100 protein-coding genes, 1 tRNA gene and 1 pseudogene are annotated in these 104,569 nt (G+C 49.2%); 20 read left to right on the top strand and 82 right to left on the bottom strand.

Going from position 1 to position 104,569, the window contains the following annotated elements:
• Positions 1–187 precede the first annotated feature (187 nt).
• Positions 188–796 (bottom strand): QsdR family transcriptional regulator, encoded by a 609-nt coding sequence (locus tag ACI955_RS10705; protein WP_415243723.1) that lies wholly within the window; start codon positions 794–796, stop codon positions 188–190.
• Between the two features lie 295 nt (positions 797–1,091).
• On the opposite strand from ACI955_RS10705, the gene ACI955_RS10700 reads away from it, so the two are divergent.
• The gene (locus ACI955_RS10700) at positions 1,092–2,339 is read left to right on the top strand and encodes a sterol desaturase family protein (protein ID WP_415243722.1); all 1,248 of its coding nucleotides are present in this window, start codon (positions 1,092–1,094) and stop codon (positions 2,337–2,339) included.
• A 140-nt stretch (positions 2,340–2,479) separates the two neighbouring features.
• Here ACI955_RS10700 and ACI955_RS10695 read toward each other — a convergent pair whose 3' ends face one another.
• From ACI955_RS10695 to ACI955_RS10670, 6 genes are all read right to left on the bottom strand, one after another.
• Complete coding sequence (locus tag ACI955_RS10695) at positions 2,480–3,487, bottom strand: LacI family DNA-binding transcriptional regulator (RefSeq protein WP_415243721.1); 1,008 nt, start codon at positions 3,485–3,487, stop codon at positions 2,480–2,482.
• Between the two features lie 680 nt (positions 3,488–4,167).
• A complete protein-coding gene (locus ACI955_RS10690) occupies positions 4,168–5,724 on the bottom strand; it encodes a long-chain-fatty-acid--CoA ligase (RefSeq protein WP_415243720.1) in 1,557 nt (518 codons plus the stop codon).
• A gap of 473 nt (positions 5,725–6,197) precedes the next feature.
• Complete coding sequence (locus ACI955_RS10685; protein ID WP_415243719.1) at positions 6,198–7,631, bottom strand: aldehyde dehydrogenase family protein; 1,434 nt, start codon at positions 7,629–7,631, stop codon at positions 6,198–6,200.
• A 568-nt stretch (positions 7,632–8,199) separates the two neighbouring features.
• A complete protein-coding gene (locus tag ACI955_RS10680; RefSeq protein WP_415243718.1) occupies positions 8,200–9,441 on the bottom strand; it encodes an acetyl-CoA acetyltransferase in 1,242 nt (413 codons plus the stop codon).
• Positions 9,442–9,490: 49 nt separating this feature from the next.
• Complete coding sequence (locus ACI955_RS10675; RefSeq protein WP_415243717.1) at positions 9,491–10,690, bottom strand: acetyl-CoA C-acyltransferase; 1,200 nt, start codon at positions 10,688–10,690, stop codon at positions 9,491–9,493.
• A 58-nt stretch (positions 10,691–10,748) separates the two neighbouring features.
• Positions 10,749–12,218, bottom strand: coding sequence for a carotenoid oxygenase family protein (locus ACI955_RS10670; protein WP_415243716.1), 1,470 nt, complete (start codon positions 12,216–12,218; stop codon positions 10,749–10,751).
• Between the two features lie 150 nt (positions 12,219–12,368).
• On the opposite strand from ACI955_RS10670, the gene ACI955_RS10665 reads away from it, so the two are divergent.
• The 3 genes from ACI955_RS10665 to ACI955_RS10655 all read left to right on the top strand — a co-directional run bounded on the left by ACI955_RS10665 (position 12,369) and on the right by ACI955_RS10655 (position 16,650).
• Positions 12,369–13,319: a winged helix-turn-helix transcriptional regulator gene (locus ACI955_RS10665; protein WP_415243715.1), complete on the top strand. Its 951-nt coding sequence runs from the start codon at positions 12,369–12,371 to the stop codon at positions 13,317–13,319.
• A 126-nt stretch (positions 13,320–13,445) separates the two neighbouring features.
• Positions 13,446–14,336 (top strand): DUF1295 domain-containing protein, encoded by an 891-nt coding sequence (locus tag ACI955_RS10660; RefSeq protein WP_415243714.1) that lies wholly within the window; start codon positions 13,446–13,448, stop codon positions 14,334–14,336.
• A gap of 52 nt (positions 14,337–14,388) precedes the next feature.
• The gene (locus ACI955_RS10655; RefSeq protein ID WP_415243713.1) at positions 14,389–16,650 is read left to right on the top strand and encodes a TonB-dependent receptor; all 2,262 of its coding nucleotides are present in this window, start codon (positions 14,389–14,391) and stop codon (positions 16,648–16,650) included.
• A gap of 205 nt (positions 16,651–16,855) precedes the next feature.
• Here the strand turns inward: ACI955_RS10655 and ACI955_RS10650 are convergent, their stop codons facing one another.
• The gene (locus tag ACI955_RS10650) at positions 16,856–17,740 is read right to left on the bottom strand and encodes a fatty acid desaturase family protein (protein WP_415243712.1); all 885 of its coding nucleotides are present in this window, start codon (positions 17,738–17,740) and stop codon (positions 16,856–16,858) included.
• A 203-nt stretch (positions 17,741–17,943) separates the two neighbouring features.
• Between ACI955_RS10650 and ACI955_RS10645 the strand changes: the two genes are divergently transcribed.
• On the top strand, positions 17,944–18,915 hold the full coding sequence (locus ACI955_RS10645) for an AraC family transcriptional regulator (protein WP_415243711.1): 972 nt from the start codon (positions 17,944–17,946) through the stop codon (positions 18,913–18,915).
• 30 nt (positions 18,916–18,945) lie between these two features.
• On the opposite strand, the gene ACI955_RS10640 is transcribed toward ACI955_RS10645, so the two are convergent.
• Positions 18,946–19,371: a hypothetical protein gene (locus tag ACI955_RS10640; protein WP_415243710.1), complete on the bottom strand. Its 426-nt coding sequence runs from the start codon at positions 19,369–19,371 to the stop codon at positions 18,946–18,948.
• A 207-nt stretch (positions 19,372–19,578) separates the two neighbouring features.
• Complete coding sequence (locus ACI955_RS10635; RefSeq protein WP_415243709.1) at positions 19,579–22,080, bottom strand: TonB-dependent receptor; 2,502 nt, start codon at positions 22,078–22,080, stop codon at positions 19,579–19,581.
• 608 nt (positions 22,081–22,688) lie between these two features.
• On the opposite strand from ACI955_RS10635, the gene ACI955_RS10630 reads away from it, so the two are divergent.
• On the top strand, positions 22,689–23,726 hold the full coding sequence (locus ACI955_RS10630; protein WP_415243708.1) for a helix-turn-helix domain-containing protein: 1,038 nt from the start codon (positions 22,689–22,691) through the stop codon (positions 23,724–23,726).
• Positions 23,727–23,893: 167 nt separating this feature from the next.
• On the opposite strand, the gene ACI955_RS10625 is transcribed toward ACI955_RS10630, so the two are convergent.
• The 3 genes from ACI955_RS10625 to ACI955_RS10615 all read right to left on the bottom strand — a co-directional run bounded on the left by ACI955_RS10625 (position 23,894) and on the right by ACI955_RS10615 (position 26,887).
• The gene (locus ACI955_RS10625) at positions 23,894–25,171 is read right to left on the bottom strand and encodes a cytochrome P450 (RefSeq protein WP_415243707.1); all 1,278 of its coding nucleotides are present in this window, start codon (positions 25,169–25,171) and stop codon (positions 23,894–23,896) included.
• 25 nt (positions 25,172–25,196) lie between these two features.
• A complete protein-coding gene (locus ACI955_RS10620; protein WP_415243706.1) occupies positions 25,197–25,517 on the bottom strand; it encodes a 2Fe-2S iron-sulfur cluster-binding protein in 321 nt (106 codons plus the stop codon).
• A gap of 479 nt (positions 25,518–25,996) precedes the next feature.
• Complete coding sequence (locus ACI955_RS10615; RefSeq protein WP_415243705.1) at positions 25,997–26,887, bottom strand: haloalkane dehalogenase; 891 nt, start codon at positions 26,885–26,887, stop codon at positions 25,997–25,999.
• Positions 26,888–27,117: 230 nt separating this feature from the next.
• On the opposite strand from ACI955_RS10615, the gene ACI955_RS10610 reads away from it, so the two are divergent.
• Positions 27,118–27,711: a TetR/AcrR family transcriptional regulator gene (locus ACI955_RS10610; RefSeq protein ID WP_415243704.1), complete on the top strand. Its 594-nt coding sequence runs from the start codon at positions 27,118–27,120 to the stop codon at positions 27,709–27,711.
• A 153-nt stretch (positions 27,712–27,864) separates the two neighbouring features.
• On the opposite strand, the gene ACI955_RS10605 is transcribed toward ACI955_RS10610, so the two are convergent.
• Complete coding sequence (locus ACI955_RS10605; protein WP_415243703.1) at positions 27,865–30,624, bottom strand: LuxR C-terminal-related transcriptional regulator; 2,760 nt, start codon at positions 30,622–30,624, stop codon at positions 27,865–27,867.
• A 248-nt stretch (positions 30,625–30,872) separates the two neighbouring features.
• On the opposite strand from ACI955_RS10605, the gene ACI955_RS10600 reads away from it, so the two are divergent.
• From ACI955_RS10600 to ACI955_RS10585, 4 genes are all read left to right on the top strand, one after another.
• Complete coding sequence (locus tag ACI955_RS10600; RefSeq protein WP_415243702.1) at positions 30,873–31,361, top strand: hypothetical protein; 489 nt, start codon at positions 30,873–30,875, stop codon at positions 31,359–31,361.
• 120 nt (positions 31,362–31,481) lie between these two features.
• Positions 31,482–32,405: a metal-dependent hydrolase gene (locus ACI955_RS10595; RefSeq protein ID WP_415243701.1), complete on the top strand. Its 924-nt coding sequence runs from the start codon at positions 31,482–31,484 to the stop codon at positions 32,403–32,405.
• A gap of 82 nt (positions 32,406–32,487) precedes the next feature.
• Complete coding sequence (locus ACI955_RS10590) at positions 32,488–33,369, top strand: metal-dependent hydrolase (protein ID WP_415243700.1); 882 nt, start codon at positions 32,488–32,490, stop codon at positions 33,367–33,369.
• Entirely contained in the window at positions 33,369–33,857 is a 489-nt protein-coding gene (locus tag ACI955_RS10585) for a hypothetical protein (RefSeq protein WP_415243699.1), read from the top strand. Before ACI955_RS10590 ends, ACI955_RS10585 begins: the two co-directional genes overlap by 1 nt.
• A 162-nt stretch (positions 33,858–34,019) precedes the next feature.
• Here the strand turns inward: ACI955_RS10585 and ACI955_RS10580 are convergent, their stop codons facing one another.
• Both ACI955_RS10580 and ACI955_RS10575 read right to left on the bottom strand, forming a co-directional pair.
• The gene (locus tag ACI955_RS10580; protein ID WP_415243698.1) at positions 34,020–37,580 is read right to left on the bottom strand and encodes a parallel beta-helix domain-containing protein; all 3,561 of its coding nucleotides are present in this window, start codon (positions 37,578–37,580) and stop codon (positions 34,020–34,022) included.
• A gap of 422 nt (positions 37,581–38,002) precedes the next feature.
• Positions 38,003–38,464, bottom strand: coding sequence for a MaoC family dehydratase (locus ACI955_RS10575; protein ID WP_415243697.1), 462 nt, complete (start codon positions 38,462–38,464; stop codon positions 38,003–38,005).
• A gap of 315 nt (positions 38,465–38,779) precedes the next feature.
• Between ACI955_RS10575 and ACI955_RS10570 the strand changes: the two genes are divergently transcribed.
• On the top strand, positions 38,780–39,568 hold the full coding sequence (locus ACI955_RS10570; RefSeq protein WP_415243696.1) for an enoyl-CoA hydratase/isomerase family protein: 789 nt from the start codon (positions 38,780–38,782) through the stop codon (positions 39,566–39,568).
• A gap of 93 nt (positions 39,569–39,661) precedes the next feature.
• Here ACI955_RS10570 and ACI955_RS10565 read toward each other — a convergent pair whose 3' ends face one another.
• The 7 genes from ACI955_RS10565 to rfbB form a co-directional block, all read right to left on the bottom strand.
• Positions 39,662–40,513, bottom strand: a complete 852-nt coding sequence (locus ACI955_RS10565) for a universal stress protein (protein ID WP_415243695.1) — start codon at positions 40,511–40,513, stop codon at positions 39,662–39,664.
• The gene (locus tag ACI955_RS10560) at positions 40,513–42,006 is read right to left on the bottom strand and encodes a SulP family inorganic anion transporter (RefSeq protein ID WP_415243694.1); all 1,494 of its coding nucleotides are present in this window, start codon (positions 42,004–42,006) and stop codon (positions 40,513–40,515) included. Before ACI955_RS10560 ends, ACI955_RS10565 begins: the two co-directional genes overlap by 1 nt.
• Positions 42,007–42,911: 905 nt before the next feature.
• Positions 42,912–43,736 carry a polysaccharide pyruvyl transferase family protein gene (locus ACI955_RS10555; protein ID WP_415243693.1) on the bottom strand — a complete coding sequence of 275 codons (825 nt, stop codon included), beginning with the start codon at positions 43,734–43,736 and terminating at the stop codon, positions 42,912–42,914.
• Between the two features lie 346 nt (positions 43,737–44,082).
• Positions 44,083–45,000, bottom strand: coding sequence for a dTDP-4-dehydrorhamnose reductase (gene rfbD / locus ACI955_RS10550; RefSeq protein WP_415243692.1), 918 nt, complete (start codon positions 44,998–45,000; stop codon positions 44,083–44,085).
• Positions 44,997–45,536, bottom strand: a complete 540-nt coding sequence (rfbC, locus tag ACI955_RS10545; protein ID WP_415243691.1) for a dTDP-4-dehydrorhamnose 3,5-epimerase — start codon at positions 45,534–45,536, stop codon at positions 44,997–44,999. The genes rfbD and rfbC overlap by 4 nt, the downstream gene beginning before the upstream one ends.
• A gap of 14 nt (positions 45,537–45,550) precedes the next feature.
• The gene (gene rfbA / locus ACI955_RS10540; protein WP_415243690.1) at positions 45,551–46,435 is read right to left on the bottom strand and encodes a glucose-1-phosphate thymidylyltransferase RfbA; all 885 of its coding nucleotides are present in this window, start codon (positions 46,433–46,435) and stop codon (positions 45,551–45,553) included.
• A gap of 119 nt (positions 46,436–46,554) precedes the next feature.
• Positions 46,555–47,631 carry a dTDP-glucose 4,6-dehydratase gene (gene rfbB, locus ACI955_RS10535; protein WP_415243689.1) on the bottom strand — a complete coding sequence of 359 codons (1,077 nt, stop codon included), beginning with the start codon at positions 47,629–47,631 and terminating at the stop codon, positions 46,555–46,557.
• Positions 47,632–47,855: 224 nt separating this feature from the next.
• Between rfbB and ACI955_RS10530 the strand changes: the two genes are divergently transcribed.
• Positions 47,856–48,926 carry a glycosyltransferase family 4 protein gene (locus ACI955_RS10530; protein ID WP_415243688.1) on the top strand — a complete coding sequence of 357 codons (1,071 nt, stop codon included), beginning with the start codon at positions 47,856–47,858 and terminating at the stop codon, positions 48,924–48,926.
• Here the strand turns inward: ACI955_RS10530 and ACI955_RS10525 are convergent.
• Genes ACI955_RS10525 through lpxL form a run of 6 tightly spaced genes read right to left on the bottom strand, consistent with a single transcriptional unit; the run spans position 48,923 to position 54,557 of the window.
• A complete protein-coding gene (locus ACI955_RS10525) occupies positions 48,923–49,741 on the bottom strand; it encodes a glycosyltransferase family 25 protein (protein WP_415243687.1) in 819 nt (272 codons plus the stop codon). The two genes, ACI955_RS10530 and ACI955_RS10525, sit on opposite strands and share 4 nt — an antisense overlap.
• Before the next feature lie 38 nt (positions 49,742–49,779).
• Complete coding sequence (locus ACI955_RS10520; RefSeq protein ID WP_415243686.1) at positions 49,780–50,484, bottom strand: YrbL family protein; 705 nt, start codon at positions 50,482–50,484, stop codon at positions 49,780–49,782.
• Positions 50,484–51,530: a glycosyltransferase gene (locus tag ACI955_RS10515; protein ID WP_415243685.1), complete on the bottom strand. Its 1,047-nt coding sequence runs from the start codon at positions 51,528–51,530 to the stop codon at positions 50,484–50,486. Before ACI955_RS10515 ends, ACI955_RS10520 begins: the two co-directional genes overlap by 1 nt.
• A gap of 40 nt (positions 51,531–51,570) precedes the next feature.
• Complete coding sequence (locus ACI955_RS10510; RefSeq protein WP_415243684.1) at positions 51,571–52,710, bottom strand: glycosyltransferase family 4 protein; 1,140 nt, start codon at positions 52,708–52,710, stop codon at positions 51,571–51,573.
• A 21-nt stretch (positions 52,711–52,731) separates the two neighbouring features.
• Complete coding sequence (locus ACI955_RS10505) at positions 52,732–53,661, bottom strand: mitochondrial fission ELM1 family protein (RefSeq protein WP_415243683.1); 930 nt, start codon at positions 53,659–53,661, stop codon at positions 52,732–52,734.
• Entirely contained in the window at positions 53,658–54,557 is a 900-nt protein-coding gene (gene lpxL, locus ACI955_RS10500; protein WP_415243682.1) for an LpxL/LpxP family Kdo(2)-lipid IV(A) lauroyl/palmitoleoyl acyltransferase, read from the bottom strand. The genes ACI955_RS10505 and lpxL overlap by 4 nt, the downstream gene beginning before the upstream one ends.
• A 292-nt stretch (positions 54,558–54,849) precedes the next feature.
• Here lpxL and ACI955_RS10495 point away from each other — a divergent pair, with 292 nt between their 5' ends.
• Positions 54,850–55,020 (top strand): diacylglycerol kinase, encoded by a 171-nt coding sequence (locus ACI955_RS10495; protein WP_415243681.1) that lies wholly within the window; start codon positions 54,850–54,852, stop codon positions 55,018–55,020.
• 203 nt (positions 55,021–55,223) lie between these two features.
• Positions 55,224–55,496 (top strand): 30S ribosomal protein S20, encoded by a 273-nt coding sequence (rpsT, locus tag ACI955_RS10490; protein WP_415243680.1) that lies wholly within the window; start codon positions 55,224–55,226, stop codon positions 55,494–55,496.
• Positions 55,497–55,574: 78 nt separating this feature from the next.
• Here the strand turns inward: rpsT and proB are convergent, their stop codons facing one another.
• The 4 genes from proB to rplU all read right to left on the bottom strand — a co-directional run bounded on the left by proB (position 55,575) and on the right by rplU (position 58,613).
• Positions 55,575–56,705, bottom strand: coding sequence for a glutamate 5-kinase (proB, locus tag ACI955_RS10485; protein ID WP_415243679.1), 1,131 nt, complete (start codon positions 56,703–56,705; stop codon positions 55,575–55,577).
• Between the two features lie 12 nt (positions 56,706–56,717).
• On the bottom strand, positions 56,718–57,923 hold the full coding sequence (cgtA, locus tag ACI955_RS10480) for an Obg family GTPase CgtA (protein WP_415243678.1): 1,206 nt from the start codon (positions 57,921–57,923) through the stop codon (positions 56,718–56,720).
• A gap of 96 nt (positions 57,924–58,019) precedes the next feature.
• Positions 58,020–58,277 carry a 50S ribosomal protein L27 gene (rpmA, locus tag ACI955_RS10475; RefSeq protein ID WP_415243677.1) on the bottom strand — a complete coding sequence of 86 codons (258 nt, stop codon included), beginning with the start codon at positions 58,275–58,277 and terminating at the stop codon, positions 58,020–58,022.
• Positions 58,278–58,295: 18 nt separating this feature from the next.
• Entirely contained in the window at positions 58,296–58,613 is a 318-nt protein-coding gene (gene rplU / locus ACI955_RS10470; RefSeq protein WP_415243676.1) for a 50S ribosomal protein L21, read from the bottom strand.
• 260 nt (positions 58,614–58,873) lie between these two features.
• Here rplU and ACI955_RS10465 point away from each other — a divergent pair, with 260 nt between their 5' ends.
• The gene (locus ACI955_RS10465) at positions 58,874–59,833 is read left to right on the top strand and encodes a polyprenyl synthetase family protein (protein ID WP_415243725.1); all 960 of its coding nucleotides are present in this window, start codon (positions 58,874–58,876) and stop codon (positions 59,831–59,833) included.
• Positions 59,834–59,938: 105 nt separating this feature from the next.
• Entirely contained in the window at positions 59,939–61,588 is a 1,650-nt protein-coding gene (gene pgi, locus ACI955_RS10460; protein ID WP_415243675.1) for a glucose-6-phosphate isomerase, read from the top strand.
• Between the two features lie 72 nt (positions 61,589–61,660).
• Here the strand turns inward: pgi and ACI955_RS10455 are convergent, their stop codons facing one another.
• Positions 61,661–63,010 carry a phosphomannomutase gene (locus ACI955_RS10455; RefSeq protein ID WP_415243674.1) on the bottom strand — a complete coding sequence of 450 codons (1,350 nt, stop codon included), beginning with the start codon at positions 63,008–63,010 and terminating at the stop codon, positions 61,661–61,663.
• Positions 63,007–63,843: a UTP--glucose-1-phosphate uridylyltransferase GalU gene (galU, locus tag ACI955_RS10450; RefSeq protein ID WP_415243673.1), complete on the bottom strand. Its 837-nt coding sequence runs from the start codon at positions 63,841–63,843 to the stop codon at positions 63,007–63,009. The genes ACI955_RS10455 and galU overlap by 4 nt, the downstream gene beginning before the upstream one ends.
• Before the next feature lie 228 nt (positions 63,844–64,071).
• Here galU and fabA point away from each other — a divergent pair, with 228 nt between their 5' ends.
• Together fabA and fabB are read left to right on the top strand one after the other, a co-directional pair.
• Positions 64,072–64,593 (top strand): 3-hydroxyacyl-[acyl-carrier-protein] dehydratase FabA, encoded by a 522-nt coding sequence (fabA, locus tag ACI955_RS10445; RefSeq protein ID WP_368377127.1) that lies wholly within the window; start codon positions 64,072–64,074, stop codon positions 64,591–64,593.
• Between the two features lie 48 nt (positions 64,594–64,641).
• A complete protein-coding gene (gene fabB / locus ACI955_RS10440) occupies positions 64,642–65,865 on the top strand; it encodes a beta-ketoacyl-ACP synthase I (RefSeq protein WP_415243672.1) in 1,224 nt (407 codons plus the stop codon).
• A gap of 57 nt (positions 65,866–65,922) precedes the next feature.
• On the opposite strand, the gene glp is transcribed toward fabB, so the two are convergent.
• From glp to ACI955_RS10415, 5 genes are all read right to left on the bottom strand, one after another.
• Positions 65,923–67,122: a gephyrin-like molybdotransferase Glp gene (gene glp, locus ACI955_RS10435; protein WP_415243671.1), complete on the bottom strand. Its 1,200-nt coding sequence runs from the start codon at positions 67,120–67,122 to the stop codon at positions 65,923–65,925.
• 2 nt (positions 67,123–67,124) lie between these two features.
• Entirely contained in the window at positions 67,125–67,652 is a 528-nt protein-coding gene (moaB, locus tag ACI955_RS10430; protein ID WP_415243670.1) for a molybdenum cofactor biosynthesis protein B, read from the bottom strand.
• Positions 67,649–68,425 carry a sugar nucleotide-binding protein gene (locus tag ACI955_RS10425; RefSeq protein WP_415243669.1) on the bottom strand — a complete coding sequence of 259 codons (777 nt, stop codon included), beginning with the start codon at positions 68,423–68,425 and terminating at the stop codon, positions 67,649–67,651. Before ACI955_RS10425 ends, moaB begins: the two co-directional genes overlap by 4 nt.
• A gap of 295 nt (positions 68,426–68,720) precedes the next feature.
• A complete protein-coding gene (gene ssb / locus ACI955_RS10420; RefSeq protein ID WP_415243668.1) occupies positions 68,721–69,242 on the bottom strand; it encodes a single-stranded DNA-binding protein in 522 nt (173 codons plus the stop codon).
• Positions 69,243–69,315: 73 nt separating this feature from the next.
• Positions 69,316–70,680, bottom strand: coding sequence for an MFS transporter (locus ACI955_RS10415; RefSeq protein WP_415243667.1), 1,365 nt, complete (start codon positions 70,678–70,680; stop codon positions 69,316–69,318).
• Positions 70,681–70,826: 146 nt separating this feature from the next.
• Between ACI955_RS10415 and uvrA the strand changes: the two genes are divergently transcribed.
• Positions 70,827–73,685: an excinuclease ABC subunit UvrA gene (uvrA, locus tag ACI955_RS10410; RefSeq protein WP_415243666.1), complete on the top strand. Its 2,859-nt coding sequence runs from the start codon at positions 70,827–70,829 to the stop codon at positions 73,683–73,685.
• An 81-nt stretch (positions 73,686–73,766) separates the two neighbouring features.
• On the opposite strand, the gene rplQ is transcribed toward uvrA, so the two are convergent.
• The 42 genes and pseudogenes from rplQ to tuf (ACI955_RS10200) all read right to left on the bottom strand — a co-directional run.
• Positions 73,767–74,150 (bottom strand): 50S ribosomal protein L17, encoded by a 384-nt coding sequence (gene rplQ, locus ACI955_RS10405; RefSeq protein WP_415243665.1) that lies wholly within the window; start codon positions 74,148–74,150, stop codon positions 73,767–73,769.
• 60 nt (positions 74,151–74,210) lie between these two features.
• Positions 74,211–75,212, bottom strand: a complete 1,002-nt coding sequence (locus ACI955_RS10400) for a DNA-directed RNA polymerase subunit alpha (protein WP_415243664.1) — start codon at positions 75,210–75,212, stop codon at positions 74,211–74,213.
• A gap of 33 nt (positions 75,213–75,245) precedes the next feature.
• Complete coding sequence (gene rpsD, locus ACI955_RS10395; protein WP_368377117.1) at positions 75,246–75,866, bottom strand: 30S ribosomal protein S4; 621 nt, start codon at positions 75,864–75,866, stop codon at positions 75,246–75,248.
• 23 nt (positions 75,867–75,889) lie between these two features.
• Positions 75,890–76,282 carry a 30S ribosomal protein S11 gene (rpsK, locus tag ACI955_RS10390; protein ID WP_368377116.1) on the bottom strand — a complete coding sequence of 131 codons (393 nt, stop codon included), beginning with the start codon at positions 76,280–76,282 and terminating at the stop codon, positions 75,890–75,892.
• 71 nt (positions 76,283–76,353) lie between these two features.
• A complete protein-coding gene (gene rpsM, locus ACI955_RS10385) occupies positions 76,354–76,710 on the bottom strand; it encodes a 30S ribosomal protein S13 (RefSeq protein WP_368377115.1) in 357 nt (118 codons plus the stop codon).
• Positions 76,711–76,838: 128 nt separating this feature from the next.
• Positions 76,839–76,955: a 50S ribosomal protein L36 gene (gene rpmJ, locus ACI955_RS10380; RefSeq protein ID WP_008248307.1), complete on the bottom strand. Its 117-nt coding sequence runs from the start codon at positions 76,953–76,955 to the stop codon at positions 76,839–76,841.
• 36 nt (positions 76,956–76,991) lie between these two features.
• Entirely contained in the window at positions 76,992–78,320 is a 1,329-nt protein-coding gene (gene secY / locus ACI955_RS10375) for a preprotein translocase subunit SecY (RefSeq protein ID WP_415243663.1), read from the bottom strand.
• Positions 78,321–78,331: 11 nt separating this feature from the next.
• Positions 78,332–78,766, bottom strand: coding sequence for a 50S ribosomal protein L15 (rplO, locus tag ACI955_RS10370; RefSeq protein WP_415243724.1), 435 nt, complete (start codon positions 78,764–78,766; stop codon positions 78,332–78,334).
• Between the two features lie 12 nt (positions 78,767–78,778).
• Positions 78,779–78,955, bottom strand: coding sequence for a 50S ribosomal protein L30 (gene rpmD / locus ACI955_RS10365; protein ID WP_159240990.1), 177 nt, complete (start codon positions 78,953–78,955; stop codon positions 78,779–78,781).
• 19 nt (positions 78,956–78,974) lie between these two features.
• Positions 78,975–79,487, bottom strand: a complete 513-nt coding sequence (gene rpsE / locus ACI955_RS10360) for a 30S ribosomal protein S5 (protein ID WP_103684241.1) — start codon at positions 79,485–79,487, stop codon at positions 78,975–78,977.
• Between the two features lie 11 nt (positions 79,488–79,498).
• Positions 79,499–79,849, bottom strand: a complete 351-nt coding sequence (rplR, locus tag ACI955_RS10355; protein WP_103684242.1) for a 50S ribosomal protein L18 — start codon at positions 79,847–79,849, stop codon at positions 79,499–79,501.
• A 10-nt stretch (positions 79,850–79,859) separates the two neighbouring features.
• Positions 79,860–80,393 carry a 50S ribosomal protein L6 gene (gene rplF, locus ACI955_RS10350; RefSeq protein ID WP_415243662.1) on the bottom strand — a complete coding sequence of 178 codons (534 nt, stop codon included), beginning with the start codon at positions 80,391–80,393 and terminating at the stop codon, positions 79,860–79,862.
• A 25-nt stretch (positions 80,394–80,418) separates the two neighbouring features.
• Positions 80,419–80,814: a 30S ribosomal protein S8 gene (gene rpsH / locus ACI955_RS10345; RefSeq protein WP_368377111.1), complete on the bottom strand. Its 396-nt coding sequence runs from the start codon at positions 80,812–80,814 to the stop codon at positions 80,419–80,421.
• 55 nt (positions 80,815–80,869) lie between these two features.
• Complete coding sequence (gene rpsN, locus ACI955_RS10340; RefSeq protein WP_415243661.1) at positions 80,870–81,175, bottom strand: 30S ribosomal protein S14; 306 nt, start codon at positions 81,173–81,175, stop codon at positions 80,870–80,872.
• Between the two features lie 13 nt (positions 81,176–81,188).
• On the bottom strand, positions 81,189–81,728 hold the full coding sequence (rplE, locus tag ACI955_RS10335; protein ID WP_368377109.1) for a 50S ribosomal protein L5: 540 nt from the start codon (positions 81,726–81,728) through the stop codon (positions 81,189–81,191).
• Positions 81,729–81,741: 13 nt separating this feature from the next.
• Positions 81,742–82,059 carry a 50S ribosomal protein L24 gene (gene rplX / locus ACI955_RS10330; protein ID WP_368377108.1) on the bottom strand — a complete coding sequence of 106 codons (318 nt, stop codon included), beginning with the start codon at positions 82,057–82,059 and terminating at the stop codon, positions 81,742–81,744.
• 35 nt (positions 82,060–82,094) lie between these two features.
• Entirely contained in the window at positions 82,095–82,463 is a 369-nt protein-coding gene (gene rplN / locus ACI955_RS10325) for a 50S ribosomal protein L14 (protein ID WP_368377107.1), read from the bottom strand.
• A gap of 59 nt (positions 82,464–82,522) precedes the next feature.
• Complete coding sequence (gene rpsQ / locus ACI955_RS10320; RefSeq protein ID WP_415243660.1) at positions 82,523–82,789, bottom strand: 30S ribosomal protein S17; 267 nt, start codon at positions 82,787–82,789, stop codon at positions 82,523–82,525.
• Position 82,790: 1 nt separating this feature from the next.
• Entirely contained in the window at positions 82,791–82,982 is a 192-nt protein-coding gene (rpmC, locus tag ACI955_RS10315) for a 50S ribosomal protein L29 (protein ID WP_415243659.1), read from the bottom strand.
• Positions 82,982–83,395, bottom strand: a complete 414-nt coding sequence (gene rplP, locus ACI955_RS10310; protein ID WP_415243658.1) for a 50S ribosomal protein L16 — start codon at positions 83,393–83,395, stop codon at positions 82,982–82,984. Before rplP ends, rpmC begins: the two co-directional genes overlap by 1 nt.
• Positions 83,396–83,406: 11 nt before the next feature.
• Positions 83,407–84,081 carry a 30S ribosomal protein S3 gene (rpsC, locus tag ACI955_RS10305; RefSeq protein WP_415243657.1) on the bottom strand — a complete coding sequence of 225 codons (675 nt, stop codon included), beginning with the start codon at positions 84,079–84,081 and terminating at the stop codon, positions 83,407–83,409.
• Positions 84,082–84,095: 14 nt separating this feature from the next.
• Positions 84,096–84,434: a 50S ribosomal protein L22 gene (gene rplV, locus ACI955_RS10300; protein ID WP_415243656.1), complete on the bottom strand. Its 339-nt coding sequence runs from the start codon at positions 84,432–84,434 to the stop codon at positions 84,096–84,098.
• A 25-nt stretch (positions 84,435–84,459) separates the two neighbouring features.
• Positions 84,460–84,735 (bottom strand): 30S ribosomal protein S19, encoded by a 276-nt coding sequence (gene rpsS, locus ACI955_RS10295; RefSeq protein WP_008248348.1) that lies wholly within the window; start codon positions 84,733–84,735, stop codon positions 84,460–84,462.
• Positions 84,736–84,773: 38 nt separating this feature from the next.
• Positions 84,774–85,598, bottom strand: coding sequence for a 50S ribosomal protein L2 (rplB, locus tag ACI955_RS10290; RefSeq protein ID WP_368377102.1), 825 nt, complete (start codon positions 85,596–85,598; stop codon positions 84,774–84,776).
• 17 nt (positions 85,599–85,615) lie between these two features.
• A complete protein-coding gene (gene rplW, locus ACI955_RS10285; protein WP_368377101.1) occupies positions 85,616–85,912 on the bottom strand; it encodes a 50S ribosomal protein L23 in 297 nt (98 codons plus the stop codon).
• Entirely contained in the window at positions 85,909–86,529 is a 621-nt protein-coding gene (gene rplD / locus ACI955_RS10280; RefSeq protein ID WP_415243655.1) for a 50S ribosomal protein L4, read from the bottom strand. The genes rplW and rplD overlap by 4 nt, the downstream gene beginning before the upstream one ends.
• Before the next feature lie 11 nt (positions 86,530–86,540).
• Positions 86,541–87,185: a 50S ribosomal protein L3 gene (gene rplC, locus ACI955_RS10275; RefSeq protein ID WP_415243654.1), complete on the bottom strand. Its 645-nt coding sequence runs from the start codon at positions 87,183–87,185 to the stop codon at positions 86,541–86,543.
• Positions 87,186–87,308: 123 nt separating this feature from the next.
• Positions 87,309–87,620: a 30S ribosomal protein S10 gene (rpsJ, locus tag ACI955_RS10270; RefSeq protein ID WP_008248372.1), complete on the bottom strand. Its 312-nt coding sequence runs from the start codon at positions 87,618–87,620 to the stop codon at positions 87,309–87,311.
• 239 nt (positions 87,621–87,859) lie between these two features.
• Positions 87,860–89,083: an elongation factor Tu gene (gene tuf, locus ACI955_RS10265; protein WP_415243653.1), complete on the bottom strand. Its 1,224-nt coding sequence runs from the start codon at positions 89,081–89,083 to the stop codon at positions 87,860–87,862.
• A gap of 32 nt (positions 89,084–89,115) precedes the next feature.
• On the bottom strand, positions 89,116–91,224 hold the full coding sequence (fusA, locus tag ACI955_RS10260) for an elongation factor G (protein ID WP_415243652.1): 2,109 nt from the start codon (positions 91,222–91,224) through the stop codon (positions 89,116–89,118).
• A 35-nt stretch (positions 91,225–91,259) separates the two neighbouring features.
• The gene (rpsG, locus tag ACI955_RS10255; protein ID WP_368377369.1) at positions 91,260–91,730 is read right to left on the bottom strand and encodes a 30S ribosomal protein S7; all 471 of its coding nucleotides are present in this window, start codon (positions 91,728–91,730) and stop codon (positions 91,260–91,262) included.
• Between the two features lie 110 nt (positions 91,731–91,840).
• A complete protein-coding gene (rpsL, locus tag ACI955_RS10250) occupies positions 91,841–92,215 on the bottom strand; it encodes a 30S ribosomal protein S12 (protein ID WP_368377370.1) in 375 nt (124 codons plus the stop codon).
• Positions 92,216–92,349: 134 nt separating this feature from the next.
• Entirely contained in the window at positions 92,350–96,561 is a 4,212-nt protein-coding gene (gene rpoC, locus ACI955_RS10245; RefSeq protein ID WP_415243651.1) for a DNA-directed RNA polymerase subunit beta', read from the bottom strand.
• Positions 96,562–96,635: 74 nt separating this feature from the next.
• Positions 96,636–100,712, bottom strand: a complete 4,077-nt coding sequence (gene rpoB, locus ACI955_RS10240; RefSeq protein WP_415243650.1) for a DNA-directed RNA polymerase subunit beta — start codon at positions 100,710–100,712, stop codon at positions 96,636–96,638.
• A gap of 188 nt (positions 100,713–100,900) precedes the next feature.
• Complete coding sequence (gene rplL, locus ACI955_RS10235; RefSeq protein ID WP_415243649.1) at positions 100,901–101,278, bottom strand: 50S ribosomal protein L7/L12; 378 nt, start codon at positions 101,276–101,278, stop codon at positions 100,901–100,903.
• A gap of 45 nt (positions 101,279–101,323) precedes the next feature.
• On the bottom strand, positions 101,324–101,851 hold the full coding sequence (rplJ, locus tag ACI955_RS10230) for a 50S ribosomal protein L10 (RefSeq protein WP_415243648.1): 528 nt from the start codon (positions 101,849–101,851) through the stop codon (positions 101,324–101,326).
• Positions 101,852–102,133: 282 nt separating this feature from the next.
• Positions 102,134–102,832, bottom strand: coding sequence for a 50S ribosomal protein L1 (gene rplA / locus ACI955_RS10225; RefSeq protein WP_415243647.1), 699 nt, complete (start codon positions 102,830–102,832; stop codon positions 102,134–102,136).
• Positions 102,832–103,263 (bottom strand): 50S ribosomal protein L11, encoded by a 432-nt coding sequence (gene rplK / locus ACI955_RS10220; protein ID WP_368377376.1) that lies wholly within the window; start codon positions 103,261–103,263, stop codon positions 102,832–102,834. The genes rplA and rplK overlap by 1 nt, the downstream gene beginning before the upstream one ends.
• Positions 103,264–103,343: 80 nt before the next feature.
• The gene (gene nusG / locus ACI955_RS10215) at positions 103,344–103,874 is read right to left on the bottom strand and encodes a transcription termination/antitermination protein NusG (protein ID WP_415243646.1); all 531 of its coding nucleotides are present in this window, start codon (positions 103,872–103,874) and stop codon (positions 103,344–103,346) included.
• A 9-nt stretch (positions 103,875–103,883) separates the two neighbouring features.
• Positions 103,884–104,249: a preprotein translocase subunit SecE gene (secE, locus tag ACI955_RS10210; protein WP_415243645.1), complete on the bottom strand. Its 366-nt coding sequence runs from the start codon at positions 104,247–104,249 to the stop codon at positions 103,884–103,886.
• A 71-nt stretch (positions 104,250–104,320) separates the two neighbouring features.
• Positions 104,321–104,396 (bottom strand) — tRNA-Trp (locus tag ACI955_RS10205).
• A 45-nt stretch (positions 104,397–104,441) separates the two neighbouring features.
• Positions 104,442–104,569: pseudogene (gene tuf / locus ACI955_RS10200) on the bottom strand (elongation factor Tu); the annotation flags it as partial.

Below are 104,569 nucleotides of genomic sequence, written 5' to 3'. Positions count from 1 at the left end.
CCAGCTGCCAACGGGCATCCGCTGTAAAGAGCTCTACGACTCGCTCGGGCTCGCCTAAATCAACATGGCGTGCGTACAGATTAATTGTGCGCTCACAGGCGTCTTTACGGGCAACATCCTGACCAACACAACCACTCAGGAGTACAAAAAAAGCTATTATTATTATGTTACAGCGCATGGTCTTCCCTTAACGTAAAAGCAATTTGAACAATGGCTCAACCGATTGGAGGTCAGGCGACTGGCCGGTAATAAAGCGTTTGTAAATATAAGATTCGCCAAGCCTAACCACTGCGTAGGCCAGCTCGCTGGCAGGCAAGGTCAATACGTATTCACCTGATTGCACACGGCTTTCCACTAACTGCTGAACCCACGCGACGATTCGCTTTTGAAAACCGCCATCCGCTAGTGTCAGCAAGCGCATAGCAGCCTCCCCCTCACGATCCAAAAAGGCATTCATTGCATCGTTATTTACAACCTGTGTAATAAAACTTGCTAAAATCTCGGCAACATACGCCCCCCCCTTAGCGCTTGAACTCGCTTCAGCCGTTTGGATGATAGGCTGCACCCCCGCCCAAACAACCTCCATCAGCAGAGCTTCGCGACTGCCAACCCAGCGATACAAGGTCGCCCTACTAACCCCAAGCTTTTCAGCGAGCTGCACCATATCTACACGGCGACCACGAGCAAATAACCGGCTCGCCTCCGAGAATACGCTTAATGGACTAGCTTTTTCGCAAGCCGCACCTTGAAGTTGTTTTTCCAAAGGCGTGCGCTTTACGATCAGTGGGGGCCTCATAAATCTCTCTGCTGGCTCTGTGTCTTGATGTAAGTACAACAAGCAAATCGTATCCTATATTTGTTATATTTTCGACACACTTTTATTATATGTATCACCCTGCTATTGTCTGCGCTGGACTTTGGCCGCAAGGAGTCGCAAACCGCCATAACTAGCAAACGCCGTGATTTCTTAAAATCCAGTTTAGCAATCGGCGTACTGGCGAAATTAAATGGCAGCTGCAGCACCACGCACAATCGGAATGAATGTCAGCTATAACTTTTAATTAACGCACAAAAAAAGGATATGGATTTTCATGAATTATGTAGCCTTTGCCGTTCCATTTTTCCTCCTGCTGATTATTTTAGAAATCACCTGGGGAATCCTGCGAAAAACCAATACCTACCGAGTCAACGACAGCATCAACAGCCTTAGTATCGGCATGCTGAGCACATTGACAAAACTGGTCATTCTGAATATTGGCATGCTGATATTTCAGCGCATCGAACACAGCGGCCAGTGGCTCACCATGAGCACCGGCTCTGCGCTCCACTGGGTTCTAGGTATTTTACTTTACGACTTTTGCTACTATTGGTTTCATCGAGTCAGCCACGAACGCATTTTATTTTGGGGCTCCCATGTTGTGCATCACCAAAGCGAGGATTTCAATCTAAGTACCGCACTGAGGCAAACCTCAACGGGTATTTTTACCACTTGGATTTTTTATCTTCCTTTGTTTTTCCTTGGCATGCCCATTGAAATGTACATCAGCATTGCATCGCTACATCTTATTTATCAGTTCTGGATTCACACACAATTTGTGCCAAAACTCGGGCCGATTGAGTGGCTATTTGTCACACCGTCCAATCACCGCGTGCATCACGCACAAAATACCCGTTATGTCGATCGCAACTACGGCGGACTCTTATGCATCTGGGACCGTGCCTTTGGTACGTATAGCGAAGAAAGCGATGACGAACCCATAATTTATGGCATTACTACTCCCCTAAATACATGGAACCCATTATGGGCAAACATGCATATTTTCACCGGCATGCTTCGTGACGCTTGGTATACCCGCAGAGTAAAAGATAAGCTAAACGTTTTCACCGCCCGAACAGGCTGGCGTCCCGAAGATGTTGAAAAGCGATTTCCCTCTAATAAATCACAACTCAACAATTTTCAAAAATACAACCCCGAGCTCAGCCGTACAAGTAAGTTCAGTTTGACGGCACTGTATATGCTGGCCACCGTCGTCTATTTCTGGTTGGTGCCGCAATCTGCAACCTTGTCATTAATGCAGCTTTACTTGTCGCTGGCCTATACCATGCTAATGCTTGTCAGCATCGGCATGCTTGCCGATCAATCAAAGCACAGCAGACGATGGGAATTAATACGTTTTGTATTTTCGATAGCGCTACTGGGAATTGCTGACTTTGGCGGTTTTTTTGACCGCACTATTATTCTGGCGGGTATAGCGCTACTAGTAACGAGTTGCTTTTTTTCATGGCTTGCCATTATTAGCGCAAAAACAGATAGCGATCTCGGCCAAGTCGCTCACTAATTTTCTAGCGTCATTATGAATATGGGGCTAACAATCGGCTCAGCGTGAATCATACGGAATTTAGTAAGACCACTCTGGGCCGAACGCAATCACCATTAAGAAACATTGACTTACCCAAGTTAAGATTTAAATTAAACAAATCATAATGACGCAGTCGACTCTCGTATCACGAGCTTATGGGGCAGGAATATACGACTAATTTTTGGTTTTTCTCCCGCCAATATTTCCAACATCAGGGTCATGACACACTCGCCAATTTCATTGCGAGGTTGATGTATTGTTGTCAGTCGCGGACTGGTGTACTCCCCAAAAACTAGGTCATCAAAACCCACTATCGACATCTCTCCTGGTAACACAAGATCTTCATCTCTACAGGCCTGCATAGCGCCAATAGCCATTTCGTCATTGGCGCAAAATACGGCCGTCGGGCGTTGCTTTCTACCGAGCAAATTCTTCATTGCCTCGTACCCCGAGGCCAGCGTGAATTCGCCTTGCGCCAGCCAGTGCTTGTTTACACGGATATTACTACCGTGCAAGGCGTTGCTGTAGCCCTGAAATCTGTCTTGGCAAAGCACTGAGTCTTTGGGGCCATTAATATATGCAATTTTTCGATGCCCGAGCGCCAATAAGTACGTCACCACCTCAGCGGCGGCTGCAACATTGTCAATACAAACCGATGGCACTGGAATTTCACCGTGATACTCGCATGCCATCAAAAAGGGCGGCCACGCTGGATCGATTGACTTCCTTCCCTTGCGATAGGCGAAGGGAATGTTACGACCGAGGCAAATTATGCCGTCAGCTTGCTTTTGAGTGACTATCTCGCCGCAAGCGCGCTCATTTTCTTCATTACCTTGGGTATCACTTAACAGCACCCGGTATTTGTGACTACTCGCCACCCTCTCAATACCTTGAATAATATTGGCAAAAAAGGGATTCGCAATATCTGGCACCATGACAACAACGGTATTACTGCGCCGACGGCGAAAATTTTGGGCTAATGTATTAACAACATAACCGCTGGACTGCACTGCGCGCATAACTTTTTCGCGCGTTTTACCTGAGACTTTCTCCGGTTGCGCTAACGCGCGGGAAACTGTCGCGATAGATACATTAGCCAGCTTAGCGACATCTTTTATATTGACCATTGTGTTTTCCAAGAAAGAGGACCTATTCTACTGAGATTGACGTATTGATAACAGCACTGACCTCTCCCCGTCGCGCCAGCAAACCGAACATAGGGAGTAGCAATAACGGCGATACCACAACTGCCTGAAAGAATTCCAATCAAGCATAACGCAGTGCTTTGCTTAACCCGGCCCCACCAATCGCTTGCAAGCGGGAGCAGTGGCACAGTGAATTTGGCGACCTGATTAGAGCTCTTATGATCACCGCTATAACGACACCAGTGATCAATAAGCAATCGTCCAAGACCGCGTTCTGGTCCAGAATTCCGCTTGTAAGCATCTCGGGCTGGTTGTTAATCAAGGACGCTTCATTCGCGATGCAGCCGGGCGATAGGTGCGGGCAAATCCAGGGTGGACAAAGGGTTGCGTCAGCCTCGACTTAAACATCCTTCTGAATGGCCTGAAAATTTACCGCAATAAATGTCACGAAACCCTGTGTTTTGACGAAGTTAGCTAAATAGTGATTACCACCTGCGCGTCTCAGGTAGATATCAGAGAAGTGTGAACTGCCTATATTATCCAAATCAGAAATGACCTTACTCGGCCAAATGCAAAACAGTCGGACTGGGAGAAGTGCTGTGAGGCTGAGCAACCAAGCAAGGTCAACCGCAAAGCGCGTTGACCTTGCCCTAAGCCAATAGCTAGCTAATCTGCCGTGCCTGACCCTCCCAAAAAGGCTTGCGCAACTCGGTTTTCAATACCTTGCCTGCACCTGACAAGGGCATCGGTTCAGAGCGGAATTGCACACTTTTTGGCAGTTTGTATCCGGCAATAATGCCGCGGCAGTGAGCTTTGATTTCATCTTCCGTGGCCTGCATATCCGGCGCTAAAATAACAATGGCATGAACCGTCTCGCCCCACTCTTCCGATGGAATACCAATTACTGCAACATCTTGCACAGCGTCATGGCTCATCACCGCATTTTCAACCTCGGTGGTAAAGACGTTCTCACCGCCAGTGATCACCATGTCCTTAACCCGGTCGACAATATACAGGTGGCCGGTATCGGTAAAATAGCCCGCATCACCGGTGTAAACCCAACCATCTTTGAGTGCCCTCTCAGTCTGCTCAGGCTGCTTCCAATAACCCATCATGGCCTGCGGGCCGCGAACGAGTATTTCACCTGGCTCACCTAATTCACAATCAATGCCATCCTCGTTTATACAGCGAATATCACTGATGCTGCTTGGGCGACCTGCAGAGCGCAGAAATTCGCTTCCCGGGGCATGGTCTTCGGGAGGTAAAATAGTGGCAATAGGCGCCAACTCAGTTTGACCATAGGCCTGCGCCAGACTGACATTTGGCCAGACGCGCATAAACTTCTCCAATGTTGCGGGAGGCATCGGCGATGCGCCGTACATGACCATTTCCAGCGAGGAGATGTCAGTGGTCGCCACATTGGGATGATTTAAGACCATCTTGATCATCGCCGGCACAATTAGAGAGTGGGTAACGCTCTCCCTCTCAACAAGCTCGAGAAACTTTGACGGATCGAAGGCTTGTAAAATAACGTTGGCGCTACAGGTTAAGATCGCTCCCATGCTGCCAACCAAGTCAGCCATATGGAACATTGGCGCGGCATGTAAATAGCGCGAATGACGCCCCAAGCCAAAAGCGGGCAGGGCCGAGACTGCACTCGCCCAAATTGCCAAATGCGATTGCATCACTCCTTTCGGAAACCCAGTAGTCCCACCTGTGTAGAAAATACCGGCCATCTCTTCGCCACCGCGAGCACTTGCAACGACTGGCGCCGAGGTCTCTATCAGCCTCTCAACATCTAAGGCCCAATCTGGACATTCACCGCCACCGATGTATATTGCGTGAGTTAAGCTAGCCACCGATTCAAGTAACTCTTTCACCTGAGCCGCAAATGCATCGTCAAATAAAATAACTTTTGCACCAGAATCACTAAGTGCGTATTCGTTCTCTGGCAGCACCCAACGGGTATTTAACGGCACTACACAGTAGCCCGCCCAGGGTACCGTAAAGAGCCCCTCGTAATAGTTGGCGCAATTCAGACTGAGAATCGCCACCCTATCGCCTTCATCGAGATTTAAGGCCTGCAGCGCAGCAGCGAGTCGTGCAACACGCTCTTGCACCTGCTTCCAGCTGCGGCTCTCTCCCTGAAACACGACACAGTCACCGTTGGGATTAGCCCGCGCGGCGCGCTCCATCATTCTCTGTAAAGAAATCGACATAGTTTAATTTCCTAAATACATTATTTTTATCAGCTATTCTAAAGTATAAAATTTGTTGCATTATTGATGTTCTGCAGCATAAATTTTATTTACAGTTTTTATAGGTTAATACTAGGAGTGGGCCTAGCTAAAATAGATTTTATTAGTATGCTCTAACGGACAAAAAGTATTCATTTGATAACGGTTAATACCGGAAAATAAATTTCAATAGCCAGGTCAGCTTAGCCGTTTACCGCGCATAGAATGATGGTGCGCGAATAACATTCGCTGGTAATCAGCGCCTTAGCGACTGATCAATATTCGCAGCTAACGCTACTCAAAGCCAGCCTGCGTGAAAGCAAGCTAAGCTCTGGAGCAAGCCGAAGCACTGTATTTATTGCCACCCACCCCGGAGGACAGGACAGGCGGCGTCAGACCGACGCCGCAATCGAGACCGGGGTTCATAAAACCACCATCCAAGCAGTGAGTCGGGTTTAGGCTGCGTTGTCTCCCAAAACCGCTTTCACTTCAAGAAACTCTTCAAAGCCGTGCACGCCCCACTCACGCCCCATACCTGATTGTTTGTAGCCACCAAACGGAGCCTCTAAATCAACGGGGGCACCGTTCAAATGGACGGCGCCGGTACGCAAGCGACGCGCCACGCGACTCGCTCTGTCATGATCGCCGGAGAATACATAACCCGATAAGCCATAAGGCGTATCGTTAGCGATGGCGATGGCTTCTTCCTCGGTCTCGTAGGGGATAATACACAGCACCGGCCCAAAGATTTCCTCTCTAGCTATAGTCATCTGATTATTAACATCGCTGAATACGGTTGCTCGAGTGAAATAGCCTTTGCCAATACCGTCAGGCAAGCCTGGTCCACCACAAACTAGCTTCGCGCCTTCATCTATACCAGTGCCAATGAGTCCCTGTACCTTTTCGAACTGCATTTTGCTCGCTAGTGGTCCCATCGTGGTATTCGCCGCACGGGAGTCACCCACCACAATACCTTCACAGGCCATGCGAGCTATATCTTCGGCCTTAGCCAAGCTCGATTTTGGCACTAACATCCGAGAAGGCGCGTTACAGCTCTGACCGGTGTTCATCATCATCGTGGCGACACTGCTAGTGATAGCCTCTTGCATATCTGCATCATCAAGAATGATATTGGCGGATTTACCACCAAGCTCTAGGGACACATTTTTGAGGGTGTCCGCAGCCGCTTTGACGATCATCTTGCCCGCGCGGCTTGAACCGGTAAAAGAAACAAGATCAATATCGGGGTGCGCGGTCAAATAGGAACCAACGCCCGGTCCATCGCCATTCACCAAATTAAATACCCCCGGCGGCACACCCGCTTCATGGAGGATTTCGGCAAGTAAATAAGCAGAAAACGGCGCAACTTCACTGGGCTTTAACACCATAGTGCAGCCCGCTGCTAATGCTGGCGCCACCTTGCAGGCCATTTGGTTCATCGGCCAGTTCCAAGGTGTAATCATTGCCACCACCCCGGCAGGCTCGCGCAAGATAGTTGTAGTGCCTTTTTTCTCTTCAAACGCGTAATTCTTCAAAATTTCCGTGGTCGTGATGAAATGACCCAGGCCCATGGGAGCCTGCGCCTCTATCGCAAGGCTAGTCAGCGGCGCGCCCATCTCCTCATTAATCGCCTCCGCGATGTCTTGCATACGGGCACCGTACACTTCGCAGACACGCTCTAGTACCGCGACCCTTTGCGCCGGTGTAGTAAACGACCATTCCGCGAAGGCATGTTTTGCCGCAGCGACTGCCTGATCGACATGACTATGATTGCCAAGTGAAATGACACCAGCTACTTCTTCAGTGTTAGGGTCAATGACGTCCAATAAGGGCGCGCCACTGGGGGCTATCCATTCGCCATTAATGTAAAAATTCTGGTAATTACGCATTTGATACAATTCCTCTATTATCGCTGGGGTTTCATTATTGTTAGTCTTTTACTGCAGAACAGTGGTCTGTCGAAACCTCAATAACTTGCGGGCAAAGACAGGCTCACACGAAACCCATATACCATAACCTAAATACCTAGCCTACTTACAGAAATACAGTTGAAACTAACTTAGTTTATGGCGAGGCAAAATACGCGATCAAGCGAGGAAGAATCTAGCTTGAGTACGCGTTCAATAAGCAGAAATATATCCACAATCCGGAATACTCGAATACATTAATTTGGCACTGAGGCATTGAGAATTTAAATCGAGTGGGAGGCGGTAAGACGAGGATCGTCAATGACCACGGATTCCCAGCAAATCAACAAGGACAACCAGTATTAGAAGTGCTTATTTTCTGCTATTTTTGGGCTCCGCAACTGAAATGCTTTAGCGATTCGAGCTAGCCTGTAAGTAGACAATAGTGACCATTAGCACACTATTGTCTGGTGGCATTTTTCAAGCAACATGACCCTATATCAAGCTAATATGCCCTAGCAAAATAGTTGGCAAGCTGCACCGCATTGCTTTAGGTATCGGACTTGCCAACGATAAAGCTTGCGCAAGTAGTCGCGCTCCCACCTAAATTAAACGTCATTACATTTTGGGCATTGTCTATCTGATAATCGCCGGCGCCACCAATAATTTGCTTATAACTGTCTAACAACATTCTCACTCCAGTGGCCCCTACCGGATGCCCCAAACCAATGAGCCCACCGCTCATATTCACCGGGAGTTTCCCGCTGCGGCTTATGTCGCCATTTTCTATCGCTTGCCAAGCCTTGCCGGGCGGATATAAACCGCTGTGGTCCAAAATCATATACTCGGTAATATTGAAGCAATCATGCACTTCTAAGCCATTGATAGCGCTTAAATCATTCATGCCAGCGCGCTTTAAAGTCTGCTGAAACAGCGAGTGAATGTGGGGAAAGATATAACCATCGGGCTCACTCAGACGTAATTTTTCCTTAAAGGAAATGGGTGCATTGATATGCCCCCAGCCTTTAATAGTGGGTATCGCACTTAAGGCAATACCTCGACGAGCAGCGTATTCGGCGGCCTTGGCTTCCGTTGCCAAAAAAACGACCGCGGCACCGTCAGTAGTTTGGCCACAATCCTGCTTGCGAATATTACCGCTGATGATTGGGTTAGCGGTATCATCATCGCTGAAACTGTTTTCAGTAAATTGCCATTGCCGAGTTTGAGCATTGCTATTGCGACGCGCGCTGGCAAAATTCTGCTGCGAAATATTATAAAGATACTCTTTTTTCAGCGCGTAACGCTCTTCGTAAAGCCCGAGCATATCGTTGAATGCGCAGGGCCAAACGTAGTCAGTTTCGGTCCACTCTTGGCTCGCCCACGCCGCAGGCCGCAAATTAGCAGCGGCCTGATCACCACTGACGTTGCGCATAACTTCAATGCCGAGCACACACGCAGTCTGATAGCGCCCCGCCTCTAGGTCCGCCATGGCGGCGAGAAGGGCCATTGAGCCAGAGGCGCAAGCGGCCTCATGCGCCGAGGCCGGCATATAACACATGGCGGGATCAACGTGACCAAAAAAGCCGCCAAGTTGCGCCTGCCCTGAGAATAAGGAGGAGACAAAATTACCAACATGACCAACGTCAATCTCGCCGGCGTCGAGTTCACTTGCGGCGAGACCAGATCGCACTGTTTCAACAAATAAGTCCGCAACGCTCTGATTTACGCGGGCAATATTTTGCGCAAAGTCACTTTGATATCCACCCAGTATATAAATTTTTTGTGCGCTCATTATTTAGTTATCTCGCTTAATTTTTTATATAACATGGTTGTTATCGATTTTAAAAACGTTCAATCAGGGTGGCAACACCAACCCCAGCGCCACCGCAGATCGCGACAATACCACGCTTAACGTTTCGTCTTTCCAGTTCGTCAAGCAGCATCCCCATCAGATTGCCACCCGTTGCACCCAAGGGGTGACCAAACGCAATAGCACCACCGTTAACATTGAGCTGCTCATTGGCAATATTAAAATGGTCCTGAAAATATAAAACACTTGCGGCGAAAGATTCGTTAACTTCCCACAGGTCAATATCACTGGCCTGCAACCCTGTGGCGGCGAGCAGCTTTTCGGTGGCGCGCAGGTGTCCGGTGAGCATTTTGACAGGCTCGTCACTGGCATTAGCGTAATGGCAAATGCGGGCGCGCGGGCGCAGAGAAAGCTTCTTGCAGGCGCTTTCGCTAGCCAGTAATAGCAGCGACGCGCCGTCTACCAGCGCGGGAGAGTTGCCTGCCGAATGATGGGCCTGCAGATGTGTATCGGGGTAACGCTGACTCACTAAGGCTTGGCCGTGCTGAACATAGTCGGCAAAACTGGCGGGTAAAGCCGCTAATTTTTCAAGACTGAGCTCCGCCCGCACACCATTATCCCTATCTAATAATGGCGCATTGTTAGAATCACAAACAGGCACTAGGGACTGTTTGAAATAGTGATTACTGGCAGCATGGTTGGCGCGCTGATGCGACTGTAAAGCGTAAGCATCGAGGCGCTCACGGCTATAACCCTGCTGGGTGGCAATAAGATCGGCGGACAAACCCATGTGCATGAATTTGGTGGCCTTCATTACTTTGGGATTGCTGAACCAGTCGCCCTGATCGGCAAACATGGGTACCGCACTCAGCTGCTCCACACCGCCGGCAACCAATACCGACTCCATACCAGACATGATTTTACTGGCCGCGAGATTAATAGCATCCAACCCCGAGCAGCAAAATCGGTTTACGGTAACACCAGAAACCGCCTCGGACCAACCCGCATAAAGTGCGGCAATTTTGGCGACGTTAGCGCCTTGACCGCCGCTCTGCGTGGCGCAACCCAGCAACACATCTTCAACCTGACTGCTGTCGAGATGATTTCGCTCGGCGATGGCGGTAAACAGCGGCCGCAATAACTCTACCGGGCGCAGTGCTGCGTAAGCAGACGTGCCGCGCAGGGTAGCCCGGGGAATTCTAACAGCATCGACAATCATCGCACTTTGCATTTAATTTACCTTTATCACTGCTACGCCTTCTATATAATTCACAACTTCGCCGACGTGTTTATTTCTGGTATTTGCGAATAGACTCGCCGCTTGCCCAAGTTGCGTGGGTACCACTGCTGATCCGATGAGGAAGTATAATTCGGCACACTGGACCGGCCTCGATGTCTTTGGCGTCAATGAGCACACATTCAGAGCGATCTTCTTTCATATCAGTGATAAAACTCACTAGATAGCCGTCATCTTCATCCTTGGCATCAATGCGGGGCACGAACGGCGCCTCGCTGCCAAAGCGTTGTTCACCAAAGGGCAAGCTCCAAGATTCACCGGTCTCCAGATCGTGCTTGACCATACCCGAAAATAAAAACCAATTGGGCTCGCCCCACACTGAGTAAATATAACGGTGTTTACGGCCAGCATACTGCTGATTGATGGTGCCGAATTCCAGTGGACGATCATCGAGTCGCTCTTCTTTTACATCGCCGGTTTTGAGATTAAAACGCCAGCGATGCAACTTCGATTGAAAGGAGTTAATGTCGAGATTAGCCATCATTTTACCAGCCGCTTTTGGTAAGCCGGCAAGTGGTTCGGGGTCTGGTTCATCCTGAAAATAACCATCCAAGACGATTTCGTCGCCCTCCTCGTAGGCATTCATCCAGTGCAGCACATAAGTGGCCGAGGCTTCAAACCATTGGACATCTTCGGCATTGCCGTAGCGCGGCAGGATGGCAAATCGCGTGGGCATCTCCGGGTGATAGCCGGCATGATAGCGCCCGTTTTTTAACTCTTCCGGATCCCAGAACATGGGTAAGTCGGCAAGTATCGAATAGTTTTCTGAGAAAGCCATATCGTGGGGAAGTCTCGGACCCGGCAGGGGAACGGGGGTGTAATGCACCAGTTTATTATTGCAGTCGATCACTCCGTAGTGCTGGTAGGGTGGATAAATAGAGTAATTAAAAAACAACATCTCGCCGGTGTTCTCATCGACTTTAGGATGCGCAGAAATACCGTCTACCGGCGTCCAGCTTTCGGTGCCCAACTGCTCAAGAGTATAGGGATTCAAACGGTAGCCGTCACCGCACTGCCAAAAGGTGGACACCACTTCACCGGCGTGAACGGTTACATCAGTTGAGGAGGCATCTTTCACCCCTCCCTGAGCACCCCAACCGGGTCGCGTAGACATGCTGGGGCGATTGGCAATACCGGCCCAAAGCGCCTGCCCTGCCTCTTGTTCCGCGTCAAAACCTTTGGTTCGTACAAAGCGATTTCGATATTCCGCCTTGCCGTCTTTAAAAGACATACTATGGAGCATGCCATCGCCATCGAAGGGATGGTAATGGCCAATAGACTCTTGCACGGGATTTTCGGTATTGCGGATATAAACACCGTCAATGTCGTTGGGAATTTGACCAATAACTTCCATCTCGGTGGCGGTGTACTCGGTAAAATTGGGTGTCCAGGCGCCATTCAAATAGGGATGATGACTAGCTTTTAGACTGGATTTTACGGTGTTTTTGTAGCTTATAGCCATAACGATGCCCCGAAAATAAGATAAACAATACTTTTATTTGTTGCTTGCATTATGAGACTAATATATATTTTGTCAATGCAGTCCGAGAGTTTTAATTATCGCTGATGGAGACCGTTTGGCAATGAGTACCCAAAGAGTCGGCAATAGCTTATGAGCAACAATCATCTGGTTGTAAACAGCGCTATTGCCCAGGGCTTAGACGTCATCGGTGATCGCTGGTCGCTACTGATTTTGCGTGATGCCTTTTTAGGCCGCCGTCGTTTTGAAGAATTCAGGCGCTACACCGGCGCCAGTAAAGCAACGCTGACTCGGCGCTTAGCGGCGCTGATTGAACAGGGACTGATGCTTAAGCGCAGTATTTCGCCACTATCTAAGCGCCATGAGTATCTTTTAAGCGCAAAGGGTGCAGCGCTGTTCCCCGCTTCATTGCTCGCCTGGCAGTGGGAGCAGAAGTGGCTGGCGGACGCATCAATTAGCTTGCCTGACACCCTGATTCACCGCGACTGCCAAAAGCCGATATCGCCACAAGCCGTTTGCGGCGGCTGCGAGCAGCCTTTCTCGCTCGACGAGATTCGGCTGTCACCGATAGCCGTTCAGGGTATTCAACACGTTGAAGAGATTAAATCTTTAAGCGGCCACCGGCGAGTGCGATCGCCACTGGTATCAGCAACTGCCGATACCCGTCTAGCGGGAATCAGCGATTTGATTGGTGATCGCTGGACCTTACTTATTTTGATATCTGCATTTTTTGGTATGCAGCGTTATGAGATGTTTGCAAAGCAGCTAAATATCGCCTCAAACATTTTAAGCTCACGCTTAAATCTGCTTATCGACAACGGAGTATTGCAACGTTGCAGCTATCAAGATTCGCCGCCACGCCATGAATACCCACTCACAGCAAAAGGCGTATCGCTTTTCCCGATTGTGATTGCCATGCGGCAATGGGCGGTAGAGTGGGAGGCGGATGCGACAGCGGTTGCCGGCCTGCTGCACAGTCGTTGCGGCGCAATGCTGAGTATAAAAGTGAAATGTGGAAGCTGTGCTGAGATTATAGATCGCCAAGATATCGACTATGTGTCACAGGCAGCCACTCGACAATAATAAATAACGCTGAGCTGAATATAATGCGATAAGTATCATTACTTTACAGCGCCAACAATTTAACAATAACTATTACCTATACCTTGTAATGATGTGTATGGGCCGATGTAAACGGAAGGATCTGATATGAAGAGACTATTAATTTGTACGGCGCTAATTGCGCTCTGCTTGCTGATTGCCTTGGGCCTGTCCTATGCGGGCGGTGACGGCGGTTTATACTCAAACGGCTATCCGGTGTTATTGATCTGCGCCTTTATTGCCTTTGCCATTCAATGGTTGGTATTTATTCCAGCCTATATTTTTCAAACCGAACACTATTACGACCTTACCGGCAGTAGCACCTATGTGCTTATTGTTTTACTGGCGCTGTACCTCAGCGCAGGTTCTGAAGCGGGCCTAGATAGTCGTGCAATATTACTGACGGTACTGGTGGTCATTTGGGCTGCGCGCCTTGGGCCTTTCCTATTTCGGCGGGTTAAGCAGGCAGGCAAAGACGGTCGCTTTGACCAGATAAAAGTATCGATACCGCGATTCTTATTAACCTGGACGCTACAAGGTTTATGGGTCTTCGTAACACTCATTGCGGCACTAACCGCTATCACCAGCAAGCACAGTGAGCCCCTGGGTGTGATCGCCCTGCTGGGAACGCTTATATGGTTACTTGGCTTCGCCCTTGAAGTGATTGCTGATGCGCAGAAGTCCGCCTTTAATAAGCGCCCGGAAAATAGCGGTAAATTCATCAATATGGGTGTGTGGCGCTGGTCTAGACACCCGAACTATTTTGGTGAAATTGTATTGTGGGCTGGCGTTGCTTTGATTGCCCTGCCGGTATTTCAGGCTTGGCAATGGCTCAGTCTCATTTCACCTGTCTTTGTATTCTTACTTCTGACCCGCGTCAGTGGCGTGCCCTTACTGGAAAAGCGGGCTGATGCGAAATGGGGAGGCAATGCAAATTATGAAAGTTACAAACGCGACACACCAGCTCTAATGCCACGACCTCCCAAGCGCAGCATCTAGGCAGCGTCACGTGCAAAAAAACAACTCCTTTAAAAAATAGAATGAGACCTTTATGTTTAAACGACTGATAAGTTTCGCCCTACTGTTGGCGGCTCAAGATGTTTTAGCACGCGGCGCGCCGGTGTTGGAAGAGATCATCATTACGGCTCAAAAGCGCGAGGAAAGCCTGCAAGATGTACCCATTTCACTGGTCGCAATAAGTGCTCAGGCGATGCAGGACGGCAATATTGACGATATGTCTGACATTGCCGCAGTGACCCCCAATCTCAGCGTGTTCAGCCACCCACCCCTAACTAGTTTGCGAATTCGGGGCTTGGGCTCGCCCTTCGATAAGGGTTTTGAGCAATCTGCAGGTCTATTTCTAGATGGCGTATATCTCGGGCGTCTGGCCTTTCTCGACGCGGCATTCTTAGACGTTGCCTCTGTTGAAGTGCTTCGCGGCCCACAGGGCACCTTGTTTGGTAAGAACACCATTTCTGGCGCCATCAGCATTCGCTCCGTGCAGCCTTCGCAAGAACCAGAGTTTATGGCAGAGGCACTAACGGGGGACGACGATCTGGAGAAATATACCCTCACCGGCAACATTCCCCTTGGCGATACCGTAGCGCTACGCGCTTCGACGCTAGTGAATAAGCGCGATGGCACGGTTTACAATACCACCCTAGAGCGCGATGAAGGCGGCATTGACTCTCGAGTGGGACGACTGCAGCTGCGCTGGGATATTTCAGACTGGCTAGATGTAACAGTGGCGGCTGCCGACACCAATCAAGAATTCAGACTTGGCAGCTTTCAAGTACGAGCCGCGACCGACGAACAATTTGCGCTTATGCAGTTTTACGACCCCAAGGTTGAAAAAGACACTAGCAATAATCAGAGCGCCCAAGATTATCCGGCAATGACCTATCAAACGGGTAATAAGTTTGATATCCGTTTTAACGCCTCGCTGTGGGGCCATGAGTTCAGCTGGATAAACGCCTTGAGCTCTATCACTGAACTGTCATTAACAGATCTCGATTTCTCGCCAATACCTCTGCTGTTCTTTCTCAACGGAGAAGACTATGAACAGCTAAGTAGTGAGCTACGCATCGTGTCACCACTGGGAATGCTAGGTGGCAAATTGGATTACGTAGCCGGCGCTTACGTGGCCCAGAGCGATACCACGATTAAAGTTATTATTGATGCCGCGCCAACGCCTGCTGACTTGGCGTCTGGTCTAAGCGCAACAGGCGGCAGCTTGGGTGGCCTGGCGTCACTTTTAAATCCTGTCACTGGCGATGCCCCAGGGGAACGCTTATTGATTGACGGTGATCAAGAGAGCATTAGCTCGGCCGTTTACGCGCAGGCGACATGGCATTTTAACAACGAGTTGAGCTTAACCGGCGGTATCCGGGTTTCAACGGAAACCAAGGACGTAGATCAAACTCTACAACTATTCACCGCCGGCACAGACCTTGATGGACCAGTTTTCACCCAGGTAGTGACCGCTGAGGAATATCGCTTGGTCGACAAGCGAGTGGATCGCGACGTTAGCCCCAAAGTATCGCTGAACTGGCTGCCTAGCGATGATCTAACGTTTTATGCGAGCGCGGCTAAAGGCTTTAAAAGCGGCGGCTACAGTGGCTCTGCCGTGCGCGCCGAGATTGCCGAAGTGGAACCTGAGTCTTCAAGCACCTATGAGATTGGCGCCAAGACAAGACTGCTTGACGGCGCCGCAACGCTCAATGCAGCCACATTTTATACTGAGTTTGAAGACCTCCAGTTGACCATATTTGAGGGCAATGTCAGCCGTATCTCCAATGCTGCGGGTGCCATCTCAAAAGGCGCCGAGGTCGAGGCGGCTTATGTGACGCCATGGGGCGTGTCGGGTAATGTTTCACTCGCCTATCTGGACGCGACGTTTACTGACTATGCCAACGGTCCCTGCCCTGCAGGCGAAGACACTCCCTGCGATTTGAGCGGCAAACCCTTGGCTTTTGCGCCGCTGTGGAAGTCGACATTTAGCGTCAATTACTTTCATGACCTGTGGGCTTTACCGGTCAATATACTGCTAGGTTTTGACTTGCTCTATGAAGCCGACAAGCTACTGCAGTCCGATCAAGATCCCATCGACGTTCAGGGTGAATTTGCGACGGTGAATCTCCGCATGCGCTTGGCAGATGATAACGACCGCTGGTCACTACAGGCTTTTGTACGTAATGCCAGCGATGAATTTGTCTTAGACGGCGGCGGCGATATTCCCACCTTATCGGGCGCCCACTTCGGGCGGTCTATTGCACCGCGTCAATTAGATATTGCACTGCGGTTTAAATTCTAAGATGACATCACTGGAAATAATAATCGCCTTCATCGGGCACCAGTAAGCTAAGGGGAAAGTAAAACTTTGCGCTATATTATTGAAGCGCAAAGTTTTAACTCTTTTGATGACTCATACCCAGGCACTCTAGCCTTTTACGCACCACACTATTGAACTCTCACATCGAGGCACAGCACCGCGAGTCGAGAATCCCCTATACAAGCAATTAAGATTGCTCCGCGTCGATTGGCTTTCTGTTCCATATACCAATAATCGGTGTGCCTTGAGCACGGAGTATTGGTTCTATCTCTCGGTGAAGCGCGTGATAGCGATAAAAAGGCACTCGTGGAAACAGATGGTGAATAGAGTGAAGATTTTGCCCCAGCCAAATCCATTCAAATGGCCGCATCCAGATCGGCATAATTAGGCTACTGGTATTCTGATAGCGCTGAGTATTGTCATAGGGAAAATGCGGGCGGTAAGCAAACCAATACGCCGTAAAGAAGCCACCCATGAAATACCCAAGAAGTACAACAATGGCAATGCCCGAGCGCTCCACAAGGGTAATGGTCAACACCCGCCAACCAATCGAAAACAACATCTCAAGGCAATAGGTAACACGCTCTTTTAACTGTGCGGTATGCCAGTTGTTCTTCGCGAAGAAGCTATTCTGAATATAAAAGAATCTAAATGTTGTCCGTAATACCCCGAACAGACCAGTACGCATACCGCTAATAATAAAATCAGGGTCCTTGCCCTCAATATTTGTAAAGCGATGATGGGAAAAGTGTTCATGCTTATGCGAGTTGTAGGGCACGCCAATTATTGGCGCAACAAGATAGCCGCAGACATCGTTAATCCAGCGAAACTTCGGGTTATTACCGTGGATATTACCGTGCACGGCTTCATGCAAAGTCGTATACGACATATAAGTAAGCAGGCCGACTAGCAGCGTCGCAATCCATACAGGCATCACGCCATTGGCAAACAGCACAATGCACAACACAAAGAGATTACAGACCAGAAAAGTCAGTGCTATCGTTAACCAAGCCGTTTTTCCGATATAATTCTTTGCAGCACCTAGGGCTTGCTTGTTTAGTTCTGCTTGCATCATTTCTACCTTTTACAGCCATTGGCCGACCAAATTATTTGCCAATACTGTACTTTAGATGTATTGCGTATAGCAGGGCATTTTTGTCCTATTACGCCGGAGAGATGGCCATACGCAACCACCACGACTCACACATAAGCAACTAGACTCTAGCGATGGGCAATATAAAAACGACACTTAGGCCGGTAGCTATCAGCAAAGTAATGATTAATTTTGCGATTAACGAGGGTGTGGACCTAGAAACCTGCTTGCTCGGCACCGCTATTTCAGAGCAGCAGCTGAATGACGGCAGCGCCTTAATTGAGCCTGAACAGGAAATGCGGCTCATTGAAAACCTAATGTTGGCCTTACCAGACATACCGGTACTTGGCTTTAGAATTGGCCTTTGCTACAACATCGCGACCTTCGGTATCTGGGGATTTTCGCTTCGCACCTGCAGAACCTTGCGAGATGCACTTCAGGTCGCGCTGCGCTTCTTGCCACTGAGTACCGCTTATTGCGAGATTACCCTCTTCGAGCAAGATGGCACTTTTAGTTTGCGAATGAACCCACAGGGTATTCCCTCCCACCTTCGCCAGTTTTTACTAGAGCGAGATATGGCGGCGGGAATCATCTTAGTCAAAGAGCTTAGCCTAAATGAAATTCAGTCAGTGGTGGCCGAATTCATCGAGCCAACATCAGAAGATGCGCGCTTTATTGAGAGCGCCTGCGCGGCTAAGCCGACATTTCAAAACACCTACAACGCCCTTTCCATCCCCAGCAAACACCTCGATAAGCCACTATCCACCTACGACGCCACCCTAGCGAGCATGCTAACTGAACAATGCTCCAAGCAATTACGCGAGCGCCAAACTGGTGGCACGGCCGAGCAAGTTAGGCAGCACATATTAGGTGAATTAGGACTCACAGCATCACTCGAAGATGTCGCATCGGCACTAGCAGTTTCAAGCCGCACCCTTAGACGCAAACTAGACCAAGAAAAAACCAGCTTTCGCGGCGTAGTTGAAGAGGAACGCAAGCAAATGGCGTTTCAATTATTGACTGACAGCGACATGAAGATAGAAGAACTCGCCGCTCATTTAGGGTATACCGACACCCGCAGCTTTACACGCGCGTTTCAACGCTGGAGCGACTGCTCTCCTAGTCATTACCGGCAAACAAATAAGCAGCATTAGGGCCGAAAAGACCCTTTAGCAAAGGCAGATTTATAGCGGCACAACGGCATCAAGCGCCAAAAAATTTAAGGTCGGCCCACCCTCTAGTAGATCAAATAATACCAGCTCTCGATTTCCGATTATCGGCAAACCACCATTGAGATTAGGGTCGCCCCCGATAACTTGAACTAATCCTGAGACCAACATACTCCCGCCCCCCAAATCACCAATCACGGGAATGCCACGGCCATCAATTAATGGCAGCTCACCGATGACAGGTAGATCCATCAGGACTGGAATACCGGAATTAATTAATAGGCCACTTTTAATACCGCCGACCGCCAAAGGTAGAGTATCAAGGACACCAAGTCCTCCATCGACACCCCCTAAAATGGATAGCTCGATCGCATTAGCAGAACCTGCTAGACCTAGCATGACACTTAAAACTATAGAACGCGGAGTCAATTTTATTTTCATACATTCCCCTCCATTTTATTATTAAAAAAGTAGGGCTTGCGGTTTTAGCGAAAGCCCGAAAAAGATAGTCCCAAGGTGGAACAAAATAGTTTCCAAATCTCTATTCTTTATATTTTTAAAATTCAGCAGCATTAATAAAGATGCCAGTTACAATTTATCTATAAATAGCACTCAAGCCGACCAATTTTGAGTTGACACTTTATATTATTAAAACTTATAGGTCGCTTCTAAACCGTAGGTTCTTGGCGCTCCCTGTTGGAAATAGTCAAAGCCAAACCCTGCCTGCAGGTTAATGGCGTAACCATCATATTCTGTTTCTGTAATATTTTTAGCCCATATCGCGACGCTGTAGCTGTCATCACTACCAAACCAAGTGAAACGTGCGTTATACAAGCCATAACCTGCTTGACGAATTTTGTCATAGCCAATCTTGTCGTTATAAGCGCTGTACCACTGATCGGCCTGGTAATTTCCGTTGAGGTTCATACTCAGATATCCGTAATCATTGGTGAAGATATCGTAATCAACAGAGATATTGGCGCTTACATTTGGCGCAGAAATCAATTCGTTACCGGATAAATCCACAACATCATCATCGTCATTTACAGTCTGAACATCAGACAATTCTAGCTCGGTATACTCACTTTTTAGAATCCCTAAACCGATTTGCACTGTAAGCTTTTCAGTGAGCGCGAAATACATTTCCGATTCAAAACCGAAGATCTTAGAGCCACCGGCATTTTCCAAAAAGTTCGAGACGCCGACAACATTAATAAATTGCTGATCGGTATAGTCGTAATAAAAGAAGGCACTATTTATACGTGCTCGGCGATTCCATAAGTCAGCTTTAAAGCCAAATTCGTAGGCATCCAAAAATTCGGGGGAGGCGTAAGCATTTTCAAATTCCCGCTCCTCATAATAAACACCTGCATTAAAGTTGCCTGCCCTAAAGCCACGGCTGTAACTGGTGTATATCATTAGCTCGTCATTAAAGCGGTAATCTAGACCAATTTTTCCCGTCCATTCTTTCTCATTCGCACTTAATGGGGTCGCAGAATCTGTCGTGTATGGGCCATGGGTATAACCGGTCTGAGCGGTCAACAGGAGTTCATCTAGACCGATATTGCCACTCAAGAGCTCCGCCAATAATAGCCCCGGCTCCAGAGGACTTTGCCCGGCGACATTAGCGGGTATAAAAATATTATCGACGCCGGTGTTATTGCCGGGCACATAGGTTCCACGCGGGCTACCGTCATAACCTAGTCGAGAAATATTTAAATACGTCATATCAATTTTATCATCGGTATAACGGAGACCAAAATCGATGCCCAAATTGGTGGTGACATTCCAACGAAGTTGTGAATACAGCGCAGCACTGGTTTTTTCGGTATCCATTTTCTGATCAAGGACGCCGAAATCTAGCAGGTAGGGATAGTAGCCTGTCACACCGGGGAAAGTTGCAGCCGCCCGTGTATCTGGCGGAGTCTCATACAAGCTGTACTGATTATCTAACTGCATGTCCTCAGTCGCGTAATACGCACCGGCAATAAGATCAAAGTCATCTAAGAAGGTAGTCGTAATTCGAAAATCCTGACTTAAGGCCTGTGTATCTACGCCCCAATTAATCTCCAACAACTGGTCTGGGCTGCCATCGACGTTTTGCGCTTGCGAGTAATCAGAGTCTGCCAAGGAGGTAATGGCAGTCAGTGTATAAGCGTCGGCAACATATTCGATCTTGTTAACTAGTAGATCCGAGTTAACTACCAGAGCACCGGTGAAGTTATCTTCGACCTCGTAGTAATCTAGGTTCTTCGCAGGGCGAGAATACCCCGTATTATCGATAAAGCCATTATTAGGCTTATCGTAAACACCCACCCCCGACGTTTCTAGCGCTGTCACTAATTCTGGGTTCTTAGAGAGATCCCCTCGAGGCTCATTGCGGCTTGGACTGCCCAAAGCATCATTGCGAGCGGTAGAGTACTTCAAGACCATATTTGTAGAGTCTGTTAGCTGCCAATTAACCACCAATCGCGCAGCCTGGAAATCTTGCTCCGACAAGTCGGGGCCACCGAGAGCATTCTCAAAATAACCATCCCTGCGCGAATAAGAATAAGCCAATCTTGCCGCTAGAACATCTTCTATCAGCGTGCTCTCCACTCCATAATCGCCGGCGTGACCATTGTAATTCCGTACACCTTGCTTGAGATTAAATGCGGTAGGATCGCCAATTAATGGTGTCTTGGTGACGATATTGATTGCACCACCGGTGGTGTTTTTCCCGTATAAAGTGCCTTGTGGACCGCGTAACACCTCCAGACGTTCGACATCAAAAAAACTCATGCCATGGGTGTATACCGCGCCCAAATAGGCTTCATCGTTATATACCCCAATCGGGCTGGCTTGGTTAGAGCTGTAGTCAGACATGCTCACGCCACGAATCGAGAATATCGGCTGCACCTCGCCGTAGGGACCGCTCACTTGCATATTAGGTACCTGCGCCGAGATGTCACTCGCATTAGAAAAGCCAAACTTTTCCAGCGCACCCTCCGACATACCCGTTATTGCAATAGGCGTATCCTGGGTGCTAGCAGAACGCTTCTGCGCTGTAACAATGACCTCTTCTAGCTGAGGAGCCGCCATCGCCGGAATCGAAATAAGAAACAGACCAGTACAAATCGTTAAGCGGGTCTTATTCGGGGGGGTTCTCATTATTATTAATCCTCTAAAAGCTTATTGGAATTATTATATGAAGCCACAGTAACGCAATATTTTTATTATTTTCGGTCAGAAACATTCAAAAAGAGACAGCAGCAATTTTATGAGCACTGCCACACATATACATTTTCTTTGTAGATACCATGCCTGCGATACCAGCCAGTTAAGACTTAACTCTGCGAGCGCAGACTTGAGTGCCCTAGAGCAAAGTCATCACTGTTGGCCGAGGTATGTGTGGATACCGACATTAAGCGGCTTCACTAACGGGCAAAAACAGGTCATAGACTCAGATATCCAGTATCAGACCCTATTCCCTAAAACGACATCACGAGGACTGAGCGTAGAACTCAATTTCCCGTTCAAGCGCTCGCCCGATGATATCACTAAGCCATTGAAATAATTAACTATTTATCTGAATATCGAATTATTATTGATGATTTTAAAAAGCCTGTAGACGAGATTCTACGCTCACGGTATATTATTTGTTACTAACTGCGGCAAACCACAGAATAAAATATGGCCAGGGCCTTTAACTACTGCCTAAGCTGAAACCACCGCGAAGATTACCGAAACAGCCTTAACATTCACATAGATTGACAATAATGAGAAGTGCACCGGAAGAGAGCCTCTCCTTCCACGCGAAGGTATTCCCCATCGCCTTACTCGATTTGGCAGAGAACTTTTACGTCCGCAGAAAACTAAGCAAGACCGCGCTATATAGCCGCTGCCAGATATCTCCAGCTCAAGTTTTACGCGAAGAAAGTAGTATTAGCGGGTGGCAGATACGAGAGATCTTCAGATCTTGCAAGGATATAGCGCTCCCCGGCACACCTCTCTCGGTGCAGCTTGCTGATTATATTCCCATCACGGCTCCCGGCGGGATGTTCGGTCTAGCATCCTTCACCGCAAAGGATATTCGACAGGCACTGGAGGTCATGGTTGACTTCTCACACACTGTCATGCCCGCATATCGCTTCGAGCGCCTTAGTGTGGGCGGCCAATGTCACATCATCCTTAAACCCGTCATGGACTTCGGAGACGTTCAATTTTTCTTAGATGAGGCTGTTTGTGGTTATTTTTTAAATCTCAGGCATTTTACGCAGTTCAGCGACCCTCCCATACAAGTTCACCTTAGCCACGCGCCATTGGGCGAAATTGCTGCCTATGAAGATTACTTTAAGGCAAAGCATCTATTCTCACAAAAAACTATTAAAGTCATTTTCGAAAAGCACCACCTTAGCCAAGCCCTTTACACCCACAATAAAGCCACATTCAACGAGGTGTATTGCAATCTGAAGGGTACATCTAATTCAATCTCAAAATTGTCGATAAGCGCTAAAGTTAAGAAAAATCTTCAACTGCGCCTAGCTGGTGGTCTATCAACCAATATTTGCCAGATCGCAGAACAAATGAATATCTCTGAGCGCACACTGGCTCGACGATTGCACAATGAAAATAGCTCCTTTGCAGAGATCAAGCAACAGGTCTCCTTCGATTACGCCAAGCTACTGCTGGAAAGCACTGAATATCCAATATGTAAAATTTCCCATATCTGCGGATATAATAGCGACTCCAATTTTTCACGCGCCTTTAAAACCTCAACAGGGCAAACCCCAAAGCAATTCCGCAGCAGATGCTAGATTAGATGCAATGCTGACTAATAATAGCGCCGCGCTAATCTAGGTCTCTGACGCCCACTCTAGCTGCAAGCCCCGCACCCCCTGGTTAAGCAAAGCGCAGGCCTGAAACTAACCAAGAAATACGCAGGTGATCTGCGCACAAAGCACAGACCTCTTTTTGCCAGACGCTAGCTTGAGATAGGACTAAGCTTCACATGCATTGACGTATAGCCAAACACAAAGTTTGAGTGCACTCGCTCAGGCTCTTCCACCACTTTAATATCATCGAAGCGTTTCAGTATTTCTTCCCAAGTTACTCGCAGCTGCATTTCACCCAGACGATTACCCATACAGCGGTGAATACCAAATCCGAAGGAAAGGTGATGTCGCGCATTAGCACGATCAATAATAACGTGGTCTGGATTTTCGATGACGCGCTCATCACGGTTCCCCGAGATGTACCACATCACAACTTTGTCACCTTTTTTAATAAGCTTACCGCCAAGTTCAACATCGCGGGTAGCAATTCGCCGCATATGAGATAGCGGTGTTTGCCAGCGGATAATCTCTGACACCATGCTGGGAATTAACTTGGGGTTCGAGCGCAGTTTTGCAAACTCTTCGGGAAACTTATTCATAGCCAGAACACTGCCGCTAATGGAATTACGAGTTGTGTCATTGCCACCGACAATCAAAAGCGCCAGATTCCCCATGAACTCCTCAGGACGGCTCATCATGTCGCGGGTGTCTTCATTGGATTCCATAAGACTAATCAAATCGAAACCGACAGGGTTACCCGCCTTGCGCGACGCTGATTTTTGCTCCCACAAAGCGCCGAAAGTATTCACCATATCGTGTAATGCAGCAAAGCGCTCTTCCTGCGACGCAGTGCCACCGGACAGCTCCGGGGCGCCAGTCGCCATATCCGACCAATAAGCTAATTTGTGGCGATCCTCATACGGGAAATCAAAAATAGTCGCGAGCATTTGCGAGGTCAGCTCCATTGAAACACTAGAAACCCAGTCAAAACTCTCATCCAGCGGCAGATTATCTAGAATGGTGCCAATGCGCTCGCGAATTAAGCCCTCCATCGCCGCAAGGTTTCTCGGCGCAACCACAGCTTGAACCGCGGCACGCTGCTGATCATGCTTGGGTGGATCCATGGAGATAAAGTTAGCAACGGGGATCGTTTCGTCTGGTTCACCGATCATAATGAACGGTTCCGAAGAAAAATCTTGGTGATTGGTATCAACCGCCACAATATCTTCAAATCGGGTAATTGACCAAAACGGACCAAACGGACTGTTTTTTTGATAATGAACAGGATCCTCATCACGCACTCGACGGAAATAATCTTGCCACCGGTTTTGTGAATATAAACTGGGATCACTCAGATCTATACTCTCTAGTGGCAGGGAATAAGGATCCGCTAAAATAGATTGTTTATGCACGGCTTGGCTCGTCATGACAGTCACTCCAATTATTTTTGTACTACATCTGGAACTCAGGGATCGCTACCACCATACCGCTCATTTCCGGCCCAATGGTGATCTGGCATGCCAAACGAGAGCGCTCACTATGCTCGGGGGTCATCTCCAACATTAATATCTCGCTCTCACTGCGACTGCCTATTTTAGCCAACCACTCCGAATCAACGATAACGTGACAGGTACCGCAGGCGCAGGAGCCGCCGCAATCGGCGTCTATACCGGGAATTGAGTTGTCGATAGCTGCCTGCATTAGGCTGCCGCCGGGCTGAGCGCTTACCCGGTGACGTTCACCGCCGTGCTCAACAAAAATTAGGTCAATCACTAAATCTCTCCATATTGTTTTTAGTCACACCTCTAAACAGCCTTAGCTTAGCGGTGATTGGCCTATCATTTATGGACTAAAAATATTCATTACAGGACATGCCGGCACAGAGCGGGAAATGACTTGGAAACGGTTTACTAAGCGAAAAATTAAACACTTAAGAGCTGCCCAAGCTCAGAAGACTCCACACAAATATCGTCCGCTGACGACAACAAAACTCAGGCATAAGACGATGGCTGTCGTTAAGTAATAGCACAAGTGCTGGAGAGGCATTCAATGATTGGTCGTTAAAACTGCTAGCAGCCAGCAGAACCATCATCGCCGCACTGTCGGTGGACCTCTTAGCCCCCAAAACAGGGTATCTGCGGGGAAAGCGGAACATAAACAGGCCGATCCCTAGCCAGCCCCGCTTTCGCCATCTTACGTTGTGGTTTATAGCCATCATATTTTGGCCGTCAAAAGCTCAAAGCCTTAGAACACTAACCCAGATCGCTATGCCAGTCGGCAATGGCCCGGCCTATCTCATGGGGAGAGTCTTCTTGTATAAAGTGCAGCCCGGCAACGGTGACCTCGCTTAAATTACGCCACGATCTAACATAATCCCGCACAGCCCCGCTTATCAGTGCGCCAGGATCAGCATTAACAAATAATTTTGGTATTTCGGTCTGCGACAACCAAGTACTGTAAGCAGAAACGGCTTGAACAACATCCTCAGGTTCGCCAGCAATAGGAAGCTGCCTCGGCCAGGTTAGCGTTGGCCGGCGGTATTCGCCAGCGCGTGCAAATGGCCGGCGATATTCGTCCATTTCAGCGCTAGTCATCGTTCTCATGATCATGCTCGGCAATACGAACTCGATAAACAAGTTATCGTCTAATATCATCACCTCGCCAGCCTCGGACCTAAACCCCTTAAACAATTCGACGGCATCTTCTGGAAATGACGCCCAATCAGATACCGGCGCCACTATGGCCTCCATAAACGCAATGCCCTTAATCCCATGCGCATTCATTTTTGCCCAGTGAAAACCTAGTCCGGAGCCCCAATCATGAACCACCAAAGTGACATTCTCTTTCACGCCGAGCTCGTCTAACAGCGCATACAGGTAGGTCTGATGCTCTGCATAGCTATAACTTTCAGGCCCAGTATTATCGAGTTTCTCTGAATCACCCATGCCGATCAAATCGGGAGCAATAAGCCGTCCACGGCCCTCGAGGTAGGGCATAATATTTCGCCAAAGATAGGATGACGTGGGATTACCGTGAAGAAATACAATCGGGTCTCCGCTGCCCTGATCGATATAGGCCATACGCTTGCCGTGGATAGTTTTATATTGCTTCGGGTAGGGGTATTGATCCAAAAAATCAGTCATTAAAACGTTCCTATCTTATTAGAATTATGGGCACTTCAGCTGATAATAACGTCGTAATTTAAGCCATATCATCGCGTTCAAATGCCTTCAGAACAGCAACGATAGACGTTCGTCTAGATGCTATCAAGACATCCGTCTATAAAATGCGTGGCAGCGACCATTTTATAAGCTCTAGATGGGTTATCATGGCGCTAGCGACATTTGCCAACTACAAAACCAAAGAGGACAAAATGGCCAGAGCAAGGAAAGTGGAAATAGGCACGGCCCGCGCTCTCGCACTCAGCGCATTCTGGTCACACGGCTATCAGAGCCTAGGCGTTCGCAAGCTAGAGGAACTGACGGGTATTAACCGATTTATGCTGCAAACCGAATTTGGCGGAAAACAGGGGCTCTTTCTAGAGATAATAGATTCATATATCAGCCAATGGGACGAGAACTACCTGATACAAATTCGCGCCGGCAATATTGATCAAATAGTCCACTTCTTTAATCTCCGAGCAAGCAATGCCACGGCCCCTGAGGCCAATAATGGCTGCCTCATGATCAATACTCTGTGTGAAGGGCAGGTCGAGGATAGTGAAATAAAAGATCGCGTCTTCAAATTCATGCGCTTAATGCGCCGCTCGTTGCGTCTGGCGCTTTGCAATGAACGCAGCCAAGGTAGCCTTAAAAAGAGCGTCGATATAGATGAAGCCAGCGAGATGCTTGCCAACGCCTTAATTGGCATGAACGTGACGATTAAGTTGCACGGAAAGAATGAGGCAGCGCAAGCCGCCGCCAAGCAATTATGTAAAACCGTATTAAGCTGGCGAAAAAAGAGCTGACAACCGCTAAGCACCCAGACCGTGACGGTGAGCTGCTCTGAAGTAAACGCCCTCGATTCGGCAAGAATAATTCATATCCCTGCCGACATATCGTGCTTTTGGATAGACACTATTGAGGTCAAGATACATACAGCTTCGCCAAATCAAAACAACTCATATTAAATTTATTTTTCGAGCATAGGCCACCGCTGAGGTCCTATTGCGAACACCCAACTTGTCAAAGATATTGTGAACATGCCATTTGGCGGTCGACAAACTGATATGCAGCTCTTGGGCTAATTCTTTATTGCCCAAGCCGGAACAAATCAAACGGAGAATTTCCAACTGGCGATCAGTCAGGGGGTCGGCAAGCGCTGAAGACTTCAACCGAGGCTGCAATTGACCGCCTCGAACCCTCATGTCCACCGAGGCATTAGCGCCAAGCAACTTAATGAGCTGCTGTTGAAATTGATATTTCGCATCCAGAGCCTCAACATCACTGACGCGATCATCATCTAGACGCTGGAGGATAACAAGAAGCCCGCTACCCACACGATATAAGGGGTACATATGCAGTTCTGGCGCGGCGGAATTAACGACCTTATCAAGCTCTCGCATTGCCTCAGTTTCTTTTTCTAAGGCCCACAGCGCTATAGATTTCATCGCACGCAACTGCTGCATCAAAGCTGTTCGGCGCTGGCTTTGGGCTTTTCGCAATATCATATTTAGCAACTTGAGGGCCTCTTCACCTCGACCTTCGGCGAGAAGCAGGCGCGCATCAGTCAACTCAATATACTCCATCACCGCAGATTGGTGACGCGCTGTAATAAGGCTGTTTTTACGATTAAGAATATCCGTTCGGCTCGCGGTGTCTCTGGCGCCACGAATATCACCGCTATGCAATTGCAGCTCAATTTCTTCTGCGATAAACCCAAAGTAAAGCCTCGGCATATCCATAGTTAGAGCTAGGTCTTGGCCCTGCCGCAAGACCTCACGCGCCGCCTCAATATCACCCGTCCACAGCCTAAATCTAGCCTCGCTACGACGCGCGATAAATAATGGCTCCGGTGAGCTAGAAAGAATAGACATAACTCGGCTATCAATCATTACCTGCTGCAAACTGTCAAAACGACAGCGCTGACAGTCGACCTCAGCCTTCACAAGAGCAGCAAGGGCTGCGGTCTGGCTGTCGCCAGAAACCTCAGTCAAGGTCTGGCCGGCCCGGCGCGCGACCAGTTCCGCCGCCCCGATACGACCAAGCTCGATATTGGTCATGGCGGCAACAAAGTCCGCCCAAATCGCCGCATAGGCACTTTCGCCTCTGCGGCCATGAACATAGGCCTCATGGGCTGATACAAGCGCCTGGTTTAAATCCTTCTGAAGGTAATAGCTGAAAGCACTGGCAACCGAGGCCGACGCTATTAATGCATCGTCTTCCTTGGGAAGCTCCGTTAAAAGCGCCTTAGCGGCGACAAGACAATCATCTATCGCCTCCACGCAAGCGAATGTAATACAGCGAATGACATTGCAAAGATGCACCAGAGATTGCACCTCTGTCGCGGGTAAATCCCAGCGAGGCGCCTTAGTGTCAGCTAGAAGTTTTTCAAACTCATCGCATATCGATACAGCAATCCCCACACCATCGCGTGTAAAGGCTCTAGACCAGGCGTGGTGTAATAAAATCTCTGGCCGACGATATTGGTATTCAAGCGGCAGTTTGCGCATCCATTCGAAAATAATGGAATGATTTCCCTCGCCTATGGCAACAGTCTTCGCCTGCTCGGCAATCAGATCTGTAGCTTTCTCAAAATACGACGCATCCAGACAATACTGTATGGCCTCAAGTACGTAGCCCTCACCAATACACCAGTCCGCAGCATTGGCACATATCTGCGCCTTAAGCCCGGGATCTCCCCTCATCAACTGAGTAACAAGATACTCTGAGAACAGATGATGGTAGCGATACCAACGCCCCTCCCTATCTAAAGGCAGAATAAATAAATTGGCGGCTTCGAGTTGAGCAAGGCGATGGTAGCCGTCATTTTGACCCGTCACCACATCGCACAACTCCGCTGAAAAGCGATTGAGCGGCGCAGTAAACAACAAAAAATGACGAGTTGCCTCATCTTGCAAACCGTAAACTGCCTCGAATAAGTATTCTTGGAGATTTCGATCGCGGGCAGAGAACCCGCGAATAATTTCTTCCTTATCGCGATCAGACTTGCTGATCGCCATCCCCGCAAGTTGAAGACCGACCATCCAGCCCTCGGTACGATCATGCAGCAGCTGAACGGTAGGCATGGGCAGCGCCACATTGTGCTGTTCCTTCATGAACCGCATGGTTTCTTGCACACTGAGGTTAAGATCATTCTGACCCAGTTCAAAAATACCTCCCGCAATTCGAAGCCGGCTCAAATCGAGGGGTAATTTAGATCGCGAGGCAATAACGGTCCGCACGCTGCTCGGGGTATAGCTAATAAACCGTGTCCAAAAGTTGAGAATATCTGGATTTTTCAAAACGTGAAAATCATCAACAAACAAAGTGAAACGCCTATCGATGGCCGCTATATATTCAATAATGGCATCAAAAAACCGCGTCAAGTCAGCCGATCCACTGGACTTTAAATATGCCAAATTCGTCTCAGCGAAAGGCTTATCTATCACCCGGAAAACCGAGCTGATGTAGCGAGCAAAGCGCGCCGGCTCATCATCTCCCGCCTCAAGGCTCAGCCAAGCACAGGCACTTCCTTCCAAACCACATTTTTCGTGCAGCTCCACTAGCAAGGTGGATTTTCCTGAGCCAGCCGGCGCCACCACACTAACAAACCGCACAGAACCGGCCTCTTCCGCCATCCTCTTTAAAATAGCGCTACGATTCATTCGCTGTTGGCGAATATAGGGTGGACTCAGTTTTGTCTCGATGACGTCTATCAATTCAAGCTACCTAACTGTATCTCTTCATGTAAAGCTGTCCGCATTGGCACTCTCTCAAAAGCACCCTCGCGCACCACATAAAATTATGCCGCCATTACTCCTAGAACCGTACTAAAGATCGGCTCACGACCCAAGTTCCTCATCTAATCTACTCATACGACGATAGTATTCTTTTAATAGATGCTCGGCTTCGCAACCGAAGCACAAGGTAGCACTAGCACCTTGCAAATAATAACAGAGGAAGACACATGCGAGCGCACTACTCCAACCTATTAATCAAACACGGCCTAGCCGCAATGCTTGTGGGGCTTTTTGGAGGATTCCTGCTCGCCTTTTCCATGGTCGGAGGCGCATCCATCAGCCCGCTACCCGTGTTCTTTCAATTTGAACTTCCTGGCCCAGATTCCGGCTGGCGAATACTCCATGTTGGCACGCTAATGAACGGCATTATGGCTTTAGCTTTAGGGCTAGTAATGCGCACTGTGCACTTGTCCGACCGACGTGCACGCCTAATATTCCTAGGGATTGCCATCGCCATCTGGGGTAACTTCTGCTTTTACCTATTTGGAATGTTCGCTCCGAATCACGGTTTAAGTATCGAAGCAAACCGTCTTGGTGAAGCAAGCGTGGCAGGTGCCCTTGCCTATATCCCCGCTATTTTGGCCGCGGTCACTTCAATCTGGGCAGTGTTTGTGTTGCTTTTTACCGAGCCGGCCTATGACGCCCAGAGTAAATAATCACTAAAGACTCGCAATATTGACCTTCTGACGGAGCGCCAAGTTAGCTGATTATTAATTGAGCAAATCATTAGCTAATCACGCTGTTCACAGACTTTTCAAAAGATAGCAGGGATTAATATGAAGCAGGCCGCAGCATCGCAAAACAGTGCCCACCCCATGGATGACTTCCCGGTACGAAAATTAGAGTTCAACTTCGACAACATTGAGTTCAACGACCCTCTATGGAGCCGATCGCACCGCGATTTTTCGATGCTTATAAACGCTTTGGGAGTTCATGTCCCACATTTCGAACGTTATCTCGTTAAAACCATGATTGAAGCCAGACCAAAGATTAAGGATGAGAATCTGCAAAGCGATATGACGGCAATAATCGGACAGGAAGCTCAACATGCCAAGAATTTTCTCCACTACAACAAATGGTTGGCGAAGCGCTATCCAAAAATAGCCCAGTTAGAAAATGATGCTCAAGGTTTTTTTAATCACCGTAGCAAAATTGATTCACTAAAGCGCAAAGTGGGTTACACCGCTGGCTATGAAACCTTTACTTTTTTAGCCGGGCTGATCATTTTAGAAAACTATGATCGCTGGATGAAAGATAGCGACCCGGCCATAAAAGCACTATGGGTATGGCATCAGGTCGAGGAGATCGAACATGGTGCAGTCGCCTTTGACGTGTACAAAGCACTATACGGCGACGCCGAATGGTACCGAAAATGGATGGTACTCGCTGCACTTGCTCACATCGCCAGCGAAACAATAAAGTGCTACACCGCCATGACCATTGTCGAAGGATACTGGCGAAACCCCTTTCGCGGCATTCGCAAAATGGGATTCTGCGCTTATATGTTATCTCTGTTTTTAATTAATGCCCTGCCGGTATTTAAACGTAGCTACCACCCCCGCAATCATAAGCTTGTAAGCGGCAAAAAAAACACTATCCAAATTGCATGGCGCCGCTATGAACACGACGGTGGCGACGTGCTGTCAATAAACCGTGAAAAAATGGCAGAAATACTCGGCATAGCAAATCCTGGCGCCTGAGCGTGAACCTTGAAACGCCACAAAGGTGTGAAACCATTTTTTACAGTCGGTGCTTAATAGTACTTACCGTTTGGAGATAGCCATGACAGGGAATAGAAATACACCGCGCACATTAGTCGTCAGGCGGATGCCGTTTACCTTTGACGATGACATCAGTGTTCAGTGGAACGCCGCTCGACCTGAGTGGAGCTATATGGTGAATGGCGCATCATTAACCATGCCCTATCTGGAACCCTTTTTGATTCGAACAATGAAGAAAGCTCTGCCTCAGTTTCAAGATCCAGCACTTATCCAAGAAGTAAAAGACTATATCGGCCAAGAAGCGCAGCACTATCAGCAACATAGGAAGTTTAACGACATTATCAAAGCGAAAGGCTACGATCAAATTGAGGCATTAGAAAAACAAATGCTCGACGAGTTTTCTTACCTAGAAAAAAACAAAAGTCTCAAGTTTAACTTGGCCTACGCGGCGGGTTTCGAATCTATGGCGCTCACGCTAGGTCACTGGTTGATCAATCAAAGGGCCTATTTGTTTGGCGGATCCGACTCTAGGGTCGCCTCATTAATTCTCTGGCATTTTGTTGAAGAAATAGAGCATAAGTGCGCGGCATTCGATGCTTACCAAGCAGCCTACGGTCAATACTGGTACAGACTATATGGCACCTTCTTCGCCGCCATTCACATTATGAAGTTTAGCCGCAGGGGCTACATCATCATGATGAAAAAAGACGGCGCATGGGGAAGTATCCGCAGCCGCATAAACGTCATTAAGTACAACCTTCGTTTCTTAACGGGTATAGCGCCGAAACTACTACACTCTATGCTCCCATCTCATCACCCGACCGATATTGACGACCCACAATGGAGCAAGGAGTGGCTTAAAGTTCATAAAAGACATGATGCCGAATTGGCCCATTTAGATACTAATAATTTAATGACACCTATAGGTACGAGGTTTTCCTGATGAACAATGACATATTAAAACACCAGCGCTTTCTGGTAATTCACGGCACGCTATTACTACTGGCGGCTTTTATCATCGGATTCGGTTTTTTATTTTTCATCACCGGTGAAATCAGCCTCTGGCCGATTCCCGGCAAGATAGTCTACCAAATGCCTGGCACTTACGACGCATGGCGGATGGCGCATATGGAAGGCATCGTCAATGCTTTACTGCTGTGGCTTATTGCCGCGCTCTTGCCGGTATTTTCAAGCTTTATAAAAAACGTAAAGTGGCTGGTAATAATATCGCCAATCATCTCCTGGAGTATTGTTATTGGGGCTAGTTTTGATCCTTTATTCCCCGAAGCGCGCGGCCTAGTATTCGATGCGAGCACTAATATGATGAATGATCTTTCGTTTTTCATCTTCTATCCCGGCGTTGTGCTGTGTTTTGTATTGGTGATCGGCATCCTCGTTGCCGCTTGGAAACATTCTAAGAAAACATTTTAAGCTCACCGTTATTACTGAAATTTACTGGACTGGATTACTTATATTAAAACCTGAGTTTTGAAATGAAAAAAAAGAGGTTCTCCACAAGAGAACCCCTTTTTTATCCGCTCAGTGCTTTGGTTCAATAGCGTACTAATTCACTATTGGTAGACCCCAGACTTCTTAGATAGGCAGTGAACTGCCATCACCTCCTACGCAGTCAGCATTCTCATAACTGGCATCTATAACGGTGTTGATCCACGCATCTAGGACATCAACTGCTTCGCCGTGTTTAACACTCCTAGCGATGGGCGGCATCTGCACCGAGGTATCTACCGAGTGCACTCGGTAAGAAATAATCGAACCCTCGGAGCCAGTCGCGCCGCCGGCTGTTCCGGGCAGAATATCGTAATCACGACCACCGCCGGAGCTACCGGCCGTAATGGGCTCCTTGCAGATACCGTGGCTGAGGTTGACCTTTCGGAATACATCAAAATACAAACCAGTGCTTTGTGCTTGACCCTTGCGATTGTGGCAGTGGGCGCAGTTAACTTCCAACCAGGCGCGAGCTCGGTACTCAAGATTAGCGTCACTAATCGCTGCCACGCGCTCGGCTTCTGCAGAGCTTATCTGGTAGCTGTCGCCGGGCACATTAAAGCGCGGTAAGCGATTTGCATTGGTCGCGATCTGCTTGCTGTCCAGTGCCAAGATTGGCGCGCCACTGAGTTTGCCCATGTCAATAAGATGCTGCAGCTGATTCTCCGGGCCGTTGCCGTAATCAAAGCCACGATTCAAATTGCGCACTTTAGGACCGATTGGCGCATCACCAGCTTGACGGTCTTCATTGTTATGACAGTTACCACACTGATTCGGAGTGGGAATGGCGTAGCGGTCGGTGCTGCCTACGTAGGTAGCAGTAACATCGGGGTCGGTATCGTCGTAATCCCAACTCACGGCTTTAGAACCACCAGCGAGAGCGATATCGGCGTCGCTGCGGTCTTCGCGCCAGACATAGGACATACCTTCCCAGAATGAGCTATCGCCTTGGCCTGCGCGATGAATCAGCAAGCGGGTTTCAACAAGGTTTTCATCCTCGGCGTTGCGGTCGCGAAAGGCGAAGGTTTTGGCGATGACGGTGCCCACTGGAAAATCTAAAGTCGCGTTTGGTACATTGATATTACCCTCTGCCCATTCGGCGGACTCGCCAGGTGGCAGGAATAACACCCGGTACTTTACTGAGTAGTCAGAGAACAGAGGCGTGACTAAGTCGTAAATCACGCCATCTTCACGGAAACCACTGCGGGGATCAGTTTGATCGGCAAACAAATTGTAGTGGGATAATTTACTGCAATTGAAAGCCAGTGCATCTCGATTAACTGCGGTGCCAGAGTCACTTTCACAAATGGCGGCAACTTCTGCGGCCGAGGGCGGTTGGTCGGCGCTGCTGCCGGGAATATACGGCTGCACAACCGCTGGATTTAAATGCGGCAATTGTTCGCCAAAACGGGTCACACAGTCGTGAGCGGCCAGATCAGTTTGAGGCGCGGTGTCGAGCTCCATACCATCAAAGTTCATGAAAGTGCGGCTATCCGGGGAGAAGGTGTTGCCGTACTCGTCACTTTGGTCAATACATAGCCAGTAATCGGGATGTCTGCGCTTTGGATCAGCGGCGTTGTCTGGCTCGGCAAATTTATAGCGGTTGTAGCGACATTCTGGCTGACTCTGACCGTTGTAATCGGGTTTGCCGTCGGCGTCTAGCGGCGCGCCGGCGAAGTCGGTGCACTGCACGCCGTCAGCGCTATTTACAGCTTCGTCGTAGTAGCCGTCCCAAATAATATGCGCGCCCTGCCCAATATAGGGGTCCTGTGCTTGCAAGCTTCGAAGTTGCACCAAAACCGGTAAGAGCGAGTCGTGACCATCATCAATACCAGTCGGTATACACGGAATGCCGGTATTGCCACCAGTGCCGTCCGCGCAAATCAGTACGCCTTCTTCGGGTAACTGAGGCAGGGTGCCATTGGTGGTGAAGATATTACTGTGAATATGGATGCCTTCTGGATACAGGTCCATGCGTTTATCAGAGTTATTGGTGTTGCCATCTATCAACTCATGGCTCGCGCTGACAAAACCCAAGGTACGGTTAAACTCCACCACATTATTAAAGAATTCGACTTTGTCGTAACCCAGTTGCAGCAAACCAGTGCCCTGCGGCACAGCGCTTACCACCCCGCCGGGCGCGAAGTTGGCCAAATTATTGTAGCCGGCATAGTTATTGAAAATACGGGTCTGTTCGCCGTATTGATTCAAACCGGGCAGATCAAAGACCAAGAAACCGGCTGTATTACAATGGGCGACGTTGTCGTGCATATCAGCGCGGTCGCTGTTTTCAATCTCATAGCCAGCCACGTTGAACAGAGCTTCGCTATTTTTGACAATAATGTCGTTGGACTGACCAACGTAAATACCGGCGTCTGACGCGCCCAGCGATACTACATTGTCCAGCAGTACATTATTAGACAACACCGGGTATATGGCGTAGCCACCGTTAGAGCTGTCGATGGTGTAGTTGCGCGGCAAGCCGTTGGCATCGGTATACAAACCTGTTGCCAACGGGAACGCAATTGGCAAGCCATTGAGGCGCGGGGCGGGAACATTCTCCGGACGCGCAAAGCTGTCTGGCCACGGGTGCTCGCAGGTGACCTCTAAGGTTGAAGGGATTTTGGGGTCCATGCCACCGCGATCAGTGCCGCCGCTTGACCACATGGCGCGCAAATTACGCAGCGTGACGAAATTCGAATGTGAGACCTTTACCGAGAAGCCGGGAGTATCAAGCACTGTCATTTCTTCAATAGTAATGCCAGTCATATGACTCATTGAAATGCCTTCCGGCGATTTCGACTGAGCGAAGTCAAAAATGGTTTCAGCCATACCCTGACCTTTCAGGGTGATACCCTGCTTATGAGCCATGTCTAAGGTGGTGGTGAATTCAAAAACGCCGTCACTAAACTCTATGGTATCGCCCGCTTTGGCAGCAAAGAGTGCCGTTAAGGTGGCGACTTGCTCCTGAGTCTGATCTTCATTGGGCGCTGATGCAGGGCTGTTATCGTCGGCGATATACCAAATATTACAGTCGCCATCGAAACTACCGTCACTGATATCTTGACTGCTACAAGCCAATTCAATTTCAGCGATGCGACGAGCTATTAACGCGCGGGAATCGCCATTGGCACTGCGGGCAAAGTCGGCCAGTGCAGAGCCGTCAAACTCACCGTCTGTCGCTTCAAATTCACTGGCGCTAAAGCTTAAACCAGCGGCTGCATCGCGAACGGTTGAGGATATCTGAATGCCGTTATCCGGATCTTTATCTTCATCTAAGGTAAGCAAAAAGCGCGACAAATTTATCGCCGCTTGTTCGCTAGACTGTATATTCATCGGGGTAATGAATTCTGCCGCTAGGCTTTTGCCCAAGGTAATACCGCCAATGGCGAACCGGATGATATCGCCGCTAAAGTATTTGAAGCCGCCATCGCTAGCCGTAAGGAGAACGCTATCAGAACCTTGGATTTGGTATTGTGCGCCGCTAATTGGGCCGCCAATAAAATAACCGCTTGACTCGGTAGCTTCTGATGGCGGATTGGAGGAGGACCCGCCGCCGTCAAAAGAGCTTGAAGAACCGCCGCCGCAGGCGCTTAGCGCAGTGATCAATAGGACAGCCAATATACGAGTAGAATTTAAATAGATCACGCGAGAATTCCCCAATTATAGACCGGAACTACCGGTCGTTGAATCTAAGCATTTGACTCAAATTCAAAGTCTTACGGAACTGAAGCCATACTTTTCCGTTTGAGCCGTCACCTAAATGCAGGTGTGCTGCAGATGCTTAAATTAATTATTCTTATATGCTTTTAACGTGCCACTTTACCCACATTGCATTATCTGTGTTGCGTGAAAAATTACACTAAAGACAATTTAAACCAAGCTACTTGGCAGCATGGTACGCAGAACAACCTTATCAGTCGGTATATTTCGCGGTTTACTCATCATCGGTACTGGGGCACACCGCGACTCATGGGCCAAACTTAAGTAAATTTATTGTAAATGCACCGGCCGCTCAATAAATGCACCACTTTGCGACTCTAATATAGTGCGCGCGACGAGCCGCAGACTCAAGCCACCATTTGCACACTGATCCATTCGGCAACCAAAGCAGGCTTGGCCTCACCTTCAATTTCAATGGTGACCTCAGTATTCATGCGGAAGTTACCGGGCTTTATTTCATCAATCGCTAGTATTTTTGCTTTGGCTCTAATACGACTACCGACCTTTACAGGGGCAAGAAAACGCACTTTGTCAAAGCCATAGTTAATACCCATATAGACACCATTGATAACAACACTGTACTGCTCTGAAAAATACGACAGCATCGACAAGCTCAAAAAACCATGTGCTATCGTGGTTCCAAAAGGGGTCTCTTTTGCGCGCACTGGATCGACATGAATAAACTGATGATCCATGGTGCAATCGGCAAACCTATTTATTCTATCTTGATCCATTGCTAGCCATTCGGTGGCCTCAGTTTCAAATCCAATATAGTCCGATATATTCTGCTTATCAATTAATGTCGTCACCCGGCATCCCCTTCATTATTGTTAATAATCTCAGCCAAGCAATATCATATAAGTTGGCGTCGGGATCAACTAAACTCGTCGAACACACATCAATACAAGCCACGTCATAATTTAGAAAATAGGCTGTGACCTGCCGCTTATCTTGCTAGAAACCACTCTTAAACTAGTGAAGATATGCCAACAATATAGCGATATGCTCAGTAGAAATTAATGTATATCGTCTATTCTATTCATTATTTAGACAGCACCACTATAATCACCGCACGCAGCAATAGCGACTACCAAGGCTCAACTCGAATATTTTAAGGACAGAGCATGAACGATAAGATCATTCAATATCATTTGAGCGACAAAGGCATCGCCACCGTGACATTAAACCAACCGCTAATCCACAACGCCTTTGACGACGCCGTCATTGCGGCGCTAACCGCCGTCTTTAAACAAGTTGGCGAAGATCCAGCGGTGCGCGTTATGGTTCTGGCTGCAAACGGCAAAAGTTTTTGCGCGGGTGGCGATTTAAATTGGATGCGCCGGATGGCGACCTATACCTTTAAAGAGAATTTGCGTGACTCGACCTTGCTCGCGGAAATGCTACGCACTCTTAATTACCTACCCAAACCCACTATAGCTAGAGTACAAGGTGCGGCTTACGGCGGCGGCGTGGGCTTGGTCGCCTGCTGTGATATGGCCGTAGCGTCAACCGATGCTGCGTTTTGCCTAAGCGAAGTAAAAGTAGGCCTGATTCCCGCGACTATTGGCCCTTATGTCGTCCGCGCCATTGGCCAGCGCGCATCACGCCGCTACTTCACCACCGCTGAGTTAATCACCGCAGAAAAAGCACATACTTTGGGTTTGATATCAGAACTGGTCGCAAGCGATGAGTTGGACAGCTGTATTGCCGCTATTACTAAGCAATTACTCCGCAATGGCCCACGCAGCATAGGGGAAGCCAAGCGCTTGGTCTTGGATGTTGCTGACGGCGAAATTAATGCAGACATGATTGCCGACACCAGCCAGCGGATTGCTGAAACCCGCGGTTCCGAAGAGGGCCGCGAAGGCTTGTCTGCGTTTTTAGAAAAACGTAAGCCTAACTGGATTCAGTAGTAACAAAAAATGGCGTACTCAATTGAGCACGCCATTTTTAACAACTGAGCTTACATGACACTGCTAGGTCCCCAGCTTTTTAAAAAACTGACCTTAACGTAGCAATAGTAACGGTCGCTTAGTTTTGTGAAGCATTTTTGCGGTAAAACTACCCAACAACATATCTCGCAAAGGGTGATGGCTATAAGCACCCATGACGGTCAGACCAATATCGTTTTCAGCTTGATACTGACAGAGCTGCTCATCACTTTTACCTTTTGGCAAATTAACAAGTTCATAATTAACATCCGCCGCCTGCAACACGGTTGCCGCCTCATTCAATACCGTGGTCGCTGTTGACTCATCACCAACATAGACCAAATGGCAGGGAATGCCTTTAAATACCGAACTTGAAGCCACCATATCTAAGGCTTTTCGAGACGCATCGTGACCATCGTAAGCCAGCATAATTTTCTTGGGTTCTGAAAACTCAGTATTCACAACTAAAACGGGTTTATGCAAGGCGCGAATGACGGTTTCCAAGTGCGCGCCCAACTTTCCTTCCCGATGCTCTTCACCGCGAACGCCCATCACCAATACCCGGATATCTTCCTCTTGCTCTACAAGTGACTCTTGCAAGCTACCATGCTGCTGCAAGGCTTCCACCTCAGCCACGCCCGCTTGCGCCACCCGCTGAGATGCAGCATCGAGCATCAACTTACCTTTCTGCATCAATAGACGATTGCGCTGCTGCTCTATTTCGATCAGCTCCTTTAGCAACTCTTCCTGACTACCAAGCCCAATACTGCCGCTTAAATCTGCAACAGCGGCCTGTGGGCGATGCTCAATATTATGCAGCAACTTCAAAGGCGCTCCGCTTCTAAGCGAAATCCAAGCAGCATAGTCACAGACTGCAGTAGTCAAACTTGCTCCATCAATACATGCCAATACATAATTATTATTCATTAGTGGCCTCCCAAGACTTTTTCAATTTCTTCTGGTTTGTCGTGAACGCCGAAACGATCAACTATGGTTTCACTGGCCTCGTTCAAATCAATCAACTCGACCTCAGCACCTTCACGCCGAAATTTCATAACGACCTTATCTAAAGCGCCAACGGCAGAGATATCCCAAAAATGCGCACGGCTTAAATCAATAACCACCTTCTCTACGACTTCTTTAAAATCGAAGCCGGCGTTAAATCGCTCCGCAGAGTTGAAAAACACCTGCCCCACCACACGATAGGTCCGAGTGTTGCCATCTTCACTAAGATCTTTACCGATATACATAAAGTGGCTGACTTTGTTGGCAAAAAACAGAGCACCTAGCAATACACCAACAAACACGCCATAGGCTAGGTTGTGCGTCCACACCACCACCGCCACGGTAGCCAGCATAATAATGTTAGCCGACAGCGGGTTGGTTTTTAGTCCGGTAACAGAAGCCCAATTAAAGGTTCCTATGGAGACCATAATCATTACTGCCACCAATGCCGCCATGGGGATCAACGACACCCAGTCACTGAGAAACACCACCATGGTCAACAACATCACACCGGCAATCAGTGTAGATAAGCGGCCACGACCACCGGATTTAATATTAATAACCGACTGGCCAATCATCGCACAACCAGCCATACCGCCAAGTAAGCCAGAAAACACATTGGCTATGCCCTGACCTTTACACTCGCGATTTTTGTCACTGCCGGTATCAGTCAGGTCGTCGACGATAGTGGCCGTCATCAATGACTCCAACAAACCTACTATGGCTAAAGCGGCAGCATAGGGAAAAATAATGCTCAGCGTTTCAAAATTTAAGGGCACATCTGGCCACAGGAATATCGGCAGGGTATCGGGTAGTGCGCCCATATCTCCAACCGTGCGAATATCCAGGCCCATCAGCAAACTAAAAGCGGTCAGGCTAAGGATACAAACCAGTGGTGAGGGAATGATTTTTCCGACTACAGGTAATAATGGAAACAGATAGATAACACCCAGGCCCGCTGCAGTCATGGCGTAAACATGCCAGGTCACATTCGTTAATTCAGGCAGTTGAGCCATAAAAATCAAAATAGCCAAGGCATTCACAAAACCAGTGACAACAGAGCGAGAGACAAAGCTCATTAACTGCCCCAGCTTGAGATAACCGGCAATAATCTGCAAAAACCCCGTTAACAGCGTGGCCGCTAACAAATACTGCAAGCCATGTTCCTTCACCAGCAACACCATCAATAGCGCCATGGCGCCGGTTGCCGCTGAGATCATACCAGGACGGCCACCCACCACCGCTGTCACTACCGCTATGCAAAACGAAGCGTAGAGACCAACTTTGGGATCGACCCCAGCGATAATAGAGAAGGCGATAGCCTCTGGAATCAATGCCAAGGCGACAACTAAGCCGGCTAAAATATCGCCTCGGACATTACCGAACCAATCTTCTTTTTTCGAAACTAATAACATACCGAGATTTACCATATTAAAAGAGCGAGGCCGCTAAGGAATTACAGCGGATTTAACCACAGTGATCACCGCAGCTAAGTTGAACGCAAAAGCGAGATTATACCCTGTTTAACAATCCCTCGCTTTCAGCAATATCAAGAGCACCTTTAAGCTAGGTAAGACAGATACTAGATGACGCCGACTTAACTAGTCCTATATGTGTTCTCAAAAACTGACAGCTCCTATGGTAAATCAGCCACCTAGGACTAGCTTAGACAGACACTGACCTCTGCGCGCACCCGTGATCGAGCAGGCTAGACCACTCACTTAGCAAATCCATACAGTCGCCTAAAACGACCCTCCACAAGAATCACCCGTCAATAGATCGGAATCTGACAGACAATTACACACCACCACTGCCAGATAAATCACCACCGAGGATATCCAAGCTTTCGGGTTTTAAAACAGTCGGCGAAAAGCCAGAGACTCAGCAGACCACGCCCCCTATAAAGGCAGATCCGATCGCAAAATTTAGCCAAAAATTAAAAAGGCTAGCGTGATATGGACAATAAATTCTTTTTTATATTTTGATTCACTGCCTCTCAGAAGACCTGAACCAGCTCAGCGCTGCGCGCCTGACCCAAAATAAGTAAGTCTAATTTTTTTTGTAATTCTGCGTAAAGATAAAAAGTACATGAATGTTTTCACTGAATGACGAACAGGAATAATAAAAGCTGAGCAAGCCACCCCCCACACTCTCCAAACCAAAAAACTAAATTACCTTAAAAACACTAGTACAACCTATCTCTATTTCAAAACAAACGGAATCGTGACATCAACAAACATGGGGCAGCCTTACTACGAAAGGCAAGACACCAGCTATTGCCACAAAGGCCCTAGCGCCGGCACATCTAAAGTAGCGCTCATCAAACACTCACCTTTAAAGAGGGCGGAAAACTTCGCAGCAATCCATCTTGAAGAAAGCGCAAGCGCTCCATCCCTACACGGGACGATTCAAACTGGTCATCAACATCTTTTTTACTTATTATTCCACTTAACAAATCATGCTTTGATATTTTCTGAAAAGAAACATCTAACACCGAAAAATAATCTTTAAACTTATAATTCCCGCCCAAAATAACAACATCACCCACATCGACCCAAACAACCGGCGTTTGATAACTGTGTGCTACAATCAGAGGATGCATAGCACTAGTGATGACCCCTTTGGCACTGGCTATTTTTTTTAAGATAAAGTGGACGTCCTGTGATAAATCACAAACCTCAACCTTCTCACCTAATAATTCTTCAATCTTACCAACCCAATCAGCACACTCTTTATCATGTAAATGCGGGGTAACCAAATATTTTCCGACTGCCTTTTCCTTAGGATAAGGAAAAAGTTTACTGCATAGCAGTGCCGGATCGCCTAGGGGTATATTCGATTTTAAGTCGAACCGACCATATGACAACTCACCCCTCAAAGCACAAACAATCAGGTTGTTTTCAGAAACCTTCGCCCCATCTTGAATAATGCCCGTACCCCAAACATACGTGGGCTTAAACATCCGAAAAAACGCCCGCCTTAGCTTTGTCCTCTGAACTTTGCCAAGAAGGCTTCCGGTCGAAATCATATCCGCCTTGTATGCTTTCTCATGAACAACTTCCTGCCCAGAAACTTTGGCGACAATATCCTTGGAAAGAATATCTCCAAAATTATTACCGCCTTTCATGTAATATAATTTAATCACAAAAATCTCTCAAAACCACTCGCAGCGCTAAAGCATACACAAAAAAATAAGCCTTACAATTCCTTAGCACCCAGACAAACACTAGAGTTTCGCTGGCAAATAATGGAAAACTAGCGACACACCCTAATAACCAAAAGATAAAACTCCGAAAAGTAAAACTCGTTTAAACATATAAAATCATAGAATGCCTTTACCCCTCTACGCCAACACTCTCCGGCAGACCAAGAAAGCTTATCAAGCCTCAATATCCACACAAAATCAAGGAGCGCGAACCTGCTGAAAAACAAATCTGAGCCATTCTCACCGTCTTTTTAACCCGTGCCAAACAACCATAATTGGGGACATATCATAGATACCGAGCTATAACGTCTTTTTGCACCAGCCTCCACTCACTTGCATTCACACCAAATTCATCAGCAATTTTAGTCATATTCAACACTGAATATGCTGGTCGCTTTACAGCGGTAGGATAGGCATCGGTAGCAATCGCATTTAGTATCGGCATTCTCGCCAGCGCACCAATACGATGGGCTTCCTCAAATATTGCCGCAGCAAAGCCATGCCAACTTACCGCTTCATCGCCTGCATAGTGATAAACCCCATAGGGGGCTTGCGCCCCACTTTTGTCTTGCTCTGCCGCGTGTATTTGCTGGGCGATACTAATCAGGGCCTTAGCGATATCGCCCGCGTAAGTAGGGCAACCAAATTGATCTGCTACAACACCCAAGGTGTCGCACTCTTTTGCTAAGCGCAGCATAGTCTTGAGGAAGTTATTACCGTACTCACTAAAGACCCAAGCCGTGCGTAATATAATGTGTTTCGAGCAGTGACGCTGCACCGCGATCTCGCCATTGAGCTTGGTGTGTCCGTACACCCCGCTAGGGTTGGTTTGGTCGGTTTCGACGTAGGGTGTTTGACTATTGCCGTCAAATACATAGTCAGTAGACACATGCAGCAAGGGAATATCAAAGCGACTGCACAACTTAGCCAGCGCCGCAGGGCCGTCTTCGTTAATCCGTTTCGCCAACTCAGGCTCGGATTCAGCTTTGTCTACGGCGGTATAGGCAGCCGCGTTAATAATGGCGGTAACGCCTTTATCGGCAACGATTTTTTCCAAAACCACGGTGTCGTTAATGTCTGCGTCTTGTCGGCTTAGTAGCGTATGGGCTATTCCCTGGGTTTTAAGCTCATCAGCCAAACATTGACCCAATTGGCCGCTGGCACCGGTAAGGAGCAGATGCATATCATTATTGATTTGGCTCATACTTCAAATAACTCGGCAAAGGTCGGGGCTTTGCTGTCTTTGTCTGACAGGGTGGGCTTATCCAAGGGCCAGGTAATCGCCATGGCGGGATCATTCCAAACCAGACTGCCTTCGTCGCTAGGGTCGCAATAGTCGGTACACTTATATTCAAAATCAGCGGTATCACTGAGCACCACAAAGCCATGGGCAAAACCCGGCGGCACCCAGAACTGGCGTTTATTTTCTTCAGAGAGAATCACGCCTTCCCACAGCCCAAAGCTTGGTGAGCCCTGACGAATGTCAACTGCAACATCATAGACTTCACCACTCACTACCCGCACTAATTTACCCTGCGGCCTGGTCTTTTGGAAGTGCAGTCCGCGCAGTACACTTTTGGCGGAGCGGGAGTGGTTATCTTGCACAAAAGGCAGCGTTATTCCAGCCTCCTCGCGATAGCGGTCGGCCTGAAAGGTTTCTAAGAAAAAACCGCGATGATCACCGAACACGTTGGGTTCTATAATCACACAATCTTTGAGTTTGGTTGGGATAACGTTCATTCTTTGCCTTTATATTATTTGTAGCCAGCGGCAACACGCAGCAGATATTGACCGTAACCGGTTTTCTTCAGAAGCTCGCCTTGTTGTATCAATTCATCGGCGCTCACCCAGCCCTGACGATAAGCAATCTCCTCTAAACACGCCACCTTCAAGCCCTGCCGATGCTCAACGGTTTGTACAAATTGGCCCGCATCGATCAAAGAATCGTGGGTGCCAGTGTCCAGCCATGCAAAGCCCCTGCCCAGCACTTCTACGTTTAGGTCGCCACGATTGAGGTAGGCGAGATTGATATCGGTGATTTCTAGCTCGCCACGGGGACTGGGTTTAATGCTACGAGCGATCTCAATTACGTCATTATCGTAAAAGTACAGACCCGTTACCGCATAAGCGGACTTTGGTTTAGCCGGCTTTTCTTCAATGCTGATCGCTTTACCACCCTCGTCAAACTCAACCACGCCAAAGCGCTCGGGGTCGGTGACGTGGTAACCAAACACGGTGGCACCCGTGTCTTTGGAAACGGCGCTTTTGAGATTATCTGAGAAATGCTGGCCATAGAAGATGTTGTCACCCAAGACCAAGCTGACATTATCGTTACCGATAAAATCTGCACCTATGGTAAAGGCCTGCGCCAGTCCATCTGGGCTAGGCTGTTCTTCGTAGCAAATATTAATACCGAACCTACTACCATCGCCTAATAGGCGCTGAAAGCCGGGCAAATCAGTTGGCGTAGAGATAACCAAAATATCCCGAATACCTGACAACATCAGTACTGACAAGGGATAGTAAATCATCGGCTTGTCGTAGATCGGCAGCAACTGCTTGGAGCAACCTATAGTAATCGGGTGCAGCCGAATACTGGAGCCACCTGCGAGGATGATGCCTTTGTATTTCTTGCTCATTACCTATCCCTAAAACTCATTTAACTTGCCTAATATTTTTATTGTATGACCGCATTCGCTTCGCTCATTTAGATACCCGATCGGGGTCGGGTATGACGTACTTTTTACATCACCTGTTTCTATTCGTCCGCTGCGCCAATCCGATCCAATCTGTAATCCCCAGATAGTACCCGCTCCGACCATTGTGGATTATCGAGATACCATTGTACGGTTTTACGCATACCCGACTCAAAGGTTTCCTGCGGCGTCCAGCCCAGCTCGCGCTGTATCTTGCTGGCGTCGATGGCATAGCGAGCGTCGTGGCCGGGGCGGTCTTTAACAAAGGTGATTAATTCTTTAAAGCCGTTACCACTGGCGCGAGAATTCTCATTGCCCGTCGCCAACTCTTCTAATAATTCGCAGATGGTGTGTACGACGTCGAGATTGCGCTTCTCATTGTGGCCGCCGATATTATAGGTCTCGCCCAACTTACCTTCAGTAACCACTTTACACAGGGCGCGAGCGTGGTCTTCTACATACAGCCAATCACGAATTTGACTACCATCGCCATACACGGGCAAGGGCTTACCCTGAAGGGCATTCAAAATAATGTGCGGCACCAGCTTTTCGGGAAAATGAAAGGGACCATAGTTATTTGAGCAGTTAGTGATGATAACAGGCAAACTAAAGGTGTGCCCCCATGCGCGCACCAAGTGATCCGACCCAGCCTTGCTCGCTGAATAGGGCGAGCTAGGTGCGTAGGGTGTCGTCTCGGTAAAAAGTTTTGTTGTGCCTTCAAGATCGCCATAGACCTCATCGGTAGAAATATGGTGAAAGCGAAACTGTTCGCGCCTTGGCTCCTCCAGCCCCTGCCAGTAATGTCGCGCCTCTTCCAGCATCGCGTAGGTGCCCACAATATTGGTTTGAATAAACGCACCCGGCTCTTCAATCGAGCGGTCGACATGACTCTCGGCCGCCAGATGCATCACCACATCGGGCTGGAACTGTGCAAACAGCGCCGCCACCGCCGCCGCATCGCAGATATCGGTTTGCGAAAACTGATAGCGCGGATTGTCAAACGCCCCTGACAGCGAATCAAGATTGCCGGCATAGGTAAGTACGTCAATATTAAGAATCTGGCAATCTGCATCCGCTAGCAAATGGCGAACCACGGCGCTGCCAATAAACCCCGCACCGCCTGTTACTATTACTTTCATTTACACACACCTTAGATTGGCAATCGCGGCACCGCGAAAATTCATATTTTCCGACAGCCCATACAAACCTGTCCATATAGTTCGCCATAGCATCCAATAAACATGGCCACTGCAGTGGCAGTAATTGATTTACAGGCGCCGAGCAACTACTGGCAGCAAAACTCGGAATAAGCTAGTCTGCCGCACTATTGCCAGCCAAATATTATCTACAAAAGGTCAAGCAAATGCGCATTCTTAACGCCATGTTTAGCACTGGACTGGGCGGGATTGAACAATCCTTTGCCGACTACTGCCTGGCACTCGCAACATGTGGACATCGCGTGAGTGCGATCACGCAACATGGTGCAGCGGTTAACGCCTCGCTGCCGGCGGGCATTCACCACTACCCAATCAGCAATCGTGGTCAATGGGACCCACTGGCTAAACGACGCGTCGCAGCCACACTAAAAAATGAGCGCCCCGATGTTATTATTGCCCACGGTAATCGCGCCATGTCCCTCATGACACCTGCAAAAGAGCTGGGCATTCCAGTAGTCGGCGTGGCTCATAACTACAAGCTTAAACATATACCGCTATGCGACGCCGCTTTTACTGTATCGGAAGATTTACGCATGCAAATTATCGATAAGCATATTTTTGCGCCAGAGCTGTGCTTTAAAATTCCCAATATGCTGCATCTGGATATCGCCTCGGTGCCGAAATCGGCCTATCGACAACCCATAAAGATTGCCACCATGGGTCGCTTCGTCCACAAAAAAGGCTTTCATATTTTTCTCGAAGCGCTGGCACTACTCAAACAAGACGGCATCGCTTTTAACGCCAGCATTGGCGGTGAGGGCGAAGAAAAAACCAAGCTCACCGCCCTCTGTCGAAGCTTAGAACTGGACGACCAAGTCAATTTTTGTGGTTGGGTGGCGGATAAATCGTCGTTCTTTAACGAACACGATATTTTTTGCCTACCGTCTCTACACGAACCCTTTGGCATTGTATTACTGGAAGCCTTTGCCCACCGGATTCCGGTGGTTTCATCAAACAGCGAGGGGCCTTCCGAGATCGCCGAAAACCTTCACGACTGCATATTTACCGACAAGACCTCCGCATCATCGCTGAAAGACGGACTAAAATTACTAATCAACACCCCGGAGCTAGCTCGCAAGCTCACCGACAACGCATGCGATACACTGCAGGAAAACTACCGCTCAGAAGCTGTTGCAAAAAAAATTGAAGATGCATTGCAAGATATTGCCACGAAGTACCGTGGTCAGCAAAAATCAGTGGCTACAACCGGGAACTAACGCATTCGTTTCGTGCGCCCAGGCCTCTCGTTAGCGATTTTTGCTGGCGAAAAGTCACTACGGTGACTCAGCCAGTAATAGTGACGACGTAGGCTAAACCAGAGTTTTACCGGGTGATAACAAAGGCGCTGTAATAGTGTTGGCCCGGCAACACCGGCCGTCGCCTCTTTTGCAATACTGGTCTCATGCTCCAGCTCGTAAACAGTGTGCGGCTCCACGCCGTAGAGAGCGAGATCAAACAACCAAAAGTGATCAAATACTTTATCTACGGGCTCGTATATCGTTTGCGCGTGAGTGATAAATTTTTTCATCCCAACCCGGTTCAGTAAATATGCTTGGGCACCCACCGCACCGCGCACTGGCCGCGTCAGCACATACCCGCTGCTAGCTAGCTCAGCCAACACCTTACGCGGCCTTAGCCGGAGCTCCATATAGCGCAGCATCTCGACACCCTCTAGCTGCAGGCTTGCCCGCAACACCTCACCAAAACCCTCCTCCAGCACCACATCATCTTCGAATACGCAGAGATGCTCGCAACCACGCTCATAGGCCTCACACACCACCCGCAAATGAGATAAATAGCAACCCAACTCGCTAGAGGTAAGTAGCTTGCCGTGGCGAATCATCGCCAAATTATTATTAAAGCACTCACCTCTTAATAACGCCGGCATAGCTTTCCGGCCATCTACCGCGGCAAAAATTTCGGCATCAACGCCTTGGGCCCGCAGCGATTCAAGTACGACCTGCGTGTGATCAGCTTGCGGATGCAGGCTGATCACACGACAACAAAGCGTTAAATCATCAGTACTCAACATCTTTCTCCTTTCATTAACATTGTCCGCGTAGACTGAAGCTAACTGGGCACATCGCGGCCCTTGTGGAATAAAAACCCATGCATACCCGGCCCCCGCCCGTGTTCGCGGTCAGCCAATAACTCGGCAATTCGCTGGCATAAATTTTCCACCTTTCTACGAGCCTTGGCGACCTGATAGGATTTTGGCATCCAGTGTGCGGGCACAATCCCCGAGCTGCCCATGCCGTCGATTACCACCAGACGACGAATCGAGGCCTCGCCGTCTTCTGCTACATTTCGCTGCACCACCACATTGTGTAGTATCAAATCCCGCGATGGTAATGAGTAATCCAACCAATGTTCGCACAGCTGAGCCACCGCCGCGCGGCTATTATCAGTGTAGCCATATTCCCACAGGTATTGCTTGAGGGACACCGAGATGTCGCCATTGCTGTCGCGAACCAACTCCGAACACAGGCCTGCGCCCATATCGGTATCAACGTAACCATAGCAGCGGCTGACATGGGCAAATATATAGTCGTCGTAGTAACGCACAAAATTTTGCATCACCTTGTACTCATCAAGGTTGTCGTCAAAGCTAGATAGAGGTTTTAAATTTTTTGGAAAGCCCTTACTCGCCCGTCGCTGTGCGACAGTAAAATCTGGGCGGCGAATCTTCACACACTGAGCGGAATCGTCTGGATGCACATAGCACCACCGGTTTCCACCGGCGGCAAAGGGTTCAAGAGGCTTCAGTAAAAGCATTATTTATCGCTACCGTCAGGATTAATATTTTGCGCCCAGACATAGTCGTGGCTAAAAGGCTGCATCGTCGCGGCTTCAATAATATAACTAGCATAGAGCGCCGAGGTGAATTCACGCTGAAAAAACTCCCGCGCCCGTCCAGCCCAGTCTCGTCTCTTATCATCGTCGTGATGAAACTCTCTTATCTTCGCGACCAAGTCTTGGGCATCATCAAAATACACCAGAGTTTCAGCAGGAATAAACTCATCAAAACGGCCACTGCTATGAGCAAATTGCAACACGCCATTGCCGCCCAGCTGCGCCATACGGTCAGAGGTATACCAGTCATCGCCCTCTTGGCGATTCAAATTCAAGGCCATGCGGGTTTCCGATAAGGCGCGGTCGTAGTCCTTACCCCATATCGGCGCCTCGCCAAAGCTGCCGTAGGTTTTAAAATTCATCTCGCCGTCGACGGCATCTTTAATTGTTTTTACCACTTCCAGTCGCTCGGTGAAGTTGGTGGCATTACTGCAAAACAGTAGATCAATAGGCAGCTCACTCTTAACTTTCGCAGAGTTATCCAGCACCTCGACTGCCGGCTCAACCGGATTGGGGATATAGTAGAGCCGCGCACCCCGGCTCTCATAGCGACGCAGATCTCGCAGGCCGGTGGTTACAAACACCGCATCAACCACGGTCGCATAGGCGGCAATACGGTCGCTATTACTAGGCACAAAAAGGGGGTCACAGTTGCAGTGCACCACCACACAATGGGGCGCCCGCTGCTTAATAATGCGTATTGATTCCAGCGAAATAATATCAGAGTGGCCGATAATAATAAGATCGGGGTCCAGCCCCGCAGCGGCTTCCAAAAAGCGCTTATCCGCTTTCTTTTTACCCAGCTCACGAATGCCGAGTGGCGCTTCGAAAGCCGCTACATCGCGGTCGCTAAATGAGCGGACATAATGGTTGTTACGAATTAAGCCGTAGCGCATTTTTTCAGCCCAGCTTATGCGATTTACGCCGTAGCTGCGCAAGCGATCGTAGTCAACGTGGAGAATCTTCATAGCGGCCTTCTCATCATTTTCGGCTTACCCGCCGGTATAGTTATTCAGCCAACAGCTTTTCGTAAACCGCCAGTGTGCTCGCCGTCTGGCTTGCTAAGTAGTAACTTTCCGGCAGTGAAATAGCGTTCTCCGCCGCAATAAGATCGGCGACGCGGGCTGCGAAAGCCACAACATCATCTGCCGGCACCAAGCCCTGAGGAAAGCCTGCATTTAAGGATTCGCTGGCGCCGCCGCGATCATAGGCAACCACCGGGGTGCCGCTTGCCAGCGACTCAGGCACGGTGCGGCCAAAGGGCTCTTCCTTGTTAGACATATGGCAGGTGATTGCCGCCAAGCTATAAAATGCCGCTATATCACTGCGATGCCCAACAAAAGAAACCTGCTGACTCAAACCCAACTCAACCTGCTTATCCAATAACTCGTCCAAATAATGCTGCTTACCAGGTTCGGCATCGCCAACAACAACTCCGTGGCAGTCGTCGCGCAGCTGCACCAGCCGCGCCATCATATCCAAAAATGCCTTTTGCCCCTTCCAACGCGTTAAGCGCCCCGGCATCAATATAATATGCTTGCCGCGCATCAAGGGATATTTTGCATACAACTCATTCTGCCATTCTTTGCTGCAGCTATTATCGTTAAATGCCGAGGGATCGAGGCCTCGCGGAATCAAGGTCACACGAGTATTTTCAATATTATAATTATCCTGCATATAGCGTTGCACACAATTTGAAATTGCAATGCAGTGTTCCGCTCTTGCCATCACCGCGCTGTAGCCGTTCACCGAATACATTCCGTGAAAAGTACTCACTAGCTTTGGCCGACTTGCTGGATCCATTTTTCGCCACGCCAGCCATACAATCCAAGCCGGCATACGCGAGCGAACGTGGACGATATCGGCATCGAGAGACGCAAGCAACTGACGCATTGGCCGCACTTGGAAAACAGATACCAGCGACTTGCGATGCACAGGCATAACAATATGAAGACTACCCTCAGCCACCAGCGACTCCACCATGCGACCGCCAAATGAAATTACCACGGAGGTATGACCGCCACGCACCAACTCGCGCGCTAGCTCTACCGCACCGCGCTCTACTCCACCAGAGTTCAAGGCAGGTAGCACCTGTACTATCTTAAGCGGCCTTGCCATATCGGCTTTTATGCTCTCTATATCAGGCATATATTTTCCAAATACAAATAATTAAAGATGACTGCGATCAAGCTTACCGCGGTCAATTTGCAGCCACCAATCTGCCACTCTATCGGCCTCCCACAAGGGGCGTTCGGCAGGTGGCAGCGGCTTTGTTAAATCGGCGTTCACAAATGCGGTCGCAAGCCCACTGGTCGCGAGTTGCGCCATACTTTTTGTCACCCGAGATTCACGTAGCGGCTCCAAATCCAGCAAGCCCGTCGGTGCACCTGAGCTCACGCTCTCATACACCATAGAAACACTGTCACAACTTACCCAGACCTGGCCGACCGCAGATAAAACTTTCGGTAACCACCCAGATCCAGTCTCTGAGTAAGGCAGTGTTTTCACATTCGCTAGCGCTAAATTCGCCAACTCTTTTAACAAGCCCGCCGGCGTTCGCGGCGAGTCCGACACCAGCCACTCCGTATTGGGTGATGAGGACGCAATACGCCTCAACTGATGGATAATCACGGCATTATCCCAGCAAAAGTGGGTGTTTATGCCGCCCAATAAGATCAGGCCTTGATGCTGATTGCGCCCCTCATAGCTGGGGATAATATGATTAATGACGCCGTGTGTACCGAGCACCGCATGCCGCTTGGGTGGCGAGTCGTGATACGGCATACACACGACATCAAACATCCATAGAGGCAGTGACGGCCGCATCAGCAAAAACGCTTTGGCCCCCATTACCCACTTACACCACAGCATTGGCAAGTGGGTTTCACTGCCCGCGGCAATCACCCAATCGGCCTTTTCCTGCGCATCAAACTGCCGCAGCATACCCCGGCGCCCCGCGTAAGAAAACGGCTGCACAGATAGATCGAGCCAATGTAACTCTACGTTGGCTTTTTTCTGCACGCGACCGATAAACCCTCGCAATTGGTTTAGATGGCCCAAGCGACCATCGGTAATAATCCAAATGCGGCGAGCAGTCATTCGTAAAACCCAGCATCGCCATCCGGCCTAGTCTTAAAGCGGCGATGCACCCACATGTATTGCTCCGGTACAGCACGAATATTTTCTTCAAGAATCGCATTAACAGCACGCGCATCCGCGACCGGGTCGCCACTGGGAAAATTATCCATCGGTATTATTTCAACTCGGTAGCGCCGACCGCTATCCAAACGCTGCTGATTGACATAAACCACCCTCGCCCGGCCGCCTTTGGCTAAGGTGCTGGTACCGATGGTCGTCGCCGTGGGTATCCCAAAAAACGCCACAAACTCTGCCGACTTGCGACCATAATCCTGATCGGGCAAATAATATAGGCGCCGCCCCTCACGAAGACGCTTCAGCGCACGCTTTATATCGCGCCGGTGTATTGGCTCGCCATAACGGCCGCGAGCACGGCTGAGAATATACTCGAATACGGGATTTTTATGCTTACGATAAAATGAATCGACGGAATACTGCAGACCAATCAAGGCACCCGACACATCGAGCGTAGTAAAATGAGTGCCAATAATAATAATGCCGGGATCGCCTTCCGCAACCTCAAGGTGCTCCCTGCCCAAGAACTCAAATTCCACGCCTAGCTTGTCAGGGGCAATAAACCATACGCGCAGCGTTTCCATCAGCCCCACGCCCTGATTGCGCATGGTCTTTTTTACTAATACCGTGTGCTCGACATCGCTCAGCTCAGGGAAACATAGCCGCAAATTTGTCTCACAGATATGACGACGGTCTTTGGCGAACAAGCAAAATACATTACCTATTCCCGCACCCAGCGCATAGCTAAGTGCCTGCGGCAAATGCGCAAGCACCCAAAGCAAACCCACGCTGCACCAGGCAGGCCAATGACGGGGGTGAAGCAGCTGTTTCTCAATTGCCATTAGATTGCATTACACTATTACTATAATTTAAATGCTGGTGCCGTGATGAATGCTGCACGGCGGAACGTGCAGTATTGTACACTGTTTGCCACATGCGGTTAGCTGGGTGGCTGGTGCTTCATCCATCACCGCCGGCTTAATAACGATAACCAGAAGCTGTGACAGAAGAAATCAATAATCTCATGGAGGTGCATAAACCGGGCCCCACCGGTCCAGCGCACACTCTGGACGCTTACAAATACTCGTTCAAGGGCCTGCATGGCGCTGCGAAGAAGCCTTTCGCCAAGAAAGCATGCTCGCACTTATCACACCCGCCGCCATATGGCTGGGGACCAACGCCAGCCAATACTCAATGTTAATTATCACCGCGGTTGTGGTCATCATCGCAGAACTTATCAATTCGGCAATTGAGGCGGTAGTCGACCGTATTGGCACATCCCACTTCCTTATCCTGCGAAGCTGAGGACATCGGCCCTGCCGGCGTTATGCCAAAGCCTGCTTATCTGCGCCAACTACCTGACAATGATTACTGCCGAGTGCTTCCAATAAATTGACTATCGCCGAATAATAATCACAATGAGCGACCTACCCGCTTGACAATGGCCCGCCAAACGGGAATAATTCCCGGCCTAAATTTTCAGTGCTAGGTTTCAAGGAGTTATAAGGGTGGCGAATTCTCCACAAGCTAAAAAACGCGCGCGCCAGGCGGAAAAACGTCGTACGCACAACGCCAGTCTGCGCTCCATGGTTCGCACATACTTGAAGAAAGTTGTGACTGCCATTGATTCAGGCGATCAACAAGCGGCAAACACCGCATTCGTTGCTGCCGTACCCGTTCTTGATCGCATGGCCGATAAAGGCATCGTGACAAAGAACAAAGCTGCTCGACATAAGAGCCGCCTAAACAGCAAAATCAAAGCAATGGGCGTAGCCGCTTAATTTAGTGCTTTAATTTTGCCGTATAAAAAAACCCGCTCACGGCGGGTTTTTTTATTACTGTGGCTTTTCAGCTATCACTCAACCACTCAGCACCAAATTATCGCGATGGATTAGCTCCGGCTCACCAACAAACCCAAGCAGCTCTGCAATTTTACCACTGGGCATGCCCTGCAAACGCCTTGCGTCATCAGCGCAGTAATTAACCAGGCCCCGCGCCACCTCATTACCCCGCTCATCTACGCACTTAACAAGGTCGCCACGCGAAAACTGACCTGTAACCGCCACTACCCCCACGGGTAACAAGCTGCGACCCTGCTGCCGCAATACACGCGCCGCGCCATCATCTATTTGCACCGTACCGCGAAGCTGCAGCTGCCCTGCCAGCCACTTCTTGCGGGCCGCGATAGGCGGCTCCTTTGAGAGCAAGAGCGTACCCAAGTCTTCAGCCGCAAAGATTCGATCCAAAACTCGATCTTCTCGACCGCCAACAATAACGGTATTGGCACCGGAGCGAGACGCTAATCGTGCAGCACGCAACTTAGTCAACATGCCCCCACGACCAAGAAGTCCAGCGCCACCAGCCACCATGACATCAAGAGAGCGATCCTCTACCGAGGCCTCAGAAATTAATTTTGCACCGGGATTTGAACGGGGATCCTCTTCAAACAACCCGCGCTGATCAGTCAAAATAACCAGCGTGTCCGCATCAATTAAATTAGCAACCAGGGCGGCAAGCGTGTCGTTATCACCAAAGCGGATTTCGTCAGTAACCACGGTGTCGTTTTCGTTCACCACCGGCACCACACCCAATTCAAGCAAGGTGAGCAAAGTACCGCGCGCGTTCAGATAGCGATCTCGCGCCGAAATATCATCATGCCCCAGCAGTATCTGAGCAGTCTGCAAACCATGGGTACGGAACCGAGTCTCATAAGCATGCACCAAGCCCATTTGGCCAACTGCTGCCGCCGCCTGCAACTTATGCAAATCATCAGGACGCTCACGCCAACCAAGACGGTTCATACCCTCAGCAACCGCACCAGAGGAGACCAGCACAACCTCACGGCCCGACGCCCTGAGCGCAGCTAACTGCCCCACCCACGCATCTAAACCCTCAGCGTAAAGACCGAGCCCGTCATTAGTTAACAGGGCCGAGCCAATCTTTACCACTATTCGTTTACTGGCCTTTAGCCCCCGCCTATTCTCAGACAAGATCAACTCACCTCAAGGTCGATAGACCACTTCAACATCATGATCATCATCTTCTTCATCGTCATCGTAGTCTTCTGCATCGTCGGCTGCGCGACGCTCAGAGCGGCGCTGATCGGCCAAGGCCTGAATACGGTCGCGGGCCTCACTCTGCATCGCATCCTGAATATCGCGCTCGCGATCAGCCGCGTCGCTATCAGTGGCCAGTAAAGCCTGCTGCCCCTCAACAAACTGCAAGACATCTCGGCATAAGGCCTTGGTATTCTCACCTGTTAACGCTGACACCCTGTAAACCGGCCCAGTCCACCCCAAAGCATCCACCACCTCCTGGCAGCGCGCGGCACGCTCGTCCTTTGGCAGCATATCCAATTTATTTAACACCAACCAGCGTTCACGGCGCGCCAGAGTCGGACTAAAGCGCGACAGCTCCTTAGAGATAATGGCAACCGATTCCTGAGGCGTGACACCGTCGTAAGGCACCATATCAACCAAGTGCAGCAATAAGCGGGTACGCGTTAAATGCTTGAGAAAGCGAATCCCCAAGCCCGCGCCGTCTGATGCGCCCTCCACCAAGCCAGGAATGTCAGCCAACACAAAACTACGATACTGCTCCACGCGCACCACACCCAAATTGGGCACCAAGGTGGTAAACGGGTAGTCCGCAACTTTTGGCTTGGCCGCGGACACCGCGCGAATAAAAGTGGACTTGCCGGCATTGGGCATACCCAATAAACCCACATCTGCCAACACCTTCAACTCTAAGCGCAAGTTACGGACTTCGCCGTCACTGCCACGGGTAAACTGCCGCGGAGAGCGATTGGTGCTAGACTTGAAGCGAGTATTCCCCAGGCCATGGAAACCACCCTGAACAACCCTGAGAGTGTCATCCGCAGCAACCAAATCCCCTAGCACCTCCTGGGTGTCTTCATCGATAACAGTGGTACCCACCGGCACATCCAATATTAAGTCTTCAGCACTCCTGCCACGGCAATTCGCACCGCGACCAGCCTCACCAACACGCGCGTTGTAGGCCTTAACAAAGCGGAAATCAACCAAGGTGTTCATCGATGCTTCGGCCCGCAGAATGACGCTGCCGCCGTCACCACCGTCACCACCATCCGGACCACCCCAGGGTATATATTTTTCGCGACGGAAACTCATGCAGCCATTGCCGCCTCGCCCCGCCTCAACCCGGATTACCGCCTCATCAACAAACTTCATGATTATGCCAACCTAAAAAGGAATATACTTAAAACTTATCTACAGAAACAAAAAAGCCCCGTCAATAGACGAGGCTTTAAACGTCACGAAAAAGGCTTAGGCCGCAACAATACGAATGTATTTGCGACTCTTTGGACCTTTCACTTCAAACTGTACCACACCGTCTGCCTTAGCAAACAAAGTGTGATCGGTGCCACAACCTACGTTTTCACCAGCGTGAAAGCGTGTGCCGCGCTGACGAACAATAATGCTGCCCGCACTAACAGTTTGACCACCAAAACGTTTTACACCTAGACGCTTACTCTGCGAGTCGCGTCCGTTACGAGTACTACCACCAGCTTTCTTGTGAGCCATGAGTCTCTCCTAAATTGCTTAAGCACTGATACCAGTGATTTTCACTTCGGTGAACCACTGACGGTGACCAGCTTGCTTCATGCTGTGCTTCCGACGGCGAAACTTAATAATTTTTACCTTGGCGTGACGGCCTTGCGAAATTACTTCCGCGGTCACTTTGCCACCCTCGACGAAAGGTGCGCCAATTTTCAGCTCTTCACCAGTTTTAACCATCAACACTTTGTCAAAAGTTATACTTTCGCCAGTGGCAACTTCAATTTTTTCGAGCTTGAGGGTTTCGCCCTCGATAACACGGTGCTGCTTACCACCACTTTCAATAACTGCGTACATGAGCATAATCTCCAAGAGCCTGCTTGCAATAATTTGTTTCGGCCGAGTGTTTTGAGCTGTCGCACAACACACCGGGACAAGTCCAGGCACCGTCACTACCACTTAACCATTAAGGGGCTGCACGGTTTTGCTTTCAGGGGCGCGAATTGTACGCAGTTTTAGAAAATATAACAACACCCCCAAAACGGACTGTTGCAGAAACCTTGACAGCTCGCGGCTTCGCTCATACGATGCCAACCGAATCCGCCATACGTATTGCCGTAACCATGCAACAGATCCGCAAGATTGTTGACAGCGAATTTGCCGCGGTCAACGACTTCATCATCGAACAATTGCACTCCAAAGTGCCACTCGTAGAGAACATCGGCCACTATATCGTCGATGCGGGAGGCAAACGCCTGCGCCCCTTGCTGACACTTCTTTGCGCCGGCGCAATTGGCAAGATTGATCAGCAGCACGTTCGTTTAGCGGCGGTCATCGAGTTCATCCATACCGCAACATTGCTTCACGATGACGTTGTCGATATTTCCGCCCTACGACGCGGACGGCCAACAGCGAACGCCAATTGGGGTAATGCACCCAGCGTGCTCGTCGGTGACTTCCTGTACTCACGAGCATTTGAAATCCTAGTCGAGATTGGCAGCCTACCATTAATGGGGCTCCTCTCCGGCACCACCAATACCGTCGCCGAAGGCGAGGTATTGCAGCTGAGCCGGGTGGGCAATGCCGACACCAGTGAAGCGACCTATTTTGACGTTATTCGCAGTAAAACCGCCGTGCTTTTTGGCGCCGCTTGCGGCGGCGCAGCGATTATTAGCAATGCCACCCAACACCAAGATTCGCTTTATGACTACGGCCTAAACCTCGGCATCGCATTCCAACTCATTGACGACATTCTCGACTACGAGGGCGACCCGGAAGAAACCGGTAAGAATGTGGGCGATGATCTTGCCGAAGGTAAACCAACCCTTCCGCTCATTTACGTTCTACAACATGGCAATAAATACCAGCAGCAGCTGGTGCGCAATGCCATTAGCAATAAAACCGCCGACCACCTCGATGATATCATAGCCGCCGTCAGCACCAGCGGCGCTCTAGCCTATTGCCGCAGCGCAGCGCAGGGCTATACTGAAGCCGCCTTAGCCGCACTGGCACCATTTGCAGATTCACCCTATCGCGACGCACTAGAGAAACTCACCGCAATAGCACTTTCTAGGCGCAGTTAATCCCCCAGTGGATTACAATCCACCTCTGAAGCCGCTACAATTCGTACGAAATTTAGCGGAGGGTGAGAATAGCCCTGTGTAAACAGATCTTTCAGAGGGAACGCTGTGAGTACCACTCCAGACCAGGGAGCCGAATTGGCTTACAACGCCAACATCAGGTCAACGCTACAGAATCTTGCCCAGCACAGCATCAAAACCCCCTTAGCACAGCGCTTCCAAGACGATCCGCATCGCGCCGCAAACTACAGCGCTGATCTTGGCCCCCTTTTTGTCGATTATTCCAAGCACCATCTCGACAGCGATATACTCGCAACACTCTGTAAGCTGGCTCGCGAGCGAGGAATACCCGAGCAATTTTCCGCATTGAGAGCGGGCGCTCATCTCAATAATACTGAAAACCGCGCAACAAATTATCCGAGCCTGCGCCGCTGGGCGGCCAAGGGCCAAGGTGGCGACGAGGCTATAGACTCAATGTATGCCAGCGTGGCGGATTTAGTCGCCGCCGTGCACGACGGCAAGCTCACCGGGGCAAGCGGCAAAGCCTTTACCGATGTTGTCAATATCGGCATAGGCGGCTCCGACTTTGGCCCAAGGCTAGTATGCGACGCACTCTCAAACCAAGCTGCGCCATTGTTAAAATCTCATTTCGCCGCCAATATTGACCCCAGCGTCATTACTGAAATCCTGGCCGCCACGCCCGCAGAAACCACACTATTTATTGTGGCATCCAAGTCCTTTGGCACTAAGGAAACCCGCAGCAACGCCAATCGCGCACGCGAATGGCTGCGCAGCGAGCTAAAACGCGACAATGTCGATCCGCACTTTGTGGCTGTCACCTCAAAACCGGAATCTGCAAAGGCCTTCGGTATTCGAGATGACTTGATTCTCAAGGTTCCGGAATGGGTCGGCGGCCGGTTTTCGGTGTGGTCGGCCTTTGGTCTAGCGGTCGCGTTAACCGCAGGCATGGACAATTTCAGAGCACTGTTAGCAGGCGGTTACGACGTAGATCAACACGTCGAACAAACACCTCTAGAACAAAATGTGCCCGTGATACTAGGGCTACTCGATGCCTGGTACCGAAATGCATGGGGCATAAGTTCACAGGCGGTTTTACCCTACGAACACCACCTGAAATTATTGCCAATCTACCTCCAGCAGCTATTTATGGAGAGCGCAGGCAAATCTGTTAGCAGAGATGGCGAGGTGCTTGAATACAGCACTGGTGGCGTTATCTGGGGAACCGAGGGCACCAATGGCCAGCATTCATTCCACCAGCTTTTACACCAAGGCAGCGATACCATCCCCTGCGACTTTATCGCTAGCTTGCAATCACACAATCCTATTGGCGAGCAGCACCAAACCCTCGTGGCCAACTGTTTCAGCCAAAGCCTAGTGTTAATGCAGGGCCAAAGCGCCGCCGAGATTGAACAAGCACTGGTCGGCAGCGGCATGGCAACTGCCGAAGCCAAGCAGTTAGCCCAACACAAGGCAATGCTGGGCAATAGACCCAGCACCACCATACTAATGGATCAGCTAGATGCCCGCGCACTTGGCACCCTACTTGCGCTTTACGAGTATCGCTTATTTACCGCCAGCTTTGTGTGGGGCATAAACCCCTTTGATCAATGGGGAGTTGAGCTAGGCAAGCAAATCAGCCAAACCCTAATGGGCGCATTATCCGGCGATGACACCAATTCACTAGACAGCTCTACAGCGCAACTGGTTGCTCGATATAAAAAAGCCCAAGCCACTTAGATACAACTAACAACACAAAAATGTCTCGAAAAAAAAGCGCCCGAAGGCGCTTTTTTTATCGTTAATAAAAAATTACAGCATCGCCAATAGCTCAGCCGTTTTGGCTTTCATCAGCGCAAAGTCGCCATCACTTTCGACGTTCAAGCGCACTACCGGCTCAGTATTCGACATCCGCACATTAAAGCGCCAGCCCTCAAAGCTCATACTCAAACCATCGGTAAAATCGACGGCCACCGCGGTGGGCTTGTACTTTTCTTCAATCAATGCGATTACTGCCTTGGCATCCTCAACCTCACGGTTAATTTCACCACTGCAGGGAAATAGCGCAACACGCTCCTCAACTAGTGACGACAAACTCGCCGACTTAACCGACATCAGCTGTGTTACCAGCAACCAGGGAATCATGCCGCTATCGCAAAAAGCAAAGTCGCGAAAATAGTGATGGGCGCTCATCTCGCCACCATACACTGCATTTTCAATGCGCATACGCTCTTTAATAAAAGCATGACCAGTTTTACACTGCACGGCATTGCCGCCGGCCTCTTCAACAATCGCGATGGTATTCCAGGTTAAACGCGGGTCGTGAACGATATTCGCTCCGGGATTTTTCAGCAAAAATGCTTCGGCTAATAAACCGACAACATAATAACCTTCAATAAAATCACCAGTTTCATCAAAGAAGAAACAGCGATCAAAATCACCATCCCAAGCCACACCCAGATCAGCGCCATGCGCCTTAATCGCATCGATACTCGGCTGGCGATTTTCCACGAGTAAGGGGTTGGGAACGCCATTAGGAAAATCACCATCTGCTTCATGGTGCACACGAATAAATTCAAAGGGCAAATGTTGCTCTAATAAATCGACAACCCGACCAGCGCCGCCATTACCCGCATTAACAACAATTTTTAGCGGTTTCAGCGAGGCCACATCGACATAGCCCAGCAAATGCTCGACATAGGCCGCAGAGGTATCCAATGCCTGCAAGCTACCGCGCACGTTAGGCTTTGCAAAATCATTTCTCTCAGCCAGTTTTTTAATATCAAACAGACCGGTATCACCACTGATCGGCTTCGACTCTTCGCGCACAAATTTCATGCCGTTATAGTCTTTTGGATTATGGCTAGCTGTTACCGCAATACCGCCATCCATGCCGGAGTGAGAAGTCGCGAAATAAATCTCTTCGGTACCACACAAACCGATGTCATAGACGTCCACACCAGCATCGAGCAAGCCACTTGTCAGCGCCGCTTTAATTGACTCACTACTGAGACGAATATCATGACCTACCACCACTTTTTTAGGCTGAATAACCTCAGCGAAAGCGCGACCTATACGATAGGCAATATCTTCATTTAGTTGATCTGGAATTCGACCGCGAACGTCATAGGCCTTAAAGCATGTTATTTCACTACTGCTCACGCTGAACCCTCGGAGTAAATGTTTTCGTAAACATAGTTCGTGGCCTCGATAAAGCCAGGTACACTGCCGCAGTCAAACCGCTTTCCACGGAATTTATAGGCTATTACGCAACCATTTTTTGCCTGCGTCATCAGGGCGTCCGTCAACTGCACTTCACCATTTTTACCGGGTGGAGTGTCACGCAAAATATCAAAAATATCCGGTGTCAAAATATAGCGCCCAATGACTGCCATATTAGTCGGAGCATCTTCTGGCTTGGGTTTTTCAACCATAGAACTCACCCGATATAAGCCATCGCCCATCTCCTCGCCAGCAATCACACCGTATTTTTCTATTTCTTCCAAGGGTACCTCTTGGATGGCGACAATACTGCAGCGGAACTGATTATACAGCTTAACCATTTGCGCCATCACGCCTTCATCGTCGTGGTTAAGACACAAATCATCGGACAAAATAACGCCAAATGCTTCGCTACCAATCAGGCACTCACCGGTTAAAATCGCATGACCCAAGCCCTTCATTTGACGCTGACGGGTCATCATAAATGTGCCCTTATCAAGCACATTGCGAATACAATCCAAATACCTCTCTTTACTGGTGCCGGCAATCTGATTTTCCAGCTCGTAACTGATATCGAAATGATCGGCAATAGCACGTTTGCCGCGGCCGGTTACCAGAGCGATTTCTTTTAAGCCGGCATCGATCGCCTCTTCAACACCATATTGCACCAACGGCTTGTTCACGATGGGTAGCATCTCTTTAGGCATTGATTTGGTTGCTGGTAAAAAGCGGGTACCATAACCCGCCACGGGGAAAAGACATTTTCTAATCATAATATTTCCTTTAATACATTCCGGACGCTGCCGGATCTTTGAGACCACAAATAAACCAGCCACCACTTTCAATATAGACACTTTACTATGCAAGAATCATTCTTTTACTTACAAGTAATGACAAAGGTATGACAGCAATGTTCACGCCAATATTGACATTTTAATGTGCCATCTAAATCCTTCGTGCTAAGATAAGCGCAACATTTTTTAAGGTGATAATTCGCCCTCATGTCTTTAATTCATCAAAACAGTTTTACCAAACAAGAACTCATCGATTGTGGGAACGGCAAGCTTTTTGGCCCCGGCAATCCGAAACTCCCAGTTGACAAGATGCTAATGGTGGATCGTATCACACATATTAGCACCGAAGGCGGCACTTACGACAAGGGTGTGCTAGTTGCTGAATTAGACATAAATCCTGATTTATGGTTTTTCGACTGCCACTTTATCGGCGATCCGGTCATGCCCGGCTGCCTCGGTCTTGATGCCATGTGGCAGTTAGTCGGCTTCTACTTAGGCTGGCGCGGCAATAGCGGCAAAGGCCGCGCGCTGGGCGCTGGAGAAGTAAAATTCACCGGCCAAATACTGCCTGACGCTAAACTCGTTACCTACACCCTCAATTACAAACGCCTGATTGAGCGCAAACTGGTATTGGGTATTGCCGATGGCGAAGTCGCTGTCGATGGCAAAGTCATTTACACAGCAAAAGATCTACGCGTGGGTTTGTTCAAAGACGACGCTAGCTTCTAACTATTTAATCTAATAAATTTATCACAATCTAATAAGACGAGGTATTCGATGAGACGTGTTGTCGTAACCGGCATGGGTATTGTTTCCAGCATCGGCAATAATATAGCCGAAGTATTAAGCTCACTTCAGGAAGGCAAATCGGGTATAGCCTTCAACGAAACCTATAAAGAAATGGGCTTTCGCAGCCAGGTTTCCGGCTCTATCAAAAACCTCAATCTAAAAGAGCTCATCGACCGCAAGCAATTTCGGTTTATGGGTGATGCCGCTGCCTATTCCTTCCTTGCTATGCAAGAAGCAATAGCTGACTCAGGTTTAGAAGAAGATCAGGTGAGCAATGTGCGCACTGGCATTATCGCCGGCTCAGGTGGCGCGTCTTCAGCCAACCTGATTGACTCAGCGGACATCCTGCGTACCCGCGGCGTAAAGCGTATTGGGCCCTATCGTGTCACCCAGACTATGGGCAGCACCGTATCGGCCTGTCTTGCCACACCATTCAAAATCAAAGGCGTGAACTACTCAATATCGTCCGCCTGCGCAACGAGCGCGCACTGCATCGGTAACGCCGCAGAGCTGATCCAACTCGGCAAGCAAGACATCGTCTTTGCCGGTGGCGGCGAAGAAGAACATTGGTCTCTAAGCTGCTTATTTGATGCCATGGGTGCCCTGTCTACAAAGTATAACGACACCCCAGAATGCGCCTCACGCCCCTATGATGCCAACCGTGATGGTTTTGTTATTGCCGGCGGTGCGGGCATGGTGGTCCTTGAAGAACTAGAGCACGCCAAAGCGCGCGGCGCAACAATATACGGCGAGCTGGTTGGCTACGGCGCCACCTCAGACGGCTATGACATGGTTGCTCCCAGCGGTGAAGGTGCTGCGCGCTGCATGCACCAAGCATTACTGGGCGTGGACACTGAAATTGACTATATCAACTCTCACGGCACGTCTACTCCCGCCGGCGATATGCAAGAACTCAAAGCCGTTAAGCAAGCCTATGAAGGCAAAAAGATCCCCGCCATCGGCTCAACCAAATCCCTAGCCGGCCACTCGCTTGGCGCGACAGGTGTTCAAGAAGCGATATTTTCATTACTGATGATGAAACATAACTTTATCGCCGCATCGGCCAATATCGACACGCTAGACGATGAAGCTATAGGCGTACCCATTGTGACGACCAAACAAGAAAACGTCACACTCAATACTATTATGTCTAATAGCTTTGGTTTTGGCGGCACCAACGCCAGCCTAGTATTTAAGCGCTACACTGCTTAAATACGCTGAGCTTGCCGTGAACCTGTTCATGGCAAGCTCAGACAAATTCTTTATTTTCTAGCTTAAATCCCGCAAAAATATTATCTCGACGCGATCACCGCGCTGCAAAGTCTTACCTATCGGGATGACGGCCAAAGCATCACACCAAGACACCGACGTTAAAGCGCCGGAGCTCTGCTGCGGATGAATATCAACCAGCAAGCCCGTAGCGCTAGGCGTGACTCTCGCTCGCAAATATTCCTGCCGACTGCCCGCTTTAGGCCAGTCAAAATTGGCACACGCCGGCCATTGTGGCGCCACCGGATCAACGACTCCCTGCATTGCCAGCAAGTACGGCCGAACCAACAAACAGAATGTAACAAAACTTGATACCGGATTTCCAGGCAAGCCAAAGAAAGGCACACTTCCCAAGCGCCCATAAGCCAGCGGCTTACCGGGCTTTATAGCTAGCTTCCAAAGCTGTAACTCGCCCAATGCCTCGACCTGCGCCTTCACATGATCCTCTTCACCCACCGACACGCCGCCACTACTGATAACCACATCAGCACTATCACGCGCCTGTAATAATACCGCTTTTGTCACATTCGGTTCATCAGCGACAATTCCGAAGTCAAGCACCTCACAACCCAAAGCGCGAATCATTGCGGCGAGCATTGGACGATTAGAATTATATATCTGACCCAACTCCAGCGAGTCACCGGGCTCGCGCAATTCATCGCCGGTCGACATCAGTGCGACCTTAATGGCCGCAGAAACTGCGACATGGGAAAGGCCTAAAGAGGCCAGCAGGCCTAAATCGGCAGCTTGAAGACGATGCCCCGCCTTCAACAACAACTGCCCGGATGATATATCTTGTCCGCAAGGGCGAATATGTTGCCGCTTCCTTGCTGAGATATTTACCGTTACCACACCGTCGCCTTGCTCACAGTCCTCCTGAGCCACAACCGTATCAGCGCCCGCTGGAATAAATGCGCCGGTGAAAATCCGCGCGGCGGTGCCCGGGAGCAAGGTCTCGCCAACCGCCCCAGCGGGAATACGCTGACTCACCGGCATGGCGACACCTTGTACCAGATCTTGAAAACGAAGCACGTAGCCGTCCATTGCACTATTATCAGCCGGCGGAACATTACTTTCGGCTAGCACATCCGCCGCTAACACTGCGCCCAAGCACTGTGCTAAATCTCGCGACTCGTTGCCCCGTTTTTGGGCGTCCGCCAAAAGATAGTGCAGAGTCTCGTCAACGGAACGTAGGGCCATGCTTAAGCTCCCATATCTCGGCGGGTTTTTAGAACACCTATGAAGTTACATGGGCGGTGCCGGCTATCTAACTGCTCACAAATAACGCCATGCCAAGCGGTCTTACACGCGCCAGTGGAGCCCGGCACACAAAATATAACGGTATTATTGGCCAGGCCAGCTAAGGCGCGGGACTGAATTGTAGAAGATCCAATTTCCTGTAAAGACCTAGCGCGGAACACTTCGCCAAAGCCGTCAATTTGCTTATCAAATAGCACCGACACCGCCTCTGGCGTCGAATCCCGACCGGAGAAGCCAGTGCCACCCGTCACCAATACTACTTGAATATCATCACGGTAGATCCACGCAGACATTACCGCTCGAATTTGATAAATATCGTCTTTTACTATCTGTTTATCAGCAAGTGAATGACCTGCACCCGTCAGCGCCTCAAGCAAAAACTTACCCGAGCTATCACTGTCTTCATCGCGGGTATCAGAAACTGTTAACACCGCAATATTCAGCGGCACAAACGCACTTTCACTACTCATTTACTCACCCCTTCACATACTGCTCGCACCATACGCGGCAGGTAAGCCCGCCAAGGCAACTGCTTTATCCCAAAATCTTGCAAGACCTTACCGCAAGACAGCACCGGCACACTCGGCGTCCAGGTGACACCTGCATCGTCCACTGCAATATCGGCCACTGGCGCCACAAACTGAGAAGCAAATGCGCAAACAACCTCGGCAAACTCGTAGGCGCTGGCCACACCACTGCTATTGTAATGATAGACCCCACGACAGGGCGCACCGCAACTCAACTGATCAACCATGCCCGACACAACCCGGGCCAAATCAGCCACAGGTGTAGGGCAACTCATTAAAGAATCGTTTAGCGCTAGCACCTTACCTTCTCGCATGGTGACCAGACAGTCACCGAGAAAATTACCTTCCTCTTCGGCAATTAAAGGACCGGTGCGCAGTATTACTCCCTGCTCAGCAACGCTCATTACCAAATCCTCAAACTCTGCAAATTGTTTTCCCGCCGAGCTTGCTGGCACAATGTCGTCGGCCTCCAGGTAATCATGGGGCTGCTCGGCAATACCATCGAATACCCTGCCATCACTGAGAAAGAGATAGGGAACTTCCAACGCCCGGCACGATTCTAGCAAACTTTCACGCGCCGCCAGCCTTCGGGTATGACACTCATCAGACACACCATCAATAAGTTGGCAATATGCAAGAACATCGGCATCAATCACTATCGCGTCGCGCAGCAACGCCGTATCAACCGTATACAAATCATCAGCATCAATTGTCACGAGAGCCCTCTCCCGCATAGCTAGTTGATTGCGGATGGCTTCGCTCAATGGACCCGGAGGGGAAATTAAAACTACATTCACAGAAATATTCACACGTTATAAAAGGGATCGCACCAAGTACGCCAAATACTGCACACACCTCCACAGCATTCAATAGGTTGAGAGCCAACAACATTACCCAAAGCCCTCAAAGTCCGCAAGACATTCAAGCTAGTAAGCTATAAACCCTAATAAAAAACGCCCCGACTAGCGGGGCCTTCAGGGCAATACTTTACATTATGATCAATGGTGTTTTTTAAAATGGAATATCATCATCAAAATCATCAAAGCCACCGGCTGGTGGTGAGCTTGGTGCTGGCGCCTGATTTTGCTGTGGTGCAGGTGCTGCCCGACGTGGCGCCTGAGGAGGCGCTGCCTGAGCTGGAGCCTGAGGGGCATAGCCACTACCCTCATTATAATTATCACCACCGCCAGAGCCACCGCGGCCGTCGAGCATCTGCATTTCTGCAGCAACAATCTCTGTGGTATAACGATCTTGCCCACCCTGATCCTGCCATTTCCGAGTGCGCAATGCGCCCTCGATGTAAACTTTTGAGCCTTTCTTTAAAAACTCGCCGGCAACCTCGGCTATGCGATTAAAAAATACCACTTTGTGCCACTCAGTCCGCTCCTGAGGCTGACCGCTCTGTTTATCTTTCCACGTTTCACTGGTCGCAATAGTAATATTAGTTACCGCGCCACCAGATGGCATATAACGGGTTTCGGGATCCTGGCCTAAGTTCCCAACCAGAATAACTTTATTCACTCCACGCGCCATGCGCCACCTCCTATTATTTCTATAACTGCGGACATTGACCGCAAAATGTTAACTATACCGGATTCCAGAACTATTAGCTGCCGAGCCGTATGCCGTCCGGCAGTGAAGCAGGGTTAAAGTCCTGACTCACTCGCAAATAGGCTAACTGCTCACTTTCTAACACGGTTATATCAAGGGCGCCCGGTATTAGTAATACTTCTTGACGCAATATCGCCGCGTCCCATGACCCAAATTTCCAAGCCAAAACCAAATTATCTGTCTTGGCAGGAACCGTCATATTCCAAGCCACTAACAACCAGACACCGGCTAAAGTAGCGGCTCCAAAAAATAAGGCAGAACCACCCCAAAGACCCAACAACCCCCCGCCTAAGGCGCCACCAAAAAAAGCGCCTAAAAACTGAAAGGTAGAATATACCCCCATTGCAGTACCCTTACCGCCGGGGCAAACAGTTTTACTTACTAAAGACGGTAGCGATGCTTCAAGTAAGTTGAAGGCGACAAAGAATACCGTAATCATGACAACCAAATACCAGTAGTCATAAGCAAACCATGTGGCAGCAGACAGCACCACAATGATCGCGGTAATCGCCGACAGGAAGACCTGCTTCATACGATTATATTTTTCCGCAAGAATAATAAGCGGAACCATAGCTAAAAAGGCCACTAACATAACCGGTAAATACATCTTCCAATGGTCATCCCGAACCAGACCTTGCCCCTCAAGCAGCCCCGGGACTGCGACAAATATCGCCATCAACATCGCATGTAAAGAAAAAATACCCAGATTCAGGCGCATTAAATTACGATCTTGCAAACAGCGGCCCAATAGCCCCCGCAGTGATTGGCTGTCGGCATTCAAACCACCAACGTCCGGGGTTGGCACCAACCACAGGGTGATAAATACTCCGATCACAGCCAATAACGAAGTGAGCAAAAATAAACCCGACACTCCAATTGCTGCCGCAGCTAGCGGCCCTATGACCATCGCTAGCGCAAAAGACACCCCAATGCTAACCCCAATCGCCGCCATCGCCTTAGTTCGGTGTTGCTCACGGGTTAAGTCGGCAAGTAATGCGGTCAAGGTACTAGCAATTGCCCCAGTGCCCTGCAGCAATCGACCAAGGATAACGGTAATAATATTGTCGGCACTCGCGGCCAAAATACCACCGGCGGCGAAAAGTAGTAGGCCGGCAATAATGACTGGCTTGCGACCAATCCGGTCCGACAGCATTCCCAAGGGAACTTGCAGTGCCGCTTGCCCCAGGCCATAAATTCCCAGTGCCAAACCGACTAGCACCGGCGTACTATGGCCATATTCACCTGCGTACAAGCTCAAGACCGGCAACAGCATAAATAAGCCGAGCATTCGAAACGCATACAATGTCGCCAGAGAAGCAACAGAACGACGCTCAGCTGCGCTCATCGTGTGATGATTCAAGGGAGGGATCCTAAACAAGAATAAATATCTCCCAATTCTACCAGCTTAACCGCACTTGAAAAACCGCTATAAAATATCACCAGCTTATTTTGCGCACCACTCCACCCCCGCAGTATAATGGTTGGTTTACCACGCTGGGGAATACTATGGATCGGATTATCGTTCGCGGTGCCCGCACCCACAATTTAAAAAATATTGATATCGATATTCCCCGCGACAAACTGGTGGTTATTACCGGCTTGTCCGGGTCAGGGAAATCATCCCTCGCCTTCGACACCCTTTACGCAGAAGGTCAGCGGCGCTATGTAGAATCGCTATCTACCTACGCACGGCAATTTTTGTCGATGATGGAAAAGCCCGACGTCGATCATATTGAAGGTTTATCTCCCGCGATATCCATTGAACAGAAATCGACGTCGCACAACCCGCGCTCTACTGTCGGTACAATCACCGAAATTTACGACTACCTACGGTTATTGTTTGCTCGCGCGGGAGAGCCACGCTGCCCAGATCATAACGCCGCACTGTCGGCGCAAACCGTTAGCCAAATGGTCGATACGGTGCTGGCCCTGCCGGAAGGCAGCAAGATGATGCTACTCGCCCCCGTTGTGCAAAATCGCAAGGGTGAGCATCTACATACCTTTGAAAAACTGCGAAGCCAAGGCTTTGTTCGAGCGCGCATTAATGGCATCGTCACAGACTTGGACGACCTACCAAGCTTAGACAAAAATAAGAAGCACTCCGTTGAAGTGGTGGTAGACCGATTTAAAGTACGAGAAGATATCGGCCAACGTCTAGCTGAGTCGTTTGAAACCGCACTGGAGCTGACCGATGGCGTGGCACGCGTTGCCTATATGGACGACGCCAGCGCCCCGGAATTGGTTTTCTCCTCTAAATTCGCCTGCCCGCAATGTGGCTATAGTTTGGCAGAATTAGAGCCACGACTATTTTCGTTTAACAGCCCTCTCGGCGCATGCAGCAGCTGCGACGGTCTGGGCGTGAAGCAGTTTTTTGACTCTAGCAGAATCATCCAACACCCAGAGGCCAGTCTCTCGACCGGCGCGATTCGCGGCTGGGATCGTCGCAGCGTTTATTATTTCCACATGCTAACCTCGCTCGCAGATCACTATGGCTTTGACGTCGACGCCCCCTTTGAGTCTCTAAGCGAAGAACACCGCAGCCGAATTCTTTTTGGCAGCGATGCGGAAGAAATTAGTTTCACCTATATCAACGACCGGGGCGATAACTTTCAACGCAAACACCCGTTTGAGGGCGTTATCCCCAATATGGATAGACGCTACAAAGATACCGAATCGCAAACTGTGCGCGAGGAACTAAGTAAATTCCTAAATACCCAGTCTTGTCCAGACTGCTCCGGCACGCGCTTAAGAAAAGAAGCACGTAACGTCTTTATTCTCAACAATACCCTTCCTGAAATAGCTGCTATGCCAGTCGGCGCAGCCCGCGAGTATTTCACCACTCTTACCCTAGAGGGTCGACAAGCTCAAATTGCCGAAAAAATACTAAAAGAAATTAACGACCGTCTGCGCTTCTTGGTCGACGTGGGCTTGAACTATCTTACCCTTGACCGCAGTGCCGACACCCTCTCTGGCGGCGAGGCCCAAAGAATCAGGCTCGCCAGTCAAATCGGTGCAGGGCTTGTGGGCGTAATGTATATCCTCGACGAACCATCTATCGGCCTGCATCAACGTGATAACGAAAGGTTACTGAAAACCCTGCGACATCTTCGGGATATCGGCAATACCGTTATTGTCGTTGAGCATGACGAAGACGCAATCCGAACCGCCGACCACATTATCGATATCGGTCCCGGCGCGGGTGTGCATGGCGGTCGAATAATAGCGCAGGGTAATATTGACGACATCTTAAATAGTCCAGAGTCGCTAACAGGCCAATACCTATCAGGTAAAAAGGCCATTGCCATTCCAGAAAAACGCAATCCATTCAATCCAGAAAAAACACTGCATATAAAAGGCGCCACCGGAAACAACCTCCAAAATGTTGACCTTACTCTGCCGCTTGGACTAATGACCTGCATCACCGGCGTCTCGGGGTCCGGGAAGTCGACACTGATCAATCACACCCTGTACCCGGTTGCCGCCACAGAGCTCAACGGTGCAACAACATTAACAGCAGCCGCACACGAGTCCATAACAGGGCTTAACAATGTCGACAAATGTATCGACATCGACCAGAGCCCCATTGGTCGCACGCCAAGATCAAATCCCGCTACCTATACTGGCATTTTCACACCGATCCGAGAATTATTTGCCGGAACCCAAGAAGCTCGTTCACGCGGATACAAAGTCGGCCGCTTTAGCTTTAACGTAAAAGGCGGGCGCTGCGAAGCCTGCCAGGGTGATGGTGTTACCAAAGTAGAAATGCACTTCCTGCCTGATATTTATGTCGCTTGCGAGGTCTGCAGTAGCCAACGCTACAATCGCGAAACACTTGAAATATTATACAAAGCTAAGAACATTCATGAAGTCTTAGATATGACCGTGGAGGACGCCAACGGCTTTTTCGAGAACGTGCCCTCGATCAGTAAAAAGCTCCAGACCCTTATGGACGTTGGCTTAAGTTATATACGCTTAGGACAGGCCGCAACGACCTTATCCGGCGGTGAAGCGCAGCGTGTTAAACTAGCCCGCGAACTTTCCAAACGTGATACCGGTAAAACGCTCTACATTCTTGACGAGCCCACTACTGGTTTACACTTTGCAGACATACAATTACTCCTTACTGTGCTGCATCGCTTGCGAGACCACGGCAATACGGTCGTCGTTATAGAGCACAATCTGGATGTAATTAAAACTGCCGACTGGATCGTCGACTTGGGCCCTGAAGGTGGCAGCGGTGGAGGCTTGATTATTGCCGAAGGCACACCGGAAGATGTCGCATCAATGCCACAGTCGCACACCGGCCATTTTCTTGCGGATGTTCTTAATCTTGCAGCCGCACGCAAGGCCGCAGCGGGGAGTTAATCGCCCCGCAGCACCCCTTTACGATAAAAACGCAGACAAAAAAAAGCCGGCTTTTCAGCCGGCTTTTTTAAAATCATCTACTTACTCGTCGTCAGCTTCTTCTACCACTGGACGATCGACCAACTCTACGTAAGCCATTGGTGCCTTGTCGCCAGTACGCAGACCGCATTTCATAATGCGGATATAGCCACCGGGACGACCTTCATAACGAGGGCCGAGATTAGTAAATAATTTACCTACCGCAGCATCGCAACGCAAACGCGCAAACGCAAGACGACGATTAGCTACACTGTCTACCTTAGAAAGTGTAATCAAAGGCTCTGCATAACCACGCAGTTCCTTTGCTTTTGGCAGAGTTGTTTTAATCATTTCGTGCTCAACCAACGACGCCGTCATGTTGCGGAACATCGCTTTACGATGAGAGCTATTACGGTTTAATTGACGGCCACTATGACGATGACGCATGGCTTTTTCCTTTAATAAACGTTGCTATCTCAGCAAAAATATTCGAAAGATCTGGCGAAATTACGCAAGAACTCGGTCGTCGTTTCTAAGACTTGCTGGCGGCCAGTTATCTAGGCGCAAACCCAAAGACAACCCGCGTGACGCCAATACATCTTTAATTTCTGTCAGTGATTTCTTGCCAAGGTTTGGCGTCTTCAGAAGTTCAACTTCTGTACGCTGCACCAAGTCACCGATATAGTAGATATTTTCTGCTTTCAAGCAGTTAGCTGAACGCACAGTCAATTCAAGATCATCAACCGGACGCAGCAGAATAGGATCTACTTCGTTCTCTTCGCGTGAAGGCTCGTTCTCACCTTCGCTTTCCAGATCAACAAACACTGCGAGCTGCTGTTGCAGAATTGTTGCTGCACGACGAATTGCTTCTTCAGGATCGATAGTGCCATTGGTTTCAAGATCCAAAACCAATTTATCGAAATCAGTACGCTGCTCAACGCGCGCGCTCTCCACTACGTAGCTAACACGGCTGATCGGGCTGTAGCTAGCATCTAGCTGCAAGCGACCAATTGAACGAGACTCTTCTTCAGCGTTATCTCGAGCATCAGCTGGCACATAACCGCGACCTCGAGCGATAGTAAGGCGCATATTAATCTCGCCATCATCGTTCAGATTCGCAATAACGTGGTCAGTATTAACGATTTCAATCTCATGATCAGTTTGAATATCGCCGGCAGTGACCACGCCAGGGCCTTTTTTGTTAAGAACTAAGGTAGCTTGATCTTTACCGTGCATGATCACAGCGACTTCTTTAAGGTTAAGCAGGATTTCAATAACGTCTTCCTGAACACCTTCAATAGCACTGTATTCGTGCAACACGCCGTCGATCTCTACTTCAGTTACCGCACATCCCGGCATCGAAGAAAGCAAAATACGGCGCAAAGCATTACCCAAGGTGTGACCAAATCCACGCTCTAGTGGCTCAAGGGTCACCTTCGCACGCGTTTGTCCAAATTCTTCAACTTGGATAACGCGTGGAGTTAGAAATTCATTGACAGCACTTTGCATAGGTCACCTGTAGTGATTTGTCCGGAGTTTAACTTACTTCGAGTAAAGCTCAACGATCAGTTGCTCGTTGATCTCAGAAGACAAGTCGCTACGATCTGGAGCATTCTTGAAGACACCTTCCATTTTGGTGGCGTTTATATCAATCCAAGAAACATCGCCACGCTGCGCAGCAAGAGCAATTGCAGATTGAATCCGCAACTGGACTTTAGATTTCTCACGAACACTAACAACATCACCAGCCTGCACCTGATAAGACGGTACGTTAACTGTCTTGCCATTTACCAATACTGATTTATGTGACACTAGCTGACGTGACTCGGCACGTGTAGAGCCAAAACCGATACGGTAAACCACGTTATCTAAACGGCCTTCCAAAAGTTGCAACAAGTTCTCACCTGTTGCGCCTTTACGGCGAGCAGCTTTTGTATAGTAAGCACGGAATTGCTTTTCTAGTACGCCGTACATACGACGGACTTTTTGTTTCTCACGCAACTGAACACCGTAGTCAGAAAGACGACCACGACGTGCACCATGCATACCCGGTGCAGTTTCAGCTTTACACTTAGAATCCAGCGGACGAACACCACTCTTCAAGAAAAGGTCAGTACCTTCCCGTCTGGATAATTTACAGCTTGGGCCCAAATATCTAGCCATTTTCTGTATTCCTCAACTGTTAATTAAACGCGACGTTTCTTAGGAGGACGGCAACCATTATGTGGAATAGGCGTCACGTCAGTGATGTTTGTAATCTTGTAGCCACAGTTATTTAAGGCACGTACAGCAGACTCACGTCCTGGACCGGGACCCTTAACTTGAACATCTAGATTTTTCAAACCGTAATCCTTCGCAGCGTTACCGGCGCGTTCTGCAGCAACCTGTGCGGCGAAAGGAGTACTTTTACGAGAGCCACGGAAACCGCTGCCACCGGCTGTTGCCCAGCTCAGCGTATTACCTTGACGATCTGTAATAGTGATAATGGTGTTATTAAATGACGCATGTACATGCGCAACACCGTCCACGACGGTCTTTTTGACCTTTTTTCGTGGAGCTTGCTTGCCTGGTTTGGCCATATTCTATATCCAACTCTAATATCAACACTACACAAGTGGTGTAGCTACACTAAAGGAATTCTGCCTTTAAATTACTTACGAATCGGCTTACGTGGACCCTTACGCGTTCGCGCATTAGTCTTAGTACGCTGACCGCGAAGCGGCAGACCTTTACGATGACGCATGCCGCGGTAGCAGCCCAAATCTAGTAAACGCTTAATGTTCATAGAAACTGTACGACGTAAGTCGCCTTCTACAGACAGTTTTGCGACTTCGCCACGAAGTGCATCGAGCTGCTCTTCAGACAAAGAACTGATTTTCGCGTCTTCAGCTATTGTTGTTTTGGCGCACAGTGCTTTAGCACGTGTGAGGCCAACGCCATATATATAGGTCAACGAAATAACAGCATGCTTGTTATCTGGTATGTTGACACCTGCAATACGAGCCATTCAGGTTACTCCAATTAAGCCCAATTCTTTTAACGCTTAGCAATGACCGGAAAGCGGTTAACGGCTGCACGAAAGGCGCAGTAGTCTACCCGCACCGAGATTGAAAAACAACCCCGATACCGAATTGCTTAGCCCTGTCGCTGTTTATGACGTGGTTCAACGCTACAAATAACCCGAACCACACCTTTACGACGAACGATTTTACAGTTGCGGCAAATTGTCTTTACCGATGCACGTACTTTCATTTTGATACTCCAAACAAGCCATCAGGTTAGTGAGCTTTAACGCGCACCACCGCCGTAATTCTTCAAATTAGCCTTTTTCAAGACTGAGTCGTACTGCTGGGACATCAGGTGAGACTGAACCTGAGCCATAAAGTCCATCACTACAACCACAACGATCAACAGTGAGGTGCCACCGAGATAAAACGGCACATTCCACATAACAACCAAAAACTGCGGTAACAAACACACGCCGGCAATATACAAAGAGCCAAACATGGTTAAACGGGTTAACACGCCGTCTATATAGTTCGCGGTTTGCTTACCAGGACGAATTCCTGGTAAAAACGCACCTGACCGTTTCAAGTTATCTGCCACTTCGTCCGGATTAAACATCAATGCGGTATAGAAGAAACAGAAAAATACGATCAAAGCAGTAAACAGTAATATGTTAAGAGGCTGACCCGGCCCAATCGCCAAGGCAACATCTTGCAACCACTCCATACCTTCTCCACTTTGCCCAACCCACTGCGCAATAGACGCGGGGAACAACAAAATAGAACTCGCGAAAATCGCTGGTATAACACCGGCCATATTCACTTTCATCGGTAAATGGCTAGACTGCGCCTGGTACATCTTATTTCCGCGCTGCTGCTTAGCATAATTAACTGTAATACGCCGCTGCCCACGCTCGATGAACACTACTAAATACACAACCGCTATCGCCAGAACCAACACTGCCAGCAGAACCAAAATATTCAATTCGCCTTGGCGCGCCTGCTCTAAAGATTGGCCAACTGCCGATGGCAACCCCGCTACAATTCCTGCAAATATCAGCATTGATATGCCGTTGCCTACACCGCGCTCCGTTAACTGCTCACCCAACCACATCATAAAGATGGCGCCGGTGACCAATGACACTACCGAAACAAAATAAAACGTGAAGTCTGGGCTGTAAGCCAAGCCTTGGTTAGCTAGGCCCACTGTCATACCGGTTCCCTGAAGCAGTGCAAGCACCACCGTCAAGTAACGAGTGTATTGACTAATCTGCCGCCTGCCAGCTTCGCCTTCTTTTTTCAAAGCTTCTAATGTTGGGCTAACCGCCGACATCAACTGCATAATAATCGATGCAGAGATATAGGGCATAATACCAAGCGCCAGAATACTCATACGCTCTAAGGCACCGCCCGAGAACATATTAAACAAACCAAGAACCGTACCTTGGTTTTGATTGAACAATGCGGCGAGCTGATCCGGATTAATACCTGGCACCGGTATATGCGTACCGATGCGATAAACAATTATCGCTAGCAGTAAAAAACGGAGGCGAGCCATAAGCTCGCCCATTCCTGATTGTTTACCAGCTGCTTGTGGATTGGGCTTCGCCATTTAAGTTCGCCTTATTCCTCGACTTTGCCGCCAGCTTTTTCAATAGCTTCGCGAGCGCCTTTAGTTACTGCCAAACCTTTCACAGTAACTGCTTTGTTCAGATCACCCGACAAAAAGATCTTGGCACGTTCAATATTGCTGTTAATTAAATCAGCACGCTTAAGCGCATCTAAATCGATTACATCGTCAGTGACTGCCATCAATTCCGCCGTGCGGATTTGAGCAGTAACGCGAGACAAACGCGAGGTGAAGCCGTACTTAGGCAAACGCTTTTGCAACGGCATTTGGCCGCCTTCAAAACCTGGACGCACGCTGCCACCTGAACGAGACTTCAGACCTTTGTGACCACGACCTGCGGTTTTACCCAAGCCACTACCGATACCACGACCTACCCGTTTGCCATCTTTAACTCGGCCGGGCGCCGGGCTCAGCGTGTTTAAACGCATATCGCTCATCACTTATCCCTCAACACGTACTAAATAGTTGACCTTATTAATCATACCGCGCACTGATGGAGTATCTTCTACTTCAACAGTGTGACGGATACGGCGCAAGCCAAGACCAGCAACACAGGCCTTGTGCGACTTAAGTCGTCCTGTAACAGAACGAACTAGTGTGACTTTAATCTTGTTCATAGCAAATCCTGCCTGTGTCTTAGCCCAAGATTTCTTCAACAGTTTTGCCGCGTTTTGTTGCGACTTCTTCTGGAGAGGAAACACTTTCCAGTGCTTTAATAGTTGCACGAACCACGTTTACCGGGTTTGTAGAACCGTAGCACTTGGCCAATACGTTATGAATACCAGCAATTTCTAGCACCGATCGCATCGCACCACCGGCAATAACGCCAGTACCTTCAGATGCTGGCTGCATGTAGACCTTAGAAGCACCATGACGACCTTTTACGGCGTACTGAATGGTGTCACCCTTGATATCTACTTGAACCATATTGCGGCGCGCTGCTTCCATCGCTTTCTGGATAGCAACAGGCACTTCGCGTGCTTTTCCGCGACCGAAGCCGACTTTACCACTTCCGTCACCCACTACCGTAAGAGCAGTGAAGCTGAAAATGCGGCCACCTTTGACCACTTTTGCAACACGGTTTACCTGGACAAGCTTCTCTTGCAGGCCTTCTGTGTTTGCTTTGTCTTTCTGATCGTTATACGCCATCGCCTAAAACCTTAGAATTCCAAACCACCTTCACGGGCAGCATCTGCCAGCGCTTTGACACGGCCGTGGAATTTAAATCCACTGCGGTCAAAAGCGACCTTTGTCACGCCTGCGGCTTTCGCACGGTCAGCGATCAACTTGCCCACACTAGCGGCTGCCGCGACATTACCGGTCGCTCCAGCACGCAAATCTTTATCTAGTGTAGATGCACTCGCCAACACAACGTCACCGGATGCTGCAATAAGCTGCGCATACATGTGGCGTGGTGTGCGGTGAATGCTCAAACGTACGGCGCGTAGCTCACGCATTTTAAAGCGAGCGCGGCGAGCACGACGTAATCTTGAAACTTTCTTATCGCTCATAACCTTGCCTTTACTTTTTCTTCGCTTCTTTACGACGGACGTTTTCTTCCGCGTAACGAACACCCTTGCCCTTGTAAGGCTCTGGCGGACGGAACGCGCGGATTTCGGCCGCTACCTTACCCAAAATCTGTTTGTCTGTACCGTTCAACACAATTTCAGTCTGTGTTGGGGTTTCGACGGTAACACCTTCTGGTAAGTCATAGTCGATCGGATGCGAAAAACCCAGCACCAAATTTATAGACTTGCCATTTGACTTGGCACGGTAACCAACACCGTTAAGGACCAGCTTACGCTGAAAACCTTGACTCACACCAACAACCATATTGTTAGTCAGTGAGCGAGTGGTACCTGCCATTGCCCAACCATCTTTCGCGCCTTCACGCGCTGAAAATATTAACAACTCGCCTTCCTGCTTGATCTCTACAGACTGGTGCAACGGCATAACCAACGTGCCGTTCTTGCCCTTTACAGAGATGTTGCTGGTGTCGAGTTTGACTTCAACCCCTGAGGGGATAGTCACCGGACTTTTCGCTACTCTTGACATGTTAAGAACTCTTTAAACTGTCGCTTTAGAAAACAGTGCAAAGCACTTCGCCGCCAACACCGGCAGCTCTTGCTGCGCGATCAGTCATTACGCCATGACTGGTTGACACTATAGCGATACCCAGCCCTGCACGTACTGATGGCAATTCATCTTTACCTGCGTAAGCGCGGAGACCAGGGCGACTTACGCGACTGATTTCAGCGATAACTGGCTTACCCTGATGATATTTTAAATCTACCGTCAGCTCTGCCTTGCCACCTTGCTCTTCAACCCGTGAACCGGCGACATAGCCTTCATCTTCAAGCACCTTAGCAACAGATACTTTCAATTTAGATGACGGCATTTTAACAGCAGTTTTACCTGCCATCTGAGCGTTGCGGATGCGTGTCAGCATATCCGCTAAAGGGTCTTGCATGCTCATGTTTTGCTCCCGTTAAGCGCCGCGGCTAATGCCAGCGACAGCAAAATTCTCAATTTTACCAGCTAGCCTTAACTAAGCCGGGGACATCACCGCGCATTGCGGCTTGACGGAGCTGGTTACGGCAAAGACCAAACTTGCGGTAAACACCGTGTGGACGGCCAGTAATCTGGCAGCGACGACGCTGGCGAGAAGGACTCGCGTCACGCGGAAGCTTCTGCAGTTTAACCTGCGCATCCCACTTTTCTTCATCGCTAGCAGACACACTGACGATAATAGCTTTTAGCTCAGTGCGCTTTGCAGCGAATTTTTTTACAGTTTGGGTGCGTTTTAATTCACGCGCCTTCATAGACTGCTTTGCCATATTCCCCTACCCCTTAACCTTTAAACGGAAAGTTAAACGCTTTTAACAGCGCACGACCTTCATCGTCGTTGCGAGCGGTAGTGGTTATGGTGATATCCAGACCGCGCAGTGTATCAACTTTATCGTAATCAATTTCTGGAAATATGATCTGCTCGGTCACACCCATTGCAAAATTACCACGACCGTCGAAAGACTTCGGGCTCACACCGCGAAAATCTCGAACACGCGGAATCGCAACACTGACCAAACGATCCAAAAATTCGTACATCTGGGCGCCACGAAGGGTCACCTTACAACCAATCGGCCAACCGTCACGAATCTTAAAGCCCGCAATTGATTTGCGCGCCAACGTAACTACCGGCTTCTGACCTGCAATTTTCGACAAGTCTGTAAGCGCTGCTTCCAGGACTTTTTTGTCGCCAGCTGCCTCACCAACACCCATATTAAGAGTGATCTTGGTGATACGCGGAACTTCCATAGGGTTAGCTAAAGAAAGCTCTTCTATCAGCTTAGCCCGTAACTCGTTTTGGTATAGCTCACCTAATCGTGCCATTTTACACTAACCCCTACGCGTCAACCGCTTCGCCGCTAGATTTAAAAATGCGGGTCTTGCTGCCGTCTTCGGCCACCTTAAAGCCCACGCGATCCGCCTTTTTACTGGTCGGGTTATAAATCGCAACATTTGAAACTTGAATCGGCGCCTCTTTCTCGACGATACCACCGGCCACTCCCAACTGCGGGTTTGGACGCTGGTGTTTCTTAATCATGTTAATACCAGCAACCATCAGCTTATTATTATCCATTACTTTTTGGACAACGCCGCGCTTACCTTTGTCTTTACCGGTTAAGACGATAATTTCGTCTTCACGCTTAATTTTACGCATAACCTTAACCTCAGCCCTCTCTTTACACCCAGTTACTAAAGAACTTCCGGTGCCAAAGAGATAATCTTCATGAACTTCTCGCCACGCAATTCACGCGTTACCGGACCAAAAATACGGGTGCCGATAGGTGCGTTGTTATTGTTTAGCAACACTGCAGCGTTATCGTCAAACTTGATCAGCGAACCGTCACCACGACGAACACCTTTCCTAGTACGAACTACAACAGCTGTCATTACCTGACCTTTTTTCACTTTGCCGCGAGGAATAGCCTCTTTGACAGTGACTTTGATCAGATCGCCGACTCGTGCATAGCGACGATGTGAGCCGCCAAGCACCTTGATGCACATAACGCGACGCGCGCCACTATTATCTGCAACTTCTAAATAGCTTTCTGTTTGAATCATTTCTTACTCCAAACCAGTCAACAGTGCATCAAGCGATTGCACAAGGGCCGCCGGTGAAATTAAACCTGGGTAGCCGTCACATCAACACTTATCAATGCCCAAGTTTTCAACTTGGATACTGGACGTGTTTCGCAAACTGTCACTACATCACCAATTTTGCACTCATTCTTTTCATCATGAGCGTGAACTTTCGACGAGCGCGTAATGTACTTACCGTAAATAGGGTGCTTAACCCGACGCTCAATCAGTACAGTAATGGTTTTATCCATCTTGTCACTGACGACCTTACCAGTGGCTGTACGAGCACTTTTTGCTGCTTCTGACATTTTAATTACCTGCCTTTTCCTGGAGCACAGTTTTAACGCGTGCAATTTCCTGACGAGTTTTCTTCAGTAAATGCGTCTGCGATAACTGGCCCGTACTCTTTTGCATACGCAGCTTGAATTGCTCTTCAAACAACTGCAACAGTTGAGCATTAAGATCTTCAACTGATTTATCGCGTAATTCTAAAGCATTCATCACATCACCACTCGTCTAACAAAGGCAGTCTGCAGCGGTATTTTTGCTGCCGCCAGGGCGAATGCTTCACGCGCCAACTCTTCAGTAACGCCTTCTACTTCGTACAAGACTTTACCTGGCTGAATCTGCGCAACCCAGTACTCAACATTACCCTTACCTTTACCCTGACGAACTTCCAGAGGCTTTTCGGTAATTGGCTTGTCTGGGAAAACTCGAATCCAGATCTTTCCACCCCGCTTGATGTGACGCGTCATTGCACGACGAGCCGCCTCAATCTGGCGAGCTGTAAGACGACCGCGGCCAATTGCTTTTAGGCCAAACTCGCCAAAACTGACCCGACTACCGCGTTCTGCCAGACCACGGTTGCGACCTTTGTGTTGCTTGCGAAACTTTGTGCGCTTCGGCTGTAACATTTGCGTAACCCTTACTCTGAACCTTTCTTAGCCTTAGCTTCGACCGCTTCTTTTCTGGTTCCAAGGATTTCACCCTTGAAGATCCATACTTTGACACCAATGATGCCGTAAGTCGTAGCTGCTTCGTGTGCCGCGTAGTCAATATCAGCGCGCAGTGTGTGCAATGGCACACGCCCCTCGCGATACCACTCGGTACGGGCAATTTCTGCACCGCCGACACGCCCACTAACCTGTACCTTGATGCCTTCTGCGCCTTGGCGCATCGCATTCTGTACCACACGCTTCATGGCGCGACGGAACATTACACGACGTTCAAGTTGCTGAGCGACGTTCATGGCAACCAACTTCGCTTCCAGATCCGGCTTGCGGATCTCCTCGATGTTGATATGAACTGGCACACCCATTTTCACTGACAACTCTTTACGGAGTTTGTCGACATCCTCGCCCTTTTTACCGATAACGATACCAGGACGCGCTGTGTGAATCGTGATGCGTGCAGTTTGTGCCGGACGCTCAATAACAATACGGCTTACAGAAGCATGTGCGAGGCGCTTTTCAAGCATCTCACGTACCTCAAGATCCATTATCAGATGCGCAGCGTAGTTCTTACCACTAGCGTACCAAACGGAATTATGTTCTTTAACGATCCCCAGCCGGATGCCGGTCGGGTGTACTTTCTGACCCATGTGGTCTCTCCTAGCTAGCCTTCGCTGTCAGCAACTTTAATCGTAATATGACAAGATCTTTTCAGAATCCGATCCGCACGACCTTTTGCACGTGGACGAAGGCGCTTCATTGTCGAGCCCTCATCTACAAAAATCGTTGTAACCTTTAACTCATCAACATCCGCGCCTTCATTGTGCTCAGCGTTGGCGATTGCGGAGTTAAGCACTTTCTTAATAATGCTCGCCGCTTTCTTAGAGCTGAACGTCAACAGATCCAGCGATTCCTCAACACCCTTTCCGCGAATTTGGTCAGCAACCAAACGAACTTTCTGAGCAGAAATTCTTGCGCCTTTTAAACGTGCCGCTACTTCCATCTTCAAAGCCTCTCCCGGCGCAAGCTTAACGCTTGGCCTTTTTATCGGCCACGTGACCCTTGTAGGTCCTAGTCGCGGCAAATTCACCCAATTTGTGCCCTACCATATCCTCAGAGATAATAACTGGGACATGTTGACGACCGTTATGAACAGCGATGGTCAGAGCTACCATTTCAGGCAGAATCATGGAGCGACGCGACCACGTTTTAATGGGGCGACGATCGTTTTTTTCTACCGCTACTTCAACCTTCTTCAACAAATGAAGATCGACAAACGGACCTTTTTTTAATGAACGTGGCACAAGCTTATCCTCTTTACTCTAACGATCATCTAAGCAGCTTATTTGCCGCGACGACGAACGATTAGTTTGTCTGTACGCTTATTTTTACGAGTCTTATACCCTTTAGTCGGCATACCCCAAGGAGATACGGGATGACGACCACCAGAAGTACGACCTTCACCACCACCATGCGGGTGATCAACCGGGTTCATTGCCACACCGCGAACGGTAGGACGAACACCACGCCAGCGCGATGCACCAGCTTTACCCAACTTACGCAAGCTATGCTCGCTGTTGGATACTTCACCCAATGTTGCTTTGCACTCAGACAATACCTTACGGGTCTCACCGCTACGCAACCGAATCGTAACGTATTGACCGTCACGCGCAACCAGCTGAGCCGAAGTACCTGCACTACGCGCCAACTGCGCGCCTTTGCCGGGCTTCATTTCAACACAGTGGATTGTACTACCCACTGGGATGTTGCGCAGAGGCAGAGCATTGCCTGGCTTAATCGGCGACGCATCACCTGAAACAATCTCGTCACCTGCTGACACACCCTTAGGTGCGATCACATAACGACGCTCACCGTCTGCATACATTACCAAAGCAATGAACGCGGTGCGGTTTGGATCATACTCTAAACGCTCTACACGCGCAGGAATACCATCTTTATTCCGCTTAAAATCAATTAAACGGTAATGCTGCTTATGACCACCACCAATATGACGAGTAGTGATGCGACCGTTGTTATTACGGCCACCATTGCGCGACTGACTCTCAAGCAGCGGCTTGTGCGGCGCACCTTTGTGCAAATCAGGATTTACAACCCTGACGACAAAGCGACGGCCGGGAGAAGTCGGTTTACTTTTAACAATTGCCATTTGACTAAACTCCAGACTTATTCAGCGACCGCAAAGTCGATATCTTGACCCTGCGCAAGGCTAACATACGCCTTTTTCCAGTTCGATTTTTTGCTCAAACCAAAACGATTACGCTTTACTTTACCCTTAACGTTGACAGTGCGAACGTTCAACACATCAACCTTAAAAAGTTTTTCAACCGCTTTTTTGATTTCAAGCTTGCTGGCAGTCGGTAATACTTTAAATACTACCTGGTTACTCAGCTCAGCACTGGCTGCACTTTTTTCAGAAACGTGCGGGCCGAGCAGTACCTTATAGATGCGCTCTGTATTCATCCCAACAGCTCCTCAAACTTTTTCAATGCAGCAACAGTCACAACCACTTTCTCGTAGCCAATCAGGCTGACGGGGTCTACGCCGCTTACATCGCGAACGTCGACATCATGGAGGTTGCGTGCCGCCAGATACAAATTACCGTTTACTTCTTCGGTCACTACAAGAGCGCCCTTAAGACCGTAATCGCCGAGTGACTTTATTAGCAACTTGGTTTTTGGCTCTTCCAAAGTAAACTCTTCAACCACAATCAGGCGCTCTTGCCGAGCCAGCTCTGAAAGGATCGTGCAAATTGCTGCACGATACATTTTGCGGTTAACTTTTTGACTATGATCTTGTGGTCTTGCTGCAAAGGTAACACCACCGCCACGCCATATTGGCGAACGAATAGTACCTGCACGAGCACGACCAGTACCCTTCTGACGCCATGGCTTTTTACCGCCACCACGAACATCAGAACGCGTTTTCTGAGCACGAGTTCCCTGACGAGCACCAGCCATATAAGCTACAACAACTTGGTGCACCAGATCTTCGTTAAACTCACGAGCAAAAGTAACGTCAGATACCTGAACCGTTCCCGCCGCAGCCCCGTTGCCGGGTTTCGCAATACTTAATTCCACTGCATCGCCCCCTAGGATTTTTTAGCTTTTACAGCGGGACGCACAAACACGTCACCACCTGGAGCACCTGGAACAGCACCCTTGACCAAGATCAAGTTGCGTTCAGCGTCCACACGAACAACTTCAAGAGTCTGAACAGTAACCTGCTCTGCACCCATGTGACCGGCCATCTTTTTGCCTTTCCAAACGCGACCTGGCGTTTGACATTGGCCGATAGAACCAAGTACACGATGCGATAATGAGTTACCGTGAGTAGCGTCTTGCATATGGAAGTTCCAGCGCTTAATGCCGCCCTGAAAACCCTTACCCTTAGACTGCCCAGTCACGTCAACTTTCTGACCAGCTTCGAATATAGCAACGGTTAGCTCAGCGCCGATTTCCGGGCTCGCTTCACCTTGCTTCAAACGAAATTCCCACAGACCACGGCCAGCTTCTACACCAACTTTAGCGAAGTGCCCTGCTTCTGCTTTTGAGATACGTGAAGCCTTGCGCGCACCAGCTGTTACCTGGATCGCATTATAGCCATCAACATCATCTGCTTTGACACGAGTAACGCGATTGGGATTAACCTCAATCACCGTTACCGGAATAGATATGCCGTCTTCTGTAAAAACGCGCGTCATGCCGCTTTTACGACCGACTAAACCAATAGTCATTGCTCCAACCTCTCAGTGTACGGGGCTAACACCCTCTATGGCCGCGCGGTAAAGCGCGTTACACAACCCAGGGCCAGCCCCCGAGCGGGTCTGAATAAAATTCAGTATTAAAAAATGTTTTAATTAGCCAAGACTAATTTGAACTTCTACACCAGCCGCCAAATCTAGCTTCATCAATGCGTCTACAGTTTTTTCTGTAGGCTCTACGATGTCCAGCATGCGCTTATGGGTGCGGATCTCGTACTGATCACGCGCATCCTTATTTACATGCGGAGAGACCAGTATTGTAAAACGCTCTTTGCGAGTAGGAAGAGGAATCGGACCTCTTACCTGCGCACCAGTACGCTTTGCAGTATCCACAATCTCTTGCGTAGACGCATCAATCAGACGGTGATCAAAAGCCTTTAAACGAATTCGAATCCGTTGATTTTGCACCTGATCAAACTCCCATCCCAAATAAATCCGAGCCCAGCGCGACGAATCCGCGTGAAGTAACCCGAAAAAAGGAAGCGGAATATTAATGATATCCTGAGACGTTGTCAATCATATATCTCGGATATTTCACTACTTAGACCACAACCACCAACAAAAACCAAAAACATATTCTGCAATTAAGAAAGGGGAGCCCAAGGCCTCCCCTTTTACAAACCTAATCACGCCTATGCCGTGACGGTTTATTCTACGATTTTAGCAACAACGCCAGCGCCAACAGTACGGCCACCCTCACGAATTGCAAAACGCAAACCTTCTTCCATCGCGATGGGCGCAATCAATGTCACGTCCATTTTAACGTTGTCGCCAGGCATAACCATTTCAGTGCCTTCAGGCAACTCACAAGCGCCTGTGACATCCGTGGTGCGGAAGTAGAACTGTGGACGGTAGCCTTTAAAGAACGGCGTGTGACGGCCACCCTCTTCTTTCGACAACACATACACTTCTGCTTCAAAACGAGTGTGTGGCGTAATTGAGCCCGGCTTAGCCAGTACCTGACCACGCTCTACGTCGTCGCGCTTAGTACCACGCAGCAACACACCAACGTTCTCGCCAGCGCGACCTTCGTCAAGCAGCTTGCGGAACATCTCAACACCAGTACAAGTAGACTTGGTGGTGTCGCGGATACCGATGATAGCGATCTCGTCACCAGTACGCAGAATGCCGCGCTCAATACGACCGGTTACCACAGTACCGCGACCAGAAATTGAGAATACGTCTTCTATCGGCATCAAGAACGGCAGATCTACCGCACGCTCTGGCTGTGGAATGTAGTTATCCAAAGCCTCAATCAATTTCGCTACCGCAGTTGTGCCCAGCTCGTTCTCATCTTGACCGTTCAACGCCATCAGCGCAGAACCTGCAATGATTGGGGTGTCGTCGCCTGGGAAATCGTACATATCGAGCAGCTCGCGCAGCTCCATTTCTACCAACTCAAGCATTTCATTGTATTCTTCGCTGCCTACACCGCCGCAATCTTCCGCAAGCAAGTCTGCTTTATTCAGAAATACAATAATGTAAGGTACGCCAACCTGACGTGACAGCAGGATGTGCTCACGAGTCTGAGGCATCGGGCCGTCAGTCGCGCCACATACCAAAATAGCGCCATCCATCTGTGCAGCACCAGTAATCATGTTCTTAACGTAGTCAGCGTGACCTGGGCAGTCTACGTGTGCGTAGTGACGCTTGCTTGAGTCATACTCAACGTGCGACGTCGCAATTGTAATACCGCGCTCACGCTCTTCCGGTGCGTTATCGATACCATCAAACGCCACTGCTTTACCACCAAACACCTCTGCACATACGCGCGTCAGTGCTGCGGTCAGCGTGGTTTTACCATGGTCAACGTGACCAATGGTGCCCACATTCAAATGGGGCTTATTACGTTCAAACTTTTCCTTAGCCACGGTTTATTCCTCGCATAAAGATTATTAAAAAATTAAGCTCTGTTCTTTGCCATGATTTCTTCGGCGACATTACGCGGCGCTTCGAAATACTTATCAAACTCCATCGTAAATGTTGCACGACCTTGGGTTGCGCTGCGCAGATCAGTCGCATAACCGAACATCTCTGCCAGCGGCACTTGCGCATTAATCACCTTGCCGGACACACACTCATCCATGCCGAGAATTATGCCGCGACGGCGGTTTAAATCACCAACCACATCACCCATATTCGCTTCGGGCGTGATAATTTCAACCTTCATAACCGGCTCTAACAGCACCGCGCCACCGACTTGCGCCAGTCTTTTTGTCGCCATCGACGCCGCCACCTTGAACGCCATCTCATTTGAGTCGACATCATGGTAGGAACCATCGTACGCGGTTGCCTTTAAACCGAGCAGTGGATAGCCGGCCAAGACGCCATTTTGCATCTGCTCAGCAATCCCCTTTTCGATTGCAGGGATATATTCTTTGGGAACAACGCCGCCAACAATTTCGCTGACAAACTCCAGCCCCTCAGCATTCGCATCCTCGCCAGGCTCAAACCGAATCCAAACGTGACCGAATTGGCCTCGACCGCCTGATTGACGAACAAACTTGCCCTCAATCTCACAGGTATTGCGAATAGCTTCGCGATAGGCGACCTGAGGCTTACCAATATTTGCCTCAACGCCAAACTCGCGCCGCATACGATCAACCAAAATATCGAGATGAAGCTCACCCATTCCAGAAATAATACACTGACCGGTTTCTTCGTCGGTTTTAACCCGAAAAGAGGGGTCCTCTTGCGCCAATTTACCCAGCGCAACCCCCATCTTCTCTTGATCGGCTTTCGTTCTCGGCTCAACAGCCACCGAAATCACCGGCTCAGGGAATTCCATACGCTCTAAAATAATGACGTTATTCGGATCACACAAAGTATCGCCGGTGGTGACATCTTTCAGGCCAATAGCCGCCGCAATATCACCCGCCAACACTTCTTTAATTTCTTGACGGTCGTTCGCATGCATCTGCACCATACGCCCAACGCGTTCCTTTTTACCCTTAACCGAATTAACAACTGCAGTGCCACTCTCCAACTTACCGGAATAAACACGGAAGAAAGTTAAGGTGCCAACAAATGGATCAGTCGCTATCTTAAAGGCCAGCGCCGCAAAAGGCGCCTCATCATCAGCTACCCGAGTGGCCGGGGTTTCGTTCTTATCGTCCAGAGTACCTTCAATTGCCTTAACATCGGCCGGTGACGGCATGTATTCAATCACCCCATCGAGAACCGCTTGAACGCCTTTGTTTTTGAACGCCGAACCACCAAATACCGGGACGATTTCGTTAGCGATTGTACGCTTGCGAATACCCGCTTTAATTTCGTCTTCACTCAGCTCTTCGCCGTCGAGGTATTTCTCCATCAACTCATCGCTAGACTCTGCTGCAGCCTCAACCATGAATTCACGCATCTTCTCGCACAGAGCGAGCATCTCAGTGGGTATCTCCTCGTATGCGAAGGTCATCCCCTGATCAGCCTCACTCCAAATAATGGCTTTCATTTTAACAAGATCGACAACACCACGAAATTCTTCTTCGCTACCGATAGTCATCTGCATCGGGACTGCATTTGCGCCCAAACGAACGCGCAGTTGCGCAATAACACGCTCAAAATCCGCACCAGCACGATCCATCTTATTGACGAATACCATGCGTGGAACTTCATACTTATTTGCTTGACGCCATACTGTTTCAGTCTGTGGCTGCACCCCAGAGGAACCGCACAACACCACAACAGCACCATCGAGAACCCTCAGCGAACGCTCCACCTCAATAGTGAAGTCAACATGGCCAGGGGTGTCGATAATATTGACGCGATGCTGCTCAAATTGCTGCTGCATTCCAGCCCAGAAGCACGTGGTAGCAGCAGAAGTAATGGTAATACCACGCTCCTGCTCCTGCTCCATCCAATCCATAGTCGCCGCACCATCGTGCACTTCGCCAATCTTATGAGATAGGCCAGTGTAAAACAGTACTCGCTCGGTAGTTGTTGTTTTGCCCGCATCTACATGGGCGCAAATACCGATGTTGCGATATCTGGAAATTGGCGTTTTACGTGCCACAATGCTCACCTGGGTATGGATTCAATAGCACCGTTTTAGAAACGGTAGTGCGAGAACGCTTTGTTAGCTTCTGCCATGCGATGCACGTCTTCACGCTTCTTAACTGCAGAACCTTTGCCCTGCGAAGCATCGATAATTTCACCAGCCAAACGCTGACGCATAGACTTCTCGCCACGGCCACGTGAATAATCAACCAACCAGCGCATAGCAAGTGCAGTGCGGCGACTTGGACGAACCTCTACCGGGACCTGGTAAGTGGCACCACCAACACGGCGAGACTTGACCTCTACCATGGGAGCGATATTTTCTAAGGCGCTATCGAAGGCCTCGAGAGGGTCGGTATTCAACCGCTCTTTAACGATGTCCAAAGCACCATATACGATGGTCTCTGCGACTGATTTCTTTCCACTTACCATTACGTGGTTCATGAACTTAGCCAGTGTCAGGTTACCGAATTTTGGATCCGGCAGTATTTCCCGCTTGGCGGCGACGCGTCTTCTTGGCATAACTCTATTCCTATTTCTTCAGGTAAATCCAAACATCGAGTCGCCTTACAGCGAGGAGACGATGGCTTGGCCTTACTTAGGGTCTATTAATTAAAGCGACTGATGTCAAACTACGACTTAGGACGCTTAGTACCGTATTTAGAACGGGCTTGCTTACGATTGCTAACACCGGAAGTATCGAGGCTACCGCGGACAGTGTGATAACGCACACCAGGTAAATCCTTAACACGGCCACCGCGAATAAGCACAACACTATGCTCTTGCAGATTATGGCCTTCGCCACCGATATAAGATGAAACTTCAAAGCCGTTAGTCAAACGCACACGACACACTTTACGTAACGCCGAGTTCGGCTTCTTAGGTGTAGTAGTGTAAACACGAGTACATACGCCGCGACGCTGTGGACAAGCCTGCAATGCAGGAACGTCACTTTTAGCCGCTTTACGCTTCCTCGGCTGACGAACCAACTGGTTGATCGTTGCCATTAATTAACTCCAGATACTAAAGCCAGCACACCAATGTGCTAACAACTGACTACCGATACCGCCGATAGCTTATAAAAAAAGTGGAGCGCGAATTCTAAAGATGCGCTCCACTCCCGTCAAGTAGTCAAATTTACTCAGCTGTTATCGCTAAGTGCCTCTGACAGTGCCGCCTCAATATCTTGCGCCGACACAGTTTTCATTGCTTCGTCTTTCTTGATCTTCCGATCGCGGTGATAAGCCAGACCGGTACCCGCAGGTATCAGACGACCAACCACCACGTTTTCTTTCAAGCCGCGCAAGTGATCGCGCTTGCCGGTAACGGCCGCTTCGGTAAGAACACGCGTGGTTTCTTGGAAAGATGCCGCCGAAATAAACGACTCAGTTGCCAAAGAAGCCTTGGTAATACCCAACAATTCACGCTCGTAACTAGCAGAAATCTTATCGGTAGCATGAAGAACTTCGTTTTCTTCAATTACGCGAACGAATTCAGCCTGTTCACCTTTGATGAACGACGAGTCGCCAGAAGTAAGAATATTGACCTTGCGGAGCATTTGACGAACGATAACCTCAATGTGCTTATCGTTGATTTTTACACCCTGAAGACGATAAACATCTTGGATTTCATTGACGATATACTTCGCCAATTCTTCCACACCTTTAAGACGCAAAATATCGTGCGGGCTAAGTGGGCCTTCAGAAACAATCTCGCCCTTCTCAACCTGCTCACCTTCAAACACGGTCAGCAAACGCCATTTCGGAATCAATACTTCGTAGTAATCCGAACCATCTGCAATTGGCTTGCCATCTGCAGGTGTAATAATAAGACGACGCTTGCCTTTAGTTTCTTTACCAAAGCTCACCGTACCCGAAATTTCAGCCAGAATAGCCGGCTCTTTCGGCTTACGCGCTTCAAACAAGTCAGCTACGCGCGGCAGACCACCAGTAATATCACGGGTCTTTGAGCTTTCTTGCGGAATACGAGCAACAACATCACCAACTTTCACTGTCGCGCCATTTTCTAAGGACACGATCGCGTTTTCAGTCAGGAAGTAATGCGCCGGCACATTAGTACCTGCCAGACACAGCTCATCACCGTTGGTATCAACCAGGGTCACCGCTGGACGCATATCTTTACCGGCCGCCGGACGCTCGCCTTGGTCCATAACAGAAATACTGCTAAGACCAGTCAGCTCGTCAGTTTGACGCTTAACGGTAATACCCTCTTCCATTCCCGACATCTTAACGATACCGGCAACTTCCGTAATAATTGGGTGGGTATGCGGATCCCAGCTTGCCACGATATCGCCAGCAGATACCGCTGCGCGATCAGCAACTTTAATTAGTGCACCGTAAGGCAATTTATAACGCTCACGCTCACGGCCGCTGTGATCGGTGATAGCCAATTCACCAGAACGACTTACCGCTACCAGCTGCCCATCTTCACGCACAACCCACTTGAGATTATGCAGGCGCGCCTTACCGTCTTGCTTAACTTGAATATTGTCAACTGCGGTCGCCCGCGATGCAGCACCACCAATGTGGAAGGTACGCATAGTTAGCTGGGTACCCGGCTCACCGATCGACTGCGCCGCGATAACACCAACAGCTTCACCACGGTTAACCAAGTGACCACGAGCCAAGTCACGGCCATAGCATGCTGAACACACGCCATGACGAGTTTCACAGGTGATTGGCGAACGGACGTCGATTTCATCGATACCCATTTCTTCTAGCGCGATAACGCCTTTTTCATCGAGCATCACGCCCGCTGCCACTGCCAGTTCTTCGGTGCCAGGGATAAACACATCGCGAACAACCAGACGACCCAATACTCGGTCACCCAATGTTTCGATGATGTCACCACCTTCGATAACTGGCGTCATGGTTAAGCCTTCACTGGCACCACAATCGTCTTCGGTAATAACCAAATCTTGCGCAACATCCACCAGACGACGGGTCAAGTAACCAGAGTTAGCGGTTTTTAGTGCCGTATCTGCCAAGCCTTTACGTGCGCCGTGAGTCGATATGAAGTACTGGAGTACGCTCAAGCCTTCACGGAAATTTGCAGTGATCGGCGTTTCGATGATCGAGCCATCAGGCTTGGCCATCAAACCACGCATACCAGCAAGCTGACGAATCTGCGCTGGTGAACCCCGCGCGCCAGAGTCTGCGTAGATATAAACCGAGTTGAAAGAGTCCTGCATCTCTTCCTCACCCTCGCGGTTAATAACAGGCTCTTTAGAAAGACCTTCCATCATCGCCTTGGAAACCATGTCGTTTGCACGGGACCAAATATCGATAACTTTGTTGTATTTTTCGCCTTGAGTTACCAGACCAGAAGCATATTGCTTTTCGATCTCTACCACTTCGGCATCTGCAGCAGAAACAATACGCGCCTTAGCAACAGGGATCTCAAAGTCGTTTACACCGATTGATGAGCCAGATCGAGTAGAGTACTCGAAACCGGTATACATCAACTGGTCGCCAAGAATAACCGTGGCTTTCAGACCAACCTTACGGTAGCACTCGTTCAATAAACGCGAGATCGCTTTCTTAGTCATATTTTGGTTGACCATCTCGAAGGGCAAACCTTCGGGCACAATCCGCCACAACAAGACACGACCAACCGTGGTATCAATCAGAGTACGGGTTTGGCTGCGCTCGCCGTTCTCATCAAAACTCACTTCAACCAAGCGACACCTAATGCGCGCCTGTAAGTGCGCCTTACCGCCGACATAGGCGCGATGCACTTCTTCAGGGTTCGCGAACGCGGTACCTTCAGCCATACCGTTAACACGCTCACGTGTCATCCAGTACAAACCCAATACAACGTCTTGAGACGGAACAATAATCGGCTCGCCGTTTGCAGGCGACAGAATATTGTTGGTCGACATCATCAAAGCTCGCGCTTCTAACTGCGCTTCAATCGTCAGCGGTACGTGGACCGCCATTTGGTCACCATCAAAGTCAGCGTTATATGCCGCGCAGACCAAGGGGTGAAGCTGAATCGCTTTACCTTCAATAAGTACCGGCTCGAACGCCTGGATACCCAAACGGTGAAGTGTAGGTGCGCGGTTAAGCATAACCGGATGCTCGCGAATAACCTCAGCGAGTATATCCCACACTTCTGGTGGCTCGCGCTCAACCATTTTCTTAGCGGCTTTAATAGTTGTTGCCAAGCCACGCGCTTCCAGCTTGCCGAAGATGAATGGCTTGAATAACTCAAGTGCCATTTTCTTGGGCAGGCCACACTGATGCAAACGCAAAGTAGGACCAACAACGATAACCGAACGACCGGAATAATCGACACGCTTACCTAGCAAGTTCTGACGAAAACGACCTTGCTTACCTTTGATCATATCGGCAAGCGATTTCAAAGGACGCTTGTTCGAACCGGTGATCGCACGACCGCGACGACCATTATCCAGCAGCGCATCAACAGATTCCTGAAGCATACGCTTCTCATTGCGAACAATGATGTCAGGCGCGTTTAGATCGAGCAGACGCTTTAGACGGTTGTTACGGTTGATAACCCGACGATACAAATCGTTAAGATCGGAAGTTGCAAAGCGACCGCCGTCCAAAGGCACCAGCGGACGCAAGTCCGGTGGCAGCACTGGCAGCACTTTCAAGACCATCCACTCAGGCTTATTACCTGAATCAGCCAAGGCTTCAATCAACTTCAGACGCTTAGAGAGTTTTTTAATTTTGGTTTCTGAGTTCGTTGCCGGAATTTCTTCACGCAAACGGTCGATCTCAGCAGGCAAATCCAACTCCATCAGCAAATGCATGATCGCTTCGGCGCCCATTTTGGCCACAAAGTCGTCACCAAATTCTTCCATCGCCTCAAAGAACTGCTCGTCGCTAAGCAACTGGCCTTTCTCAAGGGTAGTCATACCCGGATCGGTAACAACATAGGACTCAAAATAAAGAATCCGCTCAATGTCGCGCAACGTCATATCTAGCAGCAAGCCAATACGACTAGGCAATGACTTTAAGAACCAAATATGCGCAACGGGGCTTGCCAGCTCAATGTGGCCCATGCGCTCACGGCGCACTTTAGCCAGTGCAACTTCAACGCCACACTTCTCACAGATAACACCGCGGTGCTTAAGGCGCTTGTACTTGCCGCACAAGCACTCATAGTCTTTTACCGGTCCAAAAATTTTGGCACAGAACAAACCGTCACGCTCAGGCTTGAACGTTCGGTAGTTAATGGTTTCCGGCTTTTTCACTTCGCCGAATGACCACGAGCGAATCAGCTCCGGTGACGCCAAACCGATACGAATAGAGTCAAACTCATCGTTCGGTTGTCCCTGTTTCAATAGATTCAATAAATCTTTCAAGGCCGTTCCTCCGCAAGGATATTCTTCAGGCGCCCACTAAGCCGGGCGCCCCTTGCCATAGTCGTTGTCGATGTTTATTCCGTGTCCAGCTCGATATTAATACCGAGTGAGCGGATCTCTTTGACCAGTACATTGAAAGACTCGGGCATGCCCGGCTCCATACGCTGGTCGCCATCAACAATGTTTTTATACATTTTGGTACGCCCAATCACATCATCCGACTTAACAGTCAGCATTTCCTGCAAGGTGTAAGCGGCGCCGTATGCTTCCAAGGCCCACACTTCCATCTCACCGAAACGCTGACCACCGAACTGCGCTTTACCGCCGAGTGGCTGTTGCGTAACCAAACTGTACGAACCAGTTGAACGTGCATGCATCTTGTCGTCGACCAAATGGTTCAGTTTCAACATATACATGTAACCAACCGTTACCGGGCGATCAAACTCCAAACCGGTACGACCATCGCAAAGTTTTAACTGACCGCTTTCTGGAAGACCAGCAAGCTTCAGCAAACTTTTGATTTCGCCTTCATCAGCGCCATCAAATACTTGCGTTGCCATGGGCACACCACCGCGCAGATTTTTCGCCAGATCCATAATCGCTTCATCGCTGAAACTATCTAGATCTTCATGACGACCTGCACCGTCGTTATAGATTTCGCCCAAGAATCCACGAACTTCAGCAATCTTACGCTGCTCGCGAATCATGGCATCGATCTTATTGCCCAAGCCTTTAGCTGCTAGGCCAAGATGCGTCTCGAGAACCTGACCAACATTCATACGCGAAGGAACACCAAGTGGGTTCAATACGATATCAACCGGCTCGCCATTTTCATCAAAAGGCATATCCTCAACCGGCATAATAACCGAGATAACCCCTTTGTTACCGTGACGACCCGCCATCTTATCGCCAGGCTGAATACGACGCTTGATCGCCAAATAAACTTTAACGATTTTCAATACGCCGGGTGCCAGATCATCGCCAGTAGTCAGCTTGCGTCTCTTGTTCTCAAAACGCTCTTCGAGCGTTTTGCGATGCTCGACCAACTGCTTATCAGCATCTTCTAGAGCGGCGTTCAGTGGTTCATCAGCCATCCGCAGCTTGAACCAGTCATCCTTTTTAATTTCCTCAAGAGCCGCTGCCGATAACTCGTCGCCCTTTTTCATACCGGGACCGCTAAGGATTTTCTTACCATCCAAAGCGTCAGATAAGCGCACAAAAGTGGCCTCTTCGACAATGCGGTACTCTTCGTTCAAATCCTTACGGAACTGATCGAGCTGCATTTTTTCAATTTCTAGTGCGCGCTTATCTTTTTCCAGACCATCACGAGTGAAGACCTGAACATCAATAACCGTGCCTTTGGTGCTAGTTGGAACGCGTAGCGACGTATCTTTTACGTCTGACGCTTTCTCACCGAAGATGGCTCGTAGGAGCTTTTCTTCCGGTGTCAGCTGAGTCTCACCTTTTGGCGTGACCTTACCAACCAGAATATCACCAGCGCCAACTTCTGCCCCAATATATACAATGCCCGACTCATCCAGATTAGCTAGCGCACCTTCACCTACATTGGGAATATCAGAAGATATTTCCTCTGGCCCAAGCTTAGTATCACGGGCAATACACGTTAGCTCTTGAATATGGATAGTCGTAAAGCGATCTTCTTTTACAACGCGCTCAGACACCAAGATTGAATCTTCGAAGTTGTAACCATTCCACGGCATAAAGGCGATACGCATATTCTGGCCAAGCGCTAGCTCGCCCATGTCGACAGATGGACCATCGGCAAGAATATCACCGCGCACCACGTCGTGGCCTTCGCTCACGATTGGACGCTGATTAATACAGGTGTTCTGGTTAGAACGGGTGTATTTAGTCAGGTTGTAAATATCAACCGGTGGCTGGCCAGGCTGAACTTCATCATTGTTAACTCGCACAACAATGCGTGACGAGTCCACGCTATCAATCACACCGCCACGACGCGCAACAACACATACACCGGAGTCAGACGCCACATAACGCTCAAACCCTGTACCGACCAAGGGCTTATCAGCCTTGAGTGTTGGTACCGCTTGCCGCTGCATGTTCGAACCCATCAGTGCGCGGTTAGCATCATCGTGCTCTAAGAACGGAATCAACGAAGCTGCAACCGAAACAACCTGCTTGGGCGAAACGTCCATGTAGGTTACTTTTTCTGGCGGCATTACGGTAAATTCGTTCATGTGACGAACCGCAACCATTTCGTCTGTCAACTCACCTTTGTCATTCATTGCTGCGGAAGCCTGAGCGATAACCTCTTCAGCTTCGTTGATGGCTGACAAGTACTCTATATCATGGCTTACCTTGCCGCCCAATACCTTGCGGTAAGGACTTTCTAGGAAGCCATACTCATTGGTACGCGCATAGGTCGCCAAAGAGTTAATCAAACCAATGTTCGGTCCTTCCGGTGTTTCGATAGGACAAACACGACCATAGTGAGTCGGGTGAACATCGCGGACTTCGAAGCCAGCGCGCTCACGCGTCAAACCACCGGGCCCAAGCGCCGAAACACGACGTTTGTGGGTGATTTCTGAAAGCGGGTTGTTTTGGTCCATAAACTGCGACAGCTGTGAAGAACCAAAAAATTCTTTCACCGCGGCTGCAACCGGCTTGGCATTAATCAAGTCCTGCGGCATTAAGCCTTCGCTTTCAGCCATAGATAGACGCTCTTTAACAGCGCGCTCTACACGAACCAAACCGACTCGGAATTGGTTCTCAGCCATCTCACCAACCGAACGAATACGACGGTTACCGAGATGATCGATGTCATCGACAATGCCTTTACCGTTACGAATGCCAACTAGCATTTTCATTACAGCAACAATATCGCTCTGGTCCAGCGTACCTGCACCCAAAATTTCTTCACGACCAATGCGGCGGTTAAACTTCATCCGACCAACGGTGGAAAGGTCGTAGCGCTCAGGTGAGAAGAACAAATTCTGGAACAGATTTTCCGCCGAGTCTTTAGTCGGTGGCTCGCCTGGACGCATCATACGATAGATTTCCACCAACGCCTCTAACTGGCTATTGGTTGGATCTGTGCGCAGCGTGTCACTAACGTAGGGACCGCAATCAAGCTCGTTAGTGTAGAGCGTGTCAATTGTCTCGACGCCCATCTCTTCAAGCTTAGTAAGGATCTCTGCTGTTATTTCACTGTTACATGGGAATACCAATTCGCCAGTTGCTTTGTCGATAATGTCCTTCGCCAGAGAACGACCAATCAGGTATTCAACAGGCACTTGCAGCTGAGTGAGATTTGCTTTTTCAATCTGACGAATATGGCGAGCCGTAATACGACGACCAGTTTCGACAATGACTTCGCCATTCTTAGCGCAGATATCGAAAGTGGCTACTTCACCGCGCAGACGCTCAGCAATTAGCTGTATCGTAAAGCCGCCTTTCTTAGCCACCTTGAACGTGTTGACGTCATAGAACAGGTCTAGGATTTCTTCCGCACCCATGCCCAAGGCCCGCAACAGAATCGTTGCCGGCAATTTACGACGACGGTCAATACGGACAAACACCTGATCTTTGGGATCAAATTCAAAATCGAGCCACGAACCGCGATATGGAATGATTCGCGCAGAATACAAGAGCTTACCTGAAGAGTGGGTTTTGCCACGATCATGGTCAAAGAACACACCCGGTGAACGGTGTAACTGAGAAACGATAACGCGCTCAGTGCCGTTGATTACAAAGGTACCGTTTTCAGTCATCAGGGGGATTTCACCCATATAGACTTCTTGCTCTTTGATATCTTTGATGCTTTTATTTGCTGACTCACGATCATAAATGATCAAGCGAACCTTGACCCGCAGCGGCACAGAATACGTTACGCCGCGAAGCTGACATTCGTTCACGTCAAATGCCGGCACGCCGAGTACGTAATCGACATACTCAAGCGCAGCGTTACCAGAATAACTCGCTATCGGGAATATTGATTTAAAAGCAGCGTGCAAACCGTGTTCGCCGCGCTCAGCAGCAGGAACACCTTGCTGCGTAAACTTCTTGTAGGAATCCAGCTGAATCGCAAGGAGATAGGGCACGTCCATGACATGCGGCATCTTACCAAAATCCTTGCGGATACGTTTTTTCTCAGTGTACGAGTAAGTCATCAGTACTCCCCAGCATCATCTCTTGACTCCGCCACGACCGGCGACGGTGTCGTTAGTGCAACAGTTTATCTGTTGCCGGTCAGACCCCTAATAGGCTCTGACTGTAATTTCTCAAACAACAAAAGGCCGGTGGGATTTAACCCACCAGCCCAGCTTGAGATTGACCCGCAAGCAGGCCAACAAGCAACTTACTTAAGCTCGGCGCTAGCGCCCGCGTCTTCAAGTGCTGCTTTAGCTGTGTCTGCATCAGCCTTAGAAGCGCCTTCTTTAATAGTAGATGGCGCGCCATCTACTAATTCTTTAGCTTCTTTCAAGCCCAAACCAGTGATCGTACGTACTGCTTTGATCACGTTAACTTTCTTCTCACCAATTGCGGTCAGAATAACGTCAAACTCAGTTTGTTCTTCAGCAGCTTCGCCGCCATCAGCAGCGGCAGCAGGAGCTGCAGCAACTGCAGCAGCTGCAGTAACGCCAAACTTCTCTTCCATTGCTTCGATTAGACCAACTACGTCCATTACGCTCATTTCAGCGATTGCATTCAAAATATCGTCTTGTGACAGAGCCATGTGAAACTCCCTACTGTGTCAATTACTAAAAAATTTAAACGCTGCTTACGCAGCTTCTTTCTGCTCGCGAACGGCAGCTAATGTACGAACCAATTTTCCTGGGACTTCGTTCATTGTACGTACTAACTTGGTTGTCGGTGCTTGCATAACGCTCATCAACATAGACAGCGCTTGGTCGCGGGTCGGCAACTTAGCCAGTACATCCAACTGATCTGCACCCATCAATTGGCCACTAACCGCAAGTGCTTTCACTTCAAACTTTGCATGAGCCTTCGCAAAATCTTTGAAGATACGAGCTGCAGCGCCAGGATCTGCCATCGAAAATGCCAGCAGAGAAGGCCCCTTAAAGGCCTCTTCTGCGCACTCGAATTCAGTTCCTTTTAACGCGAGTTTCGCCAAAGTATTCCGCACAACTCGTACGGTTACTTGGGATTCACGCGCTAATTTGCGCAGCTCTGTCATTTGGCCTACCGTACACCCGCGGGCGTCGGCAATAACCAATGACAATGCACTAGCGGCAGTCTCGTTAACGTCAGCTACTATCGCCTTTTTGTCGTCGAGTCTTAATGCCACTTGGATAACTCCTGGATTTGTCAGTTAATTACCGTAGATCAAAAACCGAGGTTTAAGATCGTTTTCTGGTGAACAAATCCAATCCACCATCTGCGTAGGCCGGTGCCGGTAACGTTGACAAGTCAACACACCTATTAAGGGCTCAGATCATAAAAACCTAATCCCACCTACGGTCTTTGATGGTCTCTGTCTTTTGACACAGTAGGTCAGCTGTCAAAGACCACAAAGCCGATAAACGCCCTTCGAAAAGAGCGTTCTATTCTAAGCGCAAGCGCCCAAAAATTATTTTAACGCTAAGCTTGCCTGATCGATAACGATACCGGGGCCCATCGTTGAAGAAAGCGTGATTTTCTTCATGTAAACGCCCTTAGCTGAAGACGGCTTACCTTTACGCAAGTCTCCCAACAAAGCCTCTAGATTTTCCTTTAACACGCCCGCTTCGAAAGAAATTGTTCCGATAGCACCGTGGATAATGCCGTTTTTATCTGTACGGTAGCGAACTTGACCGGCCTTAGCATTCTTAACTGCGGTTTCAACATCCGCAGTTACAGTGCCAGTTTTAGGATTAGGCATAAGACCGCGCGGCCCAAGAACCTGACCCAGCTGACCAACAACACGCATTGCATCTGGAGACGCAACAACAACGTCGAAATCCATCATGCCGCCTTTTACTTGCTGGGCAAGATCATCCATACCGACGAAATCTGCACCAGCCGCTTTGGCTTTCTCTGCATTTTCACCTTGAGTGAAAACTGCAACACGAACCGTTTTACCGGTACCGTTTGGCAGAGTAGTTGCACCGCGAACCGCTTGATCAGATTTACGCGCATCAATGCCAAGATTAATCGCGACATCAATGGCTTCTGGAAATTTAACTACTGAAACGTCTTTCAACAACGCCACTGCATCTTCAAAACTGTACTGCTTACCGGCAACAACTTTTTCGTTAATTGCTTTTTGGCGCTTAGTTAGCTTAGCCATTACACACCCTCTACTTCAATACCAGCGGCACGGGCACTGCCCGCAATTGTACGAACTGCCGCTTCCATATCTGAAGCAGTGAGGTCAGCCATTTTAATCGTGGCTATCTCTTCCAGTTGCGCGCGGGTTACTTTGCCTACTTTCTTAGAATTAGGCGTACCCGATCCGCTTTTCACACCAGCGGCTTTCTTCAGCAAGAATGAAGCTGGTGGCGTTTTGGTAGTAAAGGTAAAGCTACGATCTGAGTAAACTGTGATTACGACAGGAATCGGCATGCCGCTTTCAAGACTCTGGGTTGCAGCATTGAATGCTTTACAGAATTCCATGATGTTCACACCGTGTTGACCTAAGGCAGGACCAACTGGTGGACTTGGGTTTGCTGCGCCAGCAGCAACTTGCAGCTTTATATAAGCCTGTACTTTCTTAGCCATATTACTTCTCCATTTGGGTGATAACGCCCCGCAAAAACGAAGCTCCCCTCGACAGCTTGCGCTGACCTAAAACATTGAACTTAGGACTTTTCTACTTGACCAAAATCCAACTCAACAGGCGTAGAACGCCCGAAAATTAGTACCGCAACATGTAAACGGTTTTTCTCGTAGTTCACTTCTTCAACAACACCATTGAAATCATTAAATGGACCATCAATAACGCGGACCATTTCGCCAGGCTCAAACAATGTCTTGGGCTTGGGCTTATCGCCACTTTCGACCCGCTGCAGTATCGCATCGGCTTCTTTTTCAGTAATCGGAGCCGGCTTATCTGCCTTACCCCCGATAAATCCCATCACACGCGGCGTCTCTTTCACTAAATGCCACGTGTCGTCTCCGAGCTCCATCTGAATTAGGACGTAGCCTGGAAAAAATTTCCGCTCACTTTTCCGCTTCTGCCCACCACGCATTTCTACAACTTCTTCGGTGGGAACCAGTACGTCGCCAAAACGCTCGGCGAAACCTGAAAGCTCTATACGCTCTTGCAATGCCAGAGCAACTTTCTTTTCATACCCAGAATAGGCGTGTACAACATACCAACGCTTTGTCATGCCCTACCTCTAGCCGATAACCATGGATGCCAGCCAACCCAGCAGAGTGTCTAATCCCCACAGAATCAATGCCGCCACAACTACAAACGCCACTACAATAAGCGTCGTCTGTGTGCTTTCCTGACGCGTCGGCCAGACTACTTTTCTGATTTCCGTACGCGCACCCTTTAACAACTCAAAAAACGCAGCACCTTTTTCGGTACGATATGCGATATAAGCTGCCACAACCGCCAGCACCAATAGGGCGATGACGCGATAAAGCAAGGACTCGCCAGAAAAATACGTATTGCCGCCAACACCAACCACTACCAGCAAAGCAACAATGCTCCACTTTAAGCCATCGAGGCGACTAGCGTCTTCCGCCTTAGCACTCATTGTTCAGTAATATCCTTTTTTGCTAAGCGCAAAACACCACTACGCATTACGCGAAGCGGTGTTAACGTAAATGGCAGGCCAGGAGGGACTCGAACCCCCAACAGTCGGTTTTGGAGACCGATGCTCTACCAATTGAACTACTGGCCTACAAGTGCCGATACAAGCCCGGCCTTACACCCTATAAAACCGGGCCTATTCTACGATTTTAGCAACAACGCCAGCGCCAACAGTACGGCCACCCTCACGAATTGCAAAACGCAAACCTTCTTCCATCGCGATGGGCGCAATCAATGTCACGTCCATTTTAACGTTGTCGCCAG

This window comes from Zhongshania sp., assembly GCF_047636175.1.
Lineage (GTDB): Bacteria > Pseudomonadota > Gammaproteobacteria > Pseudomonadales > Spongiibacteraceae > Spongiibacter.
This window is presented reverse-complemented; position numbering and strand designations above follow the sequence as displayed.

Coding starts and splice junctions, on each gene's coding strand:
- ACI955_RS10705 (WP_415243723.1), bottom strand. CDS start 796: ATGAGGCCCCCACTGATCGTAAAGCGCACGCCTTTGGAAAAACAACTT.
- ACI955_RS10700 (WP_415243722.1), top strand. CDS start 1,092: ATGAATTATGTAGCCTTTGCCGTTCCATTTTTCCTCCTGCTGATTATT.
- ACI955_RS10695 (WP_415243721.1), bottom strand. CDS start 3,487: ATGGTCAATATAAAAGATGTCGCTAAGCTGGCTAATGTATCTATCGCG.
- ACI955_RS10690 (WP_415243720.1), bottom strand. CDS start 5,724: ATGTCGATTTCTTTACAGAGAATGATGGAGCGCGCCGCGCGGGCTAAT.
- ACI955_RS10685 (WP_415243719.1), bottom strand. CDS start 7,631: ATGCGTAATTACCAGAATTTTTACATTAATGGCGAATGGATAGCCCCC.
- ACI955_RS10680 (WP_415243718.1), bottom strand. CDS start 9,441: ATGAGCGCACAAAAAATTTATATACTGGGTGGATATCAAAGTGACTTT.
- ACI955_RS10675 (WP_415243717.1), bottom strand. CDS start 10,690: ATGCAAAGTGCGATGATTGTCGATGCTGTTAGAATTCCCCGGGCTACC.
- ACI955_RS10670 (WP_415243716.1), bottom strand. CDS start 12,218: ATGGCTATAAGCTACAAAAACACCGTAAAATCCAGTCTAAAAGCTAGT.
- ACI955_RS10665 (WP_415243715.1), top strand. CDS start 12,369: ATGAGCAACAATCATCTGGTTGTAAACAGCGCTATTGCCCAGGGCTTA.
- ACI955_RS10660 (WP_415243714.1), top strand. CDS start 13,446: ATGAAGAGACTATTAATTTGTACGGCGCTAATTGCGCTCTGCTTGCTG.
- ACI955_RS10655 (WP_415243713.1), top strand. CDS start 14,389: ATGTTTAAACGACTGATAAGTTTCGCCCTACTGTTGGCGGCTCAAGAT.
- ACI955_RS10650 (WP_415243712.1), bottom strand. CDS start 17,740: ATGCAAGCAGAACTAAACAAGCAAGCCCTAGGTGCTGCAAAGAATTAT.
- ACI955_RS10645 (WP_415243711.1), top strand. CDS start 17,944: ATGATTAATTTTGCGATTAACGAGGGTGTGGACCTAGAAACCTGCTTG.
- ACI955_RS10640 (WP_415243710.1), bottom strand. CDS start 19,371: ATGAAAATAAAATTGACTCCGCGTTCTATAGTTTTAAGTGTCATGCTA.
- ACI955_RS10635 (WP_415243709.1), bottom strand. CDS start 22,080: ATGAGAACCCCCCCGAATAAGACCCGCTTAACGATTTGTACTGGTCTG.
- ACI955_RS10630 (WP_415243708.1), top strand. CDS start 22,689: ATGAGAAGTGCACCGGAAGAGAGCCTCTCCTTCCACGCGAAGGTATTC.
- ACI955_RS10625 (WP_415243707.1), bottom strand. CDS start 25,171: ATGACGAGCCAAGCCGTGCATAAACAATCTATTTTAGCGGATCCTTAT.
- ACI955_RS10615 (WP_415243705.1), bottom strand. CDS start 26,887: ATGACTGATTTTTTGGATCAATACCCCTACCCGAAGCAATATAAAACT.
- ACI955_RS10610 (WP_415243704.1), top strand. CDS start 27,118: ATGGCCAGAGCAAGGAAAGTGGAAATAGGCACGGCCCGCGCTCTCGCA.
- ACI955_RS10600 (WP_415243702.1), top strand. CDS start 30,873: ATGCGAGCGCACTACTCCAACCTATTAATCAAACACGGCCTAGCCGCA.
- ACI955_RS10595 (WP_415243701.1), top strand. CDS start 31,482: ATGAAGCAGGCCGCAGCATCGCAAAACAGTGCCCACCCCATGGATGAC.
- ACI955_RS10590 (WP_415243700.1), top strand. CDS start 32,488: ATGACAGGGAATAGAAATACACCGCGCACATTAGTCGTCAGGCGGATG.
- ACI955_RS10585 (WP_415243699.1), top strand. CDS start 33,369: ATGAACAATGACATATTAAAACACCAGCGCTTTCTGGTAATTCACGGC.
- ACI955_RS10570 (WP_415243696.1), top strand. CDS start 38,780: ATGAACGATAAGATCATTCAATATCATTTGAGCGACAAAGGCATCGCC.
- ACI955_RS10565 (WP_415243695.1), bottom strand. CDS start 40,513: ATGAATAATAATTATGTATTGGCATGTATTGATGGAGCAAGTTTGACT.
- ACI955_RS10560 (WP_415243694.1), bottom strand. CDS start 42,006: ATGTTATTAGTTTCGAAAAAAGAAGATTGGTTCGGTAATGTCCGAGGC.
- rfbD (WP_415243692.1), bottom strand. CDS start 45,000: ATGAGCCAAATCAATAATGATATGCATCTGCTCCTTACCGGTGCCAGC.
- rfbC (WP_415243691.1), bottom strand. CDS start 45,536: ATGAACGTTATCCCAACCAAACTCAAAGATTGTGTGATTATAGAACCC.
- rfbA (WP_415243690.1), bottom strand. CDS start 46,435: ATGAGCAAGAAATACAAAGGCATCATCCTCGCAGGTGGCTCCAGTATT.
- rfbB (WP_415243689.1), bottom strand. CDS start 47,631: ATGAAAGTAATAGTAACAGGCGGTGCGGGGTTTATTGGCAGCGCCGTG.
- ACI955_RS10530 (WP_415243688.1), top strand. CDS start 47,856: ATGCGCATTCTTAACGCCATGTTTAGCACTGGACTGGGCGGGATTGAA.
- ACI955_RS10525 (WP_415243687.1), bottom strand. CDS start 49,741: ATGTTGAGTACTGATGATTTAACGCTTTGTTGTCGTGTGATCAGCCTG.
- ACI955_RS10520 (WP_415243686.1), bottom strand. CDS start 50,484: ATGCTTTTACTGAAGCCTCTTGAACCCTTTGCCGCCGGTGGAAACCGG.
- ACI955_RS10515 (WP_415243685.1), bottom strand. CDS start 51,530: ATGAAGATTCTCCACGTTGACTACGATCGCTTGCGCAGCTACGGCGTA.
- ACI955_RS10510 (WP_415243684.1), bottom strand. CDS start 52,710: ATGCCTGATATAGAGAGCATAAAAGCCGATATGGCAAGGCCGCTTAAG.
- ACI955_RS10505 (WP_415243683.1), bottom strand. CDS start 53,661: ATGACTGCTCGCCGCATTTGGATTATTACCGATGGTCGCTTGGGCCAT.
- lpxL (WP_415243682.1), bottom strand. CDS start 54,557: ATGGCAATTGAGAAACAGCTGCTTCACCCCCGTCATTGGCCTGCCTGG.
- ACI955_RS10495 (WP_415243681.1), top strand. CDS start 54,850: ATGCTCGCACTTATCACACCCGCCGCCATATGGCTGGGGACCAACGCC.
- cgtA (WP_415243678.1), bottom strand. CDS start 57,923: ATGAAGTTTGTTGATGAGGCGGTAATCCGGGTTGAGGCGGGGCGAGGC.
- rpmA (WP_415243677.1), bottom strand. CDS start 58,277: ATGGCTCACAAGAAAGCTGGTGGTAGTACTCGTAACGGACGCGACTCG.
- rplU (WP_415243676.1), bottom strand. CDS start 58,613: ATGCTCATGTACGCAGTTATTGAAAGTGGTGGTAAGCAGCACCGTGTT.
- ACI955_RS10465 (WP_415243725.1), top strand. CDS start 58,874: ATGCAACAGATCCGCAAGATTGTTGACAGCGAATTTGCCGCGGTCAAC.
- galU (WP_415243673.1), bottom strand. CDS start 63,843: ATGATTAGAAAATGTCTTTTCCCCGTGGCGGGTTATGGTACCCGCTTT.
- fabA (WP_368377127.1), top strand. CDS start 64,072: ATGTCTTTAATTCATCAAAACAGTTTTACCAAACAAGAACTCATCGAT.
- fabB (WP_415243672.1), top strand. CDS start 64,642: ATGAGACGTGTTGTCGTAACCGGCATGGGTATTGTTTCCAGCATCGGC.
- glp (WP_415243671.1), bottom strand. CDS start 67,122: ATGGCCCTACGTTCCGTTGACGAGACTCTGCACTATCTTTTGGCGGAC.
- moaB (WP_415243670.1), bottom strand. CDS start 67,652: ATGAGTAGTGAAAGTGCGTTTGTGCCGCTGAATATTGCGGTGTTAACA.
- ssb (WP_415243668.1), bottom strand. CDS start 69,242: ATGGCGCGTGGAGTGAATAAAGTTATTCTGGTTGGGAACTTAGGCCAG.
- uvrA (WP_415243666.1), top strand. CDS start 70,827: ATGGATCGGATTATCGTTCGCGGTGCCCGCACCCACAATTTAAAAAAT.
- rplQ (WP_415243665.1), bottom strand. CDS start 74,150: ATGCGTCATCGTCATAGTGGCCGTCAATTAAACCGTAATAGCTCTCAT.
- ACI955_RS10400 (WP_415243664.1), bottom strand. CDS start 75,212: ATGCAAAGTGCTGTCAATGAATTTCTAACTCCACGCGTTATCCAAGTT.
- rpsD (WP_368377117.1), bottom strand. CDS start 75,866: ATGGCTAGATATTTGGGCCCAAGCTGTAAATTATCCAGACGGGAAGGT.
- rpsK (WP_368377116.1), bottom strand. CDS start 76,282: ATGGCCAAACCAGGCAAGCAAGCTCCACGAAAAAAGGTCAAAAAGACC.
- rpsM (WP_368377115.1), bottom strand. CDS start 76,710: ATGGCTCGTATTGCAGGTGTCAACATACCAGATAACAAGCATGCTGTT.
- rpmJ (WP_008248307.1), bottom strand. CDS start 76,955: ATGAAAGTACGTGCATCGGTAAAGACAATTTGCCGCAACTGTAAAATC.
- secY (WP_415243663.1), bottom strand. CDS start 78,320: ATGGCGAAGCCCAATCCACAAGCAGCTGGTAAACAATCAGGAATGGGC.
- rplO (WP_415243724.1), bottom strand. CDS start 78,766: ATGCGTTTAAACACGCTGAGCCCGGCGCCCGGCCGAGTTAAAGATGGC.
- rpmD (WP_159240990.1), bottom strand. CDS start 78,955: ATGAACAAGATTAAAGTCACACTAGTTCGTTCTGTTACAGGACGACTT.
- rpsE (WP_103684241.1), bottom strand. CDS start 79,487: ATGGCGTATAACGATCAGAAAGACAAAGCAAACACAGAAGGCCTGCAA.
- rplR (WP_103684242.1), bottom strand. CDS start 79,849: ATGAGCGATAAGAAAGTTTCAAGATTACGTCGTGCTCGCCGCGCTCGC.
- rplF (WP_415243662.1), bottom strand. CDS start 80,393: ATGTCAAGAGTAGCGAAAAGTCCGGTGACTATCCCCTCAGGGGTTGAA.
- rpsH (WP_368377111.1), bottom strand. CDS start 80,814: ATGAGCATGCAAGACCCTTTAGCGGATATGCTGACACGCATCCGCAAC.
- rpsN (WP_415243661.1), bottom strand. CDS start 81,175: ATGGCAAAGCAGTCTATGAAGGCGCGTGAATTAAAACGCACCCAAACT.
- rplE (WP_368377109.1), bottom strand. CDS start 81,728: ATGGCACGATTAGGTGAGCTATACCAAAACGAGTTACGGGCTAAGCTG.
- rplX (WP_368377108.1), bottom strand. CDS start 82,059: ATGCGTAAAATTAAGCGTGAAGACGAAATTATCGTCTTAACCGGTAAA.
- rplN (WP_368377107.1), bottom strand. CDS start 82,463: ATGATTCAAACAGAAAGCTATTTAGAAGTTGCAGATAATAGTGGCGCG.
- rpsQ (WP_415243660.1), bottom strand. CDS start 82,789: ATGTCAGAAGCAGCAAAAAGTGCTCGTACAGCCACTGGTAAGGTCGTC.
- rpmC (WP_415243659.1), bottom strand. CDS start 82,982: ATGAATGCTTTAGAATTACGCGATAAATCAGTTGAAGATCTTAATGCT.
- rplP (WP_415243658.1), bottom strand. CDS start 83,395: ATGTTACAGCCGAAGCGCACAAAGTTTCGCAAGCAACACAAAGGTCGC.
- rpsC (WP_415243657.1), bottom strand. CDS start 84,081: ATGGGTCAGAAAGTACACCCGACCGGCATCCGGCTGGGGATCGTTAAA.
- rplV (WP_415243656.1), bottom strand. CDS start 84,434: ATGGAAGTAGCGGCACGTTTAAAAGGCGCAAGAATTTCTGCTCAGAAA.
- rplB (WP_368377102.1), bottom strand. CDS start 85,598: ATGGCAATTGTTAAAAGTAAACCGACTTCTCCCGGCCGTCGCTTTGTC.
- rplW (WP_368377101.1), bottom strand. CDS start 85,912: ATGAATACAGAGCGCATCTATAAGGTACTGCTCGGCCCGCACGTTTCT.
- rplC (WP_415243654.1), bottom strand. CDS start 87,185: ATGACTATTGGTTTAGTCGGTCGTAAAAGCGGCATGACGCGCGTTTTT.
- rpsG (WP_368377369.1), bottom strand. CDS start 91,730: ATGCCAAGAAGACGCGTCGCCGCCAAGCGGGAAATACTGCCGGATCCA.
- rpsL (WP_368377370.1), bottom strand. CDS start 92,215: ATGGCAACGATCAACCAGTTGGTTCGTCAGCCGAGGAAGCGTAAAGCG.
- rpoB (WP_415243650.1), bottom strand. CDS start 100,712: ATGACTTACTCGTACACTGAGAAAAAACGTATCCGCAAGGATTTTGGT.
- rplL (WP_415243649.1), bottom strand. CDS start 101,278: ATGGCTCTGTCACAAGACGATATTTTGAATGCAATCGCTGAAATGAGC.
- rplA (WP_415243647.1), bottom strand. CDS start 102,832: ATGGCTAAGCTAACTAAGCGCCAAAAAGCAATTAACGAAAAAGTTGTT.
- rplK (WP_368377376.1), bottom strand. CDS start 103,263: ATGGCTAAGAAAGTACAGGCTTATATAAAGCTGCAAGTTGCTGCTGGC.
- nusG (WP_415243646.1), bottom strand. CDS start 103,874: ATGACAAAGCGTTGGTATGTTGTACACGCCTATTCTGGGTATGAAAAG.
- secE (WP_415243645.1), bottom strand. CDS start 104,249: ATGAGTGCTAAGGCGGAAGACGCTAGTCGCCTCGATGGCTTAAAGTGG.